General features: G+C 42.8%; 98 protein-coding genes and 1 pseudogene (2 of these 99 cut by a window edge). 57 read left to right on the top strand and 42 right to left on the bottom strand.

Annotated elements, in window-relative coordinates; genetic code table 11:
- A protein-coding gene (locus tag BR06_RS0111465) for an NADH-quinone oxidoreductase subunit 5 family protein (protein WP_031483081.1) crosses the window boundary here: on the bottom strand, positions 1-681 show its start. It extends 1,224 nt beyond the left edge of the window; only the first 681 of its 1,905 coding nucleotides appear in the window; it begins with the start codon at positions 679-681; the stop codon falls past the left edge of the window.
- A gap of 387 nt (positions 682-1,068) precedes the next feature.
- Here BR06_RS0111465 and BR06_RS0111460 point away from each other — a divergent pair, with 387 nt between their 5' ends.
- Entirely contained in the window at positions 1,069-1,491 is a 423-nt protein-coding gene (locus tag BR06_RS0111460) for a C40 family peptidase (RefSeq protein ID WP_235727718.1), read from the top strand.
- Positions 1,492-1,563: 72 nt separating this feature from the next.
- On the opposite strand, the gene BR06_RS0111455 is transcribed toward BR06_RS0111460, so the two are convergent.
- Positions 1,564-2,070, bottom strand: a complete 507-nt coding sequence (locus BR06_RS0111455; RefSeq protein WP_031483076.1) for a hypothetical protein — start codon at positions 2,068-2,070, stop codon at positions 1,564-1,566.
- A gap of 522 nt (positions 2,071-2,592) precedes the next feature.
- Here BR06_RS0111455 and BR06_RS0111445 point away from each other — a divergent pair.
- The 6 genes from BR06_RS0111445 (at position 2,593) to BR06_RS0111420 (ending at position 9,091) form a co-directional block, all read left to right on the top strand.
- Complete coding sequence (locus BR06_RS0111445) at positions 2,593-2,892, top strand: FmdB family zinc ribbon protein (RefSeq protein WP_031483074.1); 300 nt, start codon at positions 2,593-2,595, stop codon at positions 2,890-2,892.
- Between the two features lie 99 nt (positions 2,893-2,991).
- Positions 2,992-4,287 (top strand): adenylosuccinate lyase, encoded by a 1,296-nt coding sequence (gene purB / locus BR06_RS0111440; protein ID WP_031483071.1) that lies wholly within the window; start codon positions 2,992-2,994, stop codon positions 4,285-4,287.
- Positions 4,288-4,607: 320 nt separating this feature from the next.
- Positions 4,608-5,825 (top strand): L,D-transpeptidase family protein, encoded by a 1,218-nt coding sequence (locus BR06_RS0111435; protein WP_235727717.1) that lies wholly within the window; start codon positions 4,608-4,610, stop codon positions 5,823-5,825.
- A complete protein-coding gene (locus BR06_RS0111430) occupies positions 5,825-6,529 on the top strand; it encodes a hypothetical protein (RefSeq protein WP_031483067.1) in 705 nt (234 codons plus the stop codon). The genes BR06_RS0111435 and BR06_RS0111430 overlap by 1 nt, the downstream gene beginning before the upstream one ends.
- A 46-nt stretch (positions 6,530-6,575) precedes the next feature.
- Positions 6,576-8,237 (top strand): M99 family carboxypeptidase catalytic domain-containing protein, encoded by a 1,662-nt coding sequence (locus BR06_RS0111425; protein WP_235727716.1) that lies wholly within the window; start codon positions 6,576-6,578, stop codon positions 8,235-8,237.
- A 44-nt stretch (positions 8,238-8,281) separates the two neighbouring features.
- A complete protein-coding gene (locus BR06_RS0111420) occupies positions 8,282-9,091 on the top strand; it encodes a sugar phosphate isomerase/epimerase family protein (protein WP_031483064.1) in 810 nt (269 codons plus the stop codon).
- A 138-nt stretch (positions 9,092-9,229) separates the two neighbouring features.
- Here the strand turns inward: BR06_RS0111420 and BR06_RS0111415 are convergent, their stop codons facing one another.
- The 3 genes from BR06_RS0111415 to BR06_RS0111405 are packed head-to-tail and all read right to left on the bottom strand — an operon-like array spanning position 9,230 to position 12,022.
- The gene (locus BR06_RS0111415) at positions 9,230-10,567 is read right to left on the bottom strand and encodes a TRAP transporter large permease (protein WP_031483062.1); all 1,338 of its coding nucleotides are present in this window, start codon (positions 10,565-10,567) and stop codon (positions 9,230-9,232) included.
- Complete coding sequence (locus BR06_RS0111410; protein WP_235727715.1) at positions 10,557-11,045, bottom strand: TRAP transporter small permease subunit; 489 nt, start codon at positions 11,043-11,045, stop codon at positions 10,557-10,559. The genes BR06_RS0111415 and BR06_RS0111410 overlap by 11 nt, the downstream gene beginning before the upstream one ends.
- Before the next feature lie 2 nt (positions 11,046-11,047).
- On the bottom strand, positions 11,048-12,022 hold the full coding sequence (locus BR06_RS0111405; RefSeq protein ID WP_031483057.1) for a TRAP transporter substrate-binding protein: 975 nt from the start codon (positions 12,020-12,022) through the stop codon (positions 11,048-11,050).
- A 308-nt stretch (positions 12,023-12,330) separates the two neighbouring features.
- Between BR06_RS0111405 and BR06_RS0111400 the strand changes: the two genes are divergently transcribed.
- From BR06_RS0111400 to BR06_RS0111390, 3 genes are all read left to right on the top strand, one after another.
- Positions 12,331-14,301: a hydantoinase/oxoprolinase family protein gene (locus tag BR06_RS0111400; protein ID WP_031483056.1), complete on the top strand. Its 1,971-nt coding sequence runs from the start codon at positions 12,331-12,333 to the stop codon at positions 14,299-14,301.
- Between the two features lie 18 nt (positions 14,302-14,319).
- Positions 14,320-15,888: a hydantoinase B/oxoprolinase family protein gene (locus tag BR06_RS0111395; RefSeq protein ID WP_031483053.1), complete on the top strand. Its 1,569-nt coding sequence runs from the start codon at positions 14,320-14,322 to the stop codon at positions 15,886-15,888.
- 338 nt (positions 15,889-16,226) lie between these two features.
- Positions 16,227-17,015, top strand: coding sequence for a dimethylarginine dimethylaminohydrolase family protein (locus BR06_RS0111390; RefSeq protein ID WP_235727714.1), 789 nt, complete (start codon positions 16,227-16,229; stop codon positions 17,013-17,015).
- A 6-nt stretch (positions 17,016-17,021) separates the two neighbouring features.
- On the opposite strand, the gene BR06_RS0111385 is transcribed toward BR06_RS0111390, so the two are convergent.
- Together BR06_RS0111385 and BR06_RS0111380 are read right to left on the bottom strand one after the other, a co-directional pair.
- Entirely contained in the window at positions 17,022-17,543 is a 522-nt protein-coding gene (locus tag BR06_RS0111385) for a shikimate kinase (RefSeq protein WP_031483050.1), read from the bottom strand.
- A gap of 98 nt (positions 17,544-17,641) precedes the next feature.
- Entirely contained in the window at positions 17,642-18,325 is a 684-nt protein-coding gene (locus BR06_RS0111380; protein WP_031483048.1) for a methyltransferase domain-containing protein, read from the bottom strand.
- A 184-nt stretch (positions 18,326-18,509) separates the two neighbouring features.
- Between BR06_RS0111380 and cbiQ the strand changes: the two genes are divergently transcribed.
- The 4 genes from cbiQ (at position 18,510) to BR06_RS0111360 (ending at position 20,896) form a co-directional block, all read left to right on the top strand.
- Positions 18,510-19,280, top strand: coding sequence for a cobalt ECF transporter T component CbiQ (gene cbiQ / locus BR06_RS0111375; RefSeq protein ID WP_031483046.1), 771 nt, complete (start codon positions 18,510-18,512; stop codon positions 19,278-19,280).
- Entirely contained in the window at positions 19,280-19,981 is a 702-nt protein-coding gene (locus tag BR06_RS0111370) for an energy-coupling factor ABC transporter ATP-binding protein (RefSeq protein WP_031483043.1), read from the top strand. The genes cbiQ and BR06_RS0111370 overlap by 1 nt, the downstream gene beginning before the upstream one ends.
- Before the next feature lie 32 nt (positions 19,982-20,013).
- Positions 20,014-20,415, top strand: coding sequence for a 3D domain-containing protein (locus BR06_RS0111365; RefSeq protein WP_031483042.1), 402 nt, complete (start codon positions 20,014-20,016; stop codon positions 20,413-20,415).
- Positions 20,416-20,560: 145 nt separating this feature from the next.
- Positions 20,561-20,896, top strand: coding sequence for a hypothetical protein (locus BR06_RS0111360; protein ID WP_031483040.1), 336 nt, complete (start codon positions 20,561-20,563; stop codon positions 20,894-20,896).
- Between the two features lie 82 nt (positions 20,897-20,978).
- On the opposite strand, the gene BR06_RS0111355 is transcribed toward BR06_RS0111360, so the two are convergent.
- Together BR06_RS0111355 and BR06_RS0111350 are read right to left on the bottom strand one after the other, a co-directional pair.
- Positions 20,979-21,374, bottom strand: coding sequence for a response regulator (locus BR06_RS0111355; RefSeq protein WP_031483038.1), 396 nt, complete (start codon positions 21,372-21,374; stop codon positions 20,979-20,981).
- A 91-nt stretch (positions 21,375-21,465) separates the two neighbouring features.
- A complete protein-coding gene (locus tag BR06_RS0111350; protein WP_031483036.1) occupies positions 21,466-23,616 on the bottom strand; it encodes a Tex family protein in 2,151 nt (716 codons plus the stop codon).
- A gap of 601 nt (positions 23,617-24,217) precedes the next feature.
- Here BR06_RS0111350 and BR06_RS20945 point away from each other — a divergent pair.
- A pseudogene (locus BR06_RS20945) lies at positions 24,218-24,292 on the top strand (pyrimidine/purine nucleoside phosphorylase); the annotation flags it as partial.
- A gap of 451 nt (positions 24,293-24,743) precedes the next feature.
- Here BR06_RS20945 and BR06_RS0111335 read toward each other — a convergent pair.
- The 3 genes from BR06_RS0111335 to BR06_RS0111325 all read right to left on the bottom strand — a co-directional run bounded on the left by BR06_RS0111335 (position 24,744) and on the right by BR06_RS0111325 (position 28,267).
- Positions 24,744-26,912 carry an RHS repeat domain-containing protein gene (locus BR06_RS0111335; protein WP_031483030.1) on the bottom strand — a complete coding sequence of 723 codons (2,169 nt, stop codon included), beginning with the start codon at positions 26,910-26,912 and terminating at the stop codon, positions 24,744-24,746.
- Positions 26,913-27,124: 212 nt separating this feature from the next.
- Entirely contained in the window at positions 27,125-27,613 is a 489-nt protein-coding gene (locus tag BR06_RS0111330) for a hypothetical protein (protein WP_031483028.1), read from the bottom strand.
- Between the two features lie 39 nt (positions 27,614-27,652).
- Positions 27,653-28,267: a hypothetical protein gene (locus BR06_RS0111325; protein ID WP_051677031.1), complete on the bottom strand. Its 615-nt coding sequence runs from the start codon at positions 28,265-28,267 to the stop codon at positions 27,653-27,655.
- 151 nt (positions 28,268-28,418) lie between these two features.
- On the opposite strand from BR06_RS0111325, the gene BR06_RS0111320 reads away from it, so the two are divergent.
- A complete protein-coding gene (locus BR06_RS0111320; protein ID WP_031483024.1) occupies positions 28,419-28,988 on the top strand; it encodes a tetratricopeptide repeat protein in 570 nt (189 codons plus the stop codon).
- Positions 28,989-29,044: 56 nt separating this feature from the next.
- Here BR06_RS0111320 and BR06_RS0111315 read toward each other — a convergent pair whose 3' ends face one another.
- Positions 29,045-30,475 carry an aminotransferase-like domain-containing protein gene (locus BR06_RS0111315; protein ID WP_031483022.1) on the bottom strand — a complete coding sequence of 477 codons (1,431 nt, stop codon included), beginning with the start codon at positions 30,473-30,475 and terminating at the stop codon, positions 29,045-29,047.
- Positions 30,476-30,655: 180 nt separating this feature from the next.
- On the opposite strand from BR06_RS0111315, the gene BR06_RS0111310 reads away from it, so the two are divergent.
- Together BR06_RS0111310 and BR06_RS0111305 are read left to right on the top strand one after the other, a co-directional pair.
- Positions 30,656-31,354, top strand: coding sequence for an AzlC family ABC transporter permease (locus BR06_RS0111310; protein ID WP_034603014.1), 699 nt, complete (start codon positions 30,656-30,658; stop codon positions 31,352-31,354).
- A complete protein-coding gene (locus BR06_RS0111305) occupies positions 31,339-31,662 on the top strand; it encodes an AzlD domain-containing protein (protein ID WP_031483018.1) in 324 nt (107 codons plus the stop codon). The genes BR06_RS0111310 and BR06_RS0111305 overlap by 16 nt, the downstream gene beginning before the upstream one ends.
- 166 nt (positions 31,663-31,828) lie before the next feature.
- Here BR06_RS0111305 and BR06_RS0111300 read toward each other — a convergent pair whose 3' ends face one another.
- Together BR06_RS0111300 and typA are read right to left on the bottom strand one after the other, a co-directional pair.
- The gene (locus tag BR06_RS0111300; protein ID WP_031483016.1) at positions 31,829-32,839 is read right to left on the bottom strand and encodes an asparaginase; all 1,011 of its coding nucleotides are present in this window, start codon (positions 32,837-32,839) and stop codon (positions 31,829-31,831) included.
- Positions 32,840-33,018: 179 nt separating this feature from the next.
- The gene (typA, locus tag BR06_RS0111295; RefSeq protein ID WP_031483014.1) at positions 33,019-34,860 is read right to left on the bottom strand and encodes a translational GTPase TypA; all 1,842 of its coding nucleotides are present in this window, start codon (positions 34,858-34,860) and stop codon (positions 33,019-33,021) included.
- Between the two features lie 349 nt (positions 34,861-35,209).
- Between typA and thyX the strand changes: the two genes are divergently transcribed.
- The 3 genes from thyX (at position 35,210) to BR06_RS0111280 (ending at position 39,407) form a co-directional block, all read left to right on the top strand.
- Entirely contained in the window at positions 35,210-35,953 is a 744-nt protein-coding gene (gene thyX / locus BR06_RS0111290) for an FAD-dependent thymidylate synthase (RefSeq protein ID WP_031483012.1), read from the top strand.
- A gap of 1,074 nt (positions 35,954-37,027) precedes the next feature.
- Positions 37,028-38,377 carry a chromosomal replication initiator protein DnaA gene (locus BR06_RS0111285; protein WP_084154113.1) on the top strand — a complete coding sequence of 450 codons (1,350 nt, stop codon included), beginning with the start codon at positions 37,028-37,030 and terminating at the stop codon, positions 38,375-38,377.
- A gap of 325 nt (positions 38,378-38,702) precedes the next feature.
- The gene (locus tag BR06_RS0111280) at positions 38,703-39,407 is read left to right on the top strand and encodes a DnaA N-terminal domain-containing protein (RefSeq protein ID WP_031483008.1); all 705 of its coding nucleotides are present in this window, start codon (positions 38,703-38,705) and stop codon (positions 39,405-39,407) included.
- 157 nt (positions 39,408-39,564) lie between these two features.
- Here BR06_RS0111280 and BR06_RS0111275 read toward each other — a convergent pair whose 3' ends face one another.
- Both BR06_RS0111275 and mobA read right to left on the bottom strand, forming a co-directional pair.
- Complete coding sequence (locus tag BR06_RS0111275; RefSeq protein ID WP_031483006.1) at positions 39,565-40,830, bottom strand: molybdopterin molybdotransferase MoeA; 1,266 nt, start codon at positions 40,828-40,830, stop codon at positions 39,565-39,567.
- On the bottom strand, positions 40,815-41,450 hold the full coding sequence (mobA, locus tag BR06_RS0111270) for a molybdenum cofactor guanylyltransferase (RefSeq protein ID WP_034603000.1): 636 nt from the start codon (positions 41,448-41,450) through the stop codon (positions 40,815-40,817). Before mobA ends, BR06_RS0111275 begins: the two co-directional genes overlap by 16 nt.
- 432 nt (positions 41,451-41,882) lie before the next feature.
- Here mobA and BR06_RS0111265 point away from each other — a divergent pair, with 432 nt between their 5' ends.
- The 11 genes from BR06_RS0111265 to BR06_RS0111215 all read left to right on the top strand — a co-directional run bounded on the left by BR06_RS0111265 (position 41,883) and on the right by BR06_RS0111215 (position 54,992).
- Complete coding sequence (locus tag BR06_RS0111265) at positions 41,883-44,030, top strand: acetate--CoA ligase family protein (RefSeq protein ID WP_051677028.1); 2,148 nt, start codon at positions 41,883-41,885, stop codon at positions 44,028-44,030.
- A complete protein-coding gene (locus BR06_RS0111260; RefSeq protein WP_031482999.1) occupies positions 44,031-45,095 on the top strand; it encodes a phosphotransacetylase family protein in 1,065 nt (354 codons plus the stop codon). It abuts the gene before it with no gap.
- A gap of 394 nt (positions 45,096-45,489) precedes the next feature.
- Entirely contained in the window at positions 45,490-46,743 is a 1,254-nt protein-coding gene (gene tmcD, locus BR06_RS0111255; RefSeq protein ID WP_031482997.1) for an electron transfer complex subunit TmcD, read from the top strand.
- Between the two features lie 18 nt (positions 46,744-46,761).
- Positions 46,762-47,421 (top strand): TmcC family electron transfer complex membrane anchor subunit, encoded by a 660-nt coding sequence (tmcC, locus tag BR06_RS0111250; RefSeq protein ID WP_031482995.1) that lies wholly within the window; start codon positions 46,762-46,764, stop codon positions 47,419-47,421.
- A 26-nt stretch (positions 47,422-47,447) separates the two neighbouring features.
- Positions 47,448-48,764: an electron transfer complex ferredoxin TmcB gene (gene tmcB / locus BR06_RS0111245; RefSeq protein ID WP_031482993.1), complete on the top strand. Its 1,317-nt coding sequence runs from the start codon at positions 47,448-47,450 to the stop codon at positions 48,762-48,764.
- A gap of 13 nt (positions 48,765-48,777) precedes the next feature.
- Positions 48,778-49,182, top strand: coding sequence for an acidic tetraheme cytochrome c3 TmcA (gene tmcA, locus BR06_RS0111240; protein WP_031482991.1), 405 nt, complete (start codon positions 48,778-48,780; stop codon positions 49,180-49,182).
- A 142-nt stretch (positions 49,183-49,324) separates the two neighbouring features.
- Positions 49,325-49,951: a DUF502 domain-containing protein gene (locus BR06_RS0111235; protein WP_031482988.1), complete on the top strand. Its 627-nt coding sequence runs from the start codon at positions 49,325-49,327 to the stop codon at positions 49,949-49,951.
- A gap of 58 nt (positions 49,952-50,009) precedes the next feature.
- A complete protein-coding gene (locus BR06_RS0111230; protein ID WP_051677026.1) occupies positions 50,010-51,659 on the top strand; it encodes a glycosyltransferase family protein in 1,650 nt (549 codons plus the stop codon).
- Positions 51,660-51,735: 76 nt separating this feature from the next.
- Entirely contained in the window at positions 51,736-52,089 is a 354-nt protein-coding gene (locus BR06_RS0111225) for an Hpt domain-containing protein (RefSeq protein WP_031482984.1), read from the top strand.
- 153 nt (positions 52,090-52,242) lie between these two features.
- Positions 52,243-52,788, top strand: coding sequence for a chemotaxis protein CheW (locus BR06_RS0111220; protein ID WP_031482982.1), 546 nt, complete (start codon positions 52,243-52,245; stop codon positions 52,786-52,788).
- Positions 52,789-53,171: 383 nt separating this feature from the next.
- Positions 53,172-54,992, top strand: coding sequence for a response regulator (locus tag BR06_RS0111215; RefSeq protein ID WP_031482980.1), 1,821 nt, complete (start codon positions 53,172-53,174; stop codon positions 54,990-54,992).
- 116 nt (positions 54,993-55,108) lie between these two features.
- On the opposite strand, the gene BR06_RS0111210 is transcribed toward BR06_RS0111215, so the two are convergent.
- From BR06_RS0111210 to BR06_RS0111200, 3 genes are read right to left on the bottom strand one after another with little or no spacing between them, the layout of a single operon-like run.
- Entirely contained in the window at positions 55,109-55,720 is a 612-nt protein-coding gene (locus BR06_RS0111210) for a MarC family protein (RefSeq protein WP_031482978.1), read from the bottom strand.
- Between the two features lie 10 nt (positions 55,721-55,730).
- The gene (locus tag BR06_RS0111205; RefSeq protein ID WP_031482976.1) at positions 55,731-56,384 is read right to left on the bottom strand and encodes an L-fuculose-phosphate aldolase; all 654 of its coding nucleotides are present in this window, start codon (positions 56,382-56,384) and stop codon (positions 55,731-55,733) included.
- An 11-nt stretch (positions 56,385-56,395) separates the two neighbouring features.
- Entirely contained in the window at positions 56,396-57,634 is a 1,239-nt protein-coding gene (locus BR06_RS0111200; protein WP_031482974.1) for a M48 family metallopeptidase, read from the bottom strand.
- A gap of 276 nt (positions 57,635-57,910) precedes the next feature.
- On the opposite strand from BR06_RS0111200, the gene BR06_RS0111195 reads away from it, so the two are divergent.
- A complete protein-coding gene (locus BR06_RS0111195; RefSeq protein ID WP_031482972.1) occupies positions 57,911-58,900 on the top strand; it encodes a tetratricopeptide repeat protein in 990 nt (329 codons plus the stop codon).
- A gap of 105 nt (positions 58,901-59,005) precedes the next feature.
- On the opposite strand, the gene BR06_RS19270 is transcribed toward BR06_RS0111195, so the two are convergent.
- The 4 genes from BR06_RS19270 to BR06_RS0111175 form a co-directional block, all read right to left on the bottom strand.
- Entirely contained in the window at positions 59,006-59,242 is a 237-nt protein-coding gene (locus BR06_RS19270) for a YegP family protein (protein ID WP_034602999.1), read from the bottom strand.
- A gap of 157 nt (positions 59,243-59,399) precedes the next feature.
- Entirely contained in the window at positions 59,400-61,088 is a 1,689-nt protein-coding gene (gene groL, locus BR06_RS0111185) for a chaperonin GroEL (RefSeq protein ID WP_031482970.1), read from the bottom strand.
- A gap of 45 nt (positions 61,089-61,133) precedes the next feature.
- Complete coding sequence (gene groES / locus BR06_RS0111180; protein WP_031482968.1) at positions 61,134-61,424, bottom strand: co-chaperone GroES; 291 nt, start codon at positions 61,422-61,424, stop codon at positions 61,134-61,136.
- Positions 61,425-61,614: 190 nt separating this feature from the next.
- Complete coding sequence (locus tag BR06_RS0111175) at positions 61,615-62,262, bottom strand: S24 family peptidase (protein ID WP_031482966.1); 648 nt, start codon at positions 62,260-62,262, stop codon at positions 61,615-61,617.
- 221 nt (positions 62,263-62,483) lie between these two features.
- Between BR06_RS0111175 and BR06_RS0111170 the strand changes: the two genes are divergently transcribed.
- The gene (locus tag BR06_RS0111170) at positions 62,484-62,801 is read left to right on the top strand and encodes a helix-turn-helix domain-containing protein (RefSeq protein WP_031482964.1); all 318 of its coding nucleotides are present in this window, start codon (positions 62,484-62,486) and stop codon (positions 62,799-62,801) included.
- A 160-nt stretch (positions 62,802-62,961) separates the two neighbouring features.
- On the top strand, positions 62,962-65,301 hold the full coding sequence (locus BR06_RS0111165; RefSeq protein WP_031482962.1) for a sensor domain-containing diguanylate cyclase: 2,340 nt from the start codon (positions 62,962-62,964) through the stop codon (positions 65,299-65,301).
- A 77-nt stretch (positions 65,302-65,378) separates the two neighbouring features.
- On the opposite strand, the gene BR06_RS0111160 is transcribed toward BR06_RS0111165, so the two are convergent.
- Positions 65,379-65,837 (bottom strand): chemotaxis protein CheX, encoded by a 459-nt coding sequence (locus tag BR06_RS0111160; protein WP_031482960.1) that lies wholly within the window; start codon positions 65,835-65,837, stop codon positions 65,379-65,381.
- A 310-nt stretch (positions 65,838-66,147) separates the two neighbouring features.
- Between BR06_RS0111160 and BR06_RS0111155 the strand changes: the two genes are divergently transcribed.
- From BR06_RS0111155 to BR06_RS0111135, 5 genes are all read left to right on the top strand, one after another.
- Positions 66,148-67,842 carry a glutamine--tRNA ligase/YqeY domain fusion protein gene (locus tag BR06_RS0111155; protein WP_031482959.1) on the top strand — a complete coding sequence of 565 codons (1,695 nt, stop codon included), beginning with the start codon at positions 66,148-66,150 and terminating at the stop codon, positions 67,840-67,842.
- 242 nt (positions 67,843-68,084) lie between these two features.
- Positions 68,085-69,596, top strand: a complete 1,512-nt coding sequence (gene hydF, locus BR06_RS0111150) for a [FeFe] hydrogenase H-cluster maturation GTPase HydF (protein WP_031482957.1) — start codon at positions 68,085-68,087, stop codon at positions 69,594-69,596.
- Positions 69,597-69,647: 51 nt separating this feature from the next.
- Entirely contained in the window at positions 69,648-72,029 is a 2,382-nt protein-coding gene (locus BR06_RS0111145) for a response regulator (RefSeq protein WP_031482955.1), read from the top strand.
- A gap of 3 nt (positions 72,030-72,032) precedes the next feature.
- Positions 72,033-72,347, top strand: coding sequence for an Hpt domain-containing protein (locus BR06_RS0111140; RefSeq protein WP_031482953.1), 315 nt, complete (start codon positions 72,033-72,035; stop codon positions 72,345-72,347).
- 173 nt (positions 72,348-72,520) lie between these two features.
- The gene (locus tag BR06_RS0111135) at positions 72,521-73,435 is read left to right on the top strand and encodes a bile acid:sodium symporter family protein (RefSeq protein ID WP_031482951.1); all 915 of its coding nucleotides are present in this window, start codon (positions 72,521-72,523) and stop codon (positions 73,433-73,435) included.
- Between the two features lie 165 nt (positions 73,436-73,600).
- Here BR06_RS0111135 and BR06_RS0111130 read toward each other — a convergent pair whose 3' ends face one another.
- The gene (locus tag BR06_RS0111130) at positions 73,601-74,953 is read right to left on the bottom strand and encodes an L-serine ammonia-lyase (RefSeq protein WP_031482949.1); all 1,353 of its coding nucleotides are present in this window, start codon (positions 74,951-74,953) and stop codon (positions 73,601-73,603) included.
- Between the two features lie 92 nt (positions 74,954-75,045).
- Between BR06_RS0111130 and BR06_RS0111125 the strand changes: the two genes are divergently transcribed.
- Positions 75,046-75,450, top strand: a complete 405-nt coding sequence (locus BR06_RS0111125) for a DUF523 domain-containing protein (RefSeq protein ID WP_031482947.1) — start codon at positions 75,046-75,048, stop codon at positions 75,448-75,450.
- A gap of 57 nt (positions 75,451-75,507) precedes the next feature.
- Here the strand turns inward: BR06_RS0111125 and BR06_RS0111120 are convergent, their stop codons facing one another.
- Both BR06_RS0111120 and BR06_RS0111115 read right to left on the bottom strand, forming a co-directional pair.
- Positions 75,508-75,777 carry a hypothetical protein gene (locus BR06_RS0111120; protein ID WP_031482945.1) on the bottom strand — a complete coding sequence of 90 codons (270 nt, stop codon included), beginning with the start codon at positions 75,775-75,777 and terminating at the stop codon, positions 75,508-75,510.
- Between the two features lie 2 nt (positions 75,778-75,779).
- Positions 75,780-76,448, bottom strand: coding sequence for a YkgJ family cysteine cluster protein (locus tag BR06_RS0111115; protein WP_031482943.1), 669 nt, complete (start codon positions 76,446-76,448; stop codon positions 75,780-75,782).
- A gap of 373 nt (positions 76,449-76,821) precedes the next feature.
- Here BR06_RS0111115 and dsrA point away from each other — a divergent pair, with 373 nt between their 5' ends.
- The 4 genes from dsrA to BR06_RS0111095 all read left to right on the top strand — a co-directional run bounded on the left by dsrA (position 76,822) and on the right by BR06_RS0111095 (position 81,168).
- Positions 76,822-78,135 (top strand): dissimilatory-type sulfite reductase subunit alpha, encoded by a 1,314-nt coding sequence (gene dsrA / locus BR06_RS0111110; RefSeq protein ID WP_031482941.1) that lies wholly within the window; start codon positions 76,822-76,824, stop codon positions 78,133-78,135.
- 15 nt (positions 78,136-78,150) lie between these two features.
- Positions 78,151-79,296, top strand: coding sequence for a dissimilatory-type sulfite reductase subunit beta (dsrB, locus tag BR06_RS0111105; RefSeq protein ID WP_031482939.1), 1,146 nt, complete (start codon positions 78,151-78,153; stop codon positions 79,294-79,296).
- A gap of 66 nt (positions 79,297-79,362) precedes the next feature.
- Entirely contained in the window at positions 79,363-79,608 is a 246-nt protein-coding gene (locus BR06_RS20730; RefSeq protein ID WP_031482937.1) for a dissimilatory sulfite reductase D family protein, read from the top strand.
- Positions 79,609-79,776: 168 nt separating this feature from the next.
- A complete protein-coding gene (locus tag BR06_RS0111095) occupies positions 79,777-81,168 on the top strand; it encodes a cobyrinate a,c-diamide synthase (protein ID WP_031482935.1) in 1,392 nt (463 codons plus the stop codon).
- Here BR06_RS0111095 and BR06_RS0111090 read toward each other — a convergent pair whose 3' ends face one another.
- Entirely contained in the window at positions 81,169-81,915 is a 747-nt protein-coding gene (locus BR06_RS0111090) for a hypothetical protein (RefSeq protein ID WP_031482932.1), read from the bottom strand.
- A gap of 113 nt (positions 81,916-82,028) precedes the next feature.
- Here BR06_RS0111090 and lgt point away from each other — a divergent pair, with 113 nt between their 5' ends.
- From lgt to BR06_RS0111075, 3 genes are all read left to right on the top strand, one after another.
- Positions 82,029-82,844, top strand: a complete 816-nt coding sequence (gene lgt / locus BR06_RS0111085) for a prolipoprotein diacylglyceryl transferase (RefSeq protein WP_031482931.1) — start codon at positions 82,029-82,031, stop codon at positions 82,842-82,844.
- 309 nt (positions 82,845-83,153) lie between these two features.
- Complete coding sequence (locus BR06_RS19745; RefSeq protein ID WP_051677024.1) at positions 83,154-85,166, top strand: FecR domain-containing protein; 2,013 nt, start codon at positions 83,154-83,156, stop codon at positions 85,164-85,166.
- Positions 85,167-85,441: 275 nt separating this feature from the next.
- The gene (locus BR06_RS0111075; protein WP_031482927.1) at positions 85,442-87,313 is read left to right on the top strand and encodes a FecR domain-containing protein; all 1,872 of its coding nucleotides are present in this window, start codon (positions 85,442-85,444) and stop codon (positions 87,311-87,313) included.
- 139 nt (positions 87,314-87,452) lie between these two features.
- Here BR06_RS0111075 and traT read toward each other — a convergent pair whose 3' ends face one another.
- The 4 genes from traT to BR06_RS0111055 all read right to left on the bottom strand — a co-directional run bounded on the left by traT (position 87,453) and on the right by BR06_RS0111055 (position 95,646).
- Positions 87,453-88,196 carry a complement resistance protein TraT gene (gene traT / locus BR06_RS0111070; protein ID WP_031482925.1) on the bottom strand — a complete coding sequence of 248 codons (744 nt, stop codon included), beginning with the start codon at positions 88,194-88,196 and terminating at the stop codon, positions 87,453-87,455.
- A gap of 9 nt (positions 88,197-88,205) precedes the next feature.
- Positions 88,206-90,443 carry a S1C family serine protease gene (locus BR06_RS0111065; RefSeq protein ID WP_031482923.1) on the bottom strand — a complete coding sequence of 746 codons (2,238 nt, stop codon included), beginning with the start codon at positions 90,441-90,443 and terminating at the stop codon, positions 88,206-88,208.
- A 163-nt stretch (positions 90,444-90,606) separates the two neighbouring features.
- The gene (locus BR06_RS0111060; protein WP_031482921.1) at positions 90,607-94,836 is read right to left on the bottom strand and encodes an acyl-CoA dehydratase activase; all 4,230 of its coding nucleotides are present in this window, start codon (positions 94,834-94,836) and stop codon (positions 90,607-90,609) included.
- A gap of 3 nt (positions 94,837-94,839) precedes the next feature.
- Entirely contained in the window at positions 94,840-95,646 is an 807-nt protein-coding gene (locus BR06_RS0111055) for a glutaminyl-peptide cyclotransferase (RefSeq protein WP_031482919.1), read from the bottom strand.
- A 162-nt stretch (positions 95,647-95,808) separates the two neighbouring features.
- On the opposite strand from BR06_RS0111055, the gene BR06_RS0111050 reads away from it, so the two are divergent.
- A complete protein-coding gene (locus BR06_RS0111050) occupies positions 95,809-96,801 on the top strand; it encodes a tetratricopeptide repeat protein (RefSeq protein WP_031482918.1) in 993 nt (330 codons plus the stop codon).
- A 10-nt stretch (positions 96,802-96,811) separates the two neighbouring features.
- Here the strand turns inward: BR06_RS0111050 and BR06_RS0111045 are convergent, their stop codons facing one another.
- The 3 genes from BR06_RS0111045 to BR06_RS0111035 all read right to left on the bottom strand — a co-directional run bounded on the left by BR06_RS0111045 (position 96,812) and on the right by BR06_RS0111035 (position 100,888).
- A complete protein-coding gene (locus tag BR06_RS0111045) occupies positions 96,812-97,465 on the bottom strand; it encodes a potassium channel family protein (RefSeq protein WP_031482917.1) in 654 nt (217 codons plus the stop codon).
- A gap of 39 nt (positions 97,466-97,504) precedes the next feature.
- Complete coding sequence (locus BR06_RS0111040; protein ID WP_031482915.1) at positions 97,505-98,866, bottom strand: TrkH family potassium uptake protein; 1,362 nt, start codon at positions 98,864-98,866, stop codon at positions 97,505-97,507.
- A 114-nt stretch (positions 98,867-98,980) separates the two neighbouring features.
- Positions 98,981-100,888, bottom strand: coding sequence for an ATP-binding cassette domain-containing protein (locus BR06_RS0111035; protein WP_031482913.1), 1,908 nt, complete (start codon positions 100,886-100,888; stop codon positions 98,981-98,983).
- A 276-nt stretch (positions 100,889-101,164) separates the two neighbouring features.
- Between BR06_RS0111035 and BR06_RS0111030 the strand changes: the two genes are divergently transcribed.
- From BR06_RS0111030 to metC, 4 genes are all read left to right on the top strand, one after another.
- On the top strand, positions 101,165-101,566 hold the full coding sequence (locus tag BR06_RS0111030) for an Hpt domain-containing protein (protein ID WP_031482912.1): 402 nt from the start codon (positions 101,165-101,167) through the stop codon (positions 101,564-101,566).
- A gap of 30 nt (positions 101,567-101,596) precedes the next feature.
- Complete coding sequence (locus BR06_RS0111025; RefSeq protein WP_031482910.1) at positions 101,597-102,691, top strand: chorismate mutase; 1,095 nt, start codon at positions 101,597-101,599, stop codon at positions 102,689-102,691.
- Entirely contained in the window at positions 102,691-103,779 is a 1,089-nt protein-coding gene (aroB, locus tag BR06_RS0111020) for a 3-dehydroquinate synthase (protein ID WP_031482908.1), read from the top strand. Before BR06_RS0111025 ends, aroB begins: the two co-directional genes overlap by 1 nt.
- A gap of 102 nt (positions 103,780-103,881) precedes the next feature.
- Entirely contained in the window at positions 103,882-105,045 is a 1,164-nt protein-coding gene (gene metC / locus BR06_RS0111015; RefSeq protein ID WP_031482906.1) for a cystathionine beta-lyase, read from the top strand.
- A gap of 102 nt (positions 105,046-105,147) precedes the next feature.
- On the opposite strand, the gene BR06_RS0111010 is transcribed toward metC, so the two are convergent.
- A complete protein-coding gene (locus BR06_RS0111010; RefSeq protein WP_031482904.1) occupies positions 105,148-107,016 on the bottom strand; it encodes a glycosyltransferase family 39 protein in 1,869 nt (622 codons plus the stop codon).
- Between the two features lie 260 nt (positions 107,017-107,276).
- On the opposite strand from BR06_RS0111010, the gene BR06_RS19260 reads away from it, so the two are divergent.
- Positions 107,277-107,642 carry a hypothetical protein gene (locus tag BR06_RS19260; protein ID WP_084154111.1) on the top strand — a complete coding sequence of 122 codons (366 nt, stop codon included), beginning with the start codon at positions 107,277-107,279 and terminating at the stop codon, positions 107,640-107,642.
- Positions 107,643-107,715: 73 nt separating this feature from the next.
- Here BR06_RS19260 and BR06_RS0111000 read toward each other — a convergent pair whose 3' ends face one another.
- Positions 107,716-108,156, bottom strand: coding sequence for a hypothetical protein (locus tag BR06_RS0111000; RefSeq protein ID WP_031482901.1), 441 nt, complete (start codon positions 108,154-108,156; stop codon positions 107,716-107,718).
- Between the two features lie 187 nt (positions 108,157-108,343).
- Positions 108,344-109,555: a tryptophan synthase subunit beta gene (gene trpB, locus BR06_RS0110995; protein ID WP_031482899.1), complete on the bottom strand. Its 1,212-nt coding sequence runs from the start codon at positions 109,553-109,555 to the stop codon at positions 108,344-108,346.
- Positions 109,556-109,804: 249 nt separating this feature from the next.
- Here trpB and fsa point away from each other — a divergent pair, with 249 nt between their 5' ends.
- From fsa to BR06_RS0110980, 3 genes are all read left to right on the top strand, one after another.
- Complete coding sequence (gene fsa / locus BR06_RS0110990) at positions 109,805-110,449, top strand: fructose-6-phosphate aldolase (protein WP_031482897.1); 645 nt, start codon at positions 109,805-109,807, stop codon at positions 110,447-110,449.
- A gap of 34 nt (positions 110,450-110,483) precedes the next feature.
- Positions 110,484-111,284: a 4Fe-4S binding protein gene (locus tag BR06_RS0110985; protein ID WP_031482895.1), complete on the top strand. Its 801-nt coding sequence runs from the start codon at positions 110,484-110,486 to the stop codon at positions 111,282-111,284.
- 63 nt (positions 111,285-111,347) lie between these two features.
- Entirely contained in the window at positions 111,348-111,737 is a 390-nt protein-coding gene (locus BR06_RS0110980; RefSeq protein ID WP_051677022.1) for a DUF3574 domain-containing protein, read from the top strand.
- 151 nt (positions 111,738-111,888) lie between these two features.
- Here BR06_RS0110980 and BR06_RS0110975 read toward each other — a convergent pair whose 3' ends face one another.
- The 3 genes from BR06_RS0110975 to BR06_RS0110965 form a co-directional block, all read right to left on the bottom strand.
- Positions 111,889-114,165, bottom strand: coding sequence for a PAS domain S-box protein (locus BR06_RS0110975; RefSeq protein WP_031482891.1), 2,277 nt, complete (start codon positions 114,163-114,165; stop codon positions 111,889-111,891).
- Between the two features lie 48 nt (positions 114,166-114,213).
- Positions 114,214-114,645 carry an RrF2 family transcriptional regulator gene (locus BR06_RS0110970; protein ID WP_031482889.1) on the bottom strand — a complete coding sequence of 144 codons (432 nt, stop codon included), beginning with the start codon at positions 114,643-114,645 and terminating at the stop codon, positions 114,214-114,216.
- Positions 114,646-114,801: 156 nt separating this feature from the next.
- A protein-coding gene (locus BR06_RS0110965; RefSeq protein WP_034602996.1) for a response regulator crosses the window boundary here: on the bottom strand, positions 114,802-115,343 show its 3' end. It continues 1,372 nt past the right edge of the window; only the last 542 of its 1,914 coding nucleotides appear in the window; its start codon lies beyond the right edge, outside the window — the gene reads right to left on this strand; the stop codon is at positions 114,802-114,804.

The following is a 115,343-nucleotide window of genomic DNA, read 5'->3' as shown; positions in this document are numbered from 1 at the left end:
GACACCACCAAGGGAGTTCATCCACAAGGCACGAGTTGCATTTTTGACTGCGATTTCAGTGTCATCATGCGCGATGAGCATGAATGAACAGAACGTAGTCACTTCGAAGAAGAAGTAGAGCCAAAGAATGTTGTTAGAAAGCACCAATCCGTTCATAGCTCCGAGGAACAGAACAAGATAAAAGAAGAATCTCGGCTGGCGAGATTTAACTAGGTGCAAGTGCTCTTCATGTTCTTTCATGTAAGGGATCGCGAAGAAACAAATCAGCGAACCAATAATAGAAATTACCGCGACCATGATCAGTGAAAGGCTGTCAGCGTAGAATGCTGGAACCTCAACTGCATGGTCAACGAAGAATAATTCAAACACAGCAAGTGGGATAATCTGCAGTACTGCAAATATCTTGATAAGCTGATTTTTAAGTTTGAATGCGTAATATAAAATTACGAAGAGCAACGCAAAGTCCGCCAGAGTTACGAGGGAATCCCAACTGATTCCAAAAACCGTACCTGGGGAATAAGTAAATGATCCCTGCCCGAATAGGGCGAGGGAAGTCGCAGCAATGCATACTCCAGTGCCTAGAACGATCATTGTCCTGATCGCACTTACACGTAAAAAGTAGCAGCCTAGAGCAGCCATCAAGGGCAACAAGATGACTAATGCTAGCATCATGGGCAACATACGGACCTCACTGTAACGCGATGTTGTGCCAGATTTAGAAAAACGTACCTCAGCCGTGTTATCAATTTAGGATATGTGTAACCAATCAATATGGTTCACATTTATCACCTAAACCGTAGGAGTTTGTCTTCAAAAATCGAAGAAAAGTCAATACCTAATTGGTATGAAAAGGATTTGAACACTCATAGATAAAGTTGATAACACCCCTTGAGTGCACTAAAATAGAGGAGTCCGAGCTCTGGTAAAGGTAAAATCTATTGCTGATTGGTATAAATCAAGATAAAACCTATAACTATGATCATACATCAAAATAATAGATGCGGATTGTTACTGTGCTTGGGGTTGTTGTGCGCGGTAGTTTTCTTGGCTGGATGTGGGAAGACGGTCGTGTCTGCTCCTGGTCAAAGTTACGGGGGAGCGTCTGCATCTTCTGAGAAAATGCGATCTGTAGTTAGTGTTGCTCGCTCGCAGATTGGTACACCTTATCAATGGGGCGGAGCTTCTCCCTCGCGAGGTTTTGATTGCTCCGGACTTGTATGGTGGGTTTTTGATCAGCATGGAATTAAGGTGCCGCGTGTTTCCTGGCAGCAAATTGATGCTGGAAGGCCCGTCCATTTAAGTAAGATCAAGGCTGGGGATATTGTTTTCTTCAGAATTCCAGGTGGCGGGAAAAGTCTGCATACTGGAATATATACCGGTGATGGCAGTTTCTTTGTTCACAGTCCGAAGAGCGGACATCATGTGCGTGAAGAGTCTATGAACAAAAATTATTGGCGGAAATATTTTATTGGTGCGCGGCGAGTCTTATAGTTTTTGCAGAGCATAAAAAAAGGAGCCCCAATTTGAGGCTCCTTTTACGCGATTATATACTATATAGATATATTACTGAACTGTGGTGCAGGTCGGAGGTTGAATAGCTGCTCCGGGCGCTGCCTTTGTGAGTCTTGAAATATAGTTTTTAACTTCGTCCTGATCTTTCCAGCCAGCATAAAGCTCTTTCCAGTCGCCAAAGGTCATAACTTCGGACTCCAGGTAAGTTTCGTGCCCTTTCATCCAGAGGCTGAATAGGTACGTCTCAATTTTGAAGTTTTTAGAATCGAAAACTTTTGGAATGATTTTTCCAGTGTATTTTGTTCCATCAAAACGGGCACCGATGAAAGCACATACGTTGTTTGTGGATTTCTGCTGGTCGATCTCTTCATTATTGAACATGTCGAGGAGTCCTTTCATGACAGGGTGATCTTTTTCAACCTGATCTCCGACTTCTTTAGGGACTTTGACTATCAGCTTCTTATCTTCTTCAAATATGAAGTAGAATCTCAACCACTGGTCGAACATAAAAACTTCGGAAACATCGTCAAGGGCTCTGAGAAACGCTTTATTTTGCATGTTGTATCCTTGCTGTCTTGATTTACTGAACCATATATGAGGGTCAGGAGTGAACTTTATATGTTCATCATAGGGGGGATAGTCAAGGGGCAAAGCAGATAGAAATTAGTATTTTGGTGAATTTTATGATCTTTTAGTCTCAATCTCCTGTTATTTCGGTCTGTTTGCTGTTTTTGCAAGTATTGCGCAACGGCCCTTTACAATCTCGTACTTTTTGGGGTAATAGGTCGTTCTTTGCAGCATATAATCGTGCAGCAGAGTGCGAAATCTATATTAGGAGGAATGCCAAATGGGTAGACATAAAAAGATCGAACGTAAGAAAGAACTTGAGCGTAAGCGTCACCGTAGAGCTAAAAGAGTGAAAGCTCGTATCGCAGAAGCAAAAGCTGCTGCAGCAAAATAAGCTCTTATATGTAGTGCTTTCCTGAAGCAGGGAGCAGTGCACCCCTCATTTTTTTCAGGGATAGGTCCGCCTGCCTTTCGGGGTATGGCGGGTACCTTTTTTTTTAGATGGAGGGTATTATGCCGATTTACGAATATCAATGTCATGATTGTCAGCAAATTTTTGAAGAATGGCAGACTAATTTTGAAGACAAAGTATTAGAATGTCCTGTTTGTGGCGCTAAAGCCACGAAAGTTCTTTCTAATTCTTCTTTTGTTCTCAAAGGTGGTGGCTGGTATTCTTCTGGATACAGCAAGGCTGAGCCTGCTTCTGGAAAGTCCAGTAGTTCAAGCTCTGCTCGCAGTGATTCTGGTGCGGCCAAAACATCGGCTGCCGGTTCCACTGGATCCACTAGTTCTGATAGTTCAGCAAAGAATTGATTATAGCTTAACGGCCCGGTGTATTCCGGGCCGTTTGCTTTTTTACGGCATTGCCTTTTTAAAATACAGTTTGATAAAAACAAACCGGAAATAATAAAGATGATCGAAAGATATTCTCGTCCCGCTATGAGTGAATTGTGGACTCTTGAAAACCGTTTCAGAGTATGGCTTGAAGTTGAAGTTGCCGTCTGTGAAGCTTGGCATAAACTAGGGCGCATTCCGGCTGAGGATATGAAGAATATCCGTGACAAAGCTGACTTTGAACTGGATCGCATTCTTGAGATTGAAGAAAAGACAAAGCATGATGTTATTGCTTTTCTTACCGCTGTTGAGGAAAAAGTAGGACCTTCTGCCCGCTTTATCCACCTCGGATGTACTTCATCTGACATCGTTGATACCGCAAATGGAGTTATGCTTCATCGTGCCGGTGATATGATTTTGAAAGCTATTGATGAATTTTTAGCCGTTATGAAAGAAATGGCTTTTAAATATAAAGGTAGAATGTGCATGGGCCGTACTCACGGTATTCATGCTGAGCCTACTAGCTTCGGTCTGAAAATGACCGGGTTTTATGCAGAATTTTCTCGTCATCGTGAGCGTATCGAAACAGCTCTTGATGGCGTTAGTGTTGGTAAAATTTCCGGCGCAGTCGGAACTTACGCAATGCTTGATCCTGAAGTTGAACGTATCACTTGTGAACTTCTTGATCTAAATGTTGATCCAATTTCTACTCAGATTATTCAGCGTGACCGTCATGCTGCATTCTTTACTGCTCTTGGTCTTCTCGGTGGCGGAATTGAGCGTCTTGGCGTTGAGCTTAGACATCTTCAGCGCACTGAAGTTCTTGAAGTTGAAGAAGGATTCAGCGCAGGGCAGAAAGGATCTTCTGCAATGCCTCATAAAAAGAATCCTATCTCCGCTGAAAACCTTAGTGGTCTTTCCCGTCTTTTGCGTACAAATGGTTTAGTTGCCATGGAAAATATGCCTTTGTGGCATGAACGTGATATCAGTCATTCCTCTGTTGAAAGAGTGATTATGCCTGATTCCACTATTCTTGCTGATTATATTCTTGGTCGCATGACTGGCGTACTTAAGAGACTTAAGATTAACGGCGATAATATGGATCGTAATCTTATGGCATCCTACGGGCTTTTCTACTCACAGCGAGTTCTACTTGCTCTTGTAGAGTCCGGTCTTGAAAGGCAGAATGCATACGAAATGGTACAGAAAGTAGCCATGTATTGTTGGGATAATAAAGTTTCTTTCCCTGACGAAATTCGCAAGAACAAAGAAATAATCTCTCAGCTTGACGACGGAGCTTTGGATGATGCTTTCGACATGGGATACTACACCAGATACGAAGAATTCATCATTAAAAGAGTTTTTGGAGAATAGTTACGTTGTGAGCTGTTAATACTCAATATTACCCGGTTTTGTCTTCGCGGCAGAACCGGGTACTCTTTTTTGCAGGACTTTCTCTTTCGTGTTAGTAGATTAAATAATATGTTGTTTTATTGCTGTTTTCAGGCGTAGATCACACATTTTTATAGTTCTCTTGGTTGTTCTGCACGGTTGTAGTTTGGGTTACTAACTGATGACCGTTTTAGTGTTAAATTTGATCGTTTTTTTAAAGATATTTCGAACGATGGAGCCTCAGCTTCGGTATGACGCATTTTTTTAAATTCATATTTGCAGTTTGCATAATTAGCGTAAACTTGAGCACTTATTGTATTGCAGAGGGCTGGAAGCCTGTGCTTGAAAGCACCGCTTTAGTTCCTAGGCTGGTTGTTGCCGTGGATAAAGGTGATCAGAAAATTCACCTCCTCGTGCACAAAAGTCCTTTGCGCGCCGAAGCTACATTTATTTGTGCAACCGGTAAAAAGGCTGGCGACAAGAAAGTTGAAGGAGACCTCAGAACTCCTGAAGGTGTATATTTTACCAAGAGCAAAAGGACCGGACTGGTCAATTTTGAATTGTATGGTGAGATGGCTTTTCCTCTCGATTTTCCAAATCCTGTTGACCGTATCAATGGAAAAACCGGATACGGAATATGGATACATGGACGTGGCAAGGAGCTAGTTGCCATGGACACTCAAGGATGTGTCGCTCTAGAAAATCCTGACATAAATTTCATTGATTCCCGTATAGGAATTGGTACTCCGGTTGTTATAGGTGAAGAAGTTTCATGGAGTAATGCGACTGGCATTCAGGGCGAGGAATCTAAAGAAATTAAGTCCCTTGTTCATAAATGGGCCACAGATTGGTCTAACCGTGATTCCGGTTTTTTTGATACTTATTCGAGCAAACTTTTCGCTAAGACTGAAGGCCGATCTTTCAAATATTTCAAAAAGCGCAAACAGAAAATATTTTCAAATACAGCATGGGTAGATGTCTCTGTTTTTAATCTCAGGGCTCTTCCCGGTCCTGATTACTGGGTGACATGGTTCGATCAGTATTACAGATCAGGGCGTCTTTCTTCTTCGACAACGAAACGATTGTATTGGCAGAAAATTGATGGAAAGTGGAAGATTGTAGGCCGTGAGTATGGTCCTGCTTCGAACTCTTTTTCAAAAGCATACCTTGCACTCAAGCGGAAAAGCATTCTTGCATTTCTTGATGACTGGCGAAGCGGTTGGCTGACTGCTGACATTGATGCTTATTCTACTATGTATGATTCAAAGGCCAGACAGGGAAAGATGCGCGGTTTAAGTTTGATTGCGGAACACAAAAAATCCATATGGGAAAAGCGTAAACCATCTATTATTGAATTTAATAAGGTCAGGCTTAAAGAACATCCTCAAGGAATAGAAGTTGCTTTTAAGCAATCCTATTCCGATATATCTGGTTATAGCGATTTTGGTAGCAAGAAGCTAATCCTTCGCCCTGTTAATGGCGGATGGCGTATCGTAGACGAACAATGGAGCAGTCGCTAATGGGTAATACCAAGTATAATGTTCTTTTCATGCGCGATGATGATACTGTTAAAAGGTACAGGTTGAGCCCTTTTTGGCTTAGTGTCTTTTTTTGGTTTATTCTCCTGCTTGCAGCCTGTGCTGGAGTTGGAGCTTGGTCTGGATATAATTTCTGGAACCAAAATACTGAACTCAGACAAGATAAGCTTGCATTGCAGAAGAATCTGAATGACGCTTCTATTCAGCTTGAGCGACTTGAAAATGTTAATAAAATTTTAGATTCCTATGATCCGAATGATGTCCAATCTCTTTTAGCTTCGGTTCCTGTGGAGGAAAAGAAACTTGAGATCTCTTCCGGGACTGATTTAAAGAAGTTATTATTTTATAAAAATCTTATGCGCGCCGGTGTTGAGAATGTAAAACTTCGTTATTCAGGTGGAAGTCTTGCTTTGAGCTTTGATCTGAATAATCTGCAAACTTCTTCTTCACTTAGTGGTGTTGCTGGAGTTGAACTTATTGCCAACGATGGGTATGGTTCACTTCTTAAAATAAATCGCAACGACATGGCTTTTCACATTCAGAGATTCAAAGTTGTCAGAACAAGATTCGCTTTGCCGTCCGGGATGGCACTAAAAGATATGTATGGTCTCCGCCTGATGATAAACACAAATAATAATGAGCTAATATTCAGTGAAGTATACCCTCTGTCGCGTATTTTTAATTAGCATTTTTACGCTTATTTTAGCAGTACCTTCCGCACATGCTCAGCATATGCGGAGCTTTACTTTTTTTGAAGGAACTCAGTATCCATTGCGTGTTACTTGGGTTTTTGGTGATGAACCTGGGCCTACGATAATGGTTCAGGGCGGTATTCAGGGCGATGAACTTTCAGGGTTTTTCACAGGTCAGTTGCTTACTCGCAGTAAAGTGCGCAAAGGTAATTTGATTATTATTCCTCGTGCGAACGAACCATCCATCCTTCGGCGTGCCCGCCAGATCAATGTTGATCTTAATAGAAGATTCGACAAAGAATACAATAATTTCTACGAAGATAGGCTTGCCAAGGCTATTCGATTTTTACTTAATGACGCTGATGGTTTCATCCATCTTCACGAAGGAAGTGGCTTTTATAGTCCCACTTATGTAAATAAATTGCGAAATCCCAAACGTTATGGCCAATCAATGATCATTGATGCCGGGGTATATAAGAATATTCAATTGGCGGAAATGTGTCAGCGTGCTATTTCTCGTTTGAATGCAGATATTCCAAATAAAGCTTTCCGGTTTACTCTTTTTAATACAGACACATTTGCCACAGCCACTCAGTATCCTGAAATGCTTAAGTCTTTAACTTGCTATGCTCTAGTTGAGCGGGGAATTCCCGCAATGGCCGTTGAGGTAAGTAAGAATATAAGAAATCTAGAGTGGAAAGTTCGTGAGCAGTTGAAGGCGACCGTTTATTTACTTGAAGAGTTTGGTCTGGAACTTAGTGTACCCGAATTTTCATTTCCTAAAGCAGGTAGGCCTGCTGGTTTGGAAATAAAAGTTAATGGAAGCCCGCTTATAGGGAAGAGTGTGAACCTTGTTCGCGGTGGCCCCGTTTCAACTTCGGGTACAGGCAAGGCAATGACTCATTCCGGTCTGGACCCTGCTGTAGCTGTTTTTGCAAGCGATCGTCCGAACCTTAATTTACTTACAGCTCCACGCATGGCACTATCATCATTTCCAGCTCTTGAAGTTAGCCTTGATGGTAGCAAAATGACCACTGCCAAGGTGCGCTGGACTGGTCAGAATGATAATTCTCCTGAGCCGCATGGGCCTGTGTTTTTGTGTTGGTTAAATGGAGACCCACATTTTGTTTCCGCTTCTGGCGTTTTAAATGCTGTGGAGGGGGACCAGTTCATAATTGAAGGCGTGCTTGGTAGTAACAGAAATGAAATCCTGAACTTAAAGGGTTTTGTCGCTTCTGTTATGGTGAATAGCGGGCAGGATATTGGGCATGAAATTATTGCAGATCCCGGAAATTTTATGGAAAAGTATAGATTGATCACAAATGACGGTAGTTTTCGCTATAGAATAGCAAGAGAAACTCCCGGCAAGCGTGGAACAGAATTTTATATTTCAATTCGTCCTCGCGTAATTAAGGCTCTTGAACTTGGTAGAGCGCATGGTTCAGATTTATTAATTAAGTGGGAACGTAATAAGGTTAACGAAATTCCGGCTGATAGATATGTTCTTACTGAGGCTTGGAGCAACGGTAAGCTTGATAAAATTCAGCCATTCCTCGATAGAATCCCTGTTGCATGGGGTGAATCATTTAATGTTGAAGCTGGTAAGGATGTAACACTTACTCTTCGGCATTCGACTACATTTGAGTCTGTTGGTGAAATGGTGTTCAGAGGTTCGGAAGTTCTTCATACTTCGCTGAATTAAATATCTCAAATTATCGCGTAAAACTGTTTAATGTGGGGAATGAGATGAAAGCCGGATTCGAAAACTGCTACGTGAATCTTCCTCTTAGATATATTTATACCACGCCAGAATATCTTGATTTTTTTATCGAAAATTCAATCCAGCCAGAACTCGGCTTAGACTGCCTTGGCAATGAGTGCATGAGCAAGGATTGGCTATTATCAATCAGAGACAGGCTTGGTGATGCAGGATTGAAGTGTACTGCTCACCTCCCATTTCTGGACTTAAAACCAGCGAGTCTTAATCCTGCCATTAGAGACGCATCCATTGATACTCTGTGCGGTGCTTTCGAACTCGCAAAGATCTTTTCTCCCCAGCGCATGGTTATGCATCCTTCTTTTGCTTCATGGCTTGAAGCGCCTCTCTTTGAAGGGGCTTATCAGAATTGTCTAGAAGGGATAGCCAGACTTAGTGATTCATGGCCTGATCACCCGATGCTTTGCCTTGAAAATACATATGAATATGATCCGGGTCCTATTGTTCAGGTTATTGATGACCTTGATCGGGATAATATCGGTGTATGTTTTGATTTGGGCCATTGGCATTCCTTTTCTAAAGGATCTGAAAAGGGTGATTTTGATTTTTGGTTCGATTCATTTGCTCCTTACATTAGACATCTTCACCTTCATGATAATAAAGGTGGGAAGGATGATCACTTGGCTCTTGGGCAGGGGACTATGGATTGGGATCATATAGTCTCAAGGGTGAAAGAACTTGATCCATTACCGACTATCACTTTGGAGCCGCATAATCGTGATGATTTTGACGTGAGTATTGAATTTTTTAATAAGAATATTGCGCCGTCTCTTTTCTAGACTTTCATGGTTCAGTTGGGTTTTAAGTGAAAGTATAAGCGTCAACATTTTGCTACGAAAAATAGCTGAAATAAAAAAAGGTTCCCTGACTGATAGTCTGGGAACCTTTTTTTATAGCGTATATATTATCTTTGGAAGTTACATATTAATCATTTTTTCTGGAAGATAGAAAACTATTTCCGGGAACACTGTGACTATGATGACCATAAACACCATGATTAAGAAGAAAGGGAATGTTGCTTTCAGGATGTCTTTCACATCGTCGTTGGTAATGTATTGAATTACGAAGATCGAGAATCCTACGGGCGGCGTAACTTGCGAGAGTTCAACCATAAATACTACGAAAATACCGAACCATAGTGGGTCAAATCCACCAGCTATAACGATGGGTAAAACTATTGGCAGCGTCATTACCACTATGGATATTCCGTCCAAAATCATTCCAAGCATTACATACATGAGGCCTAGTACAAATATTAGCATGTAAGGGGATAGGCCCAACGTTGCTATGAATTTGCTGAGGGCGGTGGCGATTCCCAGAAAGCCGACAACTTGTGAAAGAAATGCTGCGCCCGCGATAATAAAGCAGATCATTCCGCTTGTTTTTACGGCGGATAGTAACGCTTCTTTAAAGTTTGCAATCGTGAGGTTTTTAAACCACATGGCAATCGCCAGTGCTCCGAGGACTCCGATTACTGCTGCTTCTGTGGGAGTTGTAAGGCCAGCGTAAATTCCGCCTAGTACAAGTGTGATGAGCAGAAGTACCGGAAAGAGATCTTTCAGTGATGCAATGCGCTGAGCTGCGGTGAACGTTTCTTTTTCCTGTGGAACCAGTTCAGGAGTAATCATACAGCGAATCATTATGTACACGGAGTAGCTAGTCGCAAGCATTAATCCGGGAATGACTCCCGCTATGAAGAGCTGTCCAATGGATGTGTCAGACAAAATTCCGTAGATAATCATTATTAAGCTTGGCGGGATCAAGAAACCAAGTGTGCCGGAACCTGCTAGAGAGCCAATGGCTAAGCTTTTGTGGTACCCTCGGCTTGATAGTTCATTGTAAGTGATCTTTCCTACTGTCGCCGTGGTTGCCGCGCTTGAGCCAGATACAGCTGCAAAGAGTGAGCAGGCTACAACATTAATATGATAGAGCTTGCCCGGGACGTTTGAAAGCCACGGTACAAGGCCGTTTAATAGTCTTGTCGAGATGGATGTTCGGTAGAGAATTTCACCCATCAGAATAAACAGTGGCAGTGCGGATAATGGCCACGAGTTAAGGGTGTTCCATGCAGAATTTGCCATTAAATCGCCTATTTTATCCCAGATGGATATTGTCGGCGGGAGATTCATTTCGCAGGCGAGCATTCCGCAGAAAGCAGCAGCATAGAGTGAAAAACCAATCCACAGACCGGAGAGCAAAAAGAGCGCCATCGCCCCTACGAGTACAAGGGCAAGAATTAAAGGATCACTTATCATTTGTGGCTCTCCTGGCAATAAACGCGAACATTTGTAAGAGAAGCAAGAACAACCCTATAGGGATAGATAGTTGCGGAATCCACAAAGGAGTTTCCGCGATGGTGTCCGCGGTCATTTCCAGTTCCCAAGTTTCGTAGACCATTTGTGTTGCGTAAAAAAGGCCGAAGGAAGTAATCACTGAGGCGAGTATTCCGGAAATGATATCAGCAACGCGCTTGCCTGCATCTGAAAAATGGATTGTCACCAGATTAATACGGATAAGTCCGTCTTCTTTCATAGTGTACCCAAGGCCAAGAAAAATAATAAGAACGAGAGTGTATCCGCCATATTCACTGGAGACCAGTGTTGATGTATTGAGTACTGCTCGTAGAAAAATCTCAACAACAACAAGCCCGACAATAAATATCATGCCGAGAGCCGAAAGAAAGGCCCCTCCTACGGAGAGGCCTTCAATTATTCTGATAACTTGGCGCAACATAATTACTTTCTGTAAGCTTCAATGGAAGCTTTAAAGCCTTTTTTAGCTGATTTAAGAGTGTCAGCAAGCATTGTGTCTGCATCTTTAGCAATCATGTCAGCAACTTCTTTAGTCGGTTCAGAAATTGTGATCCCCTTCTCTGCAAGGATTTTGAGGGATTCGTCATTACTTTTGCTGGACTGCGCCCACTGGTATTCTTCCATTTCTTTAGCCGCTTTCGTCATTGCTTCCTGCTGCGCTGGATTCAAAGCATTCCAGTAATCAATGTTGATTACCATCATGTTAAGCGGGAAAGCGTAATTGATTTTAGAGAAGTACTTAACGTTTTCCCAGAATTTACCGTCTTTTCCTGATACTGCGGAAGTAAGAACTGAATCAACAAGTCCAGTCTGTAGTGCGGAGTATAGCTCGCCCCAAGGTAGTGAAAGTGGGCTTGCGCCTGTCATTTTAAGAAGCTCAGCTCCGTTTTTGTCGTATGTGCGGACTTTGATGCCTTTGAAATCTGCAGGAGTTTTGAGCTCTTTCTTTGTGAAGAGTCCGCTTGGAGGCCAAGGGGCTGCGTAAAGAAGCTTCTGTTTCCATTTTTTACATGCTTTATCGTAGTAAGGGCGGGATGCATCATATAGTTTTTTTGCTTCAGCATAGTTTTTTGCGAGCAGAGGCATTGAGCTTACGCCAAATACCTGATCGGAACCGGAAACAACTCCCATGAGAATGTCGGACATTGGGAGGGTTCCGTCTTTTACTGTCTTAAGAAGTTCAGGACCTTTGAATCCGAGAGATCCACCGGGATGAACAGAAATGAGCACGGATCCTTCTGAATATTCTTTGACTTTGTCGGCGAAAAGCTGTGCACCTTGAGAATGAAAATTTGAGGCTCCATAGATTGCGTTGCAGTCCATTTTGATGTCTGAAGCTTGAGCAGATACTGCAAAAACTAAGACCGTCAGTAAAATTGCGATGATTCTTTTGAACATAGTATTTCCCTTCAGATTGAGTTGTTGTGTGGTTAACTTGTAAAAAATATTTGCCAAAAAACCAAAATATGTTGATGGAATTGAGATTTTAAAACCGCTTAAAACCGATAATTTAGATGAATAATTGAATTAATAATCTCTAAAATTAATAGTTATGAAAATTTTATACATGTATTTGTGCTAAAATAAAACCTATTAATTCAAGGTGTATTTGGTTAAAGTTCCATTCGTAATAAAGATGTTATTTGAATAATTAATACAGGCGTTTTGCTGATGAATTTTATTTTACATATATCGGAGGAGGTCCCGTGCTTATAGTTGGAGTGGATACCGGCGGAACTTTTACAGATTTTATTTATAAAGATGGTGAAACATGGGGAGTGCATAAAAGACTTTCAACGCCTCATGATCCATCAGAAGCTGTCATTAACGGGCTTAAGCATATTGCAGATGGGCGTAGAGTGCAGGTTGTACATGGGTCAACGGTTGCTACCAACGCGATACTTGAGCGTAAAGGTGTTAAGACTGCACTCATTACTAATGAAGGTTTCGAAGATGTTGTCCAGATAGGACGGCAGAACCGTTCGCAGCTTTACAATCTTTCGTTCTGCAAGAAACCGCACATTGTACCACCCGAACTAAGGTTCGGAATAAGTGGCAGAATTGACCAGACTGGTAAAGAAATTGAACCTTTTTCGGAAGAAAAAGTTAAAAATATACTTAACAAAATCAAAGAAGCAGACGTTGAATCAGTCGCTCTCTGTCTTCTTTTCTCATATTTAAATCCAGATCATGAAAACAGAATGCGCGACTTGCTATCCGAAGTTGGCGTGCCTGTGTCCGTTTCTCATGAAATTCTAGCTGAGTTTCGCGAGTTTGAGCGCACCTCAACTACCGTAATTAATGCATACGTCTCACCAAAAATGACACGCTATCTTACTTTTCTGCAAGAGTTCCTTGGCGAAGATTCCTTACGCATAATGCAAAGTAACGGTGGGTCTATTTCTGCTGAAACTGCAATGAACGAGTCTGTCCGCACAATTTTATCCGGTCCAGCAGGGGGCGCAGTAGGCGCACATGCCATCGGTAAAATGGCTGGTTACGACAATCTTATTACCTTTGATATGGGGGGCACATCTTCTGATGTCGCGCTCATTAACGGTGAACTTCCGCTGACTCTTGAGTCCGCCATCGAAGATTATCCTGTCAAAGTTCCTATGATTGATATTCACACTGTTGGCGCTGGTGGTGGCTCCATTGCTAGGATTGATGCTGGCGGGTCACTTACTGTCGGCCCTGAAAGTGCAGGAGCTGATCCCGGGCCTATATGCTATGGTAAGGGTAGTGAAATCACTGTTACTGACGCTAATTTATACCTTGGACGCCTTATTCCTGAGCATTTCCTCGGCGGCGAGATGTCACTTAAAACGGACAAACTGAATTCCGCAATGGAAGCAATGGCTACCAAAGCTGGCCTCAGTCCTATCGAACTGGCGGAAGGAATTCTTGATATAGCCAACACCAATATGGAACGCGCTATCAGAGTTATTTCGGTGGAAAGAGGGTTTGACCCGCGCGAATTTACCATGTTTTCATTTGGTGGAGCTGGAGGAATGCACTGCGCTTTCCTTGCAAAATTGCTCTCAATACCGAAACTATTTATTCCAAATAACCCTGGAATACTATCTGCAGTCGGCATGGTTATGGCCGATGTCATCAAAGATTATTCACTAACGGTCATGCGAAATCAGCAAAATACCACCGGTGATGACCTCGAAAACTTGTTCGCACCACTCGAATCTCAGGGGCGTGCCGCTCTCGAAGAAGAGGGCTTTGCGGCGAGTGATATCACAGTCGAACGGTTTCTAGATATGCGTTATCAAGGACAGTCTTTCGAAATAATTGTTCCTTTCGGCGGCGACTGGATCGAAGAATTCTCTCAGCTTCATAAGCATAATTACGGTTACCGAAATGATGCCAAGACCGTTGAAATAGTAAATATCAGGCTTAGAACTCGCGGAATGCCCGTCAAACCGGAATTCCCAGAAGCTTCAGCTCTTACGAAAGAAATGCCAAGTGGTGCGCTCATCGGTACTACCGAGACGGTTTTTGATTCAATAGCCATGGAAACACGCATTCTGGATAGAGATAAACTCTTGCCCGGTAACAAGGTTGATGGGCCTGCTATCATTATTGAATACAGCTCGACTCTGGTCATTCCGCCTTTTGCCAAGGGTTCAGTTGACGCCTACGGCAACCTAATTTTTGATATCGAATAATTCTGGAGGTATATTAGAATGAATGTGAATCCAATCCTCCTTGAGGTGTTCAAGAACAGGTTTGCTGCAATTTCCGAAGAAATGGGTGTAACGCTCACAAGGACTGCATTTTCACCAAATATTAAAGAGAGACGCGATTTGTCTTGCGCTGTTTTTGACAGCAAGGGTGACATGATTGCTCAGGCTGCCCATATTCCAGTTCATCTGGGATCTATGCCTTTGTCAGTTAAAAGCGCAATTGATAATGCGACCTTCAATGAAGGTGATATGGTAATGCTGAATGATCCGTTCAAAGGCGGAACTCATTTGCCGGACATCACTTTAGTTGCGCCAGTATTTTGTGGCAGCTCCGACAAGCCTGATTTCTACGTTGCCAACCGTGCGCATCATTCGGATGTAGGCGGTATGGCCAGTGGTTCAATGCCGCTTTCCACCACTCTCTATCAAGAGGGAATAATTATCCCGCCAGTAAAAATAGTTGAAAATGGCGAAATAGTTCCGGGCGTAATGGCACTTATTCTGAACAATGTACGTACCCCCGATGAGCGTGAAGGCGACTTCTCCGCACAAATTATGGCGAACATCACAGGCGTTCGCAGGCTGAATGAACTTATTTCTAAATACGGTCTCGAAAAAGTAGATTTCTACGCATCAAGTCTTAACGATTACGCAGAAAAAATAACGCGCCATACAATCGAATCCATTCCAGATGGAGTGTACGAGTTCACCGATTACATGGATGGCGACGGTATGGATTGCGTAAATGTCCCAATTTCCGTGAATCTCGTAATTAAGGGTGATACCGCTAAACTCGACTTCACCGCATCAGGTGATCAAGTAACAGGCAGTGTAAATGCCGTGCGCTCAATAACATTGTCTGCAGTTCTTTACGTTTTCAGATCTCTAATTGAAGGCGATGTACCAACTAACGCAGGAATTTTGCGTCCTCTAGAAATCATCACCCGCAAAGGTTCAATCTTAGACGCTAATTTCCCCGCCGCGGTAGCCGGAGGAAATGTCGAAACGTCCCAAAGAGTCGTCGACGTAGTGTTAGGCGCCCTAGCCCAAGCAATTCCTGAGCGAATTCCCGCAGCCAGCCAAGGAACAATGAACAACATGACCATTGGTGGCATGGATGAACGCACAGGCAAGCCCTTTGCCTACTACGAAACGCTAGCGGGAGGCATGGGCGGTTCTGCTAGTTGCAAAGGCGAGCATGCAGTACATTCTCACATGACCAACACATTAAATACTCCCGTTGAAGCTCTAGAATATAGCTATCCGTTCCGAGTAAAAACTTACTGCGTTCGCAAAAACACAGGTGGAGCAGGATCTTCTCCCGGTGGAGACGGACTAGTGCGAGAAATAGAATTACTATCAAGCTGCGAAATAACCGTCCTATCGGAACGCAGATTAAACGCACCCTACGGATTACAAGGCGGAGGCAAAGGAACACCTGGCCGCAACGTATTAATTCGAGATGGGAAAGTAATCGAAAAGCCCGGAAAATTCCACACGCCTCTCAAAAAGGGCGATATTATACGCATAGAAACCCCAGGCGGAGGCGGCTGGGGGATATCAGATTAAGGGAGAAGGCCTTCGGCGACCAGAGGAGACCCCTTTTCTCAAAAAGGGGTCTCCCTTCTGGTCTCTCTCTACCAAAAACTTTTTTAGCGGGTTTGCTCTTTGGGGAAAGAGTTGGCCCGTTTTTTTTATGCAAATATTTTGGTGATTTCGTTTTGAGGTTTGGGTGGATTCGTATTAAACTTAAGAATTACAAAATTTGTATGTGACTAATCTAGGATATGACTTAACTCGAAAATGATTAAATTTGCATAGTCCTAACTCTATAAAAGGTTCTCGTGCCGCCGGAGGCATCTCACCCTCAATCTTAAAACCCCGTTAGGCCGCTGGAGGCAAATACCGTGAATAATATATATAAGAATGCGCTAGTAAGAACTCCAGCTCATAATTTGGGTCATGGGTTGACTGAGGCGGGCCTTGGCTGCCCTGATATGGAGATTACTCATGCTCAGCACCGCAGGTACATTGAGTATTTGAAAAGCAAAGATATTGCTGTGACTATTCTTGATGCGGTGGAGGAATTTCCTGATTCTGTTTTTGTTGAAGATACGGCTGTGATGATACCTGTTGCTAGTGGCGGTGTTGTTGTTTTTTTGACTTGTCCGGGCGCTAAATCGCGGCGCGGTGAAGTGGAGCAGATTCGGACTTCTGTTTCTGGTGTTGCCGATGAAGTTTATCAGATGGACGGGGAAGGCCTTATGGAAGGCGGCGATGTGTTGCTTATGGATAAGACTTTTTTTGTGGGTATCGATTCGCGCACTAATTATGATGGATTTGGACAATTTGAGAAAGTTGCGGGTGGGTTTGGCTATAAGTGCGTGGCGGTTCCTTTTGATAATGGAATGCCGCATCTTAAGACGGAATTGTCTGCGCTGGATGGTGATACTTTGATTATGAGTGAGCGTTTTTCCGGTCGTGAGGAGTTTTCTGGCTATAAAAAGCTAGTTGTTCCCAGTAGTGAGGTATATGCGGCTAATTGCCTGTTTGTTGGACGTGGGTTGCTTGTTCCGGCCGGTTTTCCAGTAACGGCGGAATTGCTTGATAAAAACGGGTTCAGCCCAGACTATATTGATATGTCTGAATTTCAGAAAATGGACGGCGGGCTGACCTGTCTTTCTTTGCGCTGGTAGCGAGGATTATATCGCAACTTTTTCGAGCGTGTCCTGCAAAATTTCATCATCACTTTGGTCGGAAAGCACTATGTGATGTGCGGCATTCATGAAGCTCGGTTCGAATCTATTTAACATTAGCGAAATCTGTTCACGCGCATCTTCTGATCTGTCTGTTGCGTTCAGCAGTGTCATGAAATCACTCATGATGTAGAGAACTTTACCGTTAGCTTGTAGCTGATTACGATTTTTTTCAGAAAGTGCAGCTCCGCGCGGCAGGCTTACGACCTGATTATCTTTTTCAGCCATTTCTAAAATTGCAGGATTACCATCACCGCGTTTTATGATGACAAGTTCCTTACCGAGTTTATCAGCAACTTGAGCTGCAATTGATCTTCTCAGGTCATCATTTAGCGCAAAGATAAAAATATTGCCGGAATCCCGCCCACCTATGATAAAATCTTTATCTGCACCATTGGTGTGAACGGCTTGTTTAGTCGCGTCATTAACTTCATACTCAATATCTACCATTTCGGTGGTACTTACCATTATATATGCTCCTGATGCGGGTTGTTTTATGTTGCTAGAAAACATCTACTCATTAAAGATGAGTTCGGCAATACTGAGCGGCCGCTCCTAAACAAAAGTTAATCTTTTTTAATAAAGTGAACAGTGCGTTTGTACTGTTCATCATTAGGAAGTTCCTTGGATAGGTATGTTACTTCCCAGTTTTCGGAGAAAAGGCCCTTTGCGAAATCCAGTAGGTTGAAGAACCCTTTTTCGATCTTTGCTTGTGGATACATTTTCAGGAAATCTGCTTCAGGCATACCGAAATGTCTTTCAACCAGATAGAGCGGGCGGAAGGTCAGGAGCATTTCAGATTCACTTCTGCTTTCAAGCCCTTTTAAAATCGGGATTAAGTATCCTTCTGATATGTTTATTTTACCGAGAATATCTATGAGCATTCCCATATCGAAAGTACGGGTGGCTGGTTCTGAGGCGAAGTTGCATGTTTCAAATTCTACATCTTCAATACTATAGAGTGCGGCTAGTTTTTTAGCTCCGGTAATGACCTTTGGCTCCATGTCATATCCGACAACGGTTTTTGCGCCCCGTTCGTGAGCATAGAAAGTGAAATGCCCAAGGTTGCAGCCGAGATCGCATACTGTTTTGCCGGTAAAGTCGAGATCTGTAAATTCGGGATCTATGCCATCGATATCGTGCCCGACTCCTTTGCTCAGTTTATTGCTTTCAAAGTCGTATAGCGGTCTCCATATTTTGTCTTGTCCCACTTCTTCTACGATCTTTTTTATGTCAGCGTTTTTGGTCATTTTTTGATCTCTATTGTTTGGGTAAGGTGATTGTATCAATTATTCGTTTATATAATATTCATCGCTTAATGATAAATTTGAATTACTCTATAACTGTATTGCATTCTTAACTCAAGAACCTGATTCGGATTGCATGAATTTTTAAAGAGTGTTACTCAAAAATCCTTAATCAGGAGTTAATTTTTTGCAGCAGATAAGTGAACCTTTTGTTTCTGGTGAATCATTAATTCACGCTTCGCATCCCGGATTTCGGGTTGTTTGTGCGTTGCTTTTTTCACTTGTCGGGGCGCTTGTTCTGTCGCTTTCTGCTGCTATCGCAGTGTTCTTTGCAGGGCTAATTTTCGCAATATCTGCCCGTTTGCCGATGCTAAGCCTTTTGAAAAGGCTGCTATTCGTGAACGGTTTTATTGTTTTTCTATGGTTATTTATACCATTCTCCCGCCCCGGCGATCCTGTTTTTTCTGTTGGACCTTTCACGGCCACTGCCGAGGGCATAATTTACGCCGCCGTTATTACTTTGAAATCAAACGGGGTTGTTCTGGCGGTCACTTCATTGCTTTCTACTATGCCTGTGCAGTTAATGGGAGCTGGAATGCAATCTGTGAGGTTGCCGGATAAACTTTGCCGTCTGTTTTTATTCACTTGGCGCTATGTGCATGTGATGGGTGAGGAATTCGGTAAAATGAAACGTGCTGCGACCATGCGCGGTTTTGTGCCTCGCAATAGTATTATGACTTACCGGACTTATGCATGGCTCATGGGCATGCTGCTTGTGCGGAGCTGGGATAGGGCGCAGGTCGTTTGGCAGGCAATGCTTTGCCGTGGTTTTACAGGTAAATTCCATACATTGAACTCCTTTCAAGTGAAGGGAAGAGATTGGGTACTTCTTGCTGTTACAATATTTTTTGCAAGTGCCGTTATTGCTATTGAGCTTTATAAAGTTGAGGTGTTTTAGTGAGTTTTCCGATTTTTTCATTGCGTGACATTAATTTTGTCTACCCCGGCGGGAATGAAGTTCTCAAGGGTGTGGATTTTGAGCTTAAAGCTGGCGAAAAAGTCGCGCTTACCGGTCATAACGGTAGCGGTAAAACCACTATGCTCCATATTATTATGGGACTTTTGAAGCCAACTTCCGGTCAGGTTTTGTTTAAAGATCGGGAAATGAAAACCGAGAAAGATTTTAGAGAACTCCGCAAGGGGGTGGGGCTTCTTTTCCAGCAGGCCGATGATCAGCTCTTTTGTCCTACAGTCATTGAAGATGTGGCTTTCGGGCCCCTTAATTTGGGCAAAAGTCCGGACGAAGCTCGTGAAATTGCAAAATATGTTCTTTGCCTGCTCGGTCTTTCGGGGTATGAGGAAAGGGTGGCATATCGTTTGTCCGGCGGGGAGAAAAAGCTTGTGTCGCTAGCCACTGTGCTTGCAATGCAGCCTGAAGCTCTGGTGCTTGATGAGCCTACGAATGATCTTGATCCGTCTATGCGCGATCGTCTTGCAGATATCCTCTGTGAGCTTGAGGTTGCTATGCTGGTTGTTTCACATGATCTTAATTTTTTGAAGCGGGTGACAGCTCTTGAGTATTCCTGTCATGATCAGGCAATATACAAAGAAGCGTCAATTTTCAGATCTGATGTCACCCCTTCGGACTGCAAGCTGTAGTTTTTACCATTTAAAATGACGGGGAGATGTATATGTCTAAGTTGAAACCTCTTTTACTTATTGTTCTGGCTTTGTTTATGTTCGCAGGTTGCAATGAAGCTGATGATACTGTGACTATGAAAGTGGCCGCGTCTGCTTACACTTCGCACGTAGATCAGACTTCTTCTACTCCATTTCTTGGCGCTTGGGGCGACAAATTAGTTCCCGGTGTGAAATCTATTGCAGTATCACGAGACCTTATTCCAAAAGGGCTTGGGCATAACGCTGTCGTTAAGATTGAAGGGCTTGATGGCGAATATCTTGTTAAAGATAAAATGAATAAACGCTGGACCGACAAAATCGACATTTATATGGGACTTGATACCAAAGCAGCTAAAGATTGGGGTAAGCGCGAAGTGACAATTACCTTCAAGAAGCCAGAGCCGAAGAAATAGTATTTGCTTTTAGTAATAGATCATTTTAAAGCGTGTTCCGGTTCGGGGCACGCTTTAAAATTTTTGCAGCGGATCGCACGCCCCCCTTGTTAGAGCCATACCTATTAAATTTGTAATGATCGAAGTGATATTTACGGAGACAGACTTGAGCGAGCGCAAAAGAAATCCTCAGCAGAGCATTCGGGCACATTGTTTATGGTGCATGGGTGGCAGTTCTCAGCTTGTCAGAGAGTGTGAGGATGAGAAGTGCGCTCTGTTTGATCTTAGAGGGCCGAAGGTGGACGAAACCGAACGGGCGTGTTTGCGTACGATCCGAAGACATTGCCTCGCCTGCACCGTTGGTGACAGACAAGCTATCCGTGATTGTCATGAAAAAGAATGTGTGTTGCGTCCTTACAGGTATGGGGTTCATCCTCGGACCATAAAGAGAAGGCAAAAAAGAAAGCTCGAGAAGAGTCATCTAATGCTGCCGGGTATGTGATTTTTTTGTCGTCAGAGTTTTGGTTTGTATGTTTATATATTTGAAATTAGTTCTTATTTTCAGTACTTTAGATTGCTTGCTGTTATTTAAGCAATCCGAAAAGAGTCATTTCTTCCAGCACCTTTTGTTTGGTAAGAGGCTTAATTATAAAACTTGTGCCGTTACCGCGAAAGTATGCTTCAGATATCTGTTCCTCTTCATCCTCCACTGTCATGATTATCGGGATTTCTTCACTGAGTCCAAATCCTAATTTCTGCTCAATTTCGCGTATTTGCCGCAAAGCGTGTGGGCCGTCTTGTGCGTCTACTTTCGATTTAATGAAAATAGCGTCGAAATATTCGTTGTTTTTAAGAGAAGCAGTGAAAGCTTTAACCGCTTCATCTCCGTCACGGACAGTCTGGCACTGCCCGTGGCTTTCTATTATATTTTTGATGATTTCACAGTGTAGATGATTATCGTCAGCAATCAGAAATTTCATGCGCAGCCCCTAGCTAAAACCGTACTGTAAATTAATGGTTATTCGCTCTATACCACCGCTAAGGAGTTGGGTCTAGCTATGAAATTATATGTTATCTATCTGATTCTTTCATAGAAAGAGCAATTCTTTTGCGTTTAATATCAACTTCCATAACTTTCACTTTTACAGCCTGCCCGGGGTGAACAAAGTCGGATGGGTTTTTCACAAAATTATCAGCCAGTCTACTGATATGTACCAGTCCATCCTGATGAACTCCCACGTCAACAAATGCTCCGAAGTTGGTTACATTCGTCACAATTCCATTCAGTAGCATGCCTTCTTTAAGATCTTTTACTTCTGTGACTGACTCGTCAAAGCTTACCATTTCAAACTCTTTGCGCGGATCACGGCCCGGCTTTTCGAGTTCCTTCATAATATCTTCGAGTGTAGGTAGTCCCAAATCCTCTGAAATGTATTTCTTGAGATCAATTTGCTGTCTTAGTTCGGGCGATTTGATCAGCTCTGCAACTGTGGTTTTCAGGTCTTTAGCCATGAGCGCGACAGTTTTATATCTTTCAGGATGAACAGCCGTCTCATCCAGAGGATTTTCGCCGTTTCTGATGCGTAGGAAGCCCGCACACTGCTCAAAAGCTTTAGGTCCGAGGCGTGGCACTTTTAGCAGTGCTTTGCGTGATGCAAACGGACCGTTCTCGTTTCTCCAATTGATAATATTGGTGGCGGTTGTTGAGCCTAGTCCTGAGACTGACTCAAGAAGTTTGGCGCTTGCAGTATTTAGCTCTACGCCGACCATATTAACGGAAGATTCGACTACTCTGGTTAAGCTTTCGGCAAGTTTTTTTTGATCAACATCATGTTGATACTGTCCCACTCCAATAGATTTTGCGTCGATTTTAACAAGCTCAGCCAGCGGGTCCATGAGCCTGCGCCCGATGGAAACTGCGCCGCGCACTGTGATGTCATAATCTGGAAATTCTTCTCGCGCGATGGCGGATGCTGAATATACGGAAGCTCCTGATTCGTTGACCATTATGATTGGCAGTGAATCTGGTAGGTCCAGTTCTTTAATGAACTGCTCGGTTTCGCGTCCGGCAGTACCGTTGCCGATGGCAATTGCTTCGATGGAGTATTTTTTTACGAGAGCGACCACTTTATCTGCCGCTTCCTTCTTTTTACCACCGGAAGTAACGGGGTAGATCGTGTCGTTATGTTTAAGGCTACCTTGTGCGTCTAAGCAGACAAGCTTTGCGCCTGTTCTAAAGCCGGGGTCCAGAGCAAGAATATTCTTACTGCCAAGCGGCGGAGCGATGAGTATTTCTCTGAGATTTGATGCAAAAACTTTGATAGCTTCGTCGTCAGCTTTTTCGATGAGCTTGGAGCGTAGTTCTGTTTCCATTTGCGGGGCAAGGAGACGTTTGTAGCTGTCAATTCCTGCCTTCTCTACCTGTTTTGATGCAGCTGATGTAGACTTCACAACGCGGCTACTAAGAACGTCAAATCCTTCTTCTTCGGGGGGACGAATGGATACTTTTAAAAATTTGTCTCTTTCACCGCGAAACATAGCAAGGATGCGGTGTCCGGCTGCCTTACGAGCAGGCTCGGTCCAGTTAAACCAGTCTCTAAATTTGGATGCTTTGTCTTCAGAATCAGCCGCAAGAGCAATCTTGGTGGCGCGTGATTCAATCTTTGCTTTGCTCTCAAATAGTGAACGCACAGCTTGGCGCAGACCCATATTTTCAGAGATCTTTTCTGCTATAATGTCACGCGCTCCGGCTAGGGCGTCATCAATGTTTTCCACTCCTTTTTCAGGAGATATAAAATGCTCGGCCTCAGCTACAGGGTCACAATTTTGCGCAAAAATTTTAACTGCAAGCTGTTCAAGACCTTTCTCTACTGCGGCTTGGCCTTTAGTTTTGCGTTTGGGCTTGTATGGAAGATATAAATCTTCAAGCTGGCGCATGTTACGCGCTTTATTTATTTTGCTACGCAATTCGTCATCAAGCTTTCCCTGTTCTTCAATGGAACCAAGAATGGTTTCCCGTCTTTTATCCAAATCGATGAGTTTCCCTAAAAGGTCACTGACAGCTTCAACTGCGACTTCATCCATGCTGCCCGTAGCTTCCTTACGATAGCGTGAAATAAAAGGAATAGTTGCGCCTTCTTCAAGAAGAGCAACAGTAGCTTGGACGTTTTTGCTTGAAAGATTCAGGTCAGCAGATATGCGGGAAATATTGTCGTGATTCATTTATTTAGCCGTGATTAATAGTTGTTATGTTTAGAGGGGTACTTTCTCTTGTTAGCTGTTTGTAGTCAATGATGTTTGGTAGGTATTTTATTAAAGGGTCGGGAGTAATGAATCTGCCGATGATAGGATCGTATTCACGATATCCGAAATGAACCAAGCTCGTATGTTATCTGCTAAACCTATCTGCTAATTATCCAAATCCATTACCTGCAGCATCTTTGCGAACCTGCACGAGTTGTTCAGGCCTACAATATCTCTCGCTAGGACGCAGGAAACAAAACAACCCCGCACCGAAGCACGGGGCCATTGTTAACAGCTAAGTCAGTTACAAGATTATTTGTCCTTTTTGTCTTCTTTCGTATCTTCCATGTGATAGACCCAATGGGCTACCACGAAACCAGGGAGTATGGAAAACCAGAAATCTAATGTGAGTCCAACCAATGAGTTGCTCAAGAGACTACCCACAGCAAATACCCCATTGATGATGCCTATAGATATCCCTTTCTGTTTATTAGTTTCCAGCACGGCTGCTCCTTTTGTTATATAGCTTAGCAAGGACGTTTCTTACCATAACAAGTCAATAACAGACTGAGAAAGTTTTGATGTTTCCGCCAACTCGAAATTCAAACTAATTGTCGAAGAACTCGCTGACTACTGCTGTTCTTATATCGATTAATTCAATATTTTAAGCCCATCTTGTGGAGGCAAGGTGGGCCATCACAGCATCTTTGCGATCCTGTGCGAGTTGTTCAGGGCTACAATATCTCTCGCTAGGACGCAGGAAACAAAACAACCCCGCACCGAAGTACGGGGTCAGTTGGTGTTCTAGGGGAGCTGATTTATCGTTTTACAGTTAAGGCATTTATATCCTTCTTTTTTGAACAGGTAATAAAGTCCTGCTGCGGCAAGAAGACAATTGAAAAAATAATCATTGTTTGGATCAAGGAGTACAGTCCAGATAGATAAACCTACTGCTGCTAATAAGTACATATATGCTGAAGCTCGTTTTGGAGTTACATGATATTTTTGACCACAGCTTGAACAAGTTATCTCTTTGCCTGAACGAGATGTAAAGATTAATAACATGATTGTATAGCATATCAAAACAATAGATATAATTATGAATTTCATTTTATAAAATCTCTTTTATGTGTTTTAGTTTTCGCACTAGTAAAAGCTCCGAAGATATCGTCCAAGTCGTTTCTATCGACATTGGCTTTGTCAGAGAGTGCTTTAGTACCAATTGTTTCTAATAATCCCAGTGCAGCACCATAAAATGCTCCTGTTACTCCTGCAGCAAGAGTTCCGCCGGGACCTAACGGTCTTCCATAAGAAATCCAGCCTGCAGCTCCTGTAACACCTCCCTTAAGTGCTCCTTTACCGAAATCTAGAAGTGTCAAATCATTTTTGTTTTTCTTGCCTTTTTTGCTGGCAATAAGAGCCGCACGTCGCTGCTTGTCTCGGCGCTCTTCGTCAGCACGCGCTTGACGATCCTTTTTAGTCTTTTCATCAGCGAGTTTTTCCACGCGAGCTTGATGCGCCTTTTTTTCAGCGAGCTTTTCCATTTCCCGAGCGTTTTGTACGCTTGTTTTTACCGCATTTTGAGTGGGATTTTTACTGCTTGTTCCGCCATATTCTGAACCAAAATCTTTTCCAACATAATCACTAAAGCTTGGCCCAGCATAACCGGTATAACCAGAATAGCCACCGAGATCTGAGCCAGCAGAACCACCCGTACTTACTCCACTGTAGCCAGAATAACCACCGAGTTCTGATCCAGAGGAACCACCCATGCTTACTCCGCTATAGCCAGAGTAACCACCGAGATCTGATCCAGAAAAGCCACTTGTCCCGTCATCCCCTGATCCGAATTCGCCAAACAACCCTGTTCGATCCACAAAATTAATAGGGTCATCGAGGCAATAACCATAAACATCCACATCCCCGCCAGCTAAACCAATCGGATCAGGAGTAATGAACCTGCCAATGCGAGGATCGTATTCGCGATATCCGAAATGGACTAAGCCTGTATCTTTATCTGCGAGGCCTGCAGAGAATCCCACACAGGTGTCAAACTTCTTCTTTGTATCGACAAGTAGATTGCCAAACGAATCATATATAACTCGTTTTAGCTCATTCCCTTTATCATCCGCAACCATAAAGATTGTTCCGACCTGATCCGTGGCGAAAAGATACTTCTTATCTTGGTAAATCATACCGATCGGATCACCTTCTTCGTCATACTTAAAGATCTTCGCATTATTGCCTTTCTCGTCAGCGACTACCAGCAATGTAGTTAGATCCTGCCACAAATAAGTCTCAACAATCTTTCCGTTCACTGCTTTGGAAGTCCTCTGGCCGACAGGATTAGAAGTATACTCTATTCGCTTACCATCCGGTAGAATGACTTCACATAGCGGCCCTGATTCTAAGTATGAATATTGAGTAATTTTACCAAATTCATTCTTCGAAACCAAACGTCCTTTGTCGTCGTAGGTATATTTAATTTTAGCAGTTTTCACGAGTTGCAGGTTGTCATTGTAAGTATACCAATGCGGTCTCACACGACTGGTTTCAATCGCGACCCTTTCGCCATATTCACCATAACGATAATCCTCGGTGGTATTGCGATCACAATAAACATTTTTAAGCCTGCCTTCGCCATCATACTCATACCTGTATTCGATTTTTATAGGATAAACATCAAATGACCGCTTAATGATTCGCCCATTGTCATCCCTTTCGAGGTCAAGCTTGGCAAAAGATTCATCCGTCCCCGGAATCATAAAAGGTTTGGACTGAAATTGCGGTACAGCTTCCATATCCACAGAATCGCGTTCCAACTCATCATGTATAGACTCACCAGTTCCAGACTCCGGTTGTCTCCGCTGATTTCTCGCTACTTCGGACATCAATTCTTTGCCGTATGGAGTGTTATGTAGATCCTTAACCAACTCCAATTCAGGGTTACTCAGCATAAAATTGGTGTGGACCTGAGATTTAGCTTTTTTACGTGTTTCTTTGAGCTCTTCCATCTCGCTATATCTGCGATCCCAGAGAGCCTTGCGTTGCCCTTTTAGCATTTTAGGATACATTTTTTCGGAGTTATTAAACTCGGAAAAAAAGCGTTGCTGATAATTTGCATTCGGATCAACGCCTAATTCCATCGGCTCTACGATCTCATACAACTTTTCAAGTTTCTCCTCTGGTTTCATAGACTTATGATACAGTATTTCACCCATATTAAGTTCGCTCTGCTCTTTCTTTCTAAGATAGTAGCCATCTAAAATGTCCATACTAATTCTCTATAATTTTTTATCCGCCTCGCAAAACATCCAGACCTATTCTGGATTTCGCGCGGCAAATTGTTTAGATTCATATGGAGAGAATATCGTTTAGGCCGGACCCGAATCAGCCGACTCAGGTCCGGGCTGGAAAAAAGACAAAAAAAAGACCCCCGACACATGATGCGTCGGGGGTCTTTTTTGATAAGCTTATTAATTGTTAACTATTCTATGCCAGCTTCTTCGCGTTTAAGATCTTCTGGAGAAAGGGACCAAAACGGTGCTCCGTCCTTTGTCAGGCGGAACTTGTACTTGCGTTCTTCTCCGGCCTTTAGCTTTGCAGCCATGTATTCAAATCTGTCATCAATTTCGACTAAAACTCCGTATACTTTGACTGTTGCTCCGGGTCTCAAATCTGTGATGCGCGGCTCAACAAAGTCTTTTGGTCCGAGATGTACGAGCACTTCCTCGCCATCTTCTTTATCTTTAACTATAATAGCGACACCTTCGGCCATGCCGTCCAACGGTGTTACGTCAGTGATCTTAATCAGTCTTCCTTTGAAAACGTCGCGATCAGTGTTGTCGTAAAGTTTGTCATATTTTCCACCTTTCTCCCATCCTTTGATATCTATATCGGACGCAAAGGCTGCTGTGGCAAATAGTGCGATCATACAAAGCGTTGTCATTAATTTAAGGCTGATATTTTTTACCATCTACAAACTCCTTAATCTTTTAGTATGTATAATTGTTTGTTATTTTGCTGCTTCTGGCTCAACAGACTCTACCGGTGTGGGGAAAAGCCATTCACTTAAGGTTAGCAGAGTGATTTTTTTAGCAGACCCGAAAGCCTTTCCGCGACGGAAATCTGTTCTAATAAACTTTATGGTCATTTTTCCAGATTTCGCGTCAACTAAATAGAGTCTGATATAGTCAGATCTTGAATAGGAAGAGCCCTCATTTACAGGGCCGCCATTATCTGCACTCATATCATATAATAAGGCGCAATCTGCATCTGTCTTGCTCAAAATTTTTAAAACATCGTCTATGTTCGGCACATATCGGCCATATTGTTTTCTAATCCATAGCTTTTCAGTGTCAATCCCCTCAAGAAGAGGAACATCGCCCCCATTTACAGGGTAGGCTGACCATGCGAACTTGACTGTTTCTGCTTGTTTGCAGGCATCTTTTATCGCCTGCGTCATGGTCCATCGGTATTTTGTTGTGAAATCCATTGTGTCCGTTTTCCAAGGAAGCAGGGCCACATTATACGTTTTGCCTCCAGTCTCAAAAGGGGTCGCGTATTTTGCCGCAGATTTACAAGAGGTGAGTGCTAAGAGTGTAATCAGTACCAACAGTATTTTTTTCATTATTAATCCTTAAAAATTTTATTTCAGATTGCCAGCTTTTTTAATTTAACTTGTGGAAGAGAATAAGTCTACCACTGAGGGGGATATACCACTTGGCCCCGGGGGGATTTGTAGTTATGGTCGGCCTTGCTTGAAATTTGGAGGTATAAATATGTCCGGCTCAAAAAAGCCTCAGAAAATATCCCGTAGAGGTTTCCTCTTCGGTGGTTTTAGAAAGAAAGATGATAAAGAACAGCTTAACAGTGCCGCAAAACCTATTGCAGCCACTGAAGTGGATCTTGATGTTCTCGCAAGTGCTAATGTTGCATATGAAAACAAAAGATACGTGGAAGCTTCCGAAAAATATAGAGATTTTATTAAATCAGAGCCTCATAATGCCAATGCAAGAAAGCGTTTCGGGCATAGCCTGTATATGAGCGGAAAGTATATTCAGGCTAAAGTTGAGCTTGAAAGATCTCTTAAAATTCTAGGCGAAGACAACTTTTCCGCTCTTTATTTAGGGCTGACTTATTGCCGGATGGGCAAAAATGAAAAAGTTTTAGCCGTATGGAAAGGATACTTTAATCCTGAAAAAATTAATATTCAGCGCGAGGTTAATTTACAGATGGCACTGATTGAAAGTGACCCTGAATTTCCTCTGGCAGAAGCTGCCGATATGGTTGAAAAAGTTCTGGGTGAAACTTTAGAGCAAGGCGAGGCTGAATCTCAAGCCAAAGCGTAAGTCTATTTTTCGAAAGTATCACTTAGGGCGTTTGGATATGATCTCCCTGTGCCAACTTACTCCATAGCCAGTTCGCCGAGCCTGCGGACTCCGTTTTGAATTTTATCGGACCAGAGAGCCCCGCTGCTGAGTCTTATGTAGTTTGAAAATGCGTCGCGCGTCGAAAATACGGCTCCCGGCACTATTCCTATTCCTTCCTCACGAGCTTTGAAAAATAGTTCTACTCCATCTATATTAGAAGGTAGTTCCACCCATAAAACTGAGCCTCCTTTTGGATCGGTAACCTTTGTGCCATCTGGAAATGACATGGCGATTTCTGTACGCATCTTACCCATTTGATCTTTCATTGCAGAGCGCAATCTTTTCAGGTGCCGGTCAAAATGTGCTTCGCGTAGATAACGCGCGACAGCCATTTGAGTGGGGGAGGCACATGATACATTGGTGGTCGCTTTGACTTCCATCGCCTTGTCCTTAAATCTGCCGGGTGAGAGCCAGCCAATACGGTATCCGGGCGCTATGGTCTTTGAAAATGAAGAGCATAGCAATACGCCTCCGTCTTGGTCATATGATTTGAAGGTGCGAGGTCTGGTTTCGCCAAAGAAAAGATCTCCGTACACATCATCTTCAACGAGTGGAATATTTTTTTTAGCCAGTATTTCTACTATTTCTTTTTTTGCCGCATCTGGAGTGAGTCCGCCGTCAGGGTTATTGAAATTGGGCGAAAGAATGCAGGCTTTAATGTCAAAAGTTGTTGCCGCAGAACCTATGTCCTCTGGATTAATGCCGTCTTCAGGACATGAAGGTATTTCTATTGCGCGCAGGCCGAGGCTTTCCACTAGTTGCAGAAAGCAATAGTAAGTTGGCGCTTGAATCAGCACTAAATCGCCGGGGCGGGTAAGTGTTCGCAGTGATATATACAGGGCTTCCATCGCTCCTGTTGTGATGATCAAATCATCGGCGGTTATGTTTGATCCGCAGTCTACTGAACGGAATGCTATTTGTCTGCGCAGTTGCAGGTTACCTGCGATTGGTTCATAATTAACAGATATTTCAGGGTTTTCCCTAATTGTAGCACACATTATCTTAGCAAGCTGCTTGGTGGGTAACAATTCACTGCTAGGGCAGACAACTCCTAGCGGGAGCAGATTCTTGTTGCCGACTGTTTCAAGCGCGGTTTGAATCAGTTTACTTTTTGTGACGGTGTGTGGTTCAAGATTTTGAGCTATTTTAGCTGACGGGGTGGGTATTTTGCGAAACTCGCTGCGCACATAATAGCCGGACCTAGGGCGGGATTCAATTAATCCGCGCTTTTCAAGCTCTTCATAGGCGTGACTGACCGTTGAGATGGACACTTTTAAATTTGTGCTCATCTGCCGGAGCGATGGCAGTTTATCGCCAGGAACTAGGTCTCCCGCTTCGATATGCGTAGAGATTTCCTGCTCAACTTTTTTGTATCTGTATTCGCCTTCACCGCGCTGAATATTCATAATACGATCCTGATTTTTAAATCTGTTATGATTCAGATTTGTATAAACTGTATCTGTACTGATGTCAGAGTTTGTGTTCTTTTGCAACCAGCTTAAAGAACAGTTTCTAATATCAGTTTATTTGATTCCGCGAAGTTCTATTGAATATTAATGTTAGTGGAGGTAGGTGTGGAAACCACAATGAGTTCCCAAAAAATTAGATTTAACGGCGCGCTGATGTCGGCCATGAAACAGGCTTTACCTATTGTATTAGGTTTTCTACCTGTCGGCTTTGCTTATGGAGTTCTTGCTCGTAAGACTGGGATTTCTATCGATAACACTGTGCTGATGTCTCTGCTTGTATTTGCAGGATCTGCGCAGTTTATTGCGGTTGGATTGCTTGCTTCCGGAGCGTCTGCCATGTCTGTTATCATTACTACTTTCGTGGTTAATCTCAGGCATCTTCTGATGTCTGCGGCTCTTTCTCCATATCTACGTAAATGGTCTAAACTCGAACTTGCCGCTTTCGGATTTCAACTTACGGATGAATCTTTTGCTGTGCATTCAACTAGGTTTGCCAAGGGTGAAGTCGGTAAATCCGAAACTTTTCTGATCAACAGCATTGCTCAGCTTGCATGGGTAGGCGGGACTGTGCTGGGTATAGTTTCAAGCTCGTTAATTTCGGATATTAAACCTATGGGGCTCGATTATGCTCTTCCGGCGATGTTTATTGCTCTACTTATATTTCAGGTTAAAGATAAGACGCATGTCGTAGTCGGAGTAATTACCGGACTTATTTCCACCGCATTGGCTCTTGGCGGAGCGGGGCAGTGGAACGTCATAATCGCAACATTGATCGGGGCCAGTCTGGGGGTGGCATTGTCATGGACCAAAAAATAATTTTCTTTATAATAATCGGAATGATGGTTGTAACGTACGTACCGCGCGTATTGCCTGTGCTTGCGCTTAGCTCACGAGAATTGCCTCCCGTAGTGGCTCGCTGGCTAGGATATGTGCCTACTGCGGTATTATCTGCGATGCTTGTCCCCTCACTTCTCGCGCCCGAAGGTGTGATTAATTTGGGCTTCGACAATATTTATCTGTGGGTGGCGATACCAACCTTTGCTATAGCAATGTTTACGAGAAATTTTTTCGGGACGGTTGCCGTCGGCATGGGGCTTGTTGCCGCAGCGCGTTACTTTTTTTAAACTGAAAGTTGAGTCTTAAACGGTTTGATTCTTATACATTAAAAAGCCAGAGGAATTTATTTCCTCTGGCTTTTATATTTTAAGCGGTTGTCTAACGTTCTGAAGAATCCCACTAGGCATCAATTTATAGGTCCCATATATGTTGGGAACCTCGTCCTATAGTTAGTTAAACACTTTCTTCTGCGAAAATAGTTTTAATCTGCTCAGCAGGGCAATTGCTTCCGATCAAAAGCTGAAGCAGAATGGTTGCTTTCAGCGCGGAAAGTCCACCTGCAGTGATTACACCTTTTTGCTTCAAATTTGCAGCGCCACCTTTGTAAGCATAAATGGGCCATACTCCGCCCTCTACGCATCTTGTACATAGGATAACATGTACGCTGGCTTCTAAGCATTTCTCGATGCCTGACACTAGTTCCGGTGGTGTGTTGCCCGCTCCGAATCCCTCAAGCACTATCCCTTTTACGTCTGTTTCTAATAATTTTTCGAGTATTGTTGAATTCATTCCTGGATGACAACCCACCAAGTGCACGTTGTTATCTACGCCTGTCACGGGGAACGTGAACCTAGGACGCCTGCCTGAATTAGCGCGGGTCAAAATTACTGATTCTCCGGCAATAAAACCAATTCTACCTGTGTTTTGCCCGATAAAAGGATCAACATTAAGGGAGCTGGATTTAATGGCGTTTTTGGCCGCAAAAAGTTTGTCGGCCATTTGGATGATGACGTCTGTTCCTTCGGGCGGCGGGAGCAGGCAGACCCTTACGGCATCTACTAGATTGCGTATGCCGTCATAGCCTGATTCATTGAAATAGCGCATGGCTCCGGTGAGTATTACCGGTTTTGGAGAATTGACTGTTAGGTCCAGTGCGTAAGCTGTTTCCGACATGAGGTCTGTTCCGTGTAGAATTACCGCACCTAGAACCTTATCTTCCGCGAGATATGCGTCAACATCTCGAGATAGCTGAAACATTTTTTCAGGAGACATGTGCGGGCTTGGAATATCAGACCATAGCACCGGACGTATTTTAATATCTTTATCGTCAGGAGTGATTTCAGAAAGTAATTTGTTGAAATTGTCGTCAGGCACAACTCCGCCAGCTTCGGGGCTTTCGCTCATTCCGATAGTGCCGCCGGTGAATATAAGGACAACTTCGTTTGAAATATTATTTTGGGCCATTTTATTGCTCCATGAATTGATTCTATTCTCTTAAGCAAGTCAGGTAGCGCAGGAAGCTCCGCTTGGCAATGAAAGTTTATAGTGGCCGATTTATAGCTATAAGCTGAATACTGTTTCGCACAAAAAAGCCTCCCGGAATATTAATCCGGGAGGCTTTTATCAATTCAGTAGTAAGCTGACTATTTCTTTTTCTTAAGTTCTTTACCGCGGGACATGTGGCGTTTCGCGTTGGAGAGCTCTGCTTTACGAATTCTGATAGACTCAGGTGTTACTTCGATCAATTCATCATCAGTGATGAAATGCATTGCTCTTTCAAGAGACATCGGTCTGCATGGAGTAAGAATGACAGCTTCATCTTTACCGGATGCGCGCATGTTGGTGAGCTTTTTCTCTTTAGTAGGATTGATATTGATATCAGTATCCTTGTTGTGCTCGCCTACAATCATTCCTTCGTATACAGGATCGCCAGGTCTTACGAACATTTCGCCGCGAGGCTCAAGGTTGAATATAGCGTAAGCTACACCTTTACCTGCACGGTCAGAAACAAGAGAACCTGTGTAACGTGAAGGGAAATCACCTCTGTAATCGTCGTATCCGGCGAATAGAGTATTCATGATTCCAGTTCCTTTAGTGTCAGTGAGGAACTCATCGCGATAACCGATAAGGGAACGTGATGGCGCGGAAAATTCCATGCGAACACGGCCTTTACCGTTATTAACGAGGTTGTTCATTTTTGCTTTTCTGGAAGAAAGTTTTTCGGTTACAACTCCCATGAATGCGTCTTCACAATCGATGAAAATCTGTTCCATTGGCTCAAGCTTCTTACCGTCTACTTTTTTGTAGATAACCTGAGGTCTTCCGATGGTCAGCTCGAAGCCTTCACGGCGCATTGTTTCAATTAGGATAGCAAGCTGAAATTCGCCGCGTCCTTTAACTGTGAAACTATCTCGGTATTCGCTTTCTTCGATTTTAATGGCAACGTTCAGTAAAGTTTCTTTTTCGAGTCTTTCACGAATTTTAGAAGACTGAACGAGCTTGCCTTCAAGGCCAGCCATTGGGGAAGTATTAATTCCGAAGCTCATGGATACTGTTGGTTCATCAACAGTGATTCTTGGAAGAGCTTTAGGAGCTTCTCTTGTACAGATAGTATCACCGATGGTGACTTCGTCTAGGCCGGAAACAACTACGATATCACCCGGATTGGCGATATCTGTTTCGTGAAAAGTCACACCATCGTAAGTCTGTACTTTGGTAAGTTTAAGAGAAACGACATCTCCATTTTCATCAATACGAACAAGAGGTTCGACTTGTTTGGTGGAGCCGTGAATTACTTTACCGATTGCGAGACGTCCGAGGTAGTCGGAGTATCCGAGGTCGGAAACAAGCATCTGGAAAGGTTCATCTGCATCGTAGGAAGGACCAGGAATATGTTCGATAACCATATCCATAAGAGGATGTAGGTTTTCACCTTTTTCTTCGAGAGTGTGCTGAGCGATTCCGTCTCTGCCGATTGCGTACATGACAGGGAATTCAAGCTGCTCTTCGTTAGCATCAAGGTCGATGAATAGGTCGTAAATTTCGTCAAGAACTTCGTCAGGGCGGGCGTCAGAGCGGTCAATCTTGTTGACAACAACGATGACTTTTAGGCCAGCTTCGAGAGCTTTTTTTAGTACGAATCTTGTCTGTGGGAGTGGGCCTTCAGAAGCATCAACTAGAAGGATTGCTCCGTCAGCCATGCTAAGGGAACGTTCAACTTCTCCACCAAAGTCGGCATGGCCGGGGGTGTCGATGACGTTAACTTTTGTGCCTTTCCAGTCAACCGCACAGTTTTTAGCTGCAATGGTAATTCCGCGTTCACGCTCGAGGTCCATGCTGTCCATTAGTCTGTCGTCGACTTTCTGGCCTTCGCGGAAGAGTCCGCTTTGCTTGAACATGCCGTCAACCAATGTTGTTTTACCATGGTCAACGTGCGCTATGATAGCGATATTTCTGATTTTATTATTAATAGTAAGTGTAGTCACGGGTTCCTCCGGCGCGCGGCCCGTGCAAACCATACGTCCCTTTTAGGGGGCGCAGTATTAATTAAGGTTGCGGAAGCTTAGCGGACGGTTGTTTTATAGATTAGGGTCGATAAGACGTGGTTAGTTAGGGGATATTGGCGGAAGTAGCAAGCAAAAAAATAATAAAAAAAGTTGCATATGTGTAACATCTTGATTTTATGGCTAATGCAAGTGCTAGATATTAAGCATAAACTTGAGGCTTGTGAGGTACTCTTTCGCGCTTGCAAACCTGATTTTTATTGAGGCTTGGATTGCTATCTTGCAGCCCAGAGTCTTTTACTTTATGACATGTTCATATTGGAGGAGCGACATGCCAGAGAAAGATTTACGAGTAGAATTGTTATCGATGACACCTAATGCCCTAGAACTGATTTATGCATCGTTCAGGCAATGTTATTATGCAGGTTTTTCTGCGGATATGTGGCCTAAGTTAGTGAGCGGGGAGATTGCAAAAGAAAAACAGGACTCCTTTGTATCCACTATTTTGGAATCTGGTCACGACAGCCCTATTGAGCACGTGAGCTTTACTTTCGCCATAGAGGGTATCTCAAGAGCTTGCTCTCATCAGATAGTACGGCACCGTATTGCTTCCTACTCTCAGCAGAGTCAGCGTTACGTGACGGAGAGTGACATGGATTACATTATACCTCCTGCCATAAAGAAGATTCCAGAAGCCCGTGCGCGCTTTGAGAAATTTATGGAAGAAGTTGGATCTGCATATAAAGATCTTAGGGAAATCCTTGTCGACGCCGGGCGCGAAAGCAAGGCCAATGAAGATGCTAGGTTCGTTCTTCCTCAGGCTGCGGAAACAAAAATTGTAGTTACAATGAATTGCCGTTCGTTAATGCATTTTTTCAATTTGCGCTGCTGCCAGAGAGCACAGTGGGAAGTCCGTATTATGGCGGATAAGATGCTTAAGCTGTGTAAGGAAAGTCTACCTGCGATATTTAGGAATGGTGGCGCTAAGTGTGAACAGTTGGGTTATTGTCCTGAGGCTGAAAGGTTTGCCTGTGGTAAATATCCTACTCTTAAGGAACTAATTGGAAATAAATAGCCCTTCATTATATATAGCATGCTCAAGGTTTATTCCGTTTTAATTAATCTTGATTACTCTTTATTTGTTTGCATGTGATGTTTTCTCATTCTTTTAATTCTTCCTATACGACTGTTTTTAAGTAAAAAATCTGCTCAGAGTTCTGTGCAGATTTTTTTATTTTGTTTTTTATAGGCTTTTTTAAAATTTTAGGTGTGTGTCCTTATAGACGAGGTTCTTAATCTTGCTCTAATTGCCTTTTTTTGCCTATTTTAGGGAGAAAGGAGTCTTGAGAGTGAGTGTGGGGACTTGCTTACATTTCTATGTCTCTCGGAATTAGTCGAAATGTTTGTATTATTTTATTTAATAATTTTTTTGCACACTAAAAGTCATTTTTCTAGACTTTTTTTAGTAAGTTTTTGCCAATTTTGTTCAATAATTCACACTGAATAAATGGGGGAATAGGTTGTAGTAAATAAATCTTTAGAAAGTAAAAAAAACTTTTAAAACTTTTCAATAAATTGTTTTAAGCTGAAAACCTTCTCATCCTTTGATTTGTCTACCTCTACTAAAGTCAAGAGATCTTAAAGTTAATAAAATCAGAGTGTTATGAAATGTTCTAAATACGAATAGAGGCTAGCCCTTTGTTTTAGAGGGTTTAAGAGGTGATTATTTAAAGTAGAATTTTTATAAGAATAGATTAAAAACTGCGTTATAACTTAAAATGTTATTTAAAACAGTGGTTTGTCTGTTTTTATTTTTGAATAATAGTAAAAGTTCATAAACGTAATAATGGGACGATATTTACTGCTCAGTGAGCGATAGTTCGAAATTCTTTGAAAAATGGAGATTTCTTGATCATGTCCTGTTAATAAAGTTTTCAACAGGTGTTTAAAAGTTTACTGTTGACACTCGGGAAGCATTGAAAACCATGGGTTTTCCTCAATACCAATATCCAGACATAAACGCTTGGGTTAGAAGAAAGTCTTTGTAATACAGTAGTTTAAGCTGTAGAAAGAGAAGGGGTAAACATTCGCTGGTCAGAGGTCTATTGCGAGTTGATGGAAGCTTGCAGTTTATCTTAGTTATCGCTCCATGATGACAGACAGCTGGAACAAAATTTTAAATTTTCTTGAGAAAGGGCTAAACCCCGGTCTATTCAAGGTTTGGATCAAACCTTTGACGGCTGAGGTTAGCAATAACTCCATTAAGCTTTACGCTCCTAATGAATTTGTTGCTGCATGGGTTAGAGACCGTCTTATAGATAATATTACTGAAGCCGGGACTCAGGTCCTAGGGACTTGCCCTAAGATTGTTGTAGGCGTTAATAAGGTCGCGGCAAAGCCCGCTGGACTTATTAAACCTAGAGCATCAAGACAAGTGCAGACCAGCATGGGACTACCCATGATGCGTCCAGCTGTAACTACTAAAATGCCTCGCTGGAGATTTTCATTCGACGATTTTATTGTCGGTGATTCTAATCAGCTTGCGTGTGCGGCGTCACAATCTCTTTGTGACAACTCGTTGCCTGGTGATCAGCTTTTTCTCAGCTCCACACCCGGACTAGGAAAAACTCACCTGCTTCATTCGATAGGTAAGGGACTTTGTGCTTCAAGCAATAAAAAACACGTATCTATTGCTTGTCTTACTGCCGAAGAATTTGCCAACAGAATGGTTATGGCTTTAAAAGCTGGTGAAATATCACGCTTTAAATCTGAATTTCGTGAAAACGTTGACTGTTTGCTTCTTGAAGATGTTCATTTCTTCCAGGGCAAACATAAAATGCAGGATGAAATTCTTGAAACTTTGAAAAGTCTGCAGTTGCGCGGCTCCAAAGTTGTTATGACCAGTTCTTTTTTACCGCGCGAACTTGAAAAGGTTGATCCTCAGCTAGTTTCACGGTTCTGTTCTGGGCTTTTGGCAGTAATTGCCACTCCTGATTTCGAAACCAGAAAACGCATTGTACAGAGCAAAGCAATCAAGCTTGGAACTCAGGTGCCGGATTCTATCTCAAGTCTCCTTGCTGACCGAATTACGACTGATGTAAGGCAACTGGAAAGTTGTTTGCAGAACCTTGTATTGAAAGCCAGACTGCTCAATAAAAATTTGACGCAGGATTTAGCATGGCAAGTTCTCGAAAATTATTCCTTGGAAAATACAAATCCAAGCTATGATTCAATCGTTGAACATATTTGCCGTTCTTATGAGCTTTCAGCGGATCAGCTTCGTTCCAAGAGTAGGAAACGCCAAATTGTTCTTGCCAGAAATACAGCCTTCTTTCTCGCCCGTAAACATACCGAGCTTTCTTTGAAAGATATCGGTGTAAGACTCGGACGCAGACATTCCACAGTTATCAAAGGTATCACAAATATAGAACGGGAAATTTCTTTGCAAACTCCTCTCGGAAGGCAGTTGCAGGATACAGTCGCACGTTTGACCCCATAAAATAGCTTTAAGTAGACCTGACAAACAGGTTGCTCTGGCAGGATAAGGCATTTTGCATGAAAATGTATTTTGGACTTGTTTTGTTATTTCAATTTATTTGTATGTTTATGCTTTTTTGAGTTTTACGTAATTAGACTATCTTGTGTTGTATTACTTTTATTTATTCAATGTACAAGGTTGGTTACAGTCTCTACTCCTGTTTGGGAGTGGAGACTTTAACTTGTTTGCACTTTTTGAGCTTAAAGTATAATGATTGCATCCAGTTTTGATTTGTCGAATCTTGGCCTTTTTGATTTCAACCGGGACAAACTTCCAGGGATAGGGAATGAATTCCGAATTGTGGCATTCCATCAAGAAAAAATTAAGAATTCGCATTAATCCGATTTTGGTCCGGGTATGGGTTGATCCCTTATCCGCTCATTATGAAGATGGTGTGGTTCAAATTACTGCGCCTAATGAATTTGTCATGAACTGGGTAGAGGAACATCTGCTTAGCTCTATCAAAGATGCTGCTCAGGAAGTTCTTGATGAGGACGTAGGCATTACGATTGCGGTGAGAGAGAATGCAGAAAAGGAGCCTAGCGCACGAGAATTTCTGACGGATGTCTCGGCTTATTACGCTGTTGATGATATCGTCGATTGCATTAACCGTTTGCGGGACCTTGTTCGCACCCGAACAGTTATTATGCAGATTGAGAAACGAGAACATCAGGGCTTGTCTGAAGAGCCTGATCTACTTCTCGAAGACCAGAGTTTCGATGCAATCTTAGATGCCGTGTTAGAAGCTTTTTCTGTGGATTTTAGAGAGATAATGGTGCAGGAAACTGATCATGCGGAACTCGCTAGGCGTGCTCTGTATTACCTTTGCTTTCGCTATGATATTCCGCCCGAAGAGGTTGCTCTTAATATGGATTGTACTGTTTCTGAAGTTAAGCTCGGAGCTGCAGAACTGGAGAGAGAAATTTCTTTTGCCGTCGATAACGGTGAAGATTTAGATGAGCTTCTAATGAGACTGTTTCGCAAAGAATAATATTTTTGTTGTGAGAAAATTTTAAAAGGGGTGACTAGTAATAGTCATCCCTTTTTTTTGTTTTTGCATAGGTGTTTTTAAGAGGCATGTAGCTATAATGTCGGGTGATTTTTTTGATTCTTCCTTGTACTTTAATATCTATATGAGCGAGCTTAGTTTATTTCATTGTGAGGACTTCAACAATGCTACCTGCTTCTGTATTGTTTGATCCGGCAGGACTTATTATTATTGCGTTTGCCAGACACATAGCTCTACGAGAAGATAGTTTGCTGTGATCGATAGGAACCGCTTTTACGATGCCGTTTTTTGACTCCAGTCTGCACGGTATGAGCTTTTCGCGTCCTTTGCTTACTCTTATGGAGTCTGCAAGAATTGCGGTGGTTGTTTCTGTTTTTTCAGGCTGTCCGAGCAAAATGTTTATGACGGGTTTTATTATCGAGTGGAAGGCTAAATGGACAGCGTTTGGCGGCCCGGGGAGTCCTATAATGGCTGTATCATTCATTTTGAAAGCGAAAATTGATTTTGCAGGATGCATGGCCAGTCCCTTAAATAAAGGCTTGCCTCCTCCATCATATATAGAGTTGAAAACGAAATCTCTATTACCCGGCCCTGTTCCTCCGGTAGTAATTATGAGGTCGCAGTCAGAGTTCTCTTTAATAGCTTTGGCTATCGCTTCAGGTGAATTTTCACATGGAGAAATTTTAACGGGTCCTGTTCCATTCGATTCGCATAAACCTTTGACAAGAATAAGGTTGTCAGCGGGGATAAGCCCATCCTTGCATGTTTTAGATGGATCACAAAGCTCATTACCTACAGCTAGAACTGCTACTGATGGAGCTACGCGGGCCCTGATGTGATATTTTCCGGTGTACGCTAAAAGAGCAGCTGTGCAGGCTGAAATAAGTTCGTTTTCGGAAACAATAATTTCCGCATTAAGAATGTCAGACCCCTCTTTGCGAATAAACGGGCCACTCCCTACCGGAGTGGTCACTGAAATTTTATCTTTAAAAATTGAAACGTTCTCAAATGGGATAATTGCGTCTGCGTGGTCTGGGATGATTCCACCTGTCAGTATCTTTGTGGCGCTGAAGCTTTCTGACTGGATAGATTTTTCAGGTTGTTCCTCAATCTTTGATGGCGAAGGTCTTACTTCTCCCGAAATAGTGAAAGTCACCGGGGATTCTACGGATGCTGTAGCAGTCAGTGCGCTCGCTATGGCGAAGCCGTCCATGGCGGAACGGTCGTGTTCGGGCATGGACACGTCGGAAAATATGGTTTCAGCGGAGACACAATCGCAACTTTCAGCAACAGGAATTAACTGCTCGGTAATAGGCGAAAGCTGTTTTTCAATAATTGCCAGAGCTTGTTGTCTAGTTATTTTCTTTGGGAAAGGTGAATTGTCTTTTTTTATATCTTTTTGCATTTTTCAGCTCTCTCACACGCTTTGGTAAGTTCGTCAGGCGTATTTACATTGATGAAAGATTCTAGGTTTTGATCATGTTCCTGGAGTGTTGCAGCGTCTACTGTTGTCACTTTTACATTTGGAAAGAATCTGATGATTTGGAAAATATTATTATTAAGGTTCTCTTCTATGTAAGGTAGGCACCGTTTCGAATATATGGCGCATAGCGGCTCGTATCTTTTATTTGCGTGCATGGGGATCAGTACGTCGTCTTCAGGAGTCAGAAGTGCGAGCATCTTTGTGACAAGGTCTTTTTGCAAGAAGGGGGAATCGCAAGCTGTTATGAATACATGATCTGTTCGGGAGTGGCTTAACGCAGCGTGCACGCCTGTAAGAGAGCTTCTACGATCGTAGATATCGCCTTCAAGCCTTACCTTTAAATTCGAGTGATTTTCGGGCGTTCTAGTTATTACAAATGTTTCGAGGAAAAGCCCCGATAGCTGCCGGATAATTCTCTCTACAATTTTTTCGCCGGAAATTTCAAGACAGGACTTATCCAGATGACCCATCCGGCTTCCTTCGCCACCAGCTAATATGGCTGCGCTAATATTTTTTTCTGCAAGTAACTTTTTGGACGGCATAGGTATTTTTCGTGTCGTAAAGGGTTGTCTCTAATTTAAGACTTGTTAATATATTTTGCTTGAACCTACTTTTCTTTTCGGTACGTTATATTGTCATTGCCATAAATGAATCAGCAACGCCACACCGTTTTCAACTCCGTAAAATTCTATCAGTCTCACCGTATGTTTGATTTTCAATTATTGTGGAAACGCAATGCTTAGTTTATAGTGAGCTAATTATTTATGATATATTTTGGCCTGATTAGACGTTTGGATGTAATTTTTATGAAATTTATCTCTATTCCAGCGGGAAGTGGTGCGTTCAATTCTTGCCATGATCATCGTACTCTGACTATATTCGTTCTTTGCAGGGATCAAATGACAGGCTTTGCACTTTTTTAGGGAACGCACATCCCCCCTTGTCTTAACAATTTAGGGGGTTCGGGAGAAAGTTTGGATAGTCTTTTCACTCCATCATCGATAGCCGTAATCGGCGCTTCTGCTGTTTCCGGCAAAATTGGAAATACGATTTTCACGAATCTTCAAAATGCCGGATATAAAGGTGAGCTATATCCTGTGAATTCCCGTGGGGAAGATATTTGCGGCTTAAAAACTTTTAAAAGTGTGTCTGACATAGATAAATCTCTGGATCTGGCTGTAATTGCCGTTCCTCGTGATGCTGTGCTTTCCGTTTTTAAAGAACTTATTGAAGCCGGAGTTCGTTCCGTAATAGTTGTTTCAGCCGGTTTTCGTGAAGTTGGCCGGGAGGGATGGCTTCTTGAGGATGAACTTGCTGCTCTGGCTACAAAACACAAAATAAATTTATTGGGACCAAACTGCCTTGGGCTGATTAATTCTGCCGGAGGGGTTAACGCTTCCTTTGCCACAGGAAACCCGCTGCCTGGTTCTACGGCTTTTTTCTCGCAGTCCGGAGCTTTGTGTGTAGCAATTATAGACTGGGCTCTTGGTTCCGGGGTCGGTTTTTCCAAGTTTGTAAGTCTTGGCAATAAGGCTGTGATAAATGAAGCATCAATGCTCGAATATCTGGGCAATGATCCATCTACCAAAGTCGTATTAGGTTACGTTGAAAACATTGAGGATGGGCGTGGGTTCATGGAGCAGGCTGTTAAAGTTTCCATGAAAAAGCCTGTCATAATGATGAAGTCCGGAATAACTCCAGCAGGAGCACGAGCAGCGTCTTCACATACGGGAGCTATTGCCGGATCGGATCAAGCATGTGACGCCGCATTCAGGCAGTCTGGAATTATCAGAGTAGATCGACTCGAAGATCTTTTCAATCTTGCAAAAGCTTTTTCTTGTCAGGAACTGCCGCATGGTCCGAATCTCGGTATTATCACTAATGCCGGTGGTCCCGGTATTCTTGCCGCGGATGCTTGTGGTGAATCTAATTTGCGCATGCCTTCTTTTTCGTCTGAAACAATAGCTGAATTACAGCCGATGCTTCCCGGGTATGCTTCTATTTTTAACCCTGTTGATTTGTTGCGGAAAGCGGATGCTGATCGTTTTCGTCAGGCCATGAAAGTTGTGGGGCAGGACCCTATAATTAATAGTCTGTTGGTCATCGTTTCTCCTTCTGAAAATATGAATCTTAATAAGGTTGCCGAGACCGTTGCCAGCTGCGCTGCGGACATAAGTAAGCCTGTTTTCTGCTGTCTTATGGGGCGTAAAAACAGTGAAGAAGCTAGAAAAATTTTCTCCGCAGCTGGGATTCCAGTTTATGATTTTCCGAAGCAGGCGGTCCGAGCCATGGACAGCATGTACAAGTATGCTATCTGGAAGGGACGCGCTTCGAGAACATTCGAAGTCCCAGATCGTGATTTAGACGCGGCAAGGGAAGTCATTGATGCTGCTCTTAAGTCTGGTCATTCTGAGCTTGTAGAATTTCAGGCCCGCGATATTGTCACTGCATACGGTTTGCCTACTCCTGAATCGGATCTGGCTCGTTCCGGCGATGAAGCTGTCATTTTAGCAGAAAGGCTCGGTTTTCCTGTTGTCTTGAAGATTGCGTCTCCTGATATTTCGCACAAGTCAGACGTGAACGGGGTTTGGCTTGATTTAAATAGTGCTGATGAAGTTCGCGATGCTTTTTGGCAGATAACTGCGCAGACGCAGAGGCTTAGACCTGATGCGTATATTGCGGGTTGTCTTGTGCAGCAGATGGCTTCTAAGAATGCTCGTGAAGTTATTATCGGTTTCCGTAGAGACGACCAGTTCGGGCCGTTGTTAATGTTTGGATTGGGCGGAGTTTATGTTGATATTTTAAAGGATATCTCGTTCCGTCTTGCACCGCTTTCTATTGAAGACGCTGCAGACATGGTGCGTGAGATTCGTTCTTATATGTTACTGAAAGGAGTCAGGGGCAGTGAGCCTGTTGATTTCGATGCAATAACTGATGTTTTAATCAGAATGTCTTGTCTGGCTGATGATTTTCCTGAGATATACGAAGCCGAATTCAATCCTGTGCTTGTGAGTTCGGAGGAAGCCCTTGTTGCTGACGCCCGGATGACAATTTGCGAATTGACTTCCCGCAGGAAAGAAGCGGATATTATTATAGATGAAGATTTTTCAAAGGAGGCATAAATGGTAGGGATTTATATAGGATCAACAACTGGCTATTCAGGTAAAAACCTTTTGGCTATGTCGCTCGGGCTGAAGTTCCGCAACAGCGGGCTTAATGTCGGGTATATGAAACCTGTCGGTGCTGTTCCGCATATGGACGGGAATAGACCCGGAGATGCCGATGCCGCCTTTATTCAAGAGGTGCTTGGGTTGGAACAGGACCCTGCAAAAGTTACTCCCGTTCTCGTTACCAGAGATTTCACCATAAAGGCTTTTACTGAAGATCTGGGTGACCTTAAACCTTCTATAGTAGAAGCGTATGAAGAACTTAGTCAGGATAAAGACGTAATGATCATCGGAGGTTCTGGTAGCTTTCTGAGCTCCGGAACTTACTGCGGTGTGAGTGGACCTGCTGTTGCTAGTGCTCTTGGGGCTAAGACTATCCTTGTGGATAGATATTCTAAAGAATTTAAATATGACTATGTCCTTCGTGTTCAGCAGGAGCTTGGAGATGACTTTCTTGGTGTAGTTTTTAACGATGTTCCTGAACATTATATGGATGAGCTTAAGTCTCTGCTTGTGCCTTTCCTTGAGAAACAGGGTGTGAAGGTTCTGGGTATTATCCCTCGTGATCCGCTCATGGGTGCAATTAAAGTTAGTGATCTTGCTGAACGTTTGTTCGGGAAAATTATTTCAGCTCATACCAAGGCAGATAGAGTCGTTGAGAACTTTTTGATCGGTACAATGCAGGTCGAAAACTTCATCACTCACTTTAGGCGCCATAAGAATTCAGCCGTTATCGTCGGCGGTGACAGGGCAGATGTTCAACTTGTTGCGCTTGAGGGCAATTGTCCGTGCCTTATTTTAACTGGTAATCTTTACCCTAATGACATCATCCTGACTCGCTCTGAGGTCATGGAAATTCCGGTAATTGTTGTTCGCGATGATACTTATTCTGTTGCGAAAAAGATGGAAGCAATTCAAGAGAGTTATAAGCTTAGAGATATGATTAAAATTAATCATGGAGCCCGTTTAGTTAATTCTGAGCTTGATTATGACTATATTTGCGAAGAATTGGACCTATAATAGTATACCGTTATACTCTGAATAAAAATATATATCTCCCGTTTTTGTTAAGATTTTAGTGGTGTGATATTTGGAATAGTAGCAATCTAAACATCTTAATTATATGATTTTATATGTAGGGCAATTGCAGTTTTTAACTGTAATTGTCCTATTTTTTTGAGGAGAATTAGAGAGAGAATCCTGTCGGTTGCTATTGTCCTGTTTTCTAAAATATGCGATTTAACCTCCAGTAATAAGTTCACATGGGTCTTTGGATTTGTGCGATTAGGTTTGTTCCGACCAAGAGATGTGACTAGATTTGGTTAGAAAACAGGGTGCATGGCACCCGAAAAACCGAGCATGATTTGGCAAGTGTTGGCGGACACACCAAATTTTCGGAATGAGGAGGCATAAGATGCCTAATGCGTCCACGTGGGATTGGAATCCCGGTAGGCGAGAGGTCCAAGACGTTAGCTCTTGGTCCAGTAAATTTGAGTGGGTGGAAGAATTCCACGCTAGCTCTGACGGAGAAAAGGTCGGAGCGGTCGTAAAGACTGGCGATATGGAATTCACTGCTTGCGTTAACGGAAAGGTTTGGGATGAGAGATATGATAGGGTTTTTTACCTAAAATTTTCTCCAGATAGCAGACTTACCGGTATCGTACAGCAGGAAGGAGAATGGACTTTGTCTGTTGATGGAACTCATTGGCCTGAAATGTATGGCTATATATGGGGCACAACATTCGGTCCTGACGGTTCTATAGTCTGCGCTGTTCAGCAGGATACAGAATACGGAATGGGCATAGACGGAGTTCTTTGGGAAAACTTTTTTGCAAATGCTAATAACTTTGCATTGGGTGACGACGGCAAGAGTACTGCCGCAGTCGTCCAGGTTGCTCCCCTAGCTCAGGCTGATATTGAGACCTTTCAGAAAGGTATCTATTCCGTTGCTGTGAACGGTAAAGCTTGGGATAAAGTCTTCATGAACTGTTACACTCCCGTATTTGATCCGAAGTGTGAAAAGGTGGCGTGTCAGATTCGAAAAACACTCTACGATTACACTATCGCGATTGACGGGAAGATTTGGCAACGTGAATTTCAGTGTGTGTGGGATCCTTGCTTTAACCCTGCAAGTGGAGCTGTTGCTGCGCCTGTCCGTTTAGGTGGTAAATGGGGTATGGCTCAGGATGGCGAAGTTATCTGGCCTACTAAGTTTGCTCAGTGTTGGCACCAGCAGTTTAGTGCAGATGGTAGCAAGCTATGGGCAATAGTTGCACCAAAATTTGGTTCTTTTACTGTTGCTGTAGATGGAACTCCTTGGAGCATAACTTCTCCAGTTGTTATTGACCTTGCTGTAAGTCCTGATGGTAACCGCGGAGCTGCTCTCGGAAAAGATGGTACTGCTTATTCTGTTCTTTGTGACGGAAAAGTTTGGCCTACTTCCTATGAAATGGCTTGGAAACCTGTTTTCAGTGCTGACAGTACAAAGGTTGCCGCTAAGGTTGAAAAGAACGGACGCTTTACCGTTGTTCTTGATGGAAAACCTTACGGGCAGGACTTTGACCAATGTTGGGAGCCTGCTTTCAGCCCTTGTTCTACTAAGGTACTTATCCGCGCGATAGATGGCGGAAAGTTTGTCCGCATCGTAGCTGATGTGAGCGAATTCTAACAGCCGGAGGCAATGCGCATGAACACTCTTTATGCATTCGTAGTAGGCCCTCTGGCGTGGATCGCCTGGGGCGTGTTTCTTATCGGTTCCATATTCAAAATGGTTTCAATGTATAAGCTTGCAAAAGCTAAGGACGGATCGTCCTTGCATTACATGAGTTTTAAGTACGGAATGCGTTCCATTCTGCACTGGCTCAATCCATCTGGAGCCCTTGGTTGGCAGAGTAATCCTTATACTACTCTGGTAACTTTTGTTTTTCACATTTGTCTTGTCATTGTTCCTTTGTTCCTTATGGGACACGTGGTTCTCTGGGATCAGTTTTTTGGCATCAGCTGGCCAACACTCCCGGATACTATTGCCGACATCATGTCCATCGTACTCGTAGCATGCTGCGTATACTTCGGTCTTCGCCGCTGCTTGCAGCGTGATGTTCGTTTCTTAACTACCGGTAAAGATTGGGTCGCTCTAGCCATTCCGGCTTTGACAGTCCTCTTCGGTATTCTGGCATATCACCAGATCGGAAACGACAAGGTAATGCTTGTACTACATATCCTTTGCGGAGAAATCATGCTTGTCAGCATTCCTTTCTCCCGCCTCAGCCATATGTTGTTCGGCTTCTTTACTAGAGCCTACATCGGGTCTGAGTTCGGTGGCGTTCGCCACTCTAAGGACTGGTAACCAAAGTCCCTACAAGGAGTTTTCAAATGACATTTGACAGGAAAATTGAGGATGCCGGGCTGAATCGGGGCGTATCCCGCCTGACCCCTCAGCGCATCGAAAATACTCTCAGGCAGGTTCTCGAAGGAGAAACTGGAGCCAAGCTGAAGTTGTATGCAGAAACCTGCATGCGTTGCGGTATGTGCTCTGATGCTTGCCATTACTATAAATCAAATGACGATGATCCTTCCTACTCTCCTGCAGGTAAGGTTCATCAGACACTTGGCGAAATATTACGCAAAGACTGTAAAGTCAGTCCTGAGTTTGTCTACAAAATGGCTCAGATTGCTTACACAGAATGTAACCTATGTCGTCGCTGTATTCATTACTGTCCACTTGGTATTGATACTGGTTATATCATCAGCATGGTGCGCCGCATGTGCCACAAGCTGGGTGTAACTCCTCAGTATATCCAGGATACCGCTCACAGTCATTCTGCTACAATGAACCAGATGTGGCTTAAAGATGACGAGTGGATGGATACCTTGCAATGGCAGGAAGATGAAGCCAGAGACGAAATGCCTAATCTTCGCATTCCTTTAGATAAGGAAGGCGCGGACGTATACTACTCCGTTATTGCTCCTGAGCCTAAGTTCCGTACTCAGCTCATTTATCAAGCCGCGTATATTATGAACGAGGCCGGGGTTGATTTCACCATGCCGACATCACCTGGCTGGGATAACTCAGACATGTGTATGTTCACAGGCGACTTTGAAATGATGGGTCGTTTAAAGAAACGTCATTTTGAATCAGCTCTTGATCTCAAGGTTAAACGCATCGTTATGGGTGAGTGTGGACACGCATTCCGCTCAGTATATGATCAGGGTAACCGTTGGGATGCATGGGATATGTACCCTATTGAAGTAGTTCACTCTGTTGAATTCTTCTGGGAATTATTTGAAGCAGGCAAAATTAAGCTGCGTGAAAAATTCCAAGAACCGATTACTATACACGATCCATGTAATATCATCCGCGGACGCGGTTTGATGGAACAGTCTCGCAAACTTGCTCACGCACTTTGTGATAATGTGGTCGAAATGCACCCTAATCTCGAGCATAACTACTGTTGTGCTGCTGGTGGCGGTGTTATCAACTGTGGGCCTCCGTTCAAGAATGTCCGTATGAAGGGGAACAGGATTAAGGCCGAGCAGCTTAAAGCTACTGGCGTTAAAACAATCCTTGCACCTTGTCACAACTGCCACGGTGGACTTGAAGATTTAGTTCACTATTATGAACTGGGCATGGACATTAAATTCTTCGGTGATCTTATCTATGATCTCATGGAAAAGCCTGAAGTGGAATAGGAGGACGATTACAATGTTAAAACGAGTATTCACTATTGCGGCCGTTGTCGCCTGTGTCTTTCTCTACATGGTGCCCGCATTTTGTCAGGATGAAATCACATTCCTGCAAGATCCTGCATTCGTGCATCCAACACGCCCTGCCGCGGTGTTCGCTCATGATGAACACAACGAAAAGGCTGGAATTGAAGACTGTGCCGCTTGTCACCACGTGTGGGAAGACGGTAAGCTAGTTGAAGATGAAAGTTCCGAAGATGAGAAATGTTCTTCCTGTCATCAGGTTAAGCCTGAGTCTGGAAAAACAGGACTTCGCAACGCTTATCATAAGCTATGTTCAAACTGTCATATCGAAAAAGATTTAGGTCCTGTTACTTGTGCCGGTTGCCATCCAAATGGTGGAGCCGCTCCTTCAGGTCACTAGTTCGAACTTCGTGTAAGTTAGTAATAAAAAGCCGCTTCTCCATATGGAGGAGCGGCTTTTTTCGATGAGATAGCCTAATCGGCTTGATTAGTGGCTAAAAGAGACAGGATAGGATAATTGCTTTTTTAGAGGAGGGGTCTTTATGAAAGCATTTATTGAATTTATCAAATCTTCCGTGATGGGTGGTTTCTTTGTTTTGCTGCCAATTTGTCTTATTGCTTACCTTGTTTTTGAAGGGGTTGAAATGTTTATGGCCTTTTCGGATGCAATGACTGAAGCCATAGGTCTTGACGGGCCGCTCTATCATGCTCTGATTCTCGCAGCCGGAGTTTTGATTATTGTTTGCATATGCTTTGTAGTTGGCATGCTTATCAGAACCAGAGCTGGCGGATATTCTGTCGGGTTGCTTGATAAGTTGTTAACTAAAGTTCCCATGTTTACGCTTATCAAGAGAATAGTTGATCAGACAAGTGGAGCTGGGGCTGAAAATTTTGCTCCCGTTTTATTTTCTCTTTCAGCTGGAGAGATGTCCGTGTTCGGTCTTTTTATTGAACGTAGCGGAGAGGATATGGCCGTGGTGTTTGTTCCATCTTCACCGGCCCCTGGCGTTGGTCATGTTGTGCAGGTTCCATATGAGAATATGCAGTTTTTAGATGCAAGTCTTATTTCTTCTATGGATGGCCTCATGAACTGGGGCAATGGTCTGGGGAAGGCTTTTGCCACGGTTAAGGATAAAGAAAAGCTAGCGAATGGGAATGGTCTTGTTTAACGTTTTCTATTACTTGAATAACTTTAAAGTTAAAGATTATTAAGGTATATATTTCCTTATGCAAAAGATATTTTTAGTTAATTGCCGCAAGCCCATGGTCGATGTTTTTAAAGCCTCTGGGCATGAAGTCTATTCACTTTCTACGTCAGAGCGAGAAGTCGATGTACATTGTGAGCTTGCGAAAATCGGGTTTGTTCCTGATATTATTTTGCAGCAGGAGTCTCTGGGTAGCAGAGTTTTTTTACGTGGATTGTCATCGGTTGATTGCATAAAGTTATTTTGGTCGGTTGATACGCATATGAATATGTATTGGCATGGCTTATATGGTTCAATGTTTGATGGCGTGCTTACTACTCAGAAGAAGTATGTTCCTTTATTAGAGAAAGTTTGCACTGCAAAAATTTGCTGGGTTCCGTGGATGGGAGGACGGCTTGGTCCTGAGACTGGAACTCAGGAAGGAGTTATCCCTTACAGTAAGCGCGAACATGATATGACCTTCGTTGGACGTGTGTCACCGCAAAGACCTTCTCGGCAATGGTTTGTGGATTTTTTAAAGAGCGGGTACGACTTGAATATGGTGGACGGGCTCAGTGTTTCGCAGATGATGACCCTTTATAAGCAAACCCGCATTGTGCCGAACGAAGCTTTGTTCGGAGAAGTTAATTTTCGTTTGTTTGAAGGAGCTTCATGTGCATGCGCAGTGGTCACTCCATATGTCGGAGAGGAACTTGGAGAGCTATTTGAAGATGGTAAAGAAATTGCCGTTTACAAAGATGTTCTGGAACTGAAAGATATTCTTGATCGTTTTATCCGTGACTCTAAGCTTGCAGCATCTATGGGGCTTGCTGCGTATGAGCGTGTTTTGCGAGATCATATGCCGGCTAACCGCATGGCAACAATTTTAGATTTCGCAAAAGGTCTTTCAGCGCAAACTATTGATTGTGCTGAAAATGATTTTTTATACTATCAGGTTCAGGCCGCTTTAGGCGAAACAGGACAAGCGTCCCTTTTATGGGAAGATATCATTGGCGGTTTAAGACGTGGCCCTGACGGGATTATCAAAGATACTGCATTACTGAGGATCTTTGTTAAGGGGCATATGGATAAGGAATTTATGGATGTAGTCCGCTCATATTTGAATAGTGGAGATGGTGCTGATGATGTTCGCTTTAACATGTCGGCTTCTATTGGTAGCAGTAGGGTTGGTAATTGGGATTTAGCTAAACACTTTTGGTATCGTTATCAGAATAGTGTGCGGCCCAATGAATTTGAAAATCCCGCAGATGAAGTTAATCTGCTTATGCTTTGGGGGCGAGAGCTTTCAAGGGCGGGGATAAATATAATGCCTGGGGTCGCATTTAATGAGGATAATGATTTTCCTGCGTGTGCAGCTCATTGTTATTTTGTAGCTCTACGGTTAGACTCAAAAAATATAGAAATATATAAGCGTCTGGATTCCTTGTTTGCCGGAGTTATGGGCGCAGAATACATGCGGCTTGGTTTTTTATCTCACTTAACCTTACATCACCCAGAAGATTGGAGAATGAGCGCGGATCTTGGACTCGTTAATTTGAAAATTTTCCGCTACGATGAAGGGGTTGCTGAATTGAAGGTTTCTAAAGAGGTAGCAATTAAAGGTGGTTGCGAGAGATTTTGGATCAAAAAAATAGGCGGGTTCGGAAGGTTATTAGAAATAGTTAATTATTGATTAGTATGTTATTGGTACTAACTAGTACTCATTGGTAAATTGTTAAATTTTGACATATTATAAACGGTAATTAATTATGAATTCTGATGAAATATTCAATGCTTCTGCTTTTTTGTATCATCTCGGAGAAGATAGGGAACTTGGTATTGAGATTTTGAAGGTATATCTTTCAGATGCTCCTGAACGTGTGAGCTCTCTTTCAAAGGGTTTTGAAGAGAATGATATTGATCTGGTTGTTAAGTACTCTCATGCTTTGAAAGGTATCACGGCTACCATTCGTGCCCCTCGTCTTGCCCAGATTGCAGAGGCTACTGAGGTGGCTGCACGGAAAGGGGATATTGAAGAGAGCCGTAGTTATTTTTTAAGCATTGAAAGCGAGTTAGAAAAGCTTTTGGCCGTTTTAAAAGAATATTTACGTACAGGTTTATGATTTCCTTTAGTTAGTGGGTTATGTTAAAAGAACTATTTTTATGTGTATAAAAAAATAACTTTAATTAGAGCTAGATGATTTTTTGTATTTTTATTATTGTAAACTATATTTACAGCGGATTTATTAACCTTATTTAAATAGAGTAGGTGCAAGATGGGCGATGGAATGAACAGCACGATGAATCAGTATCTAACATTTACGTTAAACAAAGATATCTATGCTCTGGATATCTCTAGTGTTAGAGAAGTGCTAGAGTTGACGCCTATAACAAGGATTCCCCGGACTCCTAAGTTTATGCGCGGAGTAATTAATCTCCGTGGGCATGCTGTACCGGTTGTCGACATGCGATTGAAATTCGGTATGAGCAAGACAGAAGACACAATTAATACTTGTATTATTATTGTGGAAGTTCTCTTTGATGGAGACAGCACCGTTATGGGCGCATTAGCTGATTCTGTTAGAGAAGTTATTGAGCTCACTGAGGATATGATTGAAGAGCCGCCTAGAATGGGAACTACTATCAAGACAGATTTCATTCGCGGCATGGGTAAGCAGGGTGAAGATTTTGTGATCATCCTTGATATTAATAAAATTCTTTCCGTGGAAGAGTTAGCGATGCTTAGAACCGTAAATCAGGATTCTTCATCTGAAGCAGTTCCTGAGATTAATCCTGATCAGGGAATGACGCTAAGTCTTTAAATTGAGACTTGTTTAATAGTCTTACTCTTTTCTCCACAGATATAAAACCTGCTCTTCTTATTTGAGGGCAGGTTTTTTGTTGTCTAAAAATCAATATATTGTGTTACGATTGCTATAACTCTTGCTATATAAGGTATGGTCCAATATAGTAGTGTGCAAGTCTAAATTATTTCCAGATTGTTAGAAACGTTAATTGTCTCATAATATAAACTGACACTATCCGAGATTATATAGTTATGCATCGTTATTTTTACTTAATTCTACTTTTTATATGTATTTGTGGGGCTTACATCGCAGGAGCTCTACAAATTCTACACCCAATGATATCTCTGGTGTGTGTTTTGGGCGTGGGGGTAGTCTCAATTTGTGGAATAAATAGGTTTATGGCTAGGGCCGATAATGATTTAAAAAAACAGAACAGTTTTTACTCATCAGTTTTGGATTGTTCAGATGTTGGTTTATATCGAGCAAATATTGATGGAGAATGCGTTTTTGCAAATGACATTTGTAATAAGATTGCTGGTTGTGTCTCAAAATTACAAAAAAGCGATAGTGGATCCTTAAAGGGGCCTTTTTGTGTTGACCCTGAATCGCGCAGGGTTTTTATGGATCGTCTTTTTTCAGAGGGTGAAGTTCACGGTTTTGAATCGCTGGTTCCTAATGTAAGCGGAGAACCTTTGCATATTGCAGAAGATGCAAAGTTACTTTTGGATGAATATGGCCAGCCTGCTGGAATTGTTGGTGCTGTCAGAGATGTTTCAAGTTTTAAGAATATCGAAAAAGAACTTTCCCTTCAAAAAGAATATCTAACCGCTGTTATGGATAATTCCCCGGAAAGTGTCTTTATTGAAGATTTCGACGGTAATTTTTTAAAGGTTAATAAGGTCTTCGCTAAATATGCGGGAGTTTCTGATCCCACCCTTTGTGTCGGGAATAATGTTCGTACTTATCTTCCCCCCCATTTGGCCTCAACTATTTTAGAGGATATTTCTAATGTAGCTGCAACCGGAGTTGATAGTCATTTTATGCTACCTGCTAAGGATAGTTATGGAAATACTATTAATTTGGCTGTCCAGCATTCGCTGTTGAAAAATGACATGGGTAAACCTGTTGCAATTATAGGGTATGCCAGAAATATGGATTCTCTCGCTGATAATAGTGCGGTCAGCTTCTCGTCTTCTGAAGTTCCTTTTTCTATGAGCAGTTTATGTCACGAATTGAGGACTCCATTTGTAGGTATTATAGGGAGCTTTAAGGCTTTAACCCGCGAAGAATTACCGCAAATTGCTAAGGGATATGCAGCCAAGGGCTTGCAATCGGCAGAAAGATATATGAGTGCATTGAACACTTTATTACATGCTTTTTCTGGAGAAGATGATACTGAAAATGATAACGGTTTTTTTAATCCGGCTAGAGCTTTTTCAAAAAATTTAGATATTTATACTCCGACCATAGAACTTGACGGGCGGAGTATTTATTTTATTACATGTGAGAACTTACCTGAAAATATGCAGGGAAATGGGCGTGGTGTGTCTCGTGCTATTTTTGGTTTGTTGAGCAATGCTATGAGTCTTCTTAAGGGGAAGGTCCTTCGCGCCGGAATTACTGTCAAAAATATTTCTGGCAGGGAAGCTGATTTCTGTTTCTGGGTTGAAGACCCCTTTGGAGACAGGGACTCTCTCGACGTGGGGAGTCTTTCAGAATATTTTAGAGATACTGTCGAGAAGATAGGTGGCAAAATAAATTTTGGGTCGGAAGTCGGAGCATCATTCGGATTTGAGCTGAAGGCGCTGATTATTGATGAAAAAAGAATCGATGAATGCATTACGGAAAATTCTATTAAAAGTATCTTGCTTGCCGAAGATGATATGAGCAGTCAATTTATGCTGCGCAAAAAGCTCGAAAAATGGGGATATGTTGTACGTACCGCTTCGACAGGATTTGAGGTTCTTAATTGCTTGAAGGAAGATGACTGCGACTTGGTTCTCATGGATATTCAGATGCCTGAAATGGACGGATATGATGCTGTGAAGTCTATTCGTAAAAATGAGGCAGGGGATAAGCGCATTCCTATACTTATGATGAGTGCCTATGCTGGAGATGGAGATTTCGACAAATTGTCCTCTTTAGGGATTGATGAGTATATTTCAAAGCCGATTGATATGGTCGTGTTGAAAGATATGATAGCCAAATATTTTGACTAAAATATGAAAGATTATCTCAAGTTTGCTCAATTTTATTTCTGTGAGATGCCATTTCATAAGTTTTTATAAGAATGTGAGAGTTCCGTCTCTTCAAAATATATTCATGCAGCCGCAGGCTATTTAGAGAGCACATTCCGAATATAAAATTCAATTCCGTCCTCAAGCATCTGGACTGAAAGAAGAATCAGGATTAGCCCCATAAGCCTTTCACAGGCCCTAAGTCCGCGTTTGCCTAAGAAACTGGCTAACGTAGGCCCTATCATCATTATTCCGAAACAGACAGACCACGCGAGCATCACTCCTGATAGCACTGTAGCGTCAGCGTTTCCCTTGGAACCGTAAACCATTACTGCGGCTAAAAGCGAAGGTCCTGCGAATAGAGGGACAGCAATAGGGACAATGAAAGGATCTTTTTCTGCGGAAATTTTCAATTTGTCCGGCTGCGGGAAAACCATTTTCATGGAAATGATGAAAAGGATTACACCACCTGCAATACGTAATGTTGACTGGTGGATGTTGAGCATTTTCATAAGCCCAGCGCCGAGGTACATAAATAAGATAATTATACCAAGAGCGAATAGCAGTTCGCGGAATAATATTTTCCGCTGACGGCTAGGCGAAAATTCTTTTAACATGGACAGGCATGTAGGAAGATTCCCCAGAGGGTCCATTATGAGGATCAGTGGGAAAGCTATTTCGATTATTGCACGTAAAGTTTCAGTCTGCATGGAGTGATTCCTATTTATTTCCGCCAGCCTGACCATACGTCGAAAACTTTTGGATTACTTTTTCCATTTCGTCGTCGGGCACTATCACCGGCTTTCCTACTGAAAGAGCTTGGATGTAAATTCTTGCTATAAGTTCAAGTTCTTCCGCAGCATCAAAAGCATTTTGTATGCGTGCTCCTACAGTAATCAATCCATGATTTGCAAGCAAAACTGCGTTGTAATTTTCAATTGTATCAGCAACATTTTTCGCTAGCTCCGGTGAACCGAAGGTTGCGTATGGCGCGAGAGGAACCTTCTTGCCTGCAAATCCAACAAGGTAATGAACAGCTGGAAGTTCTATGTTCAGACAAGCTACAGTTGTAGCATATACTGAATGAGTGTGAACCACGGCGTTAATATCCGGGCGTTGGTTGTAGAGGACGGTGTGAAATCCAGCTTCACTTGAGGGGGAGGTCCTTGAATCATGAAGGTTGCCATCGAGGTCCATTACAACAACGTCAGCTGGGGTTGCATCTAGATAGTTAAGACCGCTGGCACTTATTGCCATTAGCCCCTTTTCTCTATTAAAAATACTTAGGTTGCCGCCTGTTCCAGTAGTTAGCCGGGCTTCAAGCATTTTGCGGCCATATTCTACGACAGAGATTCTTTCTTTTTCAAGAAGCATCTTAAATGTCCTTATATTTTTTGAGATTTCAAATTCTCAATGCGCTTTAGAACTGGAGGATGACTGTATTCGAGCCATACATAAAACGGGTGTGGCGTGAGGTTTGATAAGTTGCTGACCGAAAGAGTCTTTAAAGCACCAATTAATGCATAAGGATTCTTCGTAGTTGCGGCGGCAAAGTTATCGGCTTCAAACTCATGCTTACGCGACCTGGCGCTTGAGAATATAGAAAGCACAATTGATACAGGTGTGTAGAGAAGAGCGAAGAATATCAATCCTGCGTGAATAGATATGTGCTGCATCCCAAATGCTGCAAATAATTCTTTATTGCCAAGGAAAAATGACATTAATAAGAAAATAAGTCCTGTGTTGATCATACTCATGATCATCATTTTACGGACATGTCCAAGCTTGCTATGGCCGATTTCGTGAGCAAGAACTGCGACTATCTCATCAGTAGATAGTTCGTTGATTAGGGTATCAAATAGTGCGATGCGCTTCTTTTTGCCGAATCCGGTGAAGTAGGCATTGGCTTTGGTGGACCTTTTGGAACCATCGATCATGAAAATGCCCGAAATTTCGAATCCATTAGTCGTCGCAAAATTTTGAATTTTATCTTTGAGTTCGCCTTCTTCAAGCGGAGTAAATTTGTTGAACAGAGGGAGTATTAGAGTCGGAGCTAAATACTGAATGGCGAGAGTTACAACTACAATAAAAATCCAGCACCAAAGCCATGCAAGCTGTCCTGCTGCGCTGAAAAAGATGAGTATTCCGCTTAAAAGTATTCCACCTATGATTCCACCAAGAAGATATCCTTTGATTTTGTCTACTATAAAAGTTTTAAGGTTGGTTTTATTAAAACCGAACTTTTCTTCGATTACAAAAGTTTGGTAGACAGAGAATGGCATCGAAAGAATGTCACTTAAAATGGCAAGCCCTGCGAAAAAGATTAGCCCGGTAACTACTTCTCCATAACCGAAGCCGGCTGCCCAGATGTCTAGAGCATTAAATCCACCCCAGACAATGAAAAGAAGGGTAACAGTAGTCATAAATGAGCTTGTTACATTCTCAAATCCTATTCCTGCTTTGGCATAATCTTGAGATTTACGGTATTTTTCAGGGTCAAATGTTGTTTTGAATTCTTCAGGGAGTTCTAGAGATAGGGCGCCGCGATTAAGCTGGCGAGAAATTATCCCTAAAAGGCATGCTCCAGTTAGAGAAAATATGATAATGATAAAATAAATGTTCATTTTGAGTCTTTAGTTTTTGTTATATATTTATGAGGGGCGTAAAAGTACCTTTTAGGCTTTAAGGCGTCAATCAACTAGATTTACGTAGATGTACTAAGGATAAGTGGTAAAATACTGATTTTCATAGGTTCTAGTTATGATTCTTGACAATTTTAAGTAGAGAGGAAACAATTAAAAAATCTTGTTTAAACGTATTTAAGTACTTTCTGCTTATCGCTGGCTAAAGTGAGCATAGTGAGATATTGTTTTTTGAATTAATTTGAGGGGAAGGGCTGTATGAGTGTACCAAAGACTATTAAAGAGAATATTGCGCGCGCCAAGGCTTATGGTTTGCGTAAAGATTATCTGCGCTCTCTTTACGCCCTCAGTATTTCTCTTGAGGAGTTAGCTGAAAGTCAGATTTTCGGGCGCGAAAAATTTGAAATTGAAATTTTAGTAGACGAAGTTTTTCGTCAGCTTCTGGCCATGGAAGAGCTGAAGAATATCCTTCCACGTGGTTTGAAGTATTCGCGTGGTAATGAAAAGCGTTTGTCTTTAGTTCTTCGTAAAATTCATGATACGATAAAGAATGCTATTGAGAAAGCTGCTGTCGATAAGATGAGAAAGCAGAAAAATCAGATAGATAAATATATTCTGACAGGTCAGAAATTCCTTGAGGAAAAGGATTCTAAGTCCGCTAAAAAATATTTCCGTAGAATTACTGAAGCTTTTCCGGAAGAGCATGGGTTATTGCAGGATGTAGGTGGCAGGTTTGTTAAAGCCGGCTTCCCTAGTGATGGCATAGAATTCCTTGAAAGGGCTATTACGCAAACTCCATCCGACAGCCGACCTTATATTTCCTTGCTGCTTGCTTGGGAAACCCTTGCTGAACAGGACAAAGCTCTTTCAGTTATCAAAGATATTGTGCGCCGTTTTGGTGCTAATGAAAGTATTTTTGTGCGGCAATCTAAGTTGTTTCTTGGGAAACGAAAGTATGCTGAGGCCTATGATGCGGCAGCTGCTGCGCTCAAGCTTAACCCGCTAAGTCGTGAAGGGAAGAAAATTTCTGACCGCTTAGGGCCTAAAATTTTCGGACGAGGCTATAAACCTGGTTCAACTTCTAGAGATATAAAGTCCGCAAATGCTAAGTCAGCAAAGGGTGGAGGATCGAAGGCCGGAGCAATTGATCTTAATTTAGGTGGCGGATCCAGTGCTCCTAAAAAAACAACGAAAAAGCCCGCCGCTAAGAAGCCCGCACCGTCGAAAGCAATCAAACTGGATTTCTAGCGGGGTAATCGATCTTCGCAAATATAAGATTCTTCAACATACTAGTTTTTAGTAAGTATTAATTTTATTATCCCCGATAGATATATGTCTGTCGGGGATTTGCTTTTAGGAATTTTTACCAATGTGGTTTACCAAGGTGATCGGACTAACTGTCTGAATTATTTTGATGCCATTCTCGCAGGATTGTCTCGTAGTGTAACCTTGTCCACTGTCTGCAATGATATTGCCGTTACTTGATCTTAGATGCCAACGGTATTGGCCCAGCCTATCCAGGCTAACCTCAAAATAGTAGTGTGTAGGGTCTTTTTTTACGTCAGTTTCTACTAGTGTAAGCCCGTCCATGTTGTTGTCCTATATTGTTTTAGACTTAAAGTATGCCTTATAGTATATATGCAGGTTGTGTTCGTCAAGATTCAATCAAAAAAAATACCCCCGGTAAGCTGTTGCTTGCCGGGGGTACTGATATCGGTTTTAAGCCGAGCAGAGATGTGGGGAGTGTTTAGTACATTCCGCCCATGCCACCCATTCCGCCCATTCCGCCCATTCCACCCATTCCACCCATGCCGCCCATTCCACCCATGCCTGCTGGCATGCCTGCGTCAGCAGCAGCCTTAACAGGCTTTTCTGCGATTGCGCATTCAGTGGTGAGCAGAAGGCCAGCTACGGAAGCTGCGTTCTGGAGTGCAATGCGGGTAACCTTTTTAGGATCGATTACGCCAGCTTTGATGAGGTCTACGTATTCACCGATAGCTGCATTGAAGCCGTGACCGTCTTTAGACAGTTTAACCTTTTCAACTACAACAGAACCTTCGAGACCAGCATTTGCTGCGATCTGACGAAGAGGCTCTTCGATAGCGCGGCGGATGATGTTGATACCTGCAGTTTCGTCGTCGTCGGAAGGTTTAACAGCGTCTAGAGCTGGGAGACAGCGAATAAGCGCTGTTCCGCCACCGGCGACGATGCCTTCTTCTACAGCAGCGCGAGTTGCGTTAAGTGCATCTTCAACGCGAGCTTTCTTTTCTTTCATTTCAGTTTCAGTAGCAGCTCCAACGTTGATTACAGCAACTCCGCCAACGATCTTGGCAAGACGTTCCTGAAGCTTTTCGCGGTCGTAGTCTGAAGTAGTGTCGTCGATTTCTGAACGGATCTGGCTTACGCGAGCTTTGATAGCGTCAACTTTACCAGCACCATCAACAACGATGGTGTTGTCTTTGTCGATAACAATGCGTTTTGCTGAGCCTAGGTCTTCAAGGGTTACACCTTCAAGCTGTAGGCCGAGCTCATCAGAAACAACTGATCCGCCAGTGAGAGTTGCGATGTCGCTAAGCATCTGTTTGCGGCGTTCGCCAAAGCCTGGAGCTTTAACAGCAACAACATTCAAAGTTCCGCGGAGTTTGTTCACAACGAGAGTTGCAAGTGCTTCGCCATCGATGTCTTCAGCAATGATTACGAGAGGCTTGCTCATTTTAGCAACCTGCTCGAGAACAGGAAGAAGCTCTTTCATGCTGGAAACTTTCTTTTCGCTAACAAGAATGAGAGGCTCATCCATTTCGCAGATCATTTTTTCTGCGTTGCTTACGAAATATGGGGAAAGGTAACCGCGATCAAACTGCATGCCTTCAACAACGTCTAGAGTTGTATCAATGCCTTTAGCTTCTTCAACGGTGATAACACCTTCTTTACCGACTTTGTTCATAGCTTCTGCAATGATGTTACCGATGGTTACGTCATTGTTAGCAGAAATGGTTCCAACCTGTGCGATTTCTTTCTGGTCGCGAGTTGGTTTAGCAAGAACTTCGAGGTGATCGATGATAGCTTCAACTGCTTTGTCGATTCCGCGCTTAATAGCCATTGGGTTACGACCAGCTGCTACGAGCTTAACGCCTTCAGCGAAAACTGCCTGAGCTAGGATTGTTGCAGTAGTAGTACCGTCACCAGCGATATCAGAAGTCTTGGAAGCAACTTCCTTAACCATCTGAGCGCCCATGTTTTCGAACTTATCTTTAAGCTCGATTTCTTTAGCAACGGATACGCCGTCTTTGGTGATAACAGGGGAACCAAAAGACTTGTCGATTACGACATTACGTCCTTTAGGTCCGAGTGTTACTTTTACTGCGTCGGCAAGTTTATCAACACCGATTTTTAATTTTTCACGCGCTTTGGCGTCGAAAAGAATCTGTTTAGCCATTGTGAGTTATCTCCTTAGAAAAATGAATTGTATATTATATGGATACTAGGCTTCGACAACAGCAAGGATATCATCCTCACGCATTACGAGGTGGTCAGCACCATCTATTGAAATTTCCGTTCCAGCGTATTTAGCGAAAAGGACAACGTCGCCTTCTTTTAAAGCGATCGCGATTCTAGAACCTGAATCGTCAAGCTTGCCAGCTCCGACAGCGACGACTTCGCCTTTCATAGGTTTTTCTTGAGCAGAGTCAGGAATGATGATTCCACCAACAGTTACTTCTTCAACTTCGAGACGTTTGACCAAAAGGCGGTCACCTAAAGGCTTCAGTTTCATTTGTCGTCCTCCAATAAGATATTTTCTTACATATAAGATTCGTAATTTGGGCTAAGCCCTAAAACCGAGCAGACTATCTATAAAATGTTACTTGTAAAAATAAGGTCTTCACGGATGATTCTAAGTAAGACATTTAAAAAATCTGTCAACCGTGGAGGGGGTTTTTTTTTGAAAATCCTGCACCTTTTACTTATCTTAGATCCTTTGCGACATAGAGAACCCTTCCAACTGGTTCCCAGCTGAGAGAATTGTCACTTAAATCAATTTCTATCTGTTGCGGTTTTGCTTCAGGATTGTCTGATATTAGCAGGACTTTGCCGGGTATTTTGGCGATTCTTTTCACGACAATTTCTTGATCAATACGCACAACGTAAATGCGCCCTTCATATAAATCCTTTTGCGATTCATCAACTAAGATGTGGTCGCCGTCCTCAATTCGAGGCGCCATGGATTCTCCTGTTACAGACATAAGTTTCATGCAATCGGGATTACCTTTTTTTTGTAGCCAGCTAAGGCTGAAAGCGTACGTGTCTTCATAGGAATCATCCTGCTGGAGGCTTTTGCCGCTCGTGTTTGGGCGTGCAAGTACCTTTGGGACATGGTGAAATTTATTAGTAATTTCTACGTTTTTATTGTCAGGGAAAGAAATTTTTGCGCCCACCTCATCAAGCACTTTTGCGAGCACTTGAATATGTTTTCCTCTTTCCTGCTTAATGTACCGGATCACTTGATTGGGAGCCACTCCACAGGCTTTAGCCATTTGAGTGGGGTTTGCATATTTTTTATCCTTACCAATCATGCTCTTCATTCCTTCAATAAGATCAAAATAGAAGCTCATATATCCTCCTTATTAAAAATACATACCTTTTTTTTGAGTAAATGTCTTACTTAAAGTGAATATGGCATGCTTACAATTGTTTTTGGTAAAATAAGTTTACCATTTGGTAAATATAGATTACGAATTGGCAATGCTTTGGGGCGTGGTGGAGCTGTGTCCTGTTGAGGGGATTCGACTGCGTAAGTGGTTGTTTCAAAATATAGGTATTATGGGGAGGGGTTATGATGTTAGGATTCAGTTTAAGCAATTTAGATTTTCCAGAGTTGAATGGTAAAAGAGTAATGACAGTTGAGTGTCTTATAAGAGTCTTGGGTCATGAGGGAGCTGAGTGTTTGATTTACTATTGGGGAGGGATGAGAGTTTCTATTCCCAATGTTGATGATTTACATAGAGTCAGGCTTCGCGAGCGGGTGATCCACGCGTTCAATAGCGGGGCTACTTCCTCTCAAATTGCAGAAAGATTTGGTATTTCTATCAGGACTGCGCAAAGAATGCGAAACCCTTCAACTTGTGTTGAGAATGGGGCTAAAATGATATAGTCTACATACTATCATATAAGATAATAAAGATTGTTTTGATTTAGCGTGCTTAATGTTTTTGAACAACTTTGTTGCACAAGGTCGTGTCCGTTCTTATGCTCGTTTAAAAATAGTAATCCTCAAAGCGGTCTATTTGTAATTTCTGGAGAAATTAACTGCTATGAATTCGAAAAAAAAACGCAACTTAATTAAGCTTTTTGTCAAAAGTTACCTTCCTGTTGCAGTTCTTATTTTGTCTGTGTCCATTTGGGTTATCTATACCCAGAAAAGACAGTATGTTGATCTTGTTTCAAATCATGAAATGAATCTTGCTAAAGGTGACTGTGTCGCTCTGAGTGCTTGGGTTTCGACAGGCGTTCAGGATGTGGGCGTTGTCGCTGGCTTGGTTGAGAATAGCTTGCGTAAGGGTAGAGATTTAAGACATCAATTAGATCATATTGCGGATATGTTTTCTGTTTTCGGGCGTGAGCGGGAGATTTGTTTACAGCTTCGCTATATTTCCCTTCAGGGTAAAGAGTTGGTTAGAATCAATATGAAAGGCAATGAGCCTGAGCGTATAATTGGTGAGTCGTTGCAAAACAAGGGAGATCGTTCGTATATTAAGAACGCATTGGAGTTGAAATCTGGAGTTTATGTTTCAAGCTTTGATTTAAACAGGGAGCATGGAAAAGTTGAGATTCCTTATGTTCCTGTCTTGAGGTTTTTAAAAAAAGTATACGGGGCTGACGGCGAAGCTTTAGGGTTGGTTGCAATTAATTATTCAGGTGAAGCCTTAATTCGTATGCTTAATGATTCTTCAAAAGAATCATTTGGTGATGTGTTTTTTGTTAACAGTCAGGGCGGATGGATAATCGGTCCGGATAGCAATTATGACTGGAGATTTTTGTTTGGGGACCAAGACTCCCTTATGAAAGACCAATTTCCTTTGGCATGGGAAAACATATTAGCCAAGCCTATTGGGCAATTTTTCAGCCCGAATGGTCTTTTTACTTCACAGGCCATATGTGAAGATAGTTCATCCGTTTTATTTGGATCAGATGTAACATTTCATGAGAAATGGAAGATTATAACTAATGTTTCACATAAAAAATTAAGGGTACCTCAGAGTGCCGGAAATTTGTTTTTGATTCTGATCTTGTTTGGGTGGACTGGGTTCTTATTTTGGCGGCGCACAGTTTCTTCTCTTGAGAGCGAGCGCGTTACCGAGGCACTAAAAGAGAGTGATAAAAGATTTATGGACATCACTGATGCAGCCGGCGAGTTTATATGGGAAACAGGGCCTGACGGAAGCTTTGTGTTTGTAACTGGACGGGCTGAAGATGTTTTGGGCTATAGTGCGGAAGAGCTGGTAGGCAGATCTCCTTTTGACTTTGTAGATGAGGAGTCTTCGTGGGAAGTACGTAAAGAATTTCTCGATGCAGCTCAAGAAGGTAAAAGTTTTCGCGCGCTGGAGTTTAAGTTTGTTAACCGTGACGGGCGCAGATTGTGGCTGGAATTTAACGGGATTCCTGTTTTAGATAGTGAAGGGAATGTTACAGGATTTCGCGGTGCGACTTCTGATGTGACAATGCAGAAAAAAGCATTGCAGGATTTGCAGGATAGAGAGGATATGCTTCAAAGCATAAGTGATTCTGTTCAGGATGCTCTTATCCTCATGGATGATAAGGGGCTGGTTCATTTTTGGAATCCTGCTGCTGAGATCATTTTCGGATTTTCTTCGGAGGAAATGCTTGGGAAAGATTTACGTTCCTGCGTATGGCTTGAGGATAATGTTGATGATCCTGTTGAGCTTCACGAGGAAGGCGAAGATCTGAAGAGTTTATTTAATTCCTATGGTTCTTTTACGGTTAATGTTCGCCGAAAAGATGGTAGTGTCTTCCCTGCTGAAGTTTTACTGTCTCCCCTCAAAAGGGACGAAATGTGGTGGGTTGTAGGCACCATTCGCGATGTTACAGAGAGAAAAGAAGCAGAAGATGCTTTGCGAAAATTAGCCACAACTGATCCTTTGACCGGACTTAGTAATCGTCGCTTTTTCATGGAGCGTTCTGAGGAAGAAGTAGAAAAAGCACTCAGATATAAACGTTCTTTATCTTTGCTGATGGTTGATATTGATTTCTTCAAGAACGTAAATGATACTTACGGTCATGATGCAGGGGATGATGTTTTGAAGGCATTGTCTGCGGTCGGCCTTAAGGTGTTGAGAAATGTCGATGTTTTCGGAAGGATTGGTGGGGAAGAATTTTCAATACTATTGCCCGATACAACTCTTGCGGGAGCGGAGCTAGTTGCGGAAAGGCTCCGGGGGGAGATTGAGGCTACAAGTATGAAGACCCGGTCGGGAGACTTATCTATTACTGTCAGTGTAGGTGTTACAACTTTTAGCGAAAATCTTTGTACTTTAGAACATCTGCTCAAGGCCGCAGACCTTGGCCTTTATGCGGCAAAAGATGCGGGTCGTAATCAGGTTAAAGTTCAACTGGCTGTTGCAGAAGAGTGTTAGTTTACCGTTAAATTTAAATCTGCATATTGCTCGCAAAAAAGCCCGGAAATTTATTCCCGGGCTTTTTTATAAATTGTTTATTCGAAAGAGAATTCAATTGTGAATTCTCCATGATCAGTCGAGAAAGGGATAGCCATGACTGTTGATGATGTTAAATGTGCGATGGTATGCTTGTCTCCAATAATTACTGTGGGAGTTGAGCCTTGAAGTTTGTGCCCTTGTTCTGCCAGGCCTGCTCTTGCCTGGCCGGAAACCATGTTGGTTATTTCTCCAACAGCGTCTTTAACGTCCTGCAGAATATCCTGAATGTCGTCACCGAGCATGTTTTTTACAATCTGGGTCGCACACGCTTTTTCAAATGAAATGGATATGCTTCCGTTCATGTCGCCCGTAAAACCAACAATTCCGGTGACATCACCAGAGGCAACTTTTCCCTTTTTTACGTAAGGCTTTCCTGGCTTAGGGGTAACCATAGCCATCATGGACAAAATGTCGGAGGTTGCCTTCACAAATGGTTTTGCCAATTCTACATTCATTAAATAGCTCCTTAAGAAATGAAATTCAAAATATCGGGTGATTAGGAATTTAAATTATCAGCTAAATTTTTCCAATTAATCATTAAGTTGTATTTATCATTGTTGTTAAGAATATATCAGCCCTTTTGGCAAGATAAAAACATTGTAATTATTAATTCACGCTGAACTAGATGATTTTGGCCTTCCCTTATTTGACCGTATAGGCAAATTTACGTAGTTGATAGGTTCGCAATGTACGGGCTCTATTTTTTATAGAGTTTGCAAGTTCATAGTTAAAACATCACAGAATTTTCATTAAGGATATATATCGATGTCAGAGAATACTACTGATTCAAATAGCCCTAAAAATTTTATTGCAGCGATTATCGAGAAAGATAATGAGACAGGAAAATATGACGGACGGGTCGCAACCAGATTTCCTCCTGAACCTAATGGATACCTCCATATTGGGCATGCCAAGTCTATTTGTTTAAATTTTGGTCTTGCTAAAGACTTCGGTGGCACGTGCAATCTTCGTTTCGATGATACTAACCCGGCTAAAGAAGAAGTCGAGTATGTTGAGTCAATACAGGAAGATGTGCGCTGGCTTGGTTTTGATTGGGAAGATCGCCTTCACTATTCTTCTGACTATTTTGATGACCTATACGCGTTGGCTGTTCAGCTTATTAAGAATGGCAAAGCCTATGTAGACAGTCTCAGTGCTGAAGAAACCCGTGAATATCGCGGTACTTTAACTGAGCCGGGCAAAGACAGTCCTTATCGTTCACGTTCTGTTGAGGAGAACCTTACTATTTTTGAGGGCATGAAGAACGGTGAATTTGCTGACGGTGAACATTTGCTCCGTGCGAAGATCGATATGGCTTCTCCTAACATGATAATGCGTGACCCTGCTCTTTATCGTATCAGAAAAGTTGATCATCATCGTACTGGCGATAAATGGTGCATTTACCCTATGTACGATTTTACGCACTGTCTTTCAGATTCCCTAGAAAAAATTACTCATTCTGTCTGTACTTTGGAATTTGAAAATAATCGTCCTTTGTATGATTGGGTTCTGGAAAATCTCGGGGTATACAGGCCACAGCAGATTGAATTTGCAAGGCTAAATTTGACTTATACTGTGATGAGTAAGCGCCGCCTTATTCAACTTGTGGAAGACAACCAAGTGTCTGGCTGGGATGATCCTAGGATGCCGACTATTTCCGGGATGAGAAGGCGTGGTTATTCGCCTGCCGCTATCCGTAATTTTTGTGAGCGTATCGGAGTTGCAAAAGCCACTAATATGGTTGACTTTGCATTGCTTGAGTTCTCTGTTCGCGAAGATTTGAATGAGACTTCTTCAAGATACATGGGAGTCGTTAATCCGCTCAAGGTTGTTATTGAAAATTACCCTGAAGATAAGGTCGAAGAATTCGAATTTCTGAACAATCCTGGAAATCCGGATGCCGGAAGTCGCATGGTTCCCTTTTCCAAGGTTTTGTACATTGAACGCGAAGATTACATGGAAGATGCTCCGAAGAAGTTTTTCAGACTTTCTGTCGGGCGTGAAGTCCGCCTTCGTTATGGTTATTACATTACTTGCACCGAAGCGATTAAAGATGAAAACGGCGAAGTCGTTGAACTTCGCTGTACTTATGATCCAGCCACAATTGGCGGTTGGTCTAAAGATGGAAGAAAAGTTAAGGGTACTATACACTGGGTTTCTGTGGCGCATGCTAAAGAAGTTGAAGTTCGACTTTATGAGCATCTTTTCACTAAAGAAAATCCTATGGACAATAAAGACGGCTCAGACTTCAAGGATCATATCAATCCAGATTCCTTGAAAGTTTTGCCCAAATGTTATGTCGAACCGTTTCTTGGAAAAGTAGAACCAGGGTTCAGGTGCCAGTTTGAACGGGTGGGTTATTTCTGTGTGGACAAAGATTCTACTGCTGAAAAGCCGGTGTTCAATAGGACAGCGACTCTCAGAGATACGTGGAAAAGAATTACTAAAAATCAGAAATAATCGTCCAGTTTGCGCAAACTTAAGATGTATCTAATTAAACCCGAAAGGTTATTATAACTTTTCGGGTTTTTTGCGTGTTTTTAAGTGGTCTTATTCGTATTTTAATGTGTTTTTTTATCTAAGATGAAGGGGTGAAATATATTAAAAATAATGTTATTCAAGGCATCTAAACTACGTAGAATGGATTATTTTCCGTAAAAATGATGGATCTGTTATTTTGAATATGAAATGGAGGTTAGAGGATGAGTCCAGAAATTGATAAAGGTTCGAGGCTTGCTATTGCTATCGCAGGACGGAGTAATGCAGGGAAGTCTTCGATTATCAGAGCTCTTTCCGGTTCAGGGGAAGGCGAGGGCTTAAGTTCTGTGGCGACGGAAGATGAAATGTATCCTCTTACAAGGACTGAGATTCATCCGCTGGGTCCTGTTACTATATACGATACAGACGCTCATGTTCCCGGAGATGATAAGGCCCGGCTGATCAAAGAAGCTTTGTATAGCGTCGACGTTGCAGTTGTTGTCACCGACGAGTCTGGCATTACTGAAGAAGAACGTGAACTTACAGCTCTTCTCATCGAGAGGGGAATTCCATGTGTTATGGTCTTTAATAAGGCCGATATAAGGCGTCCTAGCCTAGCGGATATGGAATTTTGCGGTTCTAGGGGGCTCAGGTTTGTTGCCACCTCTACACTTGATGGACGCGGGATTGAACGACTCAAAAAGTCTATTATGGCTTTGGCTCCTGAAGAAAATTTACTGGATCCTGTTCTTGCTAGAGATTTGATAGGCAGGGGTGACTTTGTTGTTTGCGTGGTCTCGGAAGATCTTGTTTCTCCTAAAGGGAGGCTTGGTCTTCCAAAGTCTCAGGTCTTACGCGAGATTCTTGATGTCGGTGGTATTGCTGTTATCGTGAAGGAAGGGGAACTTTTCCAAACGGTTTCTGGGCAAAAGAGACGTCCCGCATTGGTTATAGCTGATTCGCAGGCCGTAAAGAAAGTTTTAGATATTGTTCCGGTAGATGTGCCTTTAACAACTTTCCCAATTTTATTTGCCCGCCATAAGGGTAATCTTGAACAGTTGGTTCAAGGTGCTAATGCCATTGAGCACCTCAAAGATGGTGATAGGGTCTTGATTGTTGAGGCTTGCCCTCATCATCCAAAGGCGGAAGATTTAAGCAAAGAAATGATTCCTGCCCGCATAGCCGGATATTCCGGTAAGAAAATATTTTTTGAATCAAAGACTGGTTGCGGGTTGCCGCTTGATCTTGCCAGTTATCAGTTGGTTGTGCATTGCGGAGCTTGCATGACAGAGCGGGCTGATATGCTGCGGAGAATAAGGGATTGTGACAGACAGCAGGTTCCCATTACTAATTACGGGCTGGCCATCGCAAAAGTTGATGGTACTTTAAAAAGATTAATTGAGCCTTTTTTTAAAGATGAAGTTAAAGAGAAGAAAGTTTTAACTGGTAAAATTAATGTATTCAGGGGGAGTAATTCTCGTGCTATGCATTTGGTTGTTCCTGCCGAAGTTTATCCGGAAAAGGCTGTACCTTTTAATTTGATGTATCTTTTTGGTGATATCGATGTGACAAAAAAACATATAGGTTTTGCCTCGCTTCCTTTCGCTCGTGGCGGACAACAGAAGATTCGTAAATTTGTCGAGAAGCATGGATATTGCTTTTACAAATGGCCGGGCCGGGTTTTAGGTCCAGATTTGGGCGGCATGCTTGAACCTGAAGATAAAAGCGATAAGTAAAAAATGTGGTTTTGTTAAAATATTGAGAATTACAGGGCGGTAATGATCTGAATGTTTAAGCTTTCTAAAATGCGACATGGGGTTACTCTGGGTGTCTTGCTCATAATGCTCGTGGTTTTGGTGCCACTGGGTTTTTTTGTGGCAAACAAGCACCAGAATCTAACTCTTAAAACTCTTCGTTCCAGAGGTGAAGACGTTGCCTCTATTGTCGCGTATGGGAGCGCTGAATCCATTATTGCCCATGAAGGCAATAGGCTGGAAGGGATCGCAAAGAGTGCATGTGTTAGCTCTGAAGTTGTCTATTGCATAGTCTATGATCAGAATGATTCTATTTACAGCCAGTGTGGCGAACTTCCTCCTTTATCTGTTTCCAGCAATATTATGGATGTGGAAAAACGCATTCTTAAAGATGGTAAATATCTCGGGCACGTTGTTGTCGGGGTAAGTATGAACTCTGCTGATGAAACAAACTCATTAATTCTGTGGAATTTATGTTTACTTATTGCCGTGGTGATTGCTGTTGCGGGGTTTAGCGTCAACTATTTTCTTGGAAAGTTCTTTATTTTACCGGTTATCAAACTATCGGAGCAGGCTACTGGAATCGAACGCAATGAGTTTATAAAGTTTGATGATATGGGAAGGCGTGATGAAATAGGTTCCCTCGCGATGGCTCTGAACACAGTTAGTGAAAGGTTTTCACGGTTGAATTGTGAACTGGAAGAAATGGTTGATGAGCGTACCAGAGATCTTAGCGCAGCAAATCTAAAGCTTAGTGAAGAGAATAAGGAGCGCATAAGGGCTCAGAATAATTTGACTTCAGTTCTAGATGAGTTGTCCTTTGCTGTTCAGGAGCTTGAAAAAGAGAAAGATAAAGCTGAAAAGGCAAGCGGTTTTAAAAGTGAATTTCTTGCAATGATAAGTCATGAAATACGGACACCCATGAATGCTATCTTAGGAATGGGTGATTTGTTAATGGAGACCGGGCTTGATTCTGAACAGGTGGGGTATGTTGAAATTTTTAGAGGAGCAGGTGAGCTTCTCTTAAAAATAATTAATGATATTTTGGATTTTGTTCAAATCGAATCAGGGCAGATTGATCTTATTCCTAGTACTTTTGATCCATCTAATACAGTTCAAAGTGTCTCTAAAAGTGTGGCCCATTCGGCGCACGCGCGTGATATTGAGATTATTTGTGATGTTGATCCTGGCGTGCCTGATCAAGTGGTCGGCGACGCTATGAGGGTTCGACAAGTCTTAATGAATATTGTTTCAAACGCGGTCAAGTTTACATCCAGCGGGGAAGTTGAGGTTAAGTTGAGCATTCACGATGACACTGAAGAGCATCACCAACTTCTTTTCACTATTCGTGATACTGGAATCGGTATTTCTGAGAGAAAGCAAAACCTTATTTTTGAGAGCTTTGTTCAGGCAGATGGTTCTACTAGCCGCGAGTACGGAGGAACTGGACTTGGTCTTGCTATAGCATCAAGACTTGCCGAGCTCATGGGTGGAAAAATATGGTTTGAGAGTGAGAGAGGGAAGGGGTCTGTTTTCTATTTTTCCATTCCATTTCGTAAGTCTATTGCGGAGTCAAAGCCAGGTATAGTCAATTTCTCAGGAACTAAAGTACTATTGATTGACGATAACCACACTGTCAGAGAAGTTTTAACTCGCCGCTTAAAAGCTATGGGTGTAAACGCCACGGTTACTTCTACCGGAGCTGCCGGGCTTGATTACCTTAAGAGTTCAGTTTTTCAACATGAACCCTATGATGTCTTATTTGTAGCTAACGAAATGTCTGATATGTCAGGAGTAAATTTCATTTCGCAGGCTAGAGAATTGGACTATTTGTACGGAAAAGTTGCGATTACATTTTCTGCCGGATGCACGGATGATGATCGGAACAAAGCTATTTTCGAAGGCGCTCACTACACTTTGATTAAACCTCTCTTTGATGTTGATCTCGTTCTCTGTCTCTCTGGAGTGGCTGAGCATGAGGAAAGAAGTGTCGAGGATTCGTGTCCGGTTTTGAAGGTACTTTTAGTCGAAGACAATGAAGATCACAGAAATATTTTAGAACTTTTCATAAAAGATACAGGCATGAGCGTCACGTCTGCTAGTGATGGACTTAGGGCTGTTCAAATGTTTGCTTCTGGTTGTTTTGATCTTGTTTTTATGGATCTTGATTTACCTATCATGAGTGGTCTTGAAGCTGTTGCGAAGATGCGCGAGATTGAGTCGGCAGAAGGAAGAGATCGATCTCTTATTATGGCATTGGCTGCGCATGCGTTCGATAGCTCAGAGGCAGATAGTATGAAAGCCGATTGTGATGGCTTTATTTCTAAGCCTGTAAGATGGGATAAGATCCGTTCAGTTGTTATGTCCGTTGCAAAAGATAATAAATTTCCCGAAGATATAAATGCGGAGAGTTAGTCTATGTCTGGAGATAGCAAGAAGAAAAGTATATTCGTTATTGATGAAAGTGTAAGGGCATTGATTCCTTTTTTTGTTGTTCATCAGTTTGATGAATTGGAAATAATGGAGAAAAGTCTTAAAGATGGAAATCTTGAAGAAGTTAGCAGGCTTGGGCATAGCTTGAAAGGGGCAGCTGCAAATTTCAGCCTTGAGCCTCTCAGTAAGTTGGGAATGGCTATTCAGGATGTTTCAAAGCTGGGAATGACCGATGCTTTAGGCTCTTTAGTTGCAAAATATCGTAATTACCTAGAGGAACTTAAGGGGATGGGAAATTGAAATATTTCCTATTAATTTAGGCTAGATTGGTTGTTTTCTGTGTACAAAGTATTTTAGTAAACTACTTTAAAAGCGGGCTGATTTTGCCCTTTAATTTGTCCTATAGCCGCTTTGTTGCGGTTTTTTTTTGATATAACCTACGATTTAATGCTAACTATTTATATTGGGGAAAAATGAGTTACTTAGTTTGCCGATTTATAGAACGTCACTTCTTATTGATAGCGGTTATACTTAGTCTTGCCGCATATTTAGATCCCGCTCTTTTTACGTGGCTTAAACCTCATATTGCTTTGTGTTTAGGCATAATAATGTTTGGTATGGGGCTCACTTTAGATTTTAAGGATTTTGCAGCCGCTATTAAAAACTACAAAGCGGTAAGTATCGGGGTTGCCTTACAGTATACTGTTATGCCTGTGCTTGCGGTGGCTCTGTCTTCTCTTTTTGGGTTGCCACAGGAGGCGGTGATTGGGATGGTTGTCGTAGGGGCCTGTCCCGGTGGAACAGCCTCTAATGTTATCGCACACTTAGCTAAAGCTAACGTTGCACTTTCAGTTACAATGACCTTGGTATCTACTTGCCTTGCACCAATACTTACTCCTGCGATTATTTTCCTTCTTTTAAATGAGCAGATAGATATACCTTTCTTGCCAATGGTAAAATCTGTTTTCTGGATTGTAATATTTCCGCTAGTGGATGGACTTGTGCTCAGGCGTCTTTTCCGTAAAAAACTGGACCCGATTCTCCATGTTTTCCCGAGTTTGTCCATTATGGTGATTGCGTTGTTAATCGCCTGTATTATAGGGCTGAACCAGTCCATGCTTGCCACTTTCCCAGTACTTATTTTTGTTGCCGTAGCACTCCATAATTTAGGAGGCCTTGCTGCCGGATACGGAATGGGGAGGATTACCGGCTTGTCGCATAAGGACAGTCTGACTCTTTCTATTGAAGTGGGTATGCAGAACTCAGGCTTAGGAGTTGCTTTAGCTACTAAATATTTCGGGGTTGCGAGCGCGCTTCCTGGAGCATTATTTAGTCTCTGGCATAATATTTCAGGGGTTGTTCTGGCTAATAGAAGCAGGAGTCTTTAGGAATAGATAGCTCTGTTATTTCTTTGTGAAGAGAATCAAAGTTAAAGCTAGCATTCTGTGAGTATAGATTTTTTAATTGTTTTTGAAATAGATAAACCCCGCGCCAATAAAGGGCGGGGTTTATCTTTTGTGTAAAACTAAAACCAATTTATAAGGACTTCATTTTTAACAGTCTGGAACTGATACAGCCAGACCTCCTTCTGAAGTTTCCTTATACTTACTACTCATATCTTTCCCTGTTTCCGCCATGGCTTTCACTGCCTCATCCAGAGTTACTTTATGGAATTTAATGTTTTCAACTGTCGCAATGAGGAATGCGTTGTATGCCTTCACTGCGCCCATGGCGTTACGCTCAATACATGGAATTTGGACATAGCCTCCGACAGGGTCGCAGGTCATGCCTAAGTGGTGCTCTAACGCAGTTTCAGCTGCATTTTCCGTACGCCAGAATTTAAATCCGGCAGCGTAAGTTATTAAAGCTGCCGCCATCGATGACGCAACTCCTACTTCTCCCTGACATCCTACTTCGGCTCCGGCTATGCTTGCGTTGTGCTTGGCAATAAACCCGACCGCAGCCGCGGCCAGCATTCCTTCACGAACCTTCTCACGAGTCATATCTGCGTCTTCTTCCATAGCGTAAATTACTGCTGGAATTACGCCTGCAGAACCGGACGTAGGTGCCGTGACAACTATATGCCCCGCGGCGTTTTCTTCGGAGGCTGCAAAAGCGTAAGCATTTAATCTAATTAAGAAGTTTGATGGATCTTTATACCCTTTAGGCGTGGACGTTATAAGGTCCTTAGCTTTTCTGTGAAGGCCTATTGTGCCGGGAAGCAATCCTTCGGTGGCTAATCCTTTATTTACAGCTTTCTTCATCACGTCCAAGATATCATCGAGTTTATCCATGATTTCTTGCTCGGTTGAATCTGTAATTGCCATTTCATTTTCAAGGATAATTTGGTGCAATCTCATATCATTTTCAATGAGCAATGCTTTTAGTTCTTCCATATTTGAGTATTTGTAAGCGGGGGCGCGGGTGAGAGTTGGTATTTCTCCTTTCCATTTAATAAATCCGCCGCCTATGGAGTAGTATTCCTGCTCAAAAAGAATGTTTTCGCCATCTTTTAGGCGAATCAGCATTGTGTTGCTATATGGAAAGTCGTTTTTAATTTCAGCGTAGACAACGTTTTTTATGGATAAAGGAAGGGTAATCTCACCACTTTTAAACTGGCGGTCCTTTCCATCTGCAAGCCCATCTATAAAGTCACATTCTACGTTGTCCGGTTTAAAACCAAGAAGGCCAGCAATGACGGCTCTATCTGTTCCATGGCCTTTGCCGGTTGCGCTGAGACTTCCATAAAGCCTGATTTCAATTGACGTAGGCTTGGTAGATAATTGAATGTTTTCAATTGATTTATTGAAATTATATCCGGCCTTCATTGGACCGATGGTGTGAGAACTTGAAGGTCCGGGGCCAATTTTGAACAATTCGAAAACAGAAGTTGTGATGGCGGTCATAAAACCCTCCTTGACCAGTCAATTTGATTATGAAATTGCTTTTAACATAAGTAACAATCTTAAACAATTGATCTTAAACAGACGGAGATAAAATGATAATAGTGTCTGGCTGCCTAGCTGGAATTAATTGTAAGTATAATGGGGAAGATAGCTCTGACGAACGTGTTATTGAACTCGTTAAAAAGGGTAAGGCTGTTCCAGTGTGTCCTGAACAATTTGGTGGTTTACCAACTCCGCGTCCTGCGTGTGAAATCTTTGAAAATAAGGTGGTTACACAACAAGGAGTCGATTTAAGCGAAAACTTTTTAAGGGGAGCAGAAGAGGGCGTAAAGCTGGCTAAACTTGTTGGCGCCAAAAAGGCTATTCTAAAATCACGCTCCCCTTCATGCGGGTGCGGTCAAATATATGATGGATCTTTTGGCGGGAAACTAATTGAGGGTGATGGCTTCTTTACTGCTATGCTCAAACTGGAAAATATTGACGTCGAATCTATTTAATACAAAACCCCCGGAACACAGATATTCCGGGGGTTTATTCTTGAGATAAAGTTAATTCTAGTGAATCAATTTATTTTCTTTTACAAGCTGCTTGGCCACGTTCAGATCATAGAGAGCAAGCGGGTTACGGTCTGATCCGCGCTCTTTGTATTCTTCCGCTGCTTCTAGAATAACATCATATGGAAGCCATTCATGTTTTTCCCAGATTACAGGGTTTTCATTACTCCAGAGTCTAAACTCAATCCCGCCATTGTTTTCTCTGACGTACATTTTAGTGTCACGAGTCTGGAGGGAAGGGTAGTAATATAATCCGCGTTCATCTTGCATGCTTAGGCACTCCCTTTAGTTTTGCGAAGTGTAAAAGAGTTTTTATTTGGTGTAGCCATAATACCGAATCCTGAGAGGACTCTGTTCATAGGTCTGCCGAAAAAGAATTCCATGGACTCTTTAGGAAGTCCTGATTTTTCAACAAGCAGCTCTCTAACTGATTTATCGTACATCAACATTTCACGAAGTTCAGACTGCTGCTGTGCGCTATCTTCCCAGTTTTCAAGGATATGCTTAGCTAAAACGGCCATCTTTTCTGGTTCGCATTTAGCTTCATGTTCTTCAATTATTTCAAAGACAGGATGCCCTTCAGGAAGTACATCCTTTCTGGTGATTCTATCTTTGTCATAAATTTTGAGGAGAGGTTCCGGATCACCGCAAAAAAGGGTTTGGCATTCAAGAGGTCTGTTCTTATAGATACGACAGGCCTGCGTTGAAGGGGCAAGGAATTTACAGATCCATTCTCCGCCAGTTCCTTTGATTTTCAAAATTTCACAGGTCAAGGGAACTACGGCGCCTTCAGGCTGGTCGTAAGCGAGTTCACCTTTTCTAAGAGTAACTATATCTGTTAGGTCAATTCCACCTTCAAGAGAAATTAGCTCAAGGTCCTGTATGTGAAGAGCCGGGCCACCTTTTCGGCAACATGTGCCGCATTGTTTGCATTCTTTCATAACTTTAATGTCACTTTCTCAAGTTTATGTTGCTGGTTACTAAAAATTTTTGTAGGTATATCTGCTAGTGACGCATCTGGCGTCGAGCAGAGTAAATACGCTGAGAAATGCGAACTTGGCAAGTATGAGTTTTAGAGCGCACATAATTCCTATCACTAGTTGACAAGAAGTGTGTTAGTTCCTTATCCACTTGCTAGGTTGTTTTTTATTTCACTTAAGGGTATTGTGCCCTCCCTTACATCGTTACGATTTAAGGGGTCTCGTATTAAGAGAGGAAAGCAACCGGGTTTGAAGCCGAATCTTTCGGTAAAAAAACCGGATGCCTAATTGTATTGGTAGGTATATCTATTAAACTTTATGGAGGTTTAAGGGAATGGCGAAACACAAAACTCCCTTGTTGGACCAGCTAGAAAGCGGGCCCTGGCCTAGCTTCGTGTCCGACTTGAAGCTGGAAGCTGAAGTTAGAGCCAAAAATGAGAAGAACGTGAATTATCAAATTCCCGTTGAGGTCGTTGAAGATCTTCTCGGCGTTCTTGAACTGTCTTTCACAGACGGTGAAACTCATTGGAAGCACGGCGGAATCGTTGGCGTATTTGGTTACGGTGGTGGCGTTATTGGACGTTACTGTGACCAGCCTGAAGCATTTCCTGGCGTGGCTCATTTCCACACTGTTCGTGTGGCTCAGCCTACAGGTAAATACTACACAACTGAATTCTTACGTCAGATCATTGACATCTGGGACATGCGTGGTTCCGGTCTAACAAACATGCATGGTTCTACAGGTGACATCGTCTTCCTTGGAACTACCACTCCTCAGCTCGAAGAAATTTTCTACGAACTGACTCATGATGCAAACGTTGACCTTGGTGGCTCCGGCTCCAACTTACGTACGCCTGCTGCATGTCTCGGTCAGTCCCGTTGTGAGTATGCATGTTACGATGCTCAGGGACTTTGCTACGATATGACAATGGAATTCCAGGACGAACTTCATCGCCCTGCTTTCCCATACAAGTTCAAATTCAAATTTGATGCTTGTCCAAACAGCTGTGTTTGTGCGCTTGCTCGCTCTGACTTCTCAGTTGTTGGTATTTGGAAAGATGAAATCCGCATCGACCAGGAAGCTGTTGCAGCTTACGTCGGCGGAGAATTCGCTCCAAATGCTGGTGCTCATTCCGGTCGCGACTGGGGTAAGTTCAACATCCAGACAGAAGTTTGTGACAACTGTCCAAGCAAGTGTATCACTTACGCGGACAATAAACTCACAATCAACGATAAAGAATGTGTACATTGTATGCATTGTATCAACACAATGCCTCGCGCATTGATGATTGGTAACGATCGTGGTGCTTCCATCCTTTGTGGTGCTAAAGCTCCAATTCTTGACGGTCCTCAGTTGAGCTCACTTCTTGTTCCTTTCATCAAGGTCGAAGAGCCTTACACAGAAGTCAAAGATGTTGTTGAAAACATCTGGGACTGGTGGATGGAAGAAGGCAAGAACCGTGAACGTCTTGGTGAAACCATGCGTCGCATGGGCTTCCAGAAACTTCTTGAAGTTACCAATACTAAGGCTGATCCAAGACACGTACAGGAACCTAGACACAACCCTTACATCTTCTGGAAAGCAGATGAGGTTGATGGTCCTTGGGAACGTGACGTTAACGAATACAGAAAAAGACACCAGAGATAACTCGGGAGGAATGATATGGCGTTCGTATCTTCTGGCTATAATCCAGATAAACCGATGGAAAATAGAATCTCGGACATTGGACCTCGTGACTTTAATGAGTTCCTTCCTCCGGTTCTTAAAAATAACTTCGGACAGTGGAAATACCACGATATCCTTGAGCCAGGCGTTCTGCTACACGTAGCAGAATCCGGTGATGAAGTTTACACAGTTCGTTGTGGTACTGCTCGTCTTATGAGTATTACTCTTATCCGCGAAATGTGTGACATCGCTGATGCTCATTGTGATGGTTACCTTCGCTTCACAACACGTAATAACGTTGAGTTCATGGTTGATTCCAAGGACAAATGTGACGCACTAAAGAAGGATCTCCAGTCCCGTAAGTTCGATGGCGGCAGCTTCAAGTTCCCAGTTGGTGGAACAGGCGCTGGTGTATCTAACATCGTTCACACACAGGGTTGGGTTCACTGTCATACACCTGCAACTGATGCTTCCGGTACTGTTAAAGTTATCATGGATGACCTCTTTGAAGAGTTCACCAATCATAACATGCCAGCACCTGTTCGTATCGCTGTTGCTTGTTGTCTTAACATGTGTGGTGCATGTCACTGTTCAGATATCGCTGTTGTCGGTATCCACCGTAAACCACCACTCATTGACCATGAATACCTTGATAACGTTTGTGAGATTCCTCTTGCAATCGCATCTTGTCCTACTGGCGCAGTTCGTCCTTCTAAGGTCGAAATTGACGGCAAACAGTACAAGTCTGTTGCGATTAAAGAAGAGCGTTGCATGTTCTGTGGTAACTGCTACACAATGTGTCCTTCACTGCCTCTTTCCGATAAGGAAGGCGACGGTATCGCACTAATGGTCGGTGGTAAGGTTTCTAACCGTATCAGCATGCCTAAGTTCTCTAAGGTTGTTGTTGCGTTTATTCCTAACGAACCTCCACGTTGGCCTACACTCGTTAAAACTATCCGTACTATTCTTGACGTCTACAAAGCAGACGCCAACAAGTACGAACGTTTGGGTGACTGGGCAGAGCGTATTGGTTGGGAACGTTTCTTCGAAAAAACAGGTATCGAGTTTACTCCTCACCTAATCGATGATTTCCGTGATCCAGCTTACTACACTTGGCGTCAGTCAACTCAGTTCAAGTTTTAATTCGAATTGAGAATATTGGGGCGCGGCAAATTGCCGCGCCCTTTTTAAACAAATAAGGGGCGAATCATGGCGATCGAATTAGAATCTGCAAAGGTAGTAGTTCTAGACTTCCTCGTTGCGAAAACAGGTGCTAAAAGTAAATTTTACTTCAATGATTTCACTAAACTTTTCCCAGAAGAGAAAGGTCGTGACGTTAAGAAAGTTCTGACTGCTCTTGTTAAAGAGATGAAAGTTGAATACTGGTCCAGTGGTAGTACTACTATGTACGGCCTCTACGGCGCTGGTAAACAGGGCGGAGCAGAGGGCGAATAGACCTTTTAGGTTTTGAGTCTTGAATGCCTTGTTCATTTATTTGGACAGGGCATTTTTAATTTGAACCGAATATGCTTATTTTTATATTTAAATAGGTTTTATTGTTCAAAAAAAAGTTGCAGATTTACTTAGAAGTTCTTTCTGCATTTTAAGGGAATTTATTGCTTTATGAATTTTCCTCGATTAGTTCTTGCCGGACTTAACGGTGGTACTGGTAAGACCATTGTTACTTTAGGTCTTTGTAGGGCCTTTAAGAATCTCGGCAAGACAGTTAAGCCCTTCAAAAAAGGACCGGACTATATCGATGCGAAATGGCTTGGACTTGCTTCCGGTCATTTTACGACGAATCTGGATCCTTTTCTTATGTCTGTTGATAAGCTGAAAGGATTGTTTCTTGAAAAAGGGCAAGGCTTTGATATATCGATAGTTGAAGGGAATAGAGGACTTTTTGATGGTAAAGATGTGGCAGGAACCTGTTCCACCGCTGAACTTGCCAGAATAATAAATGCACCCGTTATTTTAGCAATTGATTGTACTAAAATGACTCGCACTGTTGCCGCTATCGTCGCGGGGTGCAAAGCTTTTGAAGATGGATTTAATCTTGCGGGAGTCATTCTTAACCGCACTGCCGGGGAGAGGCATCGTAATATTCTCCATAAATCAATCGAAGCCTATACGGATGTTCCAGTTCTTGGAATGCTTCCGAAGCTCCGCGAAAATCCTATTCCAGAACGGCATATGGGCTTGGTTTCAAATACCGAATATGGTCCACAGGATGAGTCTTTAGATATTCTTGGAAAGATGGCGCAGGATTGCATCGACCTTGATAAAATTTTTGATATAGCTTCAGGCTCTGGGGATATTCCCCAAAATGAAGAGCCATTATGGTCTGGAATTGAACTTGTGAGCGATAAGAAGCCTGTTATCGGTGTTGTCCGTGATGAGGCTTTGTGGTTTTACTATGAAGAAAATCTCGAAGCTTTAACAAAAGCCGGAGCACAGATCGAAGAGGTTTCACTTATTTCGAGCGATCCTTGGCCTGAAATAGACGGGCTATATTTGGGGGGCGGCTTTCCTGAGACGCTTGCCGCAGAACTTTCCGCTAATAAGGTGATAAGAGATCACGTTCGCACATTGGCCGACAGTGGCCTTCCCATATATGCAGAGTGCGGCGGATTTATGTATCTCGGTGATGATGTGGAATATGAAGGTTGTAAATATCCCATGGCAGCAGTTCTGCCTCTTTCTACTTGTTTATGTCCTAAACCTCAGGGGCTTGGGTATACATCAGGCAAGATTATCAAAGAAAATATTTTCTTTCCTGTCGGCACTGAAATCGTCGGGCATGAATTTCATTATTCCCTTTGTTTAAGCCGTACCGGATCAAATCCAGAGTATGCCTTAGAGTTAAGTCGCGGAAAGGGCATGGCTGCAGGGTTTGACGGAATGATCAAAAATAATGTTTACGCTGGATATAATCATATTCATGCGCTTGGAGCCCTGTGCTGGGCTGGTAATTTCGTAAAAGCTGCTCGCAAATTTCAAAAAGAAAGAGAATAATCAGGGCATATAGGCTCTGGCTATCTTGAAAATATCATCATAGTTCATTTTATTTCTGATACCGATACACATTTCCGTAGCCATTTGCATTTTTCGAGTCGAATTTTTTAGTATTTCTGAACTTTGAGCTGTTAAATTAAGCTTTAGAACTCTATGGTCAAACCCATCTATTACTTGAGTAAGGCCGTTTGAATAGAATGGTGTTTTAATATGCGGTATGAATTGCTCGAGTTGCTGTTTTCCTTCTTTCCGACTGAGAATTATGTGAAATAGCATTTTTACAAGCAGTCTATCACCTTGAAGTTTGTGGTCGAATTCCAGCAAAACCGCTTGGTCAGATTCTTTTTCGCTCAGTCCATCCATCAACCCATGTGCTAGGGTGAAAGCTTTTTTTTCAGAAATCACTATAGTTGGGTATTGAGATGCCATGCGGACGAAGGATATTCTCGGGTTTTCTTGAGAGGACATCGCGAGAAGTGCTATTTTCATGGACCCCATTTTACGGCTGTAATCGTCTGAAATAGTATCTAATTTTGCTTCGGCTAATCGTCTCACAAGTGCTTCGTCAAGGTCAGTGAAAGTGGTTTCTAATAAGTGTTTGATAAACGGTTCACGCGTATACTTGATTTCTTCATCAAGCACTTTTTTACTGCGCTTAACGTCAATTAATTTTTTTATGGAAAGCCAGTATGCTGCCAAGCCTTCAGCAGGCATTTCTAATATGTCAAAATCTTTTTGTTCTTTCATGGGATTTCCTTGTATTTCCTATAGTCTGATTGTAACTGAATTTGTTCAGGAAACAAAGTCCACACTCATTAGAATTTAACATTCTACTTTTTTCAAATAGCAGGGAATTAATTATGATTGTACTTCCGGAGTTTGACACTACCGCATTTCAAATAGGACCTCTTAAGGCTAATTGGTACGGCCTTATGTACATGATAGGATTCACAATTGCGTGGGGACTTGGACGCTATCGCGCTTCCAAGGCTACGAATGACTGGACTCCAATTCAGGTCGATGACCTTATTACGTGGTTGGTTGTAGGGTTGGTTGTTGGAGCCCGCATTGGATATTGCGCAATATATGAGCCCGCGTATTTTATATCTCATCCCACTGATATTCTCGCTGTATGGAAAGGCGGAATGTCTTTTCATGGCGGAGCTATCGGTATAGCTTTTGTCGCTTGGAGATTTGCCAAGTCTACAGGTCGTTCCACTCTTGATGTGGGTGATTTTCTCACACCTCTCGCTCCTTTGGGATTGTTGTGCGGAAGAATCGGGAACTTTATCAATGGTGAACTATGGGGCCGTACAACCGATGTGCCGTGGGGAATGGTTTTCCCAAGCCAGCGCGCCGGAGACTTGCCGCGTCACCCTTCGCAGCTTTATGAAGGCGGTCTTGAAGGACTTCTTTTATTTCTAATTTTGTGGTTCTGGTCAGCAAAACCTCGTCCTAGAGGAACGACTACAGGGTTGTTCCTTATAGGATATGGCCTCTTTAGAGCTTTTGTGGAATTCTTTAGACAGCCTGACCCTCAGCTGGGATTTTTGGCCTTCGGTTGGCTGACTATGGGGCAAGTATTATGTTTACCAATGATTCTTATTGGTCTTCTACTTTTTGTCTGGGGACTTAAGAAAGGGCCGATTCCTCCTTTTGCAAAGAATAAAGCATAAACTCCAATCAAAGATAATATTTATAAAACCCCGTACTTTTCAGGTAATCCTGATAAGTACGGGGTTTTTCTTTGTATAAAAAACATATTCAATAATCTTCTAATATAAAATTAGGTGATTTTTTAAATCATGTTTTGTTGGACATGATTTAAAGTGCCTTATTTAAGTAACTGTTATGTCTCACTGTATTAAAATGCAGTGATTTTAATGCAAATTAACAGTTAATAAGCTCTTGATAGATTGAAAAAAAGTGTTAATATATTATATGAGGTAATTTTAAACGAGGTTATTTTTTTAACGAGGTGTGTGATGTCGCCTGCAGAAACTTCTGATTTAAATTCCATTGGTGTTGTCCTTGCTTCGAATGGCGAGGTCTTTCTTCAGTCCGATTCTGGAATGAGGCAAGTTGAAGCTGGTTCTCCTGTTTACCGAGGAGAGGAATTGATCACAGGTGCGGGCGGTAGCGCTGAAATACGCTTTGTTGATGACACATTACTTTCTCAAGGTTCTGATTCATCAATTAATCTTGATAATTATGTTTTTGATGATGCCGCTGATTCTACTTCCGAGCTTCTTTTCAATATGACGCAGGGAACTTTCCGTATGGTAACGGGTAAGATTGCCGAGCAGAATCCTGAGCGATTCAAGGTCGGCTCTCCTCTTGCGACCATAGGAATTCGCGGAACTATTACTGTTCATGAAATAGGTGCTAATGGCGAAAAGCACGGGGTAGAAGAAATTCATAGCGGTAAGGCTTTATTGGTTCAGTCCATTGATGGTGAGCTTCGCCAGATTTCATCGCCACGAGCTTTGGTTGATATCGCTTCCTCGGGTCTAATGAGTACTGTTCGCCCAATGACTGTTCAGGAATTTGAGCAGTTTCAATCTGTAGCGCCAGCTGCAATTCAGGCTGAGAAGGAAATTATAGAACAGCGTCAGCAGGAACAGCAGGAACAACAAGAGCAAGATCAGGAAGAACTGCAAGGAGAAGACGGGCCTGCTGAAGAGCAAGGTGAAGGTGACGCGGAGCAAGGTGCGGCAGAACCTCAGCCCGTTGCGGTTGAAGGTGTTTTCGGTGGTGAAATGGGTGCCAATATTGTAGGTGGCAGTAACGCGCTATCGCCGGTAGTTGATGGCGCCTTGGCTGGTGCTTTCGGCTTTGATGCGGTGAATCCTGTTGGAGCTGATGCAGAAGCTCTTGGTATTGCGCAAGAAGCTCTTGATGCCCTTGCAGAGGGTTATTTTGAAGCAGCAGCAGAATTTCTGGAACAATTAGAAGATGTTGTTGCAGAAATAACCGTACCTGAAGAAGATCTTGATGATCCTGATATTATTGCATTAATTGAAAATGTTACTGAGGGCATTCCTGATATTCCTAATGATTCTGAAATTCCTGAAGATCGAGGAGGAGATGAATCATCAGGTGACAGTATTACTTTTGCTTTAGGTAGTGAGCAGGGTCAGTATTGGGAGGGAACTACTCATACTGATTATTATGACGGTCGCGGTGGAAACGATGAAATTGATGGAATAGGTGGTGATGATACTCTCATGGGTGGCGACGGTGACGATACTATTTGGGGTGGAAACGGGAATGATGTTATTTACGGTGGAGAAGACAATGATGTCATAGATGGTGAAGAGGGTAATGATGCGCTTTATGGTGGACTAGGTGATGATACTCTCACTGGCGGTCAAGGTGATGATGTAATTAATGGTGGAGATGGTGTTGATACAGTCTCTTATGAGGGCGTTAGCGCGGTAAATGCATCGCTATACGACGAGGTTGCAGATGGTAGCATGGGCAATGATACCCTTATTAACATCGAAAATATAATCGGCTCAGATCAGGGAGATACCCTGATGGGCAGTGATGACGCTAATTATCTGATGGGCGGGGATGGTAATGATACTCTGACTGGTCGAATCGGAATTGATACGCTTGAAGGTGGTATTGGAACAGATACCCTGACTGGCGGAGCTGATGCTGATTTCTTCTACTATAAGACTTTGTGTGGATGTGGTGATAAAATTACGGATTTTGTTTCAGGTGAAGACAAGTTTAAGTTCTTGAACGAAGCCAATGGTGGGGATTTTGCCGATGTTCCTACGTTTGATACTATATCGAATGCATATGATGGTTCAAACGCTTCGTTGGGTGGAAGTGGCAGTGCATATGCGGGAATTGTTTATGACAATGAATTAAATCAGCTTTGGTATGATTCGAATGGAGATGATGTCGGAGGTAATACTCTTGTTGCAACTCTTATTAATGGGGCGTCAGTGCTAGAGAGTGATATTGATACCGAGGCAATTGCTTGATGTAGTTTAAGCTTATAGTTGTGATAGTTTAAGAAATGTTGCCTCGTTGTTTATGAAAATAGAATGGCGCGGCACTTTTTTGTGCATATAAGATAAAATTTTAAATAAATTGATCTATTGTAGCTGTTTGATATTAAGTAGTGGTTTTTATTTTGAGTTTTTTTACTGGGTATGTAATAAATAAATATTTCAATTAGATTTTTGCAGTCTTGAATTATATTTAAAAAGTATTATATAGTATAGAGGAGTGTTAAGTTACAGATGGAGTGTGTCCTATGTCTCCTGAAGCTGTTTTTGAATCAAATTCTATTGGTGTTGTTCTTGCCGCTAATGGTGAAGTTTTTCTTCAATCTGAATCCGGTATGCGATCTGTTGCGGCTGGAGATCCGGTTTATGCGGGGGATGAGTTAATCACCCGTACGGGCAGTAGTGCAGAAATACAATTTGTTGATGATACTTTATTGTCTCAGGGTGAGGATTCCTCCATAGCTCTGGATGATTATATTTTTGATGATTCTGATGAATCCGCATCGGAACTTCTTTTCAATATGTCACAAGGAACTTTCCGTATGGTGACGGGTAAGATTGCTGAGCAGAATCCTGAACGATTCAAGGTCGGCACTCCGCTCACGACTATCGGAATTCGCGGGACCATCACCGTTCATGAAATTGGTCCTGGCGGCGAGAAGCATGGTGTTGAAGAAATTCACAGTGGTAAGGCCTTGCTGGTCCAGTCCATTGATGGTGAGCTCCGTCAGATTTCTACGCCGCGTGCATTAGTTGATATTGCTTCATCAGGACTCATGAGCACAGTGCGAACTATGACTGTCGAAGAATTTGAACAGTTCCAGTCTATCGCTCCGACAGCTATTCAGGCTGAGCAGGAAATACAGGAACAACGTGAGCAGGAAGAGCAGCAAGAACAACAGGAGCAACAGGAACAGCAGCAGACAGATGGTGAAGAAGGGGCTGAGGGCGAAGAGGGACAGGAAGGAGCCGAAGGCGGTGAAACAGGTGGTCCGGTTATTGTTGGGGAAAGTGTTCTTGAGCCAGGCGTAGAAGGAGTGCTTGTAGGTTCTCCTGAAGGTGGCGATGGTCCTCAGCAGATATTTGATGCTGCTATGATGGAATTAGCGCAAGACACATTTGATGCTCTCGCAGGGGGTGACCTTGAAAGCGTTGCTGAATTGCTTGAAAAGCTGGATGACGTCCCTACCGACGATGATATTTTAGAATTAATTGAAGGTACTGTAGAGATTCCTGAGTCCACTGAAGTACAGAGTACTACTTCCAGTGACGGCATTACTTGGGTTTATGGAACTGCTGGCGATGATACATTAGAAGGTACACCCAATAGTGATTATATCATGGGCCTTGCGGGTAACGATACTCTAGATGGAGAGGCTGGAGCTGATACCCTCTATGGTGATGATGGAAACGATACTATCATGGGTGATGAAGGTAATGATCTGCTGGGTGGTGGCGCAGGTGATGATACTATCCATGGCGATGAAGGCAACGATATTATTAGTGGTGGTTCCGGTAAGGATGTGATTACCGGAGATGATGGAAATGATATTTTGGACGGTGGCGCGGATTATGACTTTGTTTCATTTTTAGGTGCTTATGCCAGCGTAACTGCAAACCTTGCAACTGGCGTAGCAACATATGACGGGCTTGATAATGCTCATTATACGGATGTTATGAGCAACTTTGAGGGAATAATCGGATCTACTTCTTGCGACTCTCTGACGGGAAATAGCGGTGATAATACTTTCTTTGGAGGACAGGGGCATGACATAATTAATGGGAATGGTGGAGCCAATACCTACGGCTATAAGGATTCAAGTTACTTCGGAACAGCGACTGGATCGGATACCATTCAAACATTTGTTTCAGGAACTGATAAGTTCTATTTTGATGGAGCTGAATTCGGTTCTGTAAGGTATTTTGATACAAAGAGTCATTATGATAGTTCTGGTACTGGCTCCGATCCTATCTTTCTGTGGGAAGATTTAGGTACTAGCGGAAATCTATATTGGGATCGGGATGGGGCTAGCGGTGGTTCTTATGATGCAGAACTAGTTGCAACCATCGCACTAGGAGATCTTGTTGCTACTGATATTGAGCTTGCTGGAGCTTCATAGGGTTAATTTATTAGTAGATTACATCAATGCGCTTTACAGAAAATGTTCAGAAACAAAAAAGGCCGTCTCAGTTTATTTGAGAAGGCCTTTTTTATTAAGCGTTTTTCGAAACGGCTCAACTATATTGAGTGGAGTCAGCTTAGATTACATCTTCAAGTATTCTTTTGAATCTGGATGTAACTCCGACTACTATTTCAGACTGGTGAACATTATCGCCGCCAGCATATACCGCAATCTTCGATTTTTCGCGGGCACGGTATGCAGTGAAACCAGTGTCTTCATCGTCTTTCTTAATTTGAGTATCACCAAAAGTGATTGTAAATTTCTTACGCTTGGCAAGTGTATCAACTAGGCCGATCGCAACATCTGCGAATACTATGTAGGTATCTTCTGTTGAGTAACTTCCGAGGATAGCTCCAACTGTTGCTCCACCAGCTGTTCCTACCACTGCACCATCTGTGCTACTTGGAGATTTGCTACCTGCGTATCCTCCGGCTGCAGCGCCCATGAGCCCGTATTCAATTGCCATATTTGAGGACATCTGGCCGGAATAGCGCATGTTGATGTCGATATGAATACCGTAGTCTTTACCCTTGGTAATCTCGTATCCTTTATCAGTGTATGACTTTTCCAGATCCGCACGAAGGGTTTTCAGGTTAATCGCTGGGTCACCAGAAGTATTTCTTATTGAAAGCTTAATTGTCGGGTTTGAGAACTGCGACGGGTCCATGAACAGGTTGCCGTTCATGTAAGATCCGTACATAAGTCCTGTGCCTTTTTCTCTGACCATCCCCATACGTTGCCTGGACTGACAACCGGACATGAGCATACTTAAAGCCATTATCGCGATAACTGCGGCGAATATTCTAGTTCTATTTTTCATGCTAATTCCCTATTTGCGGTATTTAATGCCGTGTTGCTTAAGAAAGTCCATAACTTCTGCGTAATGAACTGAGAAGTTAAGTCCTTCAGCAGTCTGTTTAGAAAGTCCCCACGTATTTACGCCGATCAGCTTGTCTTTGTAAAATAGCGGACCGCCTGAGTTTCCGTGGTTAATCGGAGCGTCAGTCTGGATGTAACGAACCTTCTTGTTTGATGCCGCTGGTCCCACACCTTGTATGGATCTGTAAGCACTGAAAACACCACGGGTGATTGTGTAGTTGAATCCTTCAGGATGACCGATGGCTTCAACGGTAACTCCGGCTGGAAGTGTGTTCTTAGAGTAGAAAGTCACAGGCTTGCCGCGAGTTTGCATTTTTACCAGAGCAAGGTCTCGGTTCATGTCATATGCCATGACTTTACCGAATGTCTCCTGATTGTTGTGGAGCTTCATTTCAGCATAATCACTTCCTTCAACCACGTGAAAGTTAGTGAGCACTACATCCTCTGCGACGAAGAAACCACTACCGAGACTGCCCTGTGGATTGTAGACGATGACTACAGAATCAAAGCGCGGGTCGTTGCCTGTGTCAGAGTTGTATTGATTGGAATAGAATTCCTTCATCGCAACGTTGCGGTCATTCATGATGCTTTTCTGAATCTGCGCGATGTTTTTGTATTTTTTGTCTTTTCCATGCTGCGAAGCATAGTGTCCGAGAATGTCAGACAGAGCCACGCTTACAGGTTGCTTCTCGTAGTTTTTAAGATCGTTCTCTGTTTTGAACTTGGCAAGAATTGATGAATTGTCAGGGTCTTCGTCCTGCACACCGTAAGCTACTTTAAATGTGCGTTCTTGATTAATATCGAAAGTATTATCGTAGTAAGTTTTGTTGCGACGGTCGATGATGTAGTACTGTACTGAAGCACGTTTGGCATCTTTAACGGAAACAACTTTGTACTTGTAGTTCACGTATACTGGTAGGTTCAGCATGCGGGGAGTCATGGTTGCATTCGTCTGTGCGCTCATAAATCTATTTTCGTTATGATCTATTTCTGACTGCATAGTTAAGAGTGCTAGTGCGCCACCTAGCCCTGCCATTTTGAATTCATTAATTCTAAATTGCAGAGCGTTATTTTGCATCTGGGCATTCTGGTAAATCATCTGCGCTTTGTCGTACTCGTTATTGTATGTTTCTTTGTATCCGGAAATGAGGCGGCTTTTTTCAGCTCTGTACCCTGTAGTCTTGCGGTCGATCTTAGAAACAGCTTCATTAATCAGGATTACGATATCTGCATCTTTCGCAGTCTGTGAGTTGAACATTCCTCTAGCTTCAGCCTGTTCGGCCTCAATGGGCATATCAACATCAATACCTATACCGAACTCAATGCCATGCTGTCTCAGCATTGATTTGCTGGTAACCCTGACGAAAGCGATTTTGCAATCTGGGATCTGGTCAATTTCAAAACCTGCTTTTTTCGTGTCTTGAAGGGCTTTGATTATGGCACGTAAAGATGGGGTGGCTTTTCCTGAGGCTCTGCGGAGAGCATTTTTATAATACTGTGCACCGAGATCGTTTTTAAAAGTATCAGAAAGGTCTGGCCCGTATGTTTTCATCAGGTGTGTAACGCCAGTTCCCTTTGCACTAAGAATTGCGTTTGTAAGGAATGGAGCCTGTGAATCTAGAAACGCAGATCTATTTAAAGTTGCAGGGTAAGCATTAAAAAAGCTTGTTCCTGTCAGTAGCGGGTATGCTTTGAATGCCGCCGCCGCGCCATTTTTTATGAGAGTCTCTTTTTGTTTGTAAGCAGATTCAAGCTGCGCCAGTTCGGCTGGAACCTGATTATACGCGGGAAGAATTGTGCTAGCTGAAACTGTAGACATCATCTCCTGTGTATCGGTGAGTTTGTCTTCTACCATTGGCCACTGGGCTCGCGGGGCCGGCCAGATTATTGAATCTAAGCGTGCTTTAGAAGCGACTAATTTGGGCTGAAACATGAACTTTATGGATGATGCTAAGCTTTGAAGTTGAACATGTGTTTCAGGATTTTCATTGAAAAATTGGATGTTTGCTAACCATACTTGTTCGGCCTGCATTAGATTCTTCTGCTGTACTAGCTGCGTGATATGGTCCGCAGGAGTAAAGAACATTGAATATTTTGTTTCTCCGCCTTTGCCTGTACCGGCTGTTTTACAGCCCGCAATCGCAACCAGCATTATTATTAATAGTAATTTTAGAAACTTAGATTTCATAAGACCCTCCAGTCTGAATACAATAGAAGAACTAATCACTTAAGGACTAGAATTGCTATCATAATACGTCAATCTATATCAAGGGGAGGATTGTCATAAATTAATATTAAATTGATATTAAACTTATAAAAATTAATATTAGCTTTGGGATATGTAGGAGGTTTTAAGGGGTCTTTTGATTGATCTTTCGTAAGTGGAGCCTTGATGCCTGAAGGCAGAATGCTTCGAGCCTCGCTTCGATCAATTGGGGGAAGGGATTACCATCTGTTTCAATGGCGAGAAATGGAAGGCGTGTGTCATCCTCAAGAAACGAAGATGCTTTATTACCTGCAGAAACTGCACGGAATTTTTCACTAAGTATTGATTCGGCCACTCGTGAAGGCATGCATCCGAATGGGCCTATGGAAATTACTCCGCAGGATGGATTCATAATTTCGTGCAGTGATGCGCCAACTGTGAGCACCGCTTCCCCGGTAAGCTGGTCAGAAATATGTGGAGACGCTGTTGCTACAATTTCGCCGATGTCAGGCCCTTTGAAATGGACAAGGCCGCTTTTTGATAGGATGGCGCGGATTCTTTTTTCGAAATATCCTTTAATTCCCTGTTTGACAATGGATCCGAGTCCGGCTTTGCCTTCGATACCTTTACGGTTCAGCCAGTCTGTATATTTCATCCATTCCAGCACAGGAGCTACGCGGACGATGAATCCTTCTTTCGACAACCGTTCAGGCAGACTGCGCCGTGCGAGAGGATCGTGGCGAACATAAATTTCGCCGAGAATCGAAATTACGGGGTATTCTTCAATGTTCTTTTCGAGCTTAATCACAGAAAGGTCTTTTGCTCCCTTATGAAGCGCTCGGGAAAGATCCTTCCAGTTCGTCGTCATGGATTCAAGTAGGTCCTGCCTTACTTTCCAGAATATCTTTAGCGCATTTTCTTTGTCTTTTGCGCCAGTTACTATGCTTGCGTGAATGTCTTCAAGAATGGATCCTGTGACTATTCCCTGCCATAAACCGAGAACCACCTTTGTGCTGAATCCGCCATATCCATTAGTGGAACTTGGAGAAAACATTGCGAGGTCCGGTATTTCCAGCCTTTCGACAAGGTCATTCATAAAGACGGAATACTGCCCGAAGCGGCAAGGCCCTTTTGCTGTAGGCATGAGAAATAGCGAGACTTCCGGCTTCTTTCTTTCTTCAAGATGCGCAAGTAAGGCACCAGAGGTCAGTTGCAGGGGAAGACATTCTTTGCATGACGAATTATTTCGTCCGAGCTTAAGAGCTGCCTCGTTTGCATGAGGAAGAACCTTGTAGCGGATATTATCTCTACTCATAGAGGCCGCGAGGAAATCTGTGCTTATTTCGCCGAGGCTAGGAATTAGTAATATTACATCAGGATCATTTATCGGGCGCCATGTGCCGCTTGAATCTACGATGCCGGAAACTGCATCGCGGGATTCACTGAGCGCAGGCGTGAAAGTTTTTTTGTCGTGATTGGAACCGATTTTGAGCAGCTTGAATCCGTTAACAATATCAAGAAAAGCTTCTATTCTCGTCTCAATTCCTGCATCTGCGGTATGGCTGTCCAGCTCCAGTGTGAGGGAAGGTTTTTTGCCCATGGCACGTCTGAAGTGGCCGAGCAGGAAAGAGTCCGGTCCGCACGAAAAGTTTGTAATGAATGTCCCGAAAAGTTGCGGATGCTTAGCTACATACTCCGCAGATTCCATAATCTGTTCACCCGTTGCCCAGTACATATTTCGGTCTGCATTGCAGTCTTCTGTGCTTGGAAGCATGTCGCAAGGAATGATATTTGTTGCGCGGGTAGAAAACTTAGCTGGTATTGATTTGTTCGCCCATGAATTGAATGCATTATAGGGCCTGCCGAACAGAACTACAGCATTCTTGTCAGGCTGGCTTTCAAGGTTCGCTATGTATTGTGCGCCTTTCGCGCGAATATCCGAAAAAAAACAGTCCTGCTCTGTTAATGCCTTATTAAACGCATCTGATGCTTGTCCCGCTTTGATTTTGAGACTTTTTGCCATTTTTACAAGTGTGTCGCGGACTTGATCCATTCCTTCTTGCATGTGAATTACGGGCGTAAGCACAGACCTGTTCTCAAGCTCGGGAAAGGCAGAGCGCAAATAGTAAGTTTCACCTTGAACCAGCACACAGGTAGATGAACGGTCACCACTTTTAAGAGGAAGTGAACGTACGTGTGGCAGGAAAATATGATCGGTTTTAAGCTTTAGCAGTTCCCCCATACTTCCGTGAGCAAGCTCCACGGGGTGACAGAATGGTGCTCCTTTCTGTTCGATGCTATCAGGGTCTACTTTATCGGGTAATCTTACTTCAAAACCTAGTGTGCGGAAAAAAGTATTATATAGCGGAAACCAGGTGTTCATTAATAATGAACGGTTCATGCCGATAGTAGGTCTGCCTTCATTCGGTTCGCTGAGGTCTCGAAAAACCCTTTTCTCACGCCATGTGACGAGATCTTCGCCTTCAATCTGTTTTGTGGATACTTTGGAATTGTCAAACCTGTTGCAGATTCCACCAAAGGGAAAGGTTTTATCCTTCACGGTAATACGGGCAATGGAACAACCCAGATCACAGTCTCTGCCAGCGCCTTTGCAAATGAAGGGAGTTTTGTAGTGGACTTCACGAAGGGAAAGTTCAGTCGGGTCAAAGATTCCTTCGTCCAGTAAATTTAGCTTTGTGCGCCGTATAGCTTCGAGTGCAACTCCGAAGGCTCCGGTTAAGCCGGGATGCGGAGGTACTATGATTTTTCTGCCCGTCAGAGCCGCCATTGCAACAGGGACGGCCTTGTTATAGCAGACCCCGCCTTGCATGAAAATTTTATTCCCGAGGGTACGGTTTCCCTTAACCCTATTGGAATAATTGATACAGACGGAGTAAACCAGCCCCGCGATCATATCATCAAGCGGCACGCCTTCCTGACTCGCCAGCTTTAAATCTGAACCGATAAAAGCTGCACATTGATCGTTAAAGTTGGGCGGATTTTGTCCCTTGAAAGCAATGGTCGCTATGTCTGTAACTTCAATGCCTAAAGTTTCCTTAGCGCTTTCTTCTAAGAATGATCCGGTTCCCGCACTGCATGCTTCATTCATGGCGTAGTCGCAGGGGACGGAGTTTTTCAGCCATGTATATTTGGCGTCCTGTCCTCCGATTTCGAAAATTGTATCAACCTCAGGATCATAGTGAACTGCCGCCGCTGCATGGGCTGTAATTTCATTAATGATGCCCGCTGTTCCGGCATGAAGTCCCGCGATGTTTCGCCCGGACCCGGTCACGCCCATTATGCTGGCTGTGGTTCCTGCCGGAACTTGGCTAGCAAGCTTAGAGTATACTTTCCGTGAAGCTCCGATGGGGTCGCCGTCTGTACGTAAGTAGCAGGATGCGACTGTTTTCAGCGACGCAAGGTCGACGAGAACACCTTTTGTTGTGGTAGAGCCTACATCAAGGCCAAGGGCCAGTTTGTTATCAGGAGTGAACTCTGCCTGATCATTCTCATGGAAATCTACTGAGCCGATGTGCGCTTCAAGTGGTGGTAAAAAGGTGAAGCTTGTGGTTCCTTTTCGGATTACCGAACTGAAATTACCTGTATGAGTTTTACCATTGTCAGCCCCCCATATAGCGGCTCCTAGGGCTTCCATTACATAAGCCTGTTCTGGAACTGCAAGGTCAGGAAGTTCTTTTCTAAGCTCTCGCACCATAAATTTATTGAGCGAGCAACTACCTATTAATGCGACTTTGTCGGATGGTAGTTTGCGGAGTAGCTCTATGCATTTGCCCGCCATCATCCGGGCCAGTCCTGCCACTACGGAATCTTTTTCTATTCCCTTATTAAGTGCGTGGGTGCAGTCGCTTTTGCAAAAAACAGAACATCTTCCGGAAACCTTGTGGGCCGGCATGTTTTCATCAAGTTCTGCCATAGCATCAAGATCAAGACCCATGCGGCCAAGCTGCTGCACGAGAAATTCGCCTGTGCCGGATGCGCATTTGTTACCAGTATGAACGGTTTCTACTTTTCCGTCAGCGTCCAGAAGGTAGGCCATGAAAGTTTCGCCGCCTGCGCTGACTATTGTGCGGTATCCGTCTTTCACAAGATCTGTAAATGACAGTGCCGATTCGAGGGCTTGCGGCTCGGATATGGAAGGTAGATCTAAAAGGTGCCTGAACTTTCTTCCTGAGGTTGCGATTCGGACATTATCAAGATTGCCGAATTTTTCTATAGCGGAAAGAATTGCGGATGCGGGATTTCCCTCGTGCGAAATAGAAACGGTTTTAATTACCGAAAATGTTTTGTTCTCACGGGAAACGAGAACCATGCCGATAGTGGAGGCTCCGGCGCAGATGCCAAGTGATTTTACCATATATTATGAAGTGGAGTCCGCTTGTTGCAGTTCGGGTAATTTTATTTCAAAAACTTTGTTCCAAAATTTTCCAGTAACAAAAAGGCGATTATTTACTGCATCCCATGCAATTCCGTTTGCGGCTTCTGCCCTTTTGCCAGCAAGGGGGCGAAGATTTGAGATATCAATCCAAAATTTTATTTTACCGGTTGCCTTGTCTATAGCGCCTATCTGGTCTTTGAACCAGATGTTGCAAAGGATAAGCCCTTTTACATATTCCAGTTCATTTATCCGAAAGACTTTCTTGCTGCCATCCGTAATTTTAAGAGTGGTTATTTTTGCAAAATCGTAAGGGTCACGAAAGGTCAGTGTGTTTGTTCCGTTACTTTGAATTAAAAAATCGCCATCAGTGGTCAGTCCCCATCCTTGTCCTTTATATTTAAAGGATGAAGTGCGCGCAAGGGATCTTGTATCATATACAAAACATTTTCCGGATTTCCATGTCAGTTGGAAAATTTTATTATTCCATATACACAGCCCTTCTCCAAAAAACATGCTGTCTATTTTGATTTCGGTGCTGACAGTGCCTGATCCCTGTTCAATTATGCGAATTGATGATCTGCCGTGCTTTCCTGTACTTTCGTAGAACGCATTGCCGTGATATAAAAAACCTTGAGTGTAAGCTTTTTCATCGTGCGGAAAGGAGCTTACAATCTCACTCTTGATCACAGGAGCTGTGCTTTTAATATTAAGAGCGTAGCCTTTTACTGTGAAAAGGTGCAGTGTAAATATAATAACTATGAGGCTTATTGTAGTAACGTGTTTGTACATGCAGCCCTAACCTAGCCGATTTTTGTTAGAAGTTCCAGAATTGAACAGCCTTAAAATTTTATGATTTATGAAAAAAAGGCGAGCGGTCTCTAAGTTAGATGATCGACTGTAGTTTGATCTGTCTTTCAAACTTATTCAAAGCCTCGTGAGAGGTAGTACATTATGTCCTCAAACTTAAAAGAGACATTTTTCGCTTATCAGCCTTCAACTGAGAAGGATAAAGAAGTAACTGAGCTTGTTTCTGTGGTTTCGCATATCTCCGAAAAAGATGTGAGGGGCGACAAGAAAACCTATTGGCTAGTTCGTGCGACGGCCGATGAAATGTTTGAGCTTCAGGAAATAAATGCGAACCACGTTCCGTCAGGTGATGTAAAAATAATATCTCTCGCAGAGTTCGCTTCAAGCTATTCCCTTGAACTGGATTATTGGAATGATAAAGTTCGTAAAGGGATGGATAATCTTAATGGAGCCTTGCAGCGAGGCGAAAGCCATAGAGAGCAGGGTGAGCTTTACAGCGCAGAGATGGAGTATGAGGGCGCGCTCGAAGTTGATGAGGATAATGTTCGCGCTACTTTCGGTCTTGGTTTAACTTATCTTGAAAAAGGTGATGTTGAAAAAGCTCAGGAAGTTTTCTCAAAAGTTTTACAGCTTAAGACAGCTTTTAAGCCTGAGCATAAGCATATGTTCAATGATTTTGGAATTTTAATGCGTAAGAACGGAATGTATCGCGAAGCATTACAGTATTACAATCGGGGTATTGATTTAGACAGTGAAGATGAAAATCTTTTTTTCAATATTGCCAGAAGCCATTTCGAAGCAGGGCAATGGGAAGATTGTGTTCGATATCTGACCATGTGTCTTGAAAAGAATCGCGGGATAGAAGAGGCGCGCAAGTTTTGCTCCTACATCATTGAGAAAAGTGTGACGGATGATGACATGCTTCGGGAATTTGGTTCCCCTGAAGTCGGAACAAAGCTTCGTAGTGATATTTTATCGTTATTACGCAAAATGCAGGTTGCGGCAGGAGTTGATCTCGATGACGCAATTGAAATAACCCAGCACATACGCGACCGGATGATTGCCTTGCAGGAAGAAGATATGCAACTGAAGGAAATTGAAAAAGATTTGTATAATCTAGATAAAAACAATGGATAGTAAAATTATATCAGGGCATTTTTAATAGATTTTCACTGGTTCCTATTATTACAAGAACATCATTCACGCTGAGCGGTTTATTTGCTCTGGGTACAAAGTTCAACTCTGTTGTTCCTGCTTTTTTTATAGCAATGACTTGGACTTCGTAATTGTTTGTAAGGTTTAGATCTATTAAAGTTTTCCCCGCCCAGTCACCGACAGCCCTCTCCTTTATGAGAATATCTTGCCCCATTGAAAGGTAGTCGATCATGCCAGGTGTAGAGAGCTTATAGGCTAGCTGTTTGGCAGCAAAATGTTCAGGGAAGACTACAAAGTCCACGCCTAGTTTACTTAAAACCTTTTCATGCGCAGCGCTCATGGCTTTAACCCATATTTTTTTTACGCCCATTTCCTGTAAGTTCAGAACAACCAGAATGCTTGCCTCCATAGAATCTCCAGTGGAGACTACTACGTAGTCGAAATCTTGAAAGCTTAGTTGTTCAAGCGTTTTCTGGTCGGTCCCATCAGCCTGAAATATTTGAGCCAAAAATGGTTTTGCGGCTTTTACTCTTTCGGCAGAAGTGTCGACCCCTGTAACTTTATGTCCCAGTTCACAGAGATTGTTTGCTAATGCCAAACCGAATTTTCCCAGCCCGACAACGCCTACTTCTATATTATTAGCCATGGTGCTCTCCAAATGTATAAATCAAAATACTTCTAAAATTTAGCCTAGTGAAAGATCGTCTTCCGGCAACTTGTAGCGAGGTTCACTCTGCCAGTTGTTGATGGCGGTGAGCAACCATACAGGTCCAAGTCTCCCCACAAACATCAGTGAAATTATTATGACTTTTCCCGCAGGGGACAGGTTTTGAGTAATGCCCGTAGATAGTCCGACGGTTGCGAAAGCCGATATTGCTTCGAATACAAGCTCTATAAAATGCCCGCGAGCGGCTTCTTGCGGTATGCTGCTTCCCTCTGTGATGCTCAGCAAAATTACTGATGTTCCAAGTATTACTCCGGCAAGAGCCATAATTGTCAGCGATTTATTTATGCTGTCTTCGGTTAGCGCATACCAGCCCACGCGCACTTGGCTGCGCCCTTTAATTTTGGCACTGATAAATCCTACCCACGCCCTGAAGGTGGTGGTCTTAAGTCCTCCGGCACATGATCCGGGGGAGCCTCCGATAAGCATAAGTGATATCATGAAGACCAGTGAAATATTAGTCAGGCTGGAAATGTCAACGGAGTTGAAACCTGCTGTTCTGCAGGTGACAGACTGAAACAGGGAGGCCAGCCAGCTGCTGTCTACGCCGGGCATAACCGTAGGAATAATGTTCTCTGCCAGAAATATGGCCACTGCTCCGGCTATGATTAAAAAGAGGGATGTCTCGAGAACTATACGGGTCTGCCATGTCACTTTATGCGCAGTCATTGGCTGTTTTTTACGGCGAATAAAGTCGACGAATTTGCCCCATAGTTCGGTCAGTACATAGAATCCTAAACCGCCGAGAATTATAAGGGACATGAAGACTGAATTAATTCCTAAATGCTCTTTCCATGCTGATAGGCTGTCAGGATATAAAGAGAACCCCGCGTTACAGAAGGCTGATATGGAATGGAACACTGCTGAAAAGGGGTAAAACCCTTGCGGATCCATTCTGTTGAGTAATATTGCCCCGATAATTTCGATGGAAAAAACCGCAGTAATAACTCCGACAATGAATTTGCCTATGTGAAATGACGGGTCGTGGATCAGGGTTTGGCTGACAGCAATGCGGTCGGAGGCGCTTACTTTTTTACCGAGTAAATAAATAACAAGACTGGCGTAGGTCATAATGCCTAGGCCACCGAGCTGAATAAGAGTCAGGATTACGGTTTGACCTGTTCGGCTGAAAAAAGAGCCTGTATCGACCACCGCAAGCCCAGTTACGCAAACAGCAGATGTGGCTGTGAAGATTGCATCAAGGAATGAAAGAGGTTTGCCTGGATGACAAACGTCGAGCTTGAGGATTAGCCCGCCTAGAATAATGGTGGTCAGGAATGCATATACGGGCATCCAGAAAGGGGACGATGCTTTGGATTTCATTGACTGAATTTACTCCTGAGCGCGGAATATGGCAACTGTTTTGCCACATTCCGCTCGCAGGGTTTTTTTGTATAGACAGTAAGCTGTAAGTTTGTGCCAATCGGACTAGCTGTTCTACTCGGCTAGCTTTGCTTCAACTTCGTCCCAACGCTCAAAAGTTTTCTCATGTTCACTTTCAAGAGCTTCGAGTCTTCCTTGAGTTTTAGCCATTTCCTGAGCGGACTTTCTGTAGAAGTCTGAATCAAGCATAATCTCTTGGATTTTAGCTATTTCTTTTTCAAGTTCTTCTATTTTGGCTGGAAGAGCTTTCATTTCTTCCTGAAGAAGCTCAAGCTCACGCTGTTCTTTGTAGCTTAGCTTTTTAGTTTTTTTAGGAGGAGATGGTTGTTCCTGCTTAACTGTTTTTAGCGTCTTAGGTTTGTTGCCTTTTTCTTCTTCTGGTTTTTGTCTAAGCCAGTCATCGTATCCACCTACATATTCTTTAACTTCTCCATCGCCTTCAAATACGAGTGTACTTGTGACAACGTTATTTAAGAATGCACGGTCATGGCTGACGATGATAACAGTGCCGGGATATTCCATGAGCTTGTCTTCGAGAAGCTCTAAGGTTTCGGCATCGAGATCATTTGTAGGTTCATCCATTATCAGCAGGTTGGATGGACGGGTGAAAAGTCTGGCAAGTAGCAGCCTGTTTCTTTCACCGCCAGATAAAACTTTAACCTTGCTGTTAGCTCTTTCAGACTCGAATAAAAAGTCTTTAAGATAACCCATGACATGTTTTGTGCGGTCATTAATGGTTACAACGTCATTGCCGTCAGCGACACTGTTACGCACGGTCATCTCAGGATCCAGCTGCTCGCGGTGCTGGTCAAAATATGAAACTTCAAGCTTCGTTCCCAGCTTGATTTTGCCTTTTTGCAATCTTTGCTTACCAAGCAGGACCTGTATGAGAGTCGTCTTACCAGTTCCGTTTGGTCCGATAATTCCGATTCTGTCGCCGCGCATAATCGATGCGTTTAAATCTTTAAATACAGGCGCTTCTCCCCAGGAAAAAGATGCATCTATTGCTTCTGCAACGATTTTACCTGAACGAGAGGCCTCTTGAATCTCTATTGTTGCTTTGCCTGTTCTTTCACGTCTTTTGCTTCGTTCACCGCGTAGTTTTTCGAGTTCGCGGACGCGGCCTTCGTTTCTTGTACGTCTGGCCTTGATTCCCTGTCTGATCCAAACTTCCTCACGGGCGAGTTTCTTGTCGAATTCAGACCAGTTTTTTTCTTCCGCATCGAGAAGTGCTTCTTTACGCTCAAGGAAAGTGTCGTAATCGCAAGTCCAGTCAGCTAGTTTGCCGCGGTCTATTTCGATAATACGAGTTGCAATGCGGCGCAGGAACATGCGGTCATGAGTAATGAAGATGAGAGTCTTGATGTGTTTTAAAATAAATTCTTCGAGCCATGCGATGGAATCAATATCAAGATGGTTAGTAGGCTCATCAAGGAGCAGTATGTCAGGGGTGCTGGCAAGTGCGCGGGCAAGCAGCACTCGTCTTTTCAGTCCACCTGAAAGGCTTTCAAAACGATTTTCTGGATTCAGTGACAGACGTGAAATGACCATATCAATGGTTGTCATAGCATTCCAGCCGCCATGCTGTTCCATGATATCTTCAATCTCGGATAACTTCTCTACATCGCCACCGTTGGCAACTTCCATACTGACTCTGTGGTATTTCGCTAGAGCCTGACCCAGTTCTCCAAGACCTTCAGCTACAACTTCAAAGATTGTTCCGTTCAGGACTTCAGGAACTTTCTGAGATAATCTTGCTACGGTTACTCCCTTCTGATTGGAAATAATTCCATCGTCAGGAGTCAAATCCCCGCTCATAAGTCTGAGCAGGGTGGATTTACCTTCGCCATTTCTGCCGACGATACAAATTCTTTGTCCGGACTGAACCTGAAAGGAAGCCTTGTCTAAAAGCAGAGGTCCGCCGAATGACATTGAAACATTATTAACACTCATTAAAGCCATGTAATCAACTCCGCGCTGTGCGCTGACAAATTATATATGATGCAAATGAAATAAATTGCGTAAAAAGTATTTATACTCACGAGGGCGGTATTGTAGATGGTTGCATGACAAAAGGGAAGGGGGTAAGCTCCTGATAAAAAAATGATCTCACTTCCTGTCATTGACGAAATTAAGGCAGTAGGGCAGATAACCTATATAATTAATGTTTAGAATTCAAATAAAGTCTCCCGTATTTAGCGAGCGATTTAGTTAAATTTAAATAAGGTATTAAATTCAATGAGTACTGGCGACAGATTGCTGGATATATTTCAAGAGGAGACCTTGGAGCGTCTCGACGAACTTGAAACTGGACTCCTTTATTTGGAAAAAAGCGCAGAAAACAGTTCTTCAGAGTTAATTAATTCCATTTTTCGTGATGCTCATTCCGTAAAAGCCGGTTCCAATCTCTTGAAGCTTCATAAAATAGAAGAATTATCCCACACTCTGGAAAATATTTTGGAACTGATACGTTCGTCAGGGCTGGTTCCTACAGAGCTGATGATTACGGCCTGTCTTGAGGCTGTGGATAAGCTTCGGTCTTTGACTGAAAATATTCTTGAAAGTAATTCTAGGAGCATACGTTTACAGAAAACTATGCTTGAAGTTTCACTTCAAAGAGCCCTTGATGGAGAATCTTAAAATAACATTAAGCCACGGAGATTATAGCTTATGAGCGTTCAACTTGATATTGACGGTATTGATTCTTGGGGATTTAAGCACGATGGCCCTTTAATTATAGCTGGCCCCTGTAGTGCAGAAAGCCGCGATCAGGTGCTTGAAACCGCACGTGGCGTTGCTAAAACTGGCGCAGCACATATCCTTCGCGCTGGAATCTGGAAGCCTCGTACGCGTCCTAATTGTTTTGAAGGTATGGGCGAAGAAGGATTAAAATGGCTGGTTGAAGCACGTGAAGAAACAGGAATGCCTATCTCTACTGAGACTGCAACTCCTGAGCATGTTGAACTTTGCCTTAAATATAATGTAGATCTCATTTGGGTCGGAGCAAGAACTACGGTTAATCCTTTTGCGGTTCAGGCTCTTGCGGATTCCCTAAAAGGAACAGATATTCCTGTGCTGGTTAAGAATCCGATCAACCCTGATGTTGAGCTTTGGATTGGAGCTATGGAACGTTTGAATAAAGCCGGAGTCAAAAAACTTGGTGCTATTCATCGCGGATTTTCTTCTGCTAAAGAATCTAAATACCGCAATGCTCCGAACTGGAGAATTTTTATTGAACTTCGTCGTCGCTGTGAAGGGCTTCCTATCATCTGTGATCCAAGTCATCTTTGCGGAACCCGCGAATTTATTCCTGCAGTTTCACAGAAAGCTCTCGACCTCCTTTTTGACGGATTGATGATTGAATCTCATATTAATCCTGATGTTGCTCTTAGTGACAGCAAGCAGCAGTTTACTCCTGAAGATTTAGGCAAAGTTCTCGCTGGACTGAAGGTTCGTCATCCTGCAATTGAAGATGAAGATTTCATTCATGCTGTTGAAAACAAACGCATCAGACTTGATGAAATTGACGAATCAATCGTTGAGCTACTCGCTGAGCGTATGGCAATAGGCCGTACAATCGGTGAAATGAAACGCGATAAAGGTATTGCACTTCTGCAGCCTGCACAGTGGAAGAAGACTGTTGAAAAACGTACTCGCGAAGGAGTTGCCCGCGGTATGGATGAGCATTTTATGCTTCGCATTTTCCAGTACATTCACGAAGAGTCCTTGCGTCAGCAGGAAACAATGCTTGCCGGAGATAAGTAATGCCGAAGGTTGAAGTTATTTTGAAGGGAGAGTTTGATAGCTCCTACGGAATAGATGTCGGTGATGGGGTTATGGATAGCCTTGTCCCGGATCTGTGTTCCAAAAAATACGGGAGAACTCCCGTTGTTATTTGTGATGAAAATACTCGTGAGCTTTTCGGGCTAAGTTTAGTTGAAAAGCTTGCTCTTGAAAATATTGATCCGCTTCTCCTCACTGTTCCAGCTGGTGAAAACAGCAAGAGTCTGGATGTCTTTGCATCTTTACTCGAGGCTATGCTCGAGGCTGGGATTACCCGTCAGGACGTTGTTATAGCACTTGGTGGAGGTGTGGTCGGTGATTTGTCCGGTTACGTTGCCGGAAGCTATATGCGCGGAATAAATTTCGTGCAAGTTCCGACTACATTGTTGGCACAGGTTGATTCCTCCGTAGGTGGCAAGGTTGCGGTGAACATTTCCGGCGGCAAGAATTATTGCGGAATGTTTTATCAGCCTAAGCACGTATATTCAGACATTTCCGCACTTAGGAGTTTGCCTGAGCGTGAAATTCTGAGCGGGCTTGGTGAAGTTGTAAAACATGGATTTATTGCCGATAGAAAGTTTGCCGAATATTTGCTGGATAATGCAGACAAGGTTCTAGCTCTTGATAAAGAAGTGATGTCTGTAGTCGTTTCACGTTGCTGCGAAATCAAGGCCGACATTGTCTCCAGAGATGAGAAAGAAGGCGGGCTAAGGCGTATACTGAACTACGGTCATACTGTTGGTCATGCCATTGAGACCTTTTTCGGCTATGAGCTTGCTCATGGTGAATGCGTTGGACACGGCATGAGAGTCGTTGCCAGAGCTTGCAACCGGGCAGGAATGCTTTCTGATTCTGATCTTGAGTTACATCAGGATGTTATGGATAGACTCTCCCTTGCTACTGCCAGCTTGAAAGTCAGTTCTACAGATATAATGGAACTGATGAAGCGTGATAAGAAAGTTAAAGATGGATCAGTTGTTATGGTCGCTCTTGATAAGCTCGGTCATGCGGTTATCGAAGAAGATTTCCCGCTTGAAATGATTGAAGCCGAACTGGGTGAAATGTACTGATTTTATAACATTACTTGATATATAAAGGGGAGTTCCTGTTATCAAGGAGCTTCCCTTTTTTTATTTTATATGAAAATTTTTTGGAAATAGGAGCTTAACCTAATGCGTAAAATTGCAACTGATCTTGTCACCGGAGGAAGCGTCGAAGCGCGCCGTTCCATTAATACTATCAATCCTCCTTTGCACCGCGCTTCTACGGTCCTTTTTGACTGCTACTCCGATATGCTTGCTGCAAATCAGGGCAAGTACGAAGGGATAGACTATGGAACCAGCGGCCTTGGGGCTCAGAAAGCATTCGAAGCTGCAATGGTTCAGATTGATGGCTCCTACGGATGTAAGGCTTTTCAATCCGGGATAAGCGCTATTGCAATGGTTTTGCTAGCGTATACCAAACAGGGCGATCACGTACTTATTTGTGATAATGTCTATGGGCCTACTCGTCATTTCTGCAATGGATTTCTTTCTAAATACGGAGTTACCACGGACTTCCTGCCTTCCAATGCGGGGGCTGACATTAGCAAGTATATTAAAGATGAAACTTGCTTAATTTTTATGGAATCGCCCGGTTCCAATACTTTCGAAATTCAGGATGTTCCAGCCATAACCAAAGTTTGTCGTGAAAAAGGAATTGTCAGTGTTATTGATAACACTTGGGCTACTCCGCTTTATCTAAATCCATTTAAGCTTGGCGTGGATGTTTCTATTCAGTCAGCGACAAAATATATCACGGGCCATTCTGATATTTTGCTGGGCACTGTCTCCACCACTGAAGAGTATTGGGATATATTTAGGAAGAGTTGCGGATTGTTTGAGACTTTTGCTTCGCAAGAGGATTGCTATCAGGCTTTGCGCGGGCTTCGAACTCTGCATGTCCGCCTTAAGCATCATGAACAGGCTGCGCTGGATGTTGCAAGGTGGCTGACCACGCATAAAATAGTCGATAAAGTAATTCACCCCGCTCTTGAAAGTCATCCTGAACATGATCTCTGGAAGCGTGATTTCACAGGCTCAAGCGGTCTTTTTGCTTTTACGCTTCAGGATGAATATGAAGAGATGGATCATTCCGTGTTTGTTGATAATCTTGAGCTGTTCGGACTAGGTTACAGCTGGGGAGGATTCAAGAGCCTTATTACGGGCGGTAGGTTCCGAAGGGACAATTCTTTTGCATACGAAGGCAAGACTATTTTCAGGTTGAATATAGGACTTGAGGATGTGAGTGATCTCAAAAGCGATTTGGAACAGGGGCTTGCTGGGTTGAATGTTTAGCTCTCTACAAGCGCTTTTTAAATTAGAAGAATGAATGGTTAATGAAAAATCCGGATGGAATTATTTCCATCCGGATTTTTTTGTTAAGTGAAAATTAAGGATTTATAAGCCTTTCATGAATACCACATAGAATAGCTCATTGTTCCATGAAATATTCATGCCCTGAATAGGAATGGATGCCGCGGGAGCGCTAAATATTTTGCTGAAATATATGGAATTACGATATAGTTGAGTTAGCTCATTCCCGCTCAGAATTAAGACTGACTTGCGGAATTTATTATTACTAATAGTTTTGTATAAAGGGCTAGCTTTCGCAAAAGAGGAGTTTGCTTCAAGCATAGTTCTGGCTACTACTGGAGCCATGATCAGATTGTTGAAATTATTAACGTCAAAAGTCAGCGCAGCTAAATATCCGTCTTCTGTCCTTTTTGTTAAATTCCGCATGAAAAAATGGAGGTCTGGATTATTCCTCAGTGTGCTTTCAGATGCAATGAACAAACAATTGGGTGGAATGTTTTTCTCTGCATAATTAGCAAGATTTACACCGATAAGAGGCTTAGGAAGGAATTTATTATCTGGTCCTATTCCCGGCGCTGCGTTGAAATAAAAAGGGTAAACCGCAAGCAAGGTTAAGAAGGAAATAGCAAGGTATGTAAGTGGTTTGTGATAGTACTTTGCCGCAGATATTATGGTGACAGCCGCTAGTAAAAACGATGCGAGGGCAAAAGGAAGCAAGGCTGAACTGTAATTTGTAATTTGGGCATTTTCCCATAAATTTGTAGAAATTTGTCCTGTGTACAGGACTGCACTCCCTATAAATACAGCCGTTCCGGTGATGAGTACATTGCCGAATATAAATAATTTTTTGAAAAATTTGTCGCGTGATGCTGTCAATATCCAATTGACCGTTATCACAGAGAGCAGGGGCAAAATTGGCAAGAAGTAGCGATGAGCTCTAAGTCTGTATAAAAAGATGCAGAGTATTAGGTAGAATAAAGAGGTCCACAGAATGATATTTTTTTCGCTAAATTTACTTTGGCCATATTTAAGTAGTGTGTGGATTGCCCCTATTGATAGTGCACCAAGAGGAAAGAAAATTATAGTTATCTCAGACAAATAAAAGAAAAAACTACCCAAGAAAAGTAACGCTTGGTTTTCTATATGGAGTGTGTTTTTTGCTGCATCGCTTATCATTCCTGAAAAATAATTAATTTCAGGAGAGCTTGCGGACCAAATCCATAATAAGAATGGGCCACATCCGAGAACTACACCAAGCAGTATAGTTGAAGTCTCTCTTCGTAAAACAGAACCAGATCTCTTAATGATGGAGATAAAATAGTTTTTGCTGGGTTTTTCTCTAAGTAGTTCCGCCATCATGTAGCCTGCCAAGGGCGCTAAAGCAAAAGGTCCTTTGGTTAAGACTCCAAGTGCGGTAGCGAGTGATGCAGCTAGGCTGTTTACAGTGGATTTATCTCCCTGAAACCTGCGAAGATAGAAATAAGTAGCCCAAGTTACTGCAGCTGTATAAATGATGTCAGCTTTTAACATCATACCTTCAATTTTGAAGGGAGGGGCAATTGTGAGAAATAGGGCGGCTAGAATCCCTGTTTTTGTCGAGTATAATCTCTTACCAATCAAGTAGGTCGCAACAATTGTTAGAACTGAGCTTAAAATAGCAGGAATGCGGGCAATGAAAAGCAGTGTGCCGTCGCTAAAAGCTGTTCCGAAAATTTTAAAAAGCGGAGCCGCCAGCCAGTAGGGTAGTGGTGGCTTTTCCATGCGAGGCAGCCCTCCGAACATGGGGTGAAGCCAGTCCCCGGATCGAGCCATTTCTAGTGCCGCCGTTACATACTTAGGTTCGTCGATGTCGAAGAAAAATGGACGCCACTCTCCAATGCATGCAAATAAAAGAGCAAATATAACAAGCCCTATGAAGGGTAGAATGTCTTTGTACTGATTTTTTATGGTCATTTTTATGATGGTCCGCGTGGAAGTGTTTTTTTATTTAGTTTCAATAAAGTTGAGATTGTTCTTAGAGACATGCTCTTATCACATACCTTCCTATGATTTTTCAAGTGGAGAAAGGTAATTTTTTTTGATGTAACTAAACGGCGTGTTTGACATCACTATTTGTTATCGATGTAGGTATATTATTCGGTTAAAATTTATTAAATTATGCAAATATAGAATATGCGTTGATATTGGATTGCGTGTATGGTATATTTTATCGAATGAAAGTATGTATAATGTTGCTCGCAATTTTATCTATATCATATCCAGCTTTTGGGTCTGAGAGAGATTACCAAGACCTGTGGTGTAATCAAAACCACGGAGAGGTAGAATTTCGTCTTCCAGACGCAACACGGGTTGACTGTTTGACTGACACTCACGCAGTGGAAATGGATTTTGGGCGCAAGTGGGCCGAGGCTATCGGACAGTCGCTGTATTATGCTTCATGCACAGGGAAGCGGGCCGGGGTGGTCCTTATTGTCGATAAGAGTAAAGAAGGCAGATATCTAAGGCGTTTAAATGAAGCTATCACATATGCAAAACTACCCATCGACGTGTGGATTATGGATTCAAAAGTGTTGCCCTAACACACATTGATATTGGACGTAATAAAGCCCCTTTTGAATTAGCTTCGAAAGGGGCTTTTCTTTGTGTAAAAAACTAAATTTTGTCTAAATTCATTTGGTCGGCAATTTTAACCATTGCTTCAAGTGTTACTTTTTTATTTTCGGGCGTAATGGATGAGTATATTATCACGAGGCTTTTTTCGGGATTTAGAACAATCATGAGCCCGCCAATCTCTCTTGCTCCGGGGCGAAAGTAGAAAGCGTCTTTATCTTTGTATTTAAATTTCTTTGCATCAGGAATCTGTGGGTCCAGATCACTGGAAAGTGTGAATTGATAATTTTGCTCGCCTGAAGTGTACGCTACAAATGCACTACCTTCGCCACCTTGGCTGGCAACGAGTTCAGCTCCTTTTGGTACAACTTTAAGGGCCTGCTTAATGAGTGGATCTACTTCAAATTTATTTGCCATGGCGAGAGATGCCGTCATTAGTAATGAAACAATAACGAGTTGTAAAATTATAGATGCTTTTTTCATTCTATATCCTTTTAATAGTTGAAATGGTTTGAAGTATATTGACCGTAATTTTTTTAATCTAACTCAGTAAAGCATGAAAGTATTGTCGCTGCAAGGGTGGTAAGATCATAAAAAATCCGGCCACCTCATTAATAAGGTGGCCGGATTTTATATTTTAAAGCATATGCCTGATTCTGATTAATCAGGTTTAAGGCATTTCGAATTCGCCTTTGCTGATCAAGCTTTCAATTTCAGCAACGTCTTTGTCTCCGCGGCCGGACAAGTTAACAATGATGATGTTGTCTTTAGGGAGAGTCGGCGCAAGCCTGATGGCGTGTGCCAGCGCGTGAGAAGATTCCAGTGCAGGTATAATTCCTTCTTTCTGAGAAAGAGTGAAGAATGCTGCTACAGCTTCTTTGTCGGAAGCGTGAACGTATTCTGCCCTGCCTAAATCTTTGAGGTGCGAATGCTCAGGTCCTACGCTTGGGTAATCGAGGCCTGCGGAAATGGAATAAACAGGTGCAGGCTCGCCTTTGTCATCTTTGAGCATGTATGAGTTAAAACCGTGCATTACGCCTGGTTCTCCGAGGCAAAGTGTCGCGGCATGTTCACCCGGTTCAAGACTGCGTCCGGCAGGCTCAACTCCAACGAGTTTTACTGATTCATCTTTAACGAACTCAGAGAAAAGTCCTATAGCATTTGATCCACCGCCCACACAGGCTATGCAGTAGTCTGGAAGGCGTCCTTCGTCTTCAAGAATCTGCTCTCTAGCTTCTTTCCCGATAATAGACTGGAAATCGCGGACCATCCCAGGGTATGGGTGAGGTCCTACCGCAGAGCCTAGCAAGTAGAAAGAGTCCTCCGCGTCCTGAATCCATGCTCCGAGAGCTTCGTCGACGGCTTCTTTGAGTGTGCACTGTCCTGATGTTGCAGGGATAACTTTTGCGCCCATCATCTGCATACGGAATACATTCAGCTTCTGTCTTTCAACATCCACTGCGCCCATGTAAATGGTGCATTCCATACCCATGAGCGCCGCAGTAGCTGCAGTTGCTACGCCGTGCTGCCCAGCACCTGTTTCGGCGATAATTTTCTTTTTGCCCATGCGTTTAGCAAGCAAGATTTGGCCGAGGGTGTTGTTTACTTTGTGCGCACCAAGGTGGTTTAAATCTTCGCGTTTGAGATATATTTTGGCTCCACCGAGTTCATTGGTAAGATTGGAGCACAGGTAGAGCGGGGTAGGGCGTCCTGAGTACTTTGCAAGATAGTATTCAAATTCTCGCTTGAATTCAGGGTCATCTTTAAATTTGTTGTAAGTATCGGCAAGCTTATTAAGAATTGGAATGAGTGGTTCGGGAACAAATTGTCCGCCGTATTCTCCAAAAAATCCATCTGCTTTTGTAGTTGCATTGTCAGTCATTTTAGTTCTCCTGAATATACTTTTCTTTCGCTGAGTTGCCGTAAATTGAATTGGGCACACTTGTGCCGAGTAAGCATTTACGCGCCTCATTGTGGGTTGTCAAATTTTGGAGGATACCTATATCAGAAGATAGTGCTTTTGCTCACGCTTCATTTGTTATATGAAAACGAATCGTGAAAAAGCTTTAAGTACTGGTCTTTATACCTTCGCATTTAATTATATGCGTGTAGACGAAAGGGAGAATAACTAATGGAATTTTTTTTAGATACCGCAAATATTGTTGAAATTAGAAACGCTAAAAAGCAGGGTCTTCTTGATGGGGTCACTACTAATCCAACACTTCTTTCTCGAGAAGGTGGTGATTGGCGTCAGCAGGCTAAGCTAATTTGTGAAGAAGTTACCGGCCCTGTCAGTCTTGAAGTTATGGGTGAAACTGCTGAAGAAATGATAGCTGAGGCTGGTGATCTAGCCTCATTCGGAGATAATGTTGTGATCAAAGTTCCTTTAACTTCCGAGGGGTTGGTTGCGACTAAGGCGTTGTATAAAAAGGGTATGAAAACGAACGTAACTCTTGTTTTTTCTCCTTTACAGGCCTTGCTTGCCGCGAAGGCAGGAGCTACGTACGTCAGTCCTTTCGTTGGAAGGCTTGATGGAATATCTCATGATGGTATGGAGCTTATTTCTCAAATTAGAACAATTTTTGATAACTATGAATTCCCGACTAAAATTCTGGTTGCATCCATTCGTAATCCACTTCATGTCCTCGATTCCGCATTGATCGGCGCAGATGTAGCGACCATTCCGTATAAAGTGATCAGCGAGCTTGCCAAGCATCCACTTACCGATCAGGGGCTTGCTTCCTTTAAAGCGGACTGGGACAGTCTGACAAAGTAAATTTGTAGTAGCGCATTGTTTTTTGGGGGCATTTATGGCTGATTCCAAATTGAAGTTAATTTATTTTTCTCCGACAAGAACCACAAGACGTGTTCTTGATGCTGTTGCCAAAGGTTTTGGTGCAGGTGAATTAACTGTTTTTGATGTGACCAGGGAAGAAGGTGTTCCTCAAGACTTTGATTGTGCAAATGACGATCTGGTTATTATTGGAACACCTGTTTATGCGGGCCGTGTTCCCGCTATAGCTCTAGAAAGATTGGCTAGCCTCAAGGGAGCGGGAGTTCCCGCTGTTTTAGTCGTCGTTTATGGTAATAGAGCTTTTGATGATGCCTTGCTTGAGCTTAAAGATTTTTCCGCAGAGGCCGGGTTTAAGCCCGTAGCAGCTGCGGCCTTTATCGGTGAGCACTCATACTCTACGAAGGTCACACCTGTGGCTGTCGGCAGACCGGATGCTGGCGATATTGTGAAAGCCGAGGAGTTCGGTAGAGAACTCGCTGTTATGTTTCAACGCGGTAAATGGGATAATGGCGTTGGTCTTAATGTGCCGGGCGCTAATCCATATAAAGAGCGCGTTAACCGGGCACTTGTAGCACCCTTTTCGCAGGGCAATTGTGAATTGTGCGGAGCATGTGAGAGAGTTTGTCCTACAGGCGCAATCACCGTAGGGGTGGAGGTCGTAACCGACGCTGACAATTGCATATTGTGCTGTGCCTGCGTAAAAGTTTGTACTAATGACTCTCGCAAGATGGAAGTTCCACGAGTTTTAGAAATTTCAAAATGGCTATCAACAAATTGTGCAGAGCGCCGTGAGCCTGATGTTTTTTTAGCGCAGTAGTGTAAAACTGGATCACTTTGTTCTAGAAAAAACGGTTTATGATTTTTAAGGTGGAGTCGATAAATGGCTGCGAATAAATTTAGATTGCTCATTCTTGTACTGCTGCTATTTGTTATTTCGGGGTGCGGAGCTGGAAATTGGAACCGTTACGAGCTGTATTTTGGGCTATCAGCCGAAGGCGGTAAGACTGAGATTAGTGAACAGCAGTGGGCGAATTTTATGCAGACTGAAATCGCACCCGCCTTTAGTGATGGGTTTACCATTTATAATTCATCCGGTTTCTGGAACGAAGACGGGCGCACCTACGCAGAAAAGAGTAAGGTGCTGATGGTTGTCAGTCCTGATTCCGAAACGGATTTAAAGATTAATAATATTGCGCAATCTTATAAAGCGATGTTTGAGCAGGATTCAGTTTTAAAACTGGTTAACCCTGTGCAAGTTGAATTTAGATAGTGAAGAGAATTTAGGTGTAATTTAGAAACGGGAATCTGCTTGCAGGTTCCCGTTTATTTGTGCTGAAGTCATTTTATTTAGATCAAGCCCTTCGTGAATAAATTTTCAAGAGTTTCAGTGGTATCTAGACTGAGTAAGCAATGGGAGCTTTCTACCCAGATTCTTCCCCTGCATCCTCGCGCGGGAACGCAATTGTGAAGCAGGCTCCTGACCCTTCTCTTGATGAAGCTTGAATTGTTCCTTTGTAATCCTGTACTATACCATACGATATGGATAGCCCCAGTCCTGTTCCTTTACCCACATCTTTGGTGGTGAAAAAAGGCTCGAAGAGCTTGTCTTGGATAGTTTCCGGTATACCTCCACCTGAGTCGCAAACATCTATAATTACTCTAGTTTTTGTGCAGTATGTAGTGATGAAAATTTCTTTGTCTTTTGATATCGGGCAGCTCTCAGCCCAATGATCTTCAATTGCATCTCTGGCATTGATGAGCAGGTTTATAACCACTTGTTCCAGACGGTTTGAGTCAGCCATAATCTGAGGAAGGTTATCATCAAGGTCCCAAACAACCTCAATACTGCGAACACGTAGCTGCTGGCTGAAAAATTCAAATCCGCGAATCAATACATCATTAACCTGTACCGGCATGGTCCTCAGATCTGCTTTACGACCGAATTCGCGCATGTGCTCGATAATCTTACTTGCACGGTCAACATGTGAATCAATGCCCTCAGCCATTTCGTGAAGTATTTCAGGCTCTATTTCTTGTCCACGGCTGACTTTACGCATTAGCAGATTGCTGATCGTCTTTAAAATTGCGAGCGGTTGATTCAGTTCATGAGCAACACCGGAAGCCATCTCTCCTAGTGTAGTCATTTTGCTGGCCTGAATCAGTTGCTGCTCAGCTACGAGTTTTTTAGTCACGTCGCTACAGGTAACAATCAGCGCCTTGTTATTAAGAAATTGGGCGGGAGAAATGCGCATCATCACGTACATGTGTTTGTTAAATTTGGTTAGCTGGGTGCATGGTCCGATCTCTTTCTTGAATTTAACAAGATGACCGTAATCAGCTCTTTCATCTTCACGGAATAGCTCTGTGAAAGGCTTGCCTAGTGTTTCAGCAGAAGAATATCCGTATATTTCGAAAACATGATCATTACAGTTTAAAATTTCCAATGTGTCCGCATCAAGAACAAAAACTGCTCCGGGAATGGAGTCAAATATGGCATGGTAGCGTTCTTCAGAAACAGCCAGGCGTTCTTCAAGTTTTTTGCGGGGTGTGATGTCGAGCATCATTTCCATGGCGGCAATAATCTTACCAGAGCGATCCCTGATGGGAGAAGTGTAAACAATCCAATGGATAGGATTTCCATTTTTAGAAAGTCCAGACTCTTCACTCATATGTGAAGTGAGATCAAAAAATGTTCTTTCAACAGGGCATTCTACACATTTTTGATCGCGGTCTTTATTGATCTGATAGCAATGTCTTCCGGCAGGTTTGCCGAAATGTTCTTCATAAGCTCTGTTATGACGAATAACTTTAAAGTTGAGATCAACGACGCTTACAAGACATGGAACATTATGAAAAAGTTCACGATATTCTTCTTTTTGTTCGCGTAGCTCTTTATGTTTTTCTTGAACTTGACGACCCATCATATTGAACGCGTCTGACAGAGCACCAATCTCGTCTGTTTGATCGAGATCGACACCTTTAAATTCTTTTCCTGCTCCGATACCCTTGGTTGCTGTAATAAGTTTGCTAATAGGCTTGAAAATAAAATTATAAGCATAAATAAATAGAGCTGCAAAAGTGGCGATGAAAACGATCAATGCTATTACTACATTTGACTGTTCAAAGGTGGTAATCATGGCGCTTTTCTTTTCCATGGAGACTTCCATGTCTAAAAGGCCAAGAAGCCGCTCATCTTCGGAATGGACATGGCATGGGCCGGGAGCGCATCCTTCTGAATTTCTGATAGGGGTCATGATGCTGATAGATTTTTCACCGTTAACCGTTTTTATGCGGCTACGTTCGGCTAAACTCATGCTGGCTGGAATAGGATCATACTGATGACAGGTCCAGCATGATGCTGTTTTCAAATCTACGACAGTGTTGACTTCTTCAGAGTCATTTGAAAAGACGATCCTGCCTTTTTTATTATAAATGCGGATACTTTTTATTTCGCGCTGTTTGCTGATATTATTAATATCAACTTTGATGTCTTCTTTAGAATCGAGCATCATGGCGTAGTGGAGGCTGAGCAGAATAGTGTCGGAGAGCAGTGCAATGTCACCCATGACATTTTCAGTGACGTTTTTTTTGAAAAAGACGACATTGAAACTTGTCCAAAGCATGACGCTCAGTAGCAAGGTAATGCCACCTGATAGGATCATTTTCATGATTAAACTTTCGCGTAATCTCTTGAACATGACACCTTCTCCTCAGGATTTTATAAACTATGACAAATAAAAATCACTTTATTTCATCCTTTCAGTAGGACATAGGTGTGCGTCTTTTATAAGGTCAGCCAGAGAATATGAATCCAGCATTTTGTACATGGCTTGATTTGCATCGTCCCAAATGGAACGGCGCAGGCATACTGCTGAGCGCGCGCAGACTGTTTCGTCCCCTACGCAATCGAGAACTTTTTCCTGACCATCTAATATTTTGGCAATAGCTCCGATAGAGATGTCTTCCGGCTTTCGTAGAAGGATGTTGCCGCCATTCGGGCCTCTTTTACCTTTTATATAGCCGCCATCTTTGAGCATTTTTAAAATTTTTTCGAGATATTTAAGCGAAATTTTTTCGCGCCTAGCCGAGTCTTTGCTCGGAACAGGGCCATTTTCGGAGTGCAGTGCAATGTCTAGCAGCAAGCGTGCCCCGTATCTACTTCGAGTGGTTAGCTTCATGAAATGGTACTTGAACCTGTCAGGTTAATTATCTAAAATAAAAATGTTTATAATAGTTAGATAGCAGGATGCTTAAAATAATGAAAGAGAAAGAGAACTGCTTTTCTCGATATTTAAAAGAAGAAAAGATGCGTTATTCAGGTCAACCGATTCTGGTTAAACTGTGCAGGGCAGAGTTATCGTAAAGGTTGTTCCTTTACCTAATTCAGAATCTACCGAGATTTGGCCGTTATGTTTTTCGATGGTTTGATTGGATATAAAAAGGCCAATCCCTGTTCCTTTATTACCTTTTGATGAAAAGAATAAGGTGAAAATTTTGTTTGCTGTCTCTTGGTCCATGCCCATTCCTGTGTCAGCGACAACTATTACTAACTTATCATCATTAAGTGATGCGGAAAAACTGATAGAGTATTCTTTCCCTTCTTTTGGATTAACACAGGCATCTACAGCATTTTCAAGGAAGTTAACAAGCGTTGCAGACATGGCACTTGAATCAATTCTGATATGGCCCAGATTTTCAGGGATATCCAGTGTGAAATCCAGCCCTGCGTTTGCTGCTTTAGGCGCGACAAGTGCGGCTGTTCCATTTAAAAAATGTGTAGCATCAACTGTCTCAAGCTCTAACTCGCGAGATTTTGCGTAGTAGAGGATGTCCAGCACCATCTTTTTGACTCGTCCTACGGTGCTTTTCAGAACTT

The organism is Maridesulfovibrio frigidus DSM 17176 (assembly GCF_000711735.1).
In the GTDB taxonomy this organism is placed as follows: Bacteria; Desulfobacterota; Desulfovibrionia; order Desulfovibrionales; family Desulfovibrionaceae; genus Maridesulfovibrio; species Maridesulfovibrio frigidus.
This window is presented reverse-complemented; position numbering and strand designations above follow the sequence as displayed.

What these genes read in the sequence shown, in the direction of transcription:
- BR06_RS0111455 (WP_031483076.1), bottom strand. Translation starts at nt 2,070, where the DNA reads ATGCAAAATAAAGCGTTTCTCAGAGCCCTTGACGATGTTTCCGAAGTT.
- BR06_RS0111445 (WP_031483074.1), top strand. Translation starts at nt 2,593, where the DNA reads ATGCCGATTTACGAATATCAATGTCATGATTGTCAGCAAATTTTTGAA.
- purB (WP_031483071.1), top strand. Translation starts at nt 2,992, where the DNA reads ATGATCGAAAGATATTCTCGTCCCGCTATGAGTGAATTGTGGACTCTT.
- BR06_RS0111430 (WP_031483067.1), top strand. Translation starts at nt 5,825, where the DNA reads ATGGGTAATACCAAGTATAATGTTCTTTTCATGCGCGATGATGATACT.
- BR06_RS0111425 (WP_235727716.1), top strand. Translation starts at nt 6,576, where the DNA reads ATGCGGAGCTTTACTTTTTTTGAAGGAACTCAGTATCCATTGCGTGTT.
- BR06_RS0111420 (WP_031483064.1), top strand. Translation starts at nt 8,282, where the DNA reads ATGAAAGCCGGATTCGAAAACTGCTACGTGAATCTTCCTCTTAGATAT.
- BR06_RS0111415 (WP_031483062.1), bottom strand. Translation starts at nt 10,567, where the DNA reads ATGATAAGTGATCCTTTAATTCTTGCCCTTGTACTCGTAGGGGCGATG.
- BR06_RS0111410 (WP_235727715.1), bottom strand. Translation starts at nt 11,045, where the DNA reads ATGTTGCGCCAAGTTATCAGAATAATTGAAGGCCTCTCCGTAGGAGGG.
- BR06_RS0111405 (WP_031483057.1), bottom strand. Translation starts at nt 12,022, where the DNA reads ATGTTCAAAAGAATCATCGCAATTTTACTGACGGTCTTAGTTTTTGCA.
- BR06_RS0111395 (WP_031483053.1), top strand. Translation starts at nt 14,320, where the DNA reads ATGAATGTGAATCCAATCCTCCTTGAGGTGTTCAAGAACAGGTTTGCT.
- BR06_RS0111385 (WP_031483050.1), bottom strand. Translation starts at nt 17,543, where the DNA reads ATGGTAAGTACCACCGAAATGGTAGATATTGAGTATGAAGTTAATGAC.
- BR06_RS0111380 (WP_031483048.1), bottom strand. Translation starts at nt 18,325, where the DNA reads ATGACCAAAAACGCTGACATAAAAAAGATCGTAGAAGAAGTGGGACAA.
- BR06_RS0111365 (WP_031483042.1), top strand. Translation starts at nt 20,014, where the DNA reads ATGTCTAAGTTGAAACCTCTTTTACTTATTGTTCTGGCTTTGTTTATG.
- BR06_RS0111355 (WP_031483038.1), bottom strand. Translation starts at nt 21,374, where the DNA reads ATGAAATTTCTGATTGCTGACGATAATCATCTACACTGTGAAATCATC.
- BR06_RS0111350 (WP_031483036.1), bottom strand. Translation starts at nt 23,616, where the DNA reads ATGAATCACGACAATATTTCCCGCATATCTGCTGACCTGAATCTTTCA.
- BR06_RS0111335 (WP_031483030.1), bottom strand. Translation starts at nt 26,912, where the DNA reads ATGGACATTTTAGATGGCTACTATCTTAGAAAGAAAGAGCAGAGCGAA.
- BR06_RS0111330 (WP_031483028.1), bottom strand. Translation starts at nt 27,613, where the DNA reads ATGGTAAAAAATATCAGCCTTAAATTAATGACAACGCTTTGTATGATC.
- BR06_RS0111325 (WP_051677031.1), bottom strand. Translation starts at nt 28,267, where the DNA reads ATGAAAAAAATACTGTTGGTACTGATTACACTCTTAGCACTCACCTCT.
- BR06_RS0111320 (WP_031483024.1), top strand. Translation starts at nt 28,419, where the DNA reads ATGTCCGGCTCAAAAAAGCCTCAGAAAATATCCCGTAGAGGTTTCCTC.
- BR06_RS0111315 (WP_031483022.1), bottom strand. Translation starts at nt 30,475, where the DNA reads ATGAATATTCAGCGCGGTGAAGGCGAATACAGATACAAAAAAGTTGAG.
- BR06_RS0111310 (WP_034603014.1), top strand. Translation starts at nt 30,656, where the DNA reads ATGAGTTCCCAAAAAATTAGATTTAACGGCGCGCTGATGTCGGCCATG.
- BR06_RS0111305 (WP_031483018.1), top strand. Translation starts at nt 31,339, where the DNA reads ATGGACCAAAAAATAATTTTCTTTATAATAATCGGAATGATGGTTGTA.
- BR06_RS0111300 (WP_031483016.1), bottom strand. Translation starts at nt 32,839, where the DNA reads ATGGCCCAAAATAATATTTCAAACGAAGTTGTCCTTATATTCACCGGC.
- thyX (WP_031483012.1), top strand. Translation starts at nt 35,210, where the DNA reads ATGCCAGAGAAAGATTTACGAGTAGAATTGTTATCGATGACACCTAAT.
- BR06_RS0111285 (WP_084154113.1), top strand. Translation starts at nt 37,028, where the DNA reads ATGATGACAGACAGCTGGAACAAAATTTTAAATTTTCTTGAGAAAGGG.
- BR06_RS0111280 (WP_031483008.1), top strand. Translation starts at nt 38,703, where the DNA reads ATGAATTCCGAATTGTGGCATTCCATCAAGAAAAAATTAAGAATTCGC.
- BR06_RS0111275 (WP_031483006.1), bottom strand. Translation starts at nt 40,830, where the DNA reads ATGCAAAAAGATATAAAAAAAGACAATTCACCTTTCCCAAAGAAAATA.
- mobA (WP_034603000.1), bottom strand. Translation starts at nt 41,450, where the DNA reads ATGCCGTCCAAAAAGTTACTTGCAGAAAAAAATATTAGCGCAGCCATA.
- BR06_RS0111260 (WP_031482999.1), top strand. Translation starts at nt 44,031, where the DNA reads ATGGTAGGGATTTATATAGGATCAACAACTGGCTATTCAGGTAAAAAC.
- tmcD (WP_031482997.1), top strand. Translation starts at nt 45,490, where the DNA reads ATGCCTAATGCGTCCACGTGGGATTGGAATCCCGGTAGGCGAGAGGTC.
- tmcC (WP_031482995.1), top strand. Translation starts at nt 46,762, where the DNA reads ATGAACACTCTTTATGCATTCGTAGTAGGCCCTCTGGCGTGGATCGCC.
- tmcB (WP_031482993.1), top strand. Translation starts at nt 47,448, where the DNA reads ATGACATTTGACAGGAAAATTGAGGATGCCGGGCTGAATCGGGGCGTA.
- tmcA (WP_031482991.1), top strand. Translation starts at nt 48,778, where the DNA reads ATGTTAAAACGAGTATTCACTATTGCGGCCGTTGTCGCCTGTGTCTTT.
- BR06_RS0111235 (WP_031482988.1), top strand. Translation starts at nt 49,325, where the DNA reads ATGAAAGCATTTATTGAATTTATCAAATCTTCCGTGATGGGTGGTTTC.
- BR06_RS0111230 (WP_051677026.1), top strand. Translation starts at nt 50,010, where the DNA reads ATGCAAAAGATATTTTTAGTTAATTGCCGCAAGCCCATGGTCGATGTT.
- BR06_RS0111225 (WP_031482984.1), top strand. Translation starts at nt 51,736, where the DNA reads ATGAATTCTGATGAAATATTCAATGCTTCTGCTTTTTTGTATCATCTC.
- BR06_RS0111220 (WP_031482982.1), top strand. Translation starts at nt 52,243, where the DNA reads ATGGGCGATGGAATGAACAGCACGATGAATCAGTATCTAACATTTACG.
- BR06_RS0111215 (WP_031482980.1), top strand. Translation starts at nt 53,172, where the DNA reads ATGGCTAGGGCCGATAATGATTTAAAAAAACAGAACAGTTTTTACTCA.
- BR06_RS0111210 (WP_031482978.1), bottom strand. Translation starts at nt 55,720, where the DNA reads ATGCAGACTGAAACTTTACGTGCAATAATCGAAATAGCTTTCCCACTG.
- BR06_RS0111205 (WP_031482976.1), bottom strand. Translation starts at nt 56,384, where the DNA reads ATGCTTCTTGAAAAAGAAAGAATCTCTGTCGTAGAATATGGCCGCAAA.
- BR06_RS0111200 (WP_031482974.1), bottom strand. Translation starts at nt 57,634, where the DNA reads ATGAACATTTATTTTATCATTATCATATTTTCTCTAACTGGAGCATGC.
- BR06_RS0111195 (WP_031482972.1), top strand. Translation starts at nt 57,911, where the DNA reads ATGAGTGTACCAAAGACTATTAAAGAGAATATTGCGCGCGCCAAGGCT.
- BR06_RS19270 (WP_034602999.1), bottom strand. Translation starts at nt 59,242, where the DNA reads ATGGACGGGCTTACACTAGTAGAAACTGACGTAAAAAAAGACCCTACA.
- groL (WP_031482970.1), bottom strand. Translation starts at nt 61,088, where the DNA reads ATGGCTAAACAGATTCTTTTCGACGCCAAAGCGCGTGAAAAATTAAAA.
- groES (WP_031482968.1), bottom strand. Translation starts at nt 61,424, where the DNA reads ATGAAACTGAAGCCTTTAGGTGACCGCCTTTTGGTCAAACGTCTCGAA.
- BR06_RS0111175 (WP_031482966.1), bottom strand. Translation starts at nt 62,262, where the DNA reads ATGAGCTTCTATTTTGATCTTATTGAAGGAATGAAGAGCATGATTGGT.
- BR06_RS0111170 (WP_031482964.1), top strand. Translation starts at nt 62,484, where the DNA reads ATGATGTTAGGATTCAGTTTAAGCAATTTAGATTTTCCAGAGTTGAAT.
- BR06_RS0111165 (WP_031482962.1), top strand. Translation starts at nt 62,962, where the DNA reads ATGAATTCGAAAAAAAAACGCAACTTAATTAAGCTTTTTGTCAAAAGT.
- BR06_RS0111160 (WP_031482960.1), bottom strand. Translation starts at nt 65,837, where the DNA reads ATGAATGTAGAATTGGCAAAACCATTTGTGAAGGCAACCTCCGACATT.
- BR06_RS0111155 (WP_031482959.1), top strand. Translation starts at nt 66,148, where the DNA reads ATGTCAGAGAATACTACTGATTCAAATAGCCCTAAAAATTTTATTGCA.
- hydF (WP_031482957.1), top strand. Translation starts at nt 68,085, where the DNA reads ATGAGTCCAGAAATTGATAAAGGTTCGAGGCTTGCTATTGCTATCGCA.
- BR06_RS0111145 (WP_031482955.1), top strand. Translation starts at nt 69,648, where the DNA reads ATGTTTAAGCTTTCTAAAATGCGACATGGGGTTACTCTGGGTGTCTTG.
- BR06_RS0111140 (WP_031482953.1), top strand. Translation starts at nt 72,033, where the DNA reads ATGTCTGGAGATAGCAAGAAGAAAAGTATATTCGTTATTGATGAAAGT.
- BR06_RS0111135 (WP_031482951.1), top strand. Translation starts at nt 72,521, where the DNA reads ATGAGTTACTTAGTTTGCCGATTTATAGAACGTCACTTCTTATTGATA.
- BR06_RS0111130 (WP_031482949.1), bottom strand. Translation starts at nt 74,953, where the DNA reads ATGACCGCCATCACAACTTCTGTTTTCGAATTGTTCAAAATTGGCCCC.
- BR06_RS0111125 (WP_031482947.1), top strand. Translation starts at nt 75,046, where the DNA reads ATGATAATAGTGTCTGGCTGCCTAGCTGGAATTAATTGTAAGTATAAT.
- BR06_RS0111120 (WP_031482945.1), bottom strand. Translation starts at nt 75,777, where the DNA reads ATGCAAGATGAACGCGGATTATATTACTACCCTTCCCTCCAGACTCGT.
- BR06_RS0111115 (WP_031482943.1), bottom strand. Translation starts at nt 76,448, where the DNA reads ATGAAAGAATGCAAACAATGCGGCACATGTTGCCGAAAAGGTGGCCCG.
- dsrA (WP_031482941.1), top strand. Translation starts at nt 76,822, where the DNA reads ATGGCGAAACACAAAACTCCCTTGTTGGACCAGCTAGAAAGCGGGCCC.
- dsrB (WP_031482939.1), top strand. Translation starts at nt 78,151, where the DNA reads ATGGCGTTCGTATCTTCTGGCTATAATCCAGATAAACCGATGGAAAAT.
- BR06_RS20730 (WP_031482937.1), top strand. Translation starts at nt 79,363, where the DNA reads ATGGCGATCGAATTAGAATCTGCAAAGGTAGTAGTTCTAGACTTCCTC.
- BR06_RS0111095 (WP_031482935.1), top strand. Translation starts at nt 79,777, where the DNA reads ATGAATTTTCCTCGATTAGTTCTTGCCGGACTTAACGGTGGTACTGGT.
- BR06_RS0111090 (WP_031482932.1), bottom strand. Translation starts at nt 81,915, where the DNA reads ATGAAAGAACAAAAAGATTTTGACATATTAGAAATGCCTGCTGAAGGC.
- lgt (WP_031482931.1), top strand. Translation starts at nt 82,029, where the DNA reads ATGATTGTACTTCCGGAGTTTGACACTACCGCATTTCAAATAGGACCT.
- BR06_RS19745 (WP_051677024.1), top strand. Translation starts at nt 83,154, where the DNA reads ATGTCGCCTGCAGAAACTTCTGATTTAAATTCCATTGGTGTTGTCCTT.
- BR06_RS0111075 (WP_031482927.1), top strand. Translation starts at nt 85,442, where the DNA reads ATGTCTCCTGAAGCTGTTTTTGAATCAAATTCTATTGGTGTTGTTCTT.
- traT (WP_031482925.1), bottom strand. Translation starts at nt 88,196, where the DNA reads ATGAAAAATAGAACTAGAATATTCGCCGCAGTTATCGCGATAATGGCT.
- BR06_RS0111065 (WP_031482923.1), bottom strand. Translation starts at nt 90,443, where the DNA reads ATGAAATCTAAGTTTCTAAAATTACTATTAATAATAATGCTGGTTGCG.
- BR06_RS0111060 (WP_031482921.1), bottom strand. Translation starts at nt 94,836, where the DNA reads ATGGTAAAATCACTTGGCATCTGCGCCGGAGCCTCCACTATCGGCATG.
- BR06_RS0111055 (WP_031482919.1), bottom strand. Translation starts at nt 95,646, where the DNA reads ATGTACAAACACGTTACTACAATAAGCCTCATAGTTATTATATTTACA.
- BR06_RS0111050 (WP_031482918.1), top strand. Translation starts at nt 95,809, where the DNA reads ATGTCCTCAAACTTAAAAGAGACATTTTTCGCTTATCAGCCTTCAACT.
- BR06_RS0111045 (WP_031482917.1), bottom strand. Translation starts at nt 97,465, where the DNA reads ATGGCTAATAATATAGAAGTAGGCGTTGTCGGGCTGGGAAAATTCGGT.
- BR06_RS0111040 (WP_031482915.1), bottom strand. Translation starts at nt 98,866, where the DNA reads ATGAAATCCAAAGCATCGTCCCCTTTCTGGATGCCCGTATATGCATTC.
- BR06_RS0111035 (WP_031482913.1), bottom strand. Translation starts at nt 100,888, where the DNA reads ATGGCTTTAATGAGTGTTAATAATGTTTCAATGTCATTCGGCGGACCT.
- BR06_RS0111030 (WP_031482912.1), top strand. Translation starts at nt 101,165, where the DNA reads ATGAGTACTGGCGACAGATTGCTGGATATATTTCAAGAGGAGACCTTG.
- BR06_RS0111025 (WP_031482910.1), top strand. Translation starts at nt 101,597, where the DNA reads ATGAGCGTTCAACTTGATATTGACGGTATTGATTCTTGGGGATTTAAG.
- aroB (WP_031482908.1), top strand. Translation starts at nt 102,691, where the DNA reads ATGCCGAAGGTTGAAGTTATTTTGAAGGGAGAGTTTGATAGCTCCTAC.
- metC (WP_031482906.1), top strand. Translation starts at nt 103,882, where the DNA reads ATGCGTAAAATTGCAACTGATCTTGTCACCGGAGGAAGCGTCGAAGCG.
- BR06_RS0111010 (WP_031482904.1), bottom strand. Translation starts at nt 107,016, where the DNA reads ATGACCATAAAAAATCAGTACAAAGACATTCTACCCTTCATAGGGCTT.
- BR06_RS19260 (WP_084154111.1), top strand. Translation starts at nt 107,277, where the DNA reads ATGAAAGTATGTATAATGTTGCTCGCAATTTTATCTATATCATATCCA.
- BR06_RS0111000 (WP_031482901.1), bottom strand. Translation starts at nt 108,156, where the DNA reads ATGAAAAAAGCATCTATAATTTTACAACTCGTTATTGTTTCATTACTA.
- trpB (WP_031482899.1), bottom strand. Translation starts at nt 109,555, where the DNA reads ATGACTGACAATGCAACTACAAAAGCAGATGGATTTTTTGGAGAATAC.
- fsa (WP_031482897.1), top strand. Translation starts at nt 109,805, where the DNA reads ATGGAATTTTTTTTAGATACCGCAAATATTGTTGAAATTAGAAACGCT.
- BR06_RS0110985 (WP_031482895.1), top strand. Translation starts at nt 110,484, where the DNA reads ATGGCTGATTCCAAATTGAAGTTAATTTATTTTTCTCCGACAAGAACC.
- BR06_RS0110980 (WP_051677022.1), top strand. Translation starts at nt 111,348, where the DNA reads ATGGCTGCGAATAAATTTAGATTGCTCATTCTTGTACTGCTGCTATTT.
- BR06_RS0110975 (WP_031482891.1), bottom strand. Translation starts at nt 114,165, where the DNA reads ATGTTCAAGAGATTACGCGAAAGTTTAATCATGAAAATGATCCTATCA.
- BR06_RS0110970 (WP_031482889.1), bottom strand. Translation starts at nt 114,645, where the DNA reads ATGAAGCTAACCACTCGAAGTAGATACGGGGCACGCTTGCTGCTAGAC.